This window comes from uncultured Paracoccus sp. (assembly GCF_947487305.1).
Taxonomy (GTDB): Bacteria; Pseudomonadota; Alphaproteobacteria; order Rhodobacterales; family Rhodobacteraceae; genus Paracoccus.
The window spans coordinates 1-113638 of the sequence record NZ_CANKWH010000002.1; the positions used below are offsets into that span (position 1 = coordinate 1).

Annotated in this window: 103 protein-coding genes, 1 tRNA gene and 1 other RNA gene (1 of these 105 cut by a window edge); 48 read left to right on the plus strand and 57 right to left on the minus strand. The window is 66.8% G+C overall.

Features of this window, described 5'->3' with window-relative positions:
• Positions 1-769 (minus strand): PA14 domain-containing protein (locus Q1A36_RS02620; protein ID WP_299839365.1); only part of this gene is annotated, 769 nt, incomplete at its 3' end.
• 738 nt (positions 770-1507) lie between these two features.
• Here Q1A36_RS02620 and Q1A36_RS02625 point away from each other — a divergent pair.
• On the plus strand, positions 1508-1936 hold the full coding sequence (locus tag Q1A36_RS02625) for a DUF4177 domain-containing protein (protein WP_299839367.1): 429 nt from the start codon (positions 1508-1510) through the stop codon (positions 1934-1936).
• Positions 1937-1938: 2 nt separating this feature from the next.
• Here the strand turns inward: Q1A36_RS02625 and Q1A36_RS02630 are convergent, their stop codons facing one another.
• From Q1A36_RS02630 to recA, 5 genes are all read right to left on the minus strand, one after another.
• A complete protein-coding gene (locus Q1A36_RS02630; RefSeq protein WP_299839369.1) occupies positions 1939-2733 on the minus strand; it encodes a class II glutamine amidotransferase in 795 nt (264 codons plus the stop codon).
• Positions 2734-2796: 63 nt separating this feature from the next.
• Positions 2797-3096, minus strand: a complete 300-nt coding sequence (locus Q1A36_RS02635; protein WP_299839372.1) for a DUF1330 domain-containing protein — start codon at positions 3094-3096, stop codon at positions 2797-2799.
• Positions 3093-5750, minus strand: coding sequence for an alanine--tRNA ligase (gene alaS / locus Q1A36_RS02640; protein ID WP_299839375.1), 2658 nt, complete (start codon positions 5748-5750; stop codon positions 3093-3095). The genes Q1A36_RS02635 and alaS overlap by 4 nt, the downstream gene beginning before the upstream one ends.
• A 90-nt stretch (positions 5751-5840) precedes the next feature.
• Positions 5841-7058, minus strand: a complete 1218-nt coding sequence (locus tag Q1A36_RS02645) for a serine hydrolase (protein WP_299839378.1) — start codon at positions 7056-7058, stop codon at positions 5841-5843.
• Between the two features lie 145 nt (positions 7059-7203).
• Complete coding sequence (recA, locus tag Q1A36_RS02650) at positions 7204-8277, minus strand: recombinase RecA (RefSeq protein WP_299839381.1); 1074 nt, start codon at positions 8275-8277, stop codon at positions 7204-7206.
• Positions 8278-8520: 243 nt separating this feature from the next.
• On the opposite strand from recA, the gene Q1A36_RS02655 reads away from it, so the two are divergent.
• Positions 8521-9105, plus strand: a complete 585-nt coding sequence (locus Q1A36_RS02655; RefSeq protein ID WP_101751627.1) for a hypothetical protein — start codon at positions 8521-8523, stop codon at positions 9103-9105.
• A 12-nt stretch (positions 9106-9117) separates the two neighbouring features.
• Here Q1A36_RS02655 and Q1A36_RS02660 read toward each other — a convergent pair whose 3' ends face one another.
• The 3 genes from Q1A36_RS02660 to Q1A36_RS02670 form a co-directional block, all read right to left on the minus strand.
• Positions 9118-11172, minus strand: coding sequence for an ATP-binding protein (locus tag Q1A36_RS02660; protein ID WP_299839389.1), 2055 nt, complete (start codon positions 11170-11172; stop codon positions 9118-9120).
• An 89-nt stretch (positions 11173-11261) separates the two neighbouring features.
• Complete coding sequence (locus Q1A36_RS02665; protein ID WP_299839392.1) at positions 11262-12416, minus strand: RsmB/NOP family class I SAM-dependent RNA methyltransferase; 1155 nt, start codon at positions 12414-12416, stop codon at positions 11262-11264.
• Between the two features lie 100 nt (positions 12417-12516).
• Complete coding sequence (locus Q1A36_RS02670; protein WP_299839395.1) at positions 12517-14661, minus strand: malate synthase G; 2145 nt, start codon at positions 14659-14661, stop codon at positions 12517-12519.
• Between the two features lie 169 nt (positions 14662-14830).
• Between Q1A36_RS02670 and Q1A36_RS02675 the strand changes: the two genes are divergently transcribed.
• The 3 genes from Q1A36_RS02675 to Q1A36_RS02685 are packed head-to-tail and all read left to right on the plus strand — an operon-like array spanning position 14831 to position 17438.
• A complete protein-coding gene (locus Q1A36_RS02675; RefSeq protein WP_299839398.1) occupies positions 14831-15661 on the plus strand; it encodes a carboxyltransferase domain-containing protein in 831 nt (276 codons plus the stop codon).
• The gene (locus Q1A36_RS02680) at positions 15658-16686 is read left to right on the plus strand and encodes a biotin-dependent carboxyltransferase family protein (protein ID WP_299839400.1); all 1029 of its coding nucleotides are present in this window, start codon (positions 15658-15660) and stop codon (positions 16684-16686) included. Before Q1A36_RS02675 ends, Q1A36_RS02680 begins: the two co-directional genes overlap by 4 nt.
• Positions 16671-17438 carry a 5-oxoprolinase subunit PxpA gene (locus Q1A36_RS02685; protein WP_299839401.1) on the plus strand — a complete coding sequence of 256 codons (768 nt, stop codon included), beginning with the start codon at positions 16671-16673 and terminating at the stop codon, positions 17436-17438. The genes Q1A36_RS02680 and Q1A36_RS02685 overlap by 16 nt, the downstream gene beginning before the upstream one ends.
• A gap of 238 nt (positions 17439-17676) precedes the next feature.
• Here the strand turns inward: Q1A36_RS02685 and Q1A36_RS02690 are convergent, their stop codons facing one another.
• The 6 genes from Q1A36_RS02690 to Q1A36_RS02715 all read right to left on the minus strand — a co-directional run bounded on the left by Q1A36_RS02690 (position 17677) and on the right by Q1A36_RS02715 (position 24133).
• Entirely contained in the window at positions 17677-18474 is a 798-nt protein-coding gene (locus tag Q1A36_RS02690) for a xanthine dehydrogenase family protein subunit M (RefSeq protein WP_299839404.1), read from the minus strand.
• A 12-nt stretch (positions 18475-18486) separates the two neighbouring features.
• Positions 18487-20847: a xanthine dehydrogenase family protein molybdopterin-binding subunit gene (locus Q1A36_RS02695; protein ID WP_299839407.1), complete on the minus strand. Its 2361-nt coding sequence runs from the start codon at positions 20845-20847 to the stop codon at positions 18487-18489.
• A gap of 14 nt (positions 20848-20861) precedes the next feature.
• A complete protein-coding gene (locus Q1A36_RS02700) occupies positions 20862-21359 on the minus strand; it encodes a (2Fe-2S)-binding protein (RefSeq protein WP_299839410.1) in 498 nt (165 codons plus the stop codon).
• 58 nt (positions 21360-21417) lie between these two features.
• The gene (locus tag Q1A36_RS02705) at positions 21418-21879 is read right to left on the minus strand and encodes a carbon monoxide dehydrogenase subunit G (RefSeq protein ID WP_299839413.1); all 462 of its coding nucleotides are present in this window, start codon (positions 21877-21879) and stop codon (positions 21418-21420) included.
• Between the two features lie 116 nt (positions 21880-21995).
• Positions 21996-23207, minus strand: a complete 1212-nt coding sequence (locus Q1A36_RS02710; RefSeq protein ID WP_299839417.1) for a VWA domain-containing protein — start codon at positions 23205-23207, stop codon at positions 21996-21998.
• An 11-nt stretch (positions 23208-23218) separates the two neighbouring features.
• Positions 23219-24133 (minus strand): MoxR family ATPase, encoded by a 915-nt coding sequence (locus Q1A36_RS02715; RefSeq protein ID WP_299839420.1) that lies wholly within the window; start codon positions 24131-24133, stop codon positions 23219-23221.
• Positions 24134-24282: 149 nt separating this feature from the next.
• On the opposite strand from Q1A36_RS02715, the gene Q1A36_RS02720 reads away from it, so the two are divergent.
• Positions 24283-25221 carry a nucleoside hydrolase gene (locus tag Q1A36_RS02720; RefSeq protein ID WP_299839423.1) on the plus strand — a complete coding sequence of 313 codons (939 nt, stop codon included), beginning with the start codon at positions 24283-24285 and terminating at the stop codon, positions 25219-25221.
• Here Q1A36_RS02720 and Q1A36_RS02725 read toward each other — a convergent pair.
• From Q1A36_RS02725 to pyrH, 8 genes are all read right to left on the minus strand, one after another.
• Complete coding sequence (locus Q1A36_RS02725) at positions 25218-25892, minus strand: OmpH family outer membrane protein (protein WP_299839425.1); 675 nt, start codon at positions 25890-25892, stop codon at positions 25218-25220. The two genes, Q1A36_RS02720 and Q1A36_RS02725, sit on opposite strands and share 4 nt — an antisense overlap.
• A 26-nt stretch (positions 25893-25918) precedes the next feature.
• Positions 25919-28264, minus strand: coding sequence for an outer membrane protein assembly factor BamA (gene bamA / locus Q1A36_RS02730; protein WP_299839428.1), 2346 nt, complete (start codon positions 28262-28264; stop codon positions 25919-25921).
• A gap of 108 nt (positions 28265-28372) precedes the next feature.
• On the minus strand, positions 28373-29704 hold the full coding sequence (gene rseP / locus Q1A36_RS02735; protein ID WP_299839431.1) for an RIP metalloprotease RseP: 1332 nt from the start codon (positions 29702-29704) through the stop codon (positions 28373-28375).
• Entirely contained in the window at positions 29701-30858 is a 1158-nt protein-coding gene (gene dxr, locus Q1A36_RS02740) for a 1-deoxy-D-xylulose-5-phosphate reductoisomerase (RefSeq protein ID WP_299839434.1), read from the minus strand. Before dxr ends, rseP begins: the two co-directional genes overlap by 4 nt.
• A gap of 4 nt (positions 30859-30862) precedes the next feature.
• Positions 30863-31693, minus strand: a complete 831-nt coding sequence (locus tag Q1A36_RS02745; RefSeq protein ID WP_299839437.1) for a phosphatidate cytidylyltransferase — start codon at positions 31691-31693, stop codon at positions 30863-30865.
• The gene (gene uppS, locus Q1A36_RS02750) at positions 31690-32433 is read right to left on the minus strand and encodes a polyprenyl diphosphate synthase (RefSeq protein ID WP_299839440.1); all 744 of its coding nucleotides are present in this window, start codon (positions 32431-32433) and stop codon (positions 31690-31692) included. The genes Q1A36_RS02745 and uppS overlap by 4 nt, the downstream gene beginning before the upstream one ends.
• Positions 32434-32437: 4 nt before the next feature.
• A complete protein-coding gene (gene frr / locus Q1A36_RS02755) occupies positions 32438-33001 on the minus strand; it encodes a ribosome recycling factor (RefSeq protein WP_101751646.1) in 564 nt (187 codons plus the stop codon).
• 130 nt (positions 33002-33131) lie between these two features.
• On the minus strand, positions 33132-33821 hold the full coding sequence (gene pyrH / locus Q1A36_RS02760; RefSeq protein ID WP_299840472.1) for a UMP kinase: 690 nt from the start codon (positions 33819-33821) through the stop codon (positions 33132-33134).
• A 120-nt stretch (positions 33822-33941) separates the two neighbouring features.
• Between pyrH and miaA the strand changes: the two genes are divergently transcribed.
• Positions 33942-34820 (plus strand): tRNA (adenosine(37)-N6)-dimethylallyltransferase MiaA, encoded by an 879-nt coding sequence (gene miaA / locus Q1A36_RS02765; protein WP_299839444.1) that lies wholly within the window; start codon positions 33942-33944, stop codon positions 34818-34820.
• Positions 34821-35092: 272 nt separating this feature from the next.
• Entirely contained in the window at positions 35093-36010 is a 918-nt protein-coding gene (locus tag Q1A36_RS02770) for an AraC family transcriptional regulator (RefSeq protein WP_299839447.1), read from the plus strand.
• Here the strand turns inward: Q1A36_RS02770 and Q1A36_RS02775 are convergent.
• Positions 35986-36990 carry a nucleoside recognition domain-containing protein gene (locus Q1A36_RS02775; RefSeq protein WP_299839450.1) on the minus strand — a complete coding sequence of 335 codons (1005 nt, stop codon included), beginning with the start codon at positions 36988-36990 and terminating at the stop codon, positions 35986-35988. The genes Q1A36_RS02770 and Q1A36_RS02775 overlap by 25 nt on opposite strands.
• A 93-nt stretch (positions 36991-37083) precedes the next feature.
• On the opposite strand from Q1A36_RS02775, the gene Q1A36_RS02780 reads away from it, so the two are divergent.
• Complete coding sequence (locus Q1A36_RS02780) at positions 37084-37560, plus strand: Lrp/AsnC family transcriptional regulator (RefSeq protein ID WP_299839453.1); 477 nt, start codon at positions 37084-37086, stop codon at positions 37558-37560.
• On the opposite strand, the gene Q1A36_RS02785 is transcribed toward Q1A36_RS02780, so the two are convergent.
• The 3 genes from Q1A36_RS02785 to putA form a co-directional block, all read right to left on the minus strand.
• On the minus strand, positions 37555-38322 hold the full coding sequence (locus Q1A36_RS02785) for an RlmE family RNA methyltransferase (protein WP_299839456.1): 768 nt from the start codon (positions 38320-38322) through the stop codon (positions 37555-37557). The genes Q1A36_RS02780 and Q1A36_RS02785 overlap by 6 nt on opposite strands.
• Positions 38322-39446, minus strand: coding sequence for a Ppx/GppA phosphatase family protein (locus Q1A36_RS02790; protein WP_299839459.1), 1125 nt, complete (start codon positions 39444-39446; stop codon positions 38322-38324). The genes Q1A36_RS02785 and Q1A36_RS02790 overlap by 1 nt, the downstream gene beginning before the upstream one ends.
• A gap of 209 nt (positions 39447-39655) precedes the next feature.
• Positions 39656-43093 carry a bifunctional proline dehydrogenase/L-glutamate gamma-semialdehyde dehydrogenase PutA gene (gene putA / locus Q1A36_RS02795; RefSeq protein WP_299839462.1) on the minus strand — a complete coding sequence of 1146 codons (3438 nt, stop codon included), beginning with the start codon at positions 43091-43093 and terminating at the stop codon, positions 39656-39658.
• 106 nt (positions 43094-43199) lie between these two features.
• On the opposite strand from putA, the gene Q1A36_RS02800 reads away from it, so the two are divergent.
• The 7 genes from Q1A36_RS02800 to Q1A36_RS02830 all read left to right on the plus strand — a co-directional run bounded on the left by Q1A36_RS02800 (position 43200) and on the right by Q1A36_RS02830 (position 48805).
• Entirely contained in the window at positions 43200-43364 is a 165-nt protein-coding gene (locus tag Q1A36_RS02800) for a hypothetical protein (protein ID WP_198590280.1), read from the plus strand.
• A complete protein-coding gene (locus Q1A36_RS02805; protein WP_299839467.1) occupies positions 43364-44545 on the plus strand; it encodes a VWA domain-containing protein in 1182 nt (393 codons plus the stop codon). Before Q1A36_RS02800 ends, Q1A36_RS02805 begins: the two co-directional genes overlap by 1 nt.
• A complete protein-coding gene (locus Q1A36_RS02810) occupies positions 44542-45129 on the plus strand; it encodes a VTT domain-containing protein (RefSeq protein ID WP_299839472.1) in 588 nt (195 codons plus the stop codon). The genes Q1A36_RS02805 and Q1A36_RS02810 overlap by 4 nt, the downstream gene beginning before the upstream one ends.
• Positions 45130-45134: 5 nt before the next feature.
• A complete protein-coding gene (locus Q1A36_RS02815; protein ID WP_299839475.1) occupies positions 45135-45827 on the plus strand; it encodes a M48 family metallopeptidase in 693 nt (230 codons plus the stop codon).
• A gap of 79 nt (positions 45828-45906) precedes the next feature.
• Positions 45907-47124 carry an alpha/beta hydrolase gene (locus Q1A36_RS02820; RefSeq protein ID WP_299839478.1) on the plus strand — a complete coding sequence of 406 codons (1218 nt, stop codon included), beginning with the start codon at positions 45907-45909 and terminating at the stop codon, positions 47122-47124.
• Positions 47121-48464, plus strand: a complete 1344-nt coding sequence (locus Q1A36_RS02825) for a cytochrome P450 (protein WP_299839480.1) — start codon at positions 47121-47123, stop codon at positions 48462-48464. The genes Q1A36_RS02820 and Q1A36_RS02825 overlap by 4 nt, the downstream gene beginning before the upstream one ends.
• Entirely contained in the window at positions 48461-48805 is a 345-nt protein-coding gene (locus Q1A36_RS02830; protein ID WP_299839483.1) for an MmcQ/YjbR family DNA-binding protein, read from the plus strand. Before Q1A36_RS02825 ends, Q1A36_RS02830 begins: the two co-directional genes overlap by 4 nt.
• 40 nt (positions 48806-48845) lie before the next feature.
• Here Q1A36_RS02830 and Q1A36_RS02835 read toward each other — a convergent pair whose 3' ends face one another.
• The 5 genes from Q1A36_RS02835 to Q1A36_RS02855 all read right to left on the minus strand — a co-directional run bounded on the left by Q1A36_RS02835 (position 48846) and on the right by Q1A36_RS02855 (position 52565).
• Positions 48846-49262: a pore-forming ESAT-6 family protein gene (locus tag Q1A36_RS02835; RefSeq protein WP_299839486.1), complete on the minus strand. Its 417-nt coding sequence runs from the start codon at positions 49260-49262 to the stop codon at positions 48846-48848.
• Positions 49263-49393: 131 nt separating this feature from the next.
• Complete coding sequence (locus tag Q1A36_RS02840; RefSeq protein ID WP_299839489.1) at positions 49394-49750, minus strand: UBP-type zinc finger domain-containing protein; 357 nt, start codon at positions 49748-49750, stop codon at positions 49394-49396.
• 9 nt (positions 49751-49759) lie between these two features.
• The gene (locus Q1A36_RS02845) at positions 49760-50860 is read right to left on the minus strand and encodes an ABC transporter ATP-binding protein (protein WP_101754153.1); all 1101 of its coding nucleotides are present in this window, start codon (positions 50858-50860) and stop codon (positions 49760-49762) included.
• Between the two features lie 17 nt (positions 50861-50877).
• A complete protein-coding gene (locus tag Q1A36_RS02850) occupies positions 50878-51684 on the minus strand; it encodes an ABC transporter permease (RefSeq protein ID WP_299840478.1) in 807 nt (268 codons plus the stop codon).
• Between the two features lie 11 nt (positions 51685-51695).
• Positions 51696-52565 (minus strand): ABC transporter permease, encoded by an 870-nt coding sequence (locus Q1A36_RS02855; protein WP_299839492.1) that lies wholly within the window; start codon positions 52563-52565, stop codon positions 51696-51698.
• A gap of 190 nt (positions 52566-52755) precedes the next feature.
• Between Q1A36_RS02855 and Q1A36_RS02860 the strand changes: the two genes are divergently transcribed.
• From Q1A36_RS02860 to Q1A36_RS02870, 3 genes are read left to right on the plus strand one after another with little or no spacing between them, the layout of a single operon-like run.
• Entirely contained in the window at positions 52756-53979 is a 1224-nt protein-coding gene (locus Q1A36_RS02860) for a glycosyltransferase family 4 protein (RefSeq protein WP_299839495.1), read from the plus strand.
• 29 nt (positions 53980-54008) lie between these two features.
• Complete coding sequence (gene cysS / locus Q1A36_RS02865) at positions 54009-55418, plus strand: cysteine--tRNA ligase (protein ID WP_299839497.1); 1410 nt, start codon at positions 54009-54011, stop codon at positions 55416-55418.
• Positions 55415-56179, plus strand: coding sequence for a squalene/phytoene synthase family protein (locus tag Q1A36_RS02870; protein WP_299839499.1), 765 nt, complete (start codon positions 55415-55417; stop codon positions 56177-56179). Before cysS ends, Q1A36_RS02870 begins: the two co-directional genes overlap by 4 nt.
• On the opposite strand, the gene Q1A36_RS02875 is transcribed toward Q1A36_RS02870, so the two are convergent.
• The 5 genes from Q1A36_RS02875 to Q1A36_RS02895 form a co-directional block, all read right to left on the minus strand.
• Positions 56176-57804: an ABC transporter ATP-binding protein gene (locus Q1A36_RS02875; protein ID WP_299839501.1), complete on the minus strand. Its 1629-nt coding sequence runs from the start codon at positions 57802-57804 to the stop codon at positions 56176-56178. The genes Q1A36_RS02870 and Q1A36_RS02875 overlap by 4 nt on opposite strands.
• Positions 57801-58904 (minus strand): ABC transporter permease, encoded by a 1104-nt coding sequence (locus Q1A36_RS02880; protein WP_299839505.1) that lies wholly within the window; start codon positions 58902-58904, stop codon positions 57801-57803. Before Q1A36_RS02880 ends, Q1A36_RS02875 begins: the two co-directional genes overlap by 4 nt.
• The gene (gene yejB, locus Q1A36_RS02885) at positions 58904-59980 is read right to left on the minus strand and encodes a microcin C ABC transporter permease YejB (RefSeq protein ID WP_299839509.1); all 1077 of its coding nucleotides are present in this window, start codon (positions 59978-59980) and stop codon (positions 58904-58906) included. The genes Q1A36_RS02880 and yejB overlap by 1 nt, the downstream gene beginning before the upstream one ends.
• Before the next feature lie 125 nt (positions 59981-60105).
• A complete protein-coding gene (locus Q1A36_RS02890; RefSeq protein WP_299839512.1) occupies positions 60106-62004 on the minus strand; it encodes an extracellular solute-binding protein in 1899 nt (632 codons plus the stop codon).
• Positions 62005-62402: 398 nt separating this feature from the next.
• Positions 62403-62945 (minus strand): cytochrome c family protein, encoded by a 543-nt coding sequence (locus tag Q1A36_RS02895; protein ID WP_299839515.1) that lies wholly within the window; start codon positions 62943-62945, stop codon positions 62403-62405.
• Between the two features lie 178 nt (positions 62946-63123).
• Here Q1A36_RS02895 and Q1A36_RS02900 point away from each other — a divergent pair, with 178 nt between their 5' ends.
• Entirely contained in the window at positions 63124-63999 is an 876-nt protein-coding gene (locus Q1A36_RS02900; RefSeq protein ID WP_299839518.1) for a prephenate dehydratase, read from the plus strand.
• Positions 64000-64011: 12 nt separating this feature from the next.
• Here Q1A36_RS02900 and Q1A36_RS02905 read toward each other — a convergent pair whose 3' ends face one another.
• On the minus strand, positions 64012-64470 hold the full coding sequence (locus Q1A36_RS02905; protein WP_299839521.1) for a hypothetical protein: 459 nt from the start codon (positions 64468-64470) through the stop codon (positions 64012-64014).
• A gap of 295 nt (positions 64471-64765) precedes the next feature.
• Here Q1A36_RS02905 and Q1A36_RS02910 point away from each other — a divergent pair, with 295 nt between their 5' ends.
• Positions 64766-66673 (plus strand): bifunctional 2',3'-cyclic-nucleotide 2'-phosphodiesterase/3'-nucleotidase, encoded by a 1908-nt coding sequence (locus Q1A36_RS02910; RefSeq protein ID WP_299839524.1) that lies wholly within the window; start codon positions 64766-64768, stop codon positions 66671-66673.
• Between the two features lie 31 nt (positions 66674-66704).
• Positions 66705-66803, plus strand: an RNA gene (gene ffs, locus Q1A36_RS02915) — signal recognition particle sRNA small type.
• A 26-nt stretch (positions 66804-66829) separates the two neighbouring features.
• Here ffs and Q1A36_RS02920 read toward each other — a convergent pair.
• Entirely contained in the window at positions 66830-67618 is a 789-nt protein-coding gene (locus tag Q1A36_RS02920; RefSeq protein ID WP_299839527.1) for a methyltransferase domain-containing protein, read from the minus strand.
• Positions 67619-67675: 57 nt separating this feature from the next.
• Here Q1A36_RS02920 and gloB point away from each other — a divergent pair, with 57 nt between their 5' ends.
• From gloB to Q1A36_RS02945, 5 genes are all read left to right on the plus strand, one after another.
• Complete coding sequence (gene gloB / locus Q1A36_RS02925) at positions 67676-68422, plus strand: hydroxyacylglutathione hydrolase (RefSeq protein ID WP_299839530.1); 747 nt, start codon at positions 67676-67678, stop codon at positions 68420-68422.
• Between the two features lie 184 nt (positions 68423-68606).
• On the plus strand, positions 68607-70928 hold the full coding sequence (clpA, locus tag Q1A36_RS02930; protein WP_299839533.1) for an ATP-dependent Clp protease ATP-binding subunit ClpA: 2322 nt from the start codon (positions 68607-68609) through the stop codon (positions 70926-70928).
• Between the two features lie 413 nt (positions 70929-71341).
• Complete coding sequence (locus Q1A36_RS02935) at positions 71342-72385, plus strand: endonuclease/exonuclease/phosphatase family protein (protein WP_299839536.1); 1044 nt, start codon at positions 71342-71344, stop codon at positions 72383-72385.
• Between the two features lie 70 nt (positions 72386-72455).
• On the plus strand, positions 72456-73550 hold the full coding sequence (gene hisC, locus Q1A36_RS02940) for a histidinol-phosphate transaminase (RefSeq protein ID WP_299839539.1): 1095 nt from the start codon (positions 72456-72458) through the stop codon (positions 73548-73550).
• Positions 73547-74485 (plus strand): prephenate/arogenate dehydrogenase family protein, encoded by a 939-nt coding sequence (locus tag Q1A36_RS02945; RefSeq protein WP_299839542.1) that lies wholly within the window; start codon positions 73547-73549, stop codon positions 74483-74485. The genes hisC and Q1A36_RS02945 overlap by 4 nt, the downstream gene beginning before the upstream one ends.
• Positions 74486-74494: 9 nt before the next feature.
• Here the strand turns inward: Q1A36_RS02945 and Q1A36_RS02950 are convergent, their stop codons facing one another.
• The gene (locus Q1A36_RS02950) at positions 74495-75571 is read right to left on the minus strand and encodes a DUF2125 domain-containing protein (protein ID WP_299839545.1); all 1077 of its coding nucleotides are present in this window, start codon (positions 75569-75571) and stop codon (positions 74495-74497) included.
• A gap of 104 nt (positions 75572-75675) precedes the next feature.
• On the opposite strand from Q1A36_RS02950, the gene Q1A36_RS02955 reads away from it, so the two are divergent.
• From Q1A36_RS02955 to Q1A36_RS02975, 5 genes are all read left to right on the plus strand, one after another.
• A complete protein-coding gene (locus Q1A36_RS02955) occupies positions 75676-76254 on the plus strand; it encodes a gamma-glutamylcyclotransferase (RefSeq protein WP_299839548.1) in 579 nt (192 codons plus the stop codon).
• A gap of 89 nt (positions 76255-76343) precedes the next feature.
• Positions 76344-77720 carry a hypothetical protein gene (locus tag Q1A36_RS02960; RefSeq protein ID WP_366141537.1) on the plus strand — a complete coding sequence of 459 codons (1377 nt, stop codon included), beginning with the start codon at positions 76344-76346 and terminating at the stop codon, positions 77718-77720.
• Positions 77721-77728: 8 nt separating this feature from the next.
• Positions 77729-79447 (plus strand): peptidoglycan -binding protein, encoded by a 1719-nt coding sequence (locus Q1A36_RS02965; RefSeq protein WP_299839551.1) that lies wholly within the window; start codon positions 77729-77731, stop codon positions 79445-79447.
• Positions 79448-79492: 45 nt separating this feature from the next.
• Positions 79493-79918, plus strand: a complete 426-nt coding sequence (locus Q1A36_RS02970) for a DUF1489 domain-containing protein (RefSeq protein ID WP_299839554.1) — start codon at positions 79493-79495, stop codon at positions 79916-79918.
• 55 nt (positions 79919-79973) lie between these two features.
• Positions 79974-80047: transfer RNA gene (locus tag Q1A36_RS02975), tRNA-Gly, on the plus strand.
• 12 nt (positions 80048-80059) lie between these two features.
• Here the strand turns inward: Q1A36_RS02975 and Q1A36_RS02980 are convergent.
• Positions 80060-80788 (minus strand): FadR/GntR family transcriptional regulator, encoded by a 729-nt coding sequence (locus Q1A36_RS02980; RefSeq protein WP_299839557.1) that lies wholly within the window; start codon positions 80786-80788, stop codon positions 80060-80062.
• A gap of 221 nt (positions 80789-81009) precedes the next feature.
• Between Q1A36_RS02980 and kduI the strand changes: the two genes are divergently transcribed.
• From kduI to Q1A36_RS03030, 10 genes are all read left to right on the plus strand, one after another.
• Positions 81010-81834, plus strand: a complete 825-nt coding sequence (gene kduI, locus Q1A36_RS02985; protein WP_299839559.1) for a 5-dehydro-4-deoxy-D-glucuronate isomerase — start codon at positions 81010-81012, stop codon at positions 81832-81834.
• Positions 81831-82571, plus strand: coding sequence for a 2-dehydro-3-deoxy-D-gluconate 5-dehydrogenase KduD (kduD, locus tag Q1A36_RS02990; protein ID WP_299839562.1), 741 nt, complete (start codon positions 81831-81833; stop codon positions 82569-82571). The genes kduI and kduD overlap by 4 nt, the downstream gene beginning before the upstream one ends.
• Positions 82572-82645: 74 nt before the next feature.
• Entirely contained in the window at positions 82646-83563 is a 918-nt protein-coding gene (gene kdgD / locus Q1A36_RS02995; RefSeq protein WP_299839565.1) for a 5-dehydro-4-deoxyglucarate dehydratase, read from the plus strand.
• A gap of 8 nt (positions 83564-83571) precedes the next feature.
• Entirely contained in the window at positions 83572-84636 is a 1065-nt protein-coding gene (locus Q1A36_RS03000; protein WP_299839568.1) for a dienelactone hydrolase family protein, read from the plus strand.
• A gap of 76 nt (positions 84637-84712) precedes the next feature.
• Positions 84713-85453 (plus strand): FadR/GntR family transcriptional regulator, encoded by a 741-nt coding sequence (locus Q1A36_RS03005; RefSeq protein ID WP_299839571.1) that lies wholly within the window; start codon positions 84713-84715, stop codon positions 85451-85453.
• Between the two features lie 66 nt (positions 85454-85519).
• The gene (locus Q1A36_RS03010; protein WP_299839574.1) at positions 85520-85834 is read left to right on the plus strand and encodes a cupin domain-containing protein; all 315 of its coding nucleotides are present in this window, start codon (positions 85520-85522) and stop codon (positions 85832-85834) included.
• A gap of 106 nt (positions 85835-85940) precedes the next feature.
• Positions 85941-86963: an ABC transporter permease gene (locus Q1A36_RS03015; RefSeq protein WP_299839577.1), complete on the plus strand. Its 1023-nt coding sequence runs from the start codon at positions 85941-85943 to the stop codon at positions 86961-86963.
• Positions 86960-87847: an ABC transporter permease gene (locus Q1A36_RS03020; protein ID WP_299839580.1), complete on the plus strand. Its 888-nt coding sequence runs from the start codon at positions 86960-86962 to the stop codon at positions 87845-87847. Before Q1A36_RS03015 ends, Q1A36_RS03020 begins: the two co-directional genes overlap by 4 nt.
• A gap of 3 nt (positions 87848-87850) precedes the next feature.
• Positions 87851-88687, plus strand: a complete 837-nt coding sequence (locus Q1A36_RS03025; protein WP_299839583.1) for an ABC transporter ATP-binding protein — start codon at positions 87851-87853, stop codon at positions 88685-88687.
• Positions 88684-89445: an ABC transporter ATP-binding protein gene (locus tag Q1A36_RS03030; RefSeq protein WP_299839586.1), complete on the plus strand. Its 762-nt coding sequence runs from the start codon at positions 88684-88686 to the stop codon at positions 89443-89445. The genes Q1A36_RS03025 and Q1A36_RS03030 overlap by 4 nt, the downstream gene beginning before the upstream one ends.
• Before the next feature lie 314 nt (positions 89446-89759).
• Here the strand turns inward: Q1A36_RS03030 and Q1A36_RS03035 are convergent, their stop codons facing one another.
• From Q1A36_RS03035 to Q1A36_RS03045, 3 genes are all read right to left on the minus strand, one after another.
• The gene (locus Q1A36_RS03035; RefSeq protein ID WP_299839590.1) at positions 89760-91358 is read right to left on the minus strand and encodes an ABC transporter substrate-binding protein; all 1599 of its coding nucleotides are present in this window, start codon (positions 91356-91358) and stop codon (positions 89760-89762) included.
• Positions 91359-91440: 82 nt separating this feature from the next.
• Entirely contained in the window at positions 91441-92058 is a 618-nt protein-coding gene (locus Q1A36_RS03040) for an SGNH/GDSL hydrolase family protein (RefSeq protein WP_299839593.1), read from the minus strand.
• Positions 92058-93206: a mandelate racemase family protein gene (locus Q1A36_RS03045; RefSeq protein ID WP_299839596.1), complete on the minus strand. Its 1149-nt coding sequence runs from the start codon at positions 93204-93206 to the stop codon at positions 92058-92060. Before Q1A36_RS03045 ends, Q1A36_RS03040 begins: the two co-directional genes overlap by 1 nt.
• 236 nt (positions 93207-93442) lie before the next feature.
• On the opposite strand from Q1A36_RS03045, the gene Q1A36_RS03050 reads away from it, so the two are divergent.
• Positions 93443-94198, plus strand: a complete 756-nt coding sequence (locus Q1A36_RS03050; RefSeq protein ID WP_299839599.1) for a sulfite exporter TauE/SafE family protein — start codon at positions 93443-93445, stop codon at positions 94196-94198.
• 5 nt (positions 94199-94203) lie between these two features.
• Positions 94204-94554, plus strand: a complete 351-nt coding sequence (locus tag Q1A36_RS03055) for a RidA family protein (protein WP_101751692.1) — start codon at positions 94204-94206, stop codon at positions 94552-94554.
• Here Q1A36_RS03055 and lpxB read toward each other — a convergent pair.
• From lpxB to Q1A36_RS03095, 8 genes are all read right to left on the minus strand, one after another.
• Positions 94529-95692, minus strand: a complete 1164-nt coding sequence (gene lpxB, locus Q1A36_RS03060) for a lipid-A-disaccharide synthase (protein WP_299839603.1) — start codon at positions 95690-95692, stop codon at positions 94529-94531. The two genes, Q1A36_RS03055 and lpxB, sit on opposite strands and share 26 nt — an antisense overlap.
• 81 nt (positions 95693-95773) lie before the next feature.
• The gene (gene lpxI, locus Q1A36_RS03065; RefSeq protein ID WP_299839606.1) at positions 95774-96574 is read right to left on the minus strand and encodes a UDP-2,3-diacylglucosamine diphosphatase LpxI; all 801 of its coding nucleotides are present in this window, start codon (positions 96572-96574) and stop codon (positions 95774-95776) included.
• A gap of 6 nt (positions 96575-96580) precedes the next feature.
• Entirely contained in the window at positions 96581-97369 is a 789-nt protein-coding gene (gene lpxA / locus Q1A36_RS03070) for an acyl-ACP--UDP-N-acetylglucosamine O-acyltransferase (RefSeq protein WP_299839609.1), read from the minus strand.
• A complete protein-coding gene (fabZ, locus tag Q1A36_RS03075) occupies positions 97362-97841 on the minus strand; it encodes a 3-hydroxyacyl-ACP dehydratase FabZ (protein ID WP_299839612.1) in 480 nt (159 codons plus the stop codon). The genes lpxA and fabZ overlap by 8 nt, the downstream gene beginning before the upstream one ends.
• A 69-nt stretch (positions 97842-97910) precedes the next feature.
• Complete coding sequence (locus Q1A36_RS03080; RefSeq protein WP_299839615.1) at positions 97911-100019, minus strand: hypothetical protein; 2109 nt, start codon at positions 100017-100019, stop codon at positions 97911-97913.
• Complete coding sequence (locus tag Q1A36_RS03085) at positions 100016-102796, minus strand: DUF4159 domain-containing protein (protein ID WP_299839618.1); 2781 nt, start codon at positions 102794-102796, stop codon at positions 100016-100018. The genes Q1A36_RS03080 and Q1A36_RS03085 overlap by 4 nt, the downstream gene beginning before the upstream one ends.
• A 3-nt stretch (positions 102797-102799) precedes the next feature.
• The gene (locus Q1A36_RS03090) at positions 102800-103669 is read right to left on the minus strand and encodes a DUF58 domain-containing protein (protein ID WP_299839621.1); all 870 of its coding nucleotides are present in this window, start codon (positions 103667-103669) and stop codon (positions 102800-102802) included.
• Positions 103666-104673, minus strand: a complete 1008-nt coding sequence (locus Q1A36_RS03095) for a MoxR family ATPase (protein ID WP_299839624.1) — start codon at positions 104671-104673, stop codon at positions 103666-103668. The genes Q1A36_RS03090 and Q1A36_RS03095 overlap by 4 nt, the downstream gene beginning before the upstream one ends.
• Positions 104674-104736: 63 nt before the next feature.
• Here Q1A36_RS03095 and Q1A36_RS03100 point away from each other — a divergent pair, with 63 nt between their 5' ends.
• The 3 genes from Q1A36_RS03100 (at position 104737) to typA (ending at position 108453) form a co-directional block, all read left to right on the plus strand.
• Entirely contained in the window at positions 104737-105294 is a 558-nt protein-coding gene (locus Q1A36_RS03100; RefSeq protein WP_299839627.1) for a DUF1285 domain-containing protein, read from the plus strand.
• 15 nt (positions 105295-105309) lie between these two features.
• Complete coding sequence (locus Q1A36_RS03105; RefSeq protein WP_299839630.1) at positions 105310-106077, plus strand: TIM barrel protein; 768 nt, start codon at positions 105310-105312, stop codon at positions 106075-106077.
• Positions 106078-106632: 555 nt separating this feature from the next.
• Complete coding sequence (gene typA / locus Q1A36_RS03110) at positions 106633-108453, plus strand: translational GTPase TypA (protein WP_101751702.1); 1821 nt, start codon at positions 106633-106635, stop codon at positions 108451-108453.
• Here the strand turns inward: typA and Q1A36_RS03115 are convergent.
• Entirely contained in the window at positions 108437-108646 is a 210-nt protein-coding gene (locus tag Q1A36_RS03115; RefSeq protein ID WP_299839634.1) for a hypothetical protein, read from the minus strand. The genes typA and Q1A36_RS03115 overlap by 17 nt on opposite strands.
• On the opposite strand from Q1A36_RS03115, the gene Q1A36_RS03120 reads away from it, so the two are divergent.
• Positions 108632-109306, plus strand: a complete 675-nt coding sequence (locus Q1A36_RS03120) for a TetR-like C-terminal domain-containing protein (protein WP_299839637.1) — start codon at positions 108632-108634, stop codon at positions 109304-109306. The genes Q1A36_RS03115 and Q1A36_RS03120 overlap by 15 nt on opposite strands.
• On the opposite strand, the gene purU is transcribed toward Q1A36_RS03120, so the two are convergent.
• From purU to Q1A36_RS03140, 4 genes are all read right to left on the minus strand, one after another.
• Positions 109303-110187, minus strand: coding sequence for a formyltetrahydrofolate deformylase (gene purU / locus Q1A36_RS03125; RefSeq protein ID WP_299839640.1), 885 nt, complete (start codon positions 110185-110187; stop codon positions 109303-109305). The two genes, Q1A36_RS03120 and purU, sit on opposite strands and share 4 nt — an antisense overlap.
• 106 nt (positions 110188-110293) lie before the next feature.
• Entirely contained in the window at positions 110294-110617 is a 324-nt protein-coding gene (locus Q1A36_RS03130) for a 2Fe-2S iron-sulfur cluster-binding protein (protein WP_101751705.1), read from the minus strand.
• A gap of 130 nt (positions 110618-110747) precedes the next feature.
• A complete protein-coding gene (locus tag Q1A36_RS03135; protein ID WP_299839648.1) occupies positions 110748-112325 on the minus strand; it encodes a Do family serine endopeptidase in 1578 nt (525 codons plus the stop codon).
• A gap of 195 nt (positions 112326-112520) precedes the next feature.
• Positions 112521-113638: the 3' portion of a protease modulator HflC gene (locus Q1A36_RS03140; protein ID WP_299839651.1), read on the minus strand. Its footprint extends 97 nt past the window's final position; 1118 of the gene's 1215 nt are visible here — the last part of the coding sequence; its start codon lies off the right edge, out of view; the stop codon is at positions 112521-112523.

The window sequence follows — 113638 nt, forward strand, 5'->3', positions numbered from 1 at the left end:
CACCGGTTTCACCGCCAGTCTCGCCGCCGGTTTCACCGCCAGTCTCGCCACCGGTTTCACCGCCAGTCTCGCCGCCGGTTTCACCGCCAGTCTCGCCACCGGTTTCACCGCCAGTCTCGCCGCCGTGTTCCCCGCCGTGCTCTCCGCCGGTTTCACCACCGGTTTCACCGCCAGTTTCACCGCCAGTTTCACCGCCAGTTTCGCCACCGGTTTCACCGCCAGTCTCACCGCCAGTCTCACCGCCATGGTCTCCACCGGACATGTGGCTGAGACTGTCGGCGTCAATGACCTCGATGCGGTTGTTGCTGTCGGGGCCACGCCATTCGAGAGCCAGGCTCTGGGTTCCTCCATCTTCAAAATAGCGCACTTCGATCGTGTGGTTGCCGGCAGACAGATCCAGCCGCACCACCTGTCGCGTGGTCCAGTGCAGACCGTCATGATCGATCACCCGCTGACCATCGATATAGAGCGCCGAGCCATCATCCGAGGTCAGATAGAAGGTATAGGTCCCGCCGGTCCGGACGTTCAGGTTGCCCTCATAGATCGCCGCGAACCGATCTCTGGGCCCCCCGGTCCAGAAGGGACCGTCATTCCAGCGATAGTTCAGCGAATCGACCATGCCGGTTGCGGTCGGCGCGGCATCAAAATCGATTTCATCGAGGCTTACGACGCTCCGGGGAAGAGCATAATAGCGGGCGCTCAATCCACTCATTCTTGTTCCGCTATGCGTCCCCGCCGCCGTTCCCGCGACCGTGTCCTGTTGGTTCATTTTTTGTCTCTCTCAGATGGACGACTTCAGCGGCAGCGCCACGGAATGTCGGGTTGTGCTTCGATACGCAAGACCGTCACGATCTACCACCTGCCGCCGGGGATATCCTCCCCGATGCGACATGATCATGACGGGCAACATCAATGTCACTGATCCAGATCGCCTGTTTCAGGTTCCGGGCCACCATATAGGGTTCGGAGCCTAATGCAGGGGCAAAATCACGACTCCCTGAATGAGATGCGAAAAGCCAAAGCGGATGCCGCAATTTGGGCAAGATGGCGCTTAGGGCCGATCAAGGATCGCGCAGGCTTTTGCCTATCATTACGCTCTCAATGCTGACGGGTCAGCTATGCCGCGCAAATTGCGCAAGCCGCAGCTATTTCCAATGCGACTGAGGGAGAATCACGGAGGTGGTTCATTTAATTGCGAAGTTTCCAAGGTTTAACCGGATAATTCCCGCCTCAGTTATACAGTCAATATCTAAAACACCCACAGGTTGATAAACTCTATTTGTCCTATGCAGCAGTCCCATCGGTCAGGAAATCACGCCTCGCTGATCGCGCCCGGATCGCCCCACCACTCGCGCAACAGCACGGCTGGCCGAGAGCCTGAAACCTTCCACATCCACTCGCCCTCACCGCTTCCCCTCGCGGAACACCGCCCGCGCCGACCGGGCGGACTTTCCATGCCGGGCCATCTGGCCTATCACTCGGGCAAAGCAGAATTCAGGACAGGCCGATGCGCTACGAATATACCGTTATCCCCGCGCCCGCCCGGGGCGACAAGGCCAAGGGCGCCAAGACCCCGGTGGACCGTTTCGCGCTGTCGCTGACCGCCGAACTGAACCGGATGGCGGCCGAGGGCTGGGACTATGTCCGCGCCGAGACGCTGCCCACGGAAGAACGCAGCGGGCTGACCGGGCGCTCGACCCTCTATCACAATGTGCTGGTGTTCCGTCGCCCCGTTGCGGCCTTGGAAACTGCCGCCGCGCCGCTGGCTGCCAGCCAGCCGCAGCCGGAATATCCGGTCAGCGCCACGCCCGCCCGCGCGCCCGAAAAAGCGCCCGAGCCGCCCCGTGCCGCGGCCCCGCAACCGATCGATCACACATCAGCTGCCGAGGCGCCGGCAACGCCGCCGGCGCCCCGCGTCACCCCGGCAGGCAGCTAGGCTCAGGCGGCCTTCGCCGCCAGCACCGGGCGGAAGGGCTCGATCCGCACGCCCTCGCCCTCGAAGGTGCAGAAGCTGCCCTGCGGCACCTCCTGCCAGTCGCCCTCGTCGGTCTCCAGCGGTTCCGAGACCACCGCGCGGCCCTGCCGCGTGACTGACCAGCGATGGAACAGCGTGGGCGCCTGATCGTCGCTGGCATGGCGGATGGCGTAAAGCCGCTGCCCGTCCGAGAAAGCGGCCGTCAGCCGGACATGCGGCGCCTCGCCGCGCCGGATAGCCAGATCGGCCAGACGCGCCGTCGCCCGCTCCATCGCGCCCTTCGGATCCTGTTCCAGCCCCTCGCCAAGCGCGATCAGGAACAGCGCCTCGCTGTCCGTCGCGCCCTTGCGATGGGGATAATAGGCATCGGGGATCAGCAATTCGGCGTCGCGGCGATAGGTATCATAGCCGCCGAACTGGCCGTTATGCATGAAGCTGAACCGCCCCACCGCGAAGGGATGGCAATTGTTGCGGCTGGTGGCGGTGCCGGTCGAGGCGCGGACATGGGCCATGAACAGGCCCGATCGCACCTGCGCCACGAGGCTGCGCAGGTTGGGATCGGACCAGGCCGGCATCACGTCGCGGTAGAGCCCCGGCTCGGGCCGCTCGCCGTACCAGGCAAGGCCGAAACCGTCGGCATTGACCGGCGTGTGGCAGTGCATTGCGCCCTGGCTTTGCCGGATCAGCGAATGCGCCGGCCGGCTGACGATATCTTCCAGAAAGATCGGCTGGCCCAGATAGGCGGCCCAACGACACATGCCCTGCCCCTTCGCGTTTCTGCTTTTGTCACAGAACTACCACGAAAGTCTTAGCAAATCATCTCATTCCGCAGGCGGCGGGGTTTCCTCGACGATCACAAGATCGCGCTCGGATGCGCCGCGCGCATGATCCAGCGCCGCCTGGTAATCGGCGCTTTCATAGCAGGCCACCGCCGCCTCGTAGCTGGGGAAACGGGCGACGACATTGCGCGCCCGGTCATTGCCTTCGAGCTGCTTGTAGCGGCCGCCGCGGGCCAGAAACACCCCGCCATGCGCGGCGATAGCCGGGCCGGCCAGTTTCGCGTAGCGGCCATAGGCCTCGGCATCGGTCACATGGACATGGGCAATCCAGAGCGCGCTCATGCGGTTTCTCCAATCAGTTTTTCCACCTCGGCAATCGCCGCGTCGGCCGCCGCAAGGCTGGGGGCACCGCCCTGCGCGCGGTCGGGACGGCCACCGCCGCCCTTGCCGCCAAGCGCCGCCGTCGCCGCCTGCACCAGCGACACCGCGCTGATCCGCGCGGTCAGGTCATTGGTCACGCCCGCCGCCACCGTGGCCTTGCCATCGGCCTCGGCCAGCACCAGCACCGCACCGCTGCCCAGCTGCGACTTCATCTCGTCGACCAGCGCGCCCAGTTCCTTGCCGCCGACACCCTCGACCTTGCGGCCGATGAATTTCACGCCGCCGATCTCCTTGGCGTCAGCGCCGCCGCCGCCGCCCATGGCCAGCTGGCGCTTCAGCTGCGCCACTTCATTGGCCAGCGCCTTGCGCTCGTCCGACAGCGCCCGGACCTTGTTCACCACGTCACCCGACTGCGCCTTGAGGATGCTGGCCACCTCGGACAGTTCGCCATCGACCCGGCGCAGCTCGGCCATCGCCGCCTGCCCGGTCAGGGCCTCGATCCGGCGGATGCCGGCGGCAGAGGCGGTTTCGGTGGTCAGGGCGAACATGCCAATATCACCGGTGCGCGCCACATGGGTGCCGCCGCACAGTTCCAGCGAATAGGTCTGCCCGTCGCCGCCCTTGCCCGAGCCCGGCTGGCGGCCCATCGACACCACACGCACCTCGTCGCCATATTTCTCGCCGAACAGCGCCTGCGCGCCGATGGCGCGGGCATCGTCCGGGGTCATGATCCGCGTCTCGACCGGGGTGTTCTGGCGGATATACTCGTTCACCTCGGTCTCGACCTGCGCGATCTCCTCGGGCGTCAGCGCCTTGTTATGGCTGAAGTCGAAGCGCAGCCGGTCATGGGCGTTCAGGCTGCCCCGCTGCGCGACATGATCGCCAAGCGCGCGGCGCAGCGCCTCGTGCAAGAGGTGCGTGGCCGAGTGGTTGGCGCGGATATTGCCGCGCCGGTCGTGATCGACCGAGAGCTGCGCCGCCTGCCCGCGCGAGATCTCGCCAAGCGTCACCTCGGCCACATGGACGAAGACGCCCGCGACCTTCTTGGTATCAGTGACACGAGCGCTGCCGGTCTCGGTCTTGATAAGACCGGTATCGCCGACCTGACCACCGCTTTCGGCATAGAAGGGCGACTGGTTCACCACGATCTGCACCGCATCACCGGCCTTGGCAAACTCCACCGCCGCGCCATCGGCAACCAGCGTCTGGATCTGGCCCTCGGCCTCTTCGGTGTCATAGCCGAGGAATTCGGTGACGCCGTTCTTCTCGGCCAAGTCGTACCAGATTGCCGCATCCTTGGTTTCGCCGGTGCCGGCCCATGCCGCGCGGGCCTTGGCCTTCTGCTCGGCCATGGCCGTGTCGAACCCGGCGACATCCACCGCCCTGCCCTGCTCGCGCAGCGCATCCTGCGTCAGGTCCAGCGGGAAGCCATAGGTGTCGTAAAGCTTGAAGGCCGCCTCGCCCGGCAGGTTCGCGCCCTCAGGCAGCTTCGACAGCTCGTCATCCAGCAGACGAAGCCCGCGATCCAGCGTCTGACGGAAGCGGGTTTCCTCGCTGCGCAGCGTTTCCTCGATCATCGGCTGCGCCCGGCCCAGTTCGGGATAGGCCGCGCCCATCTGGCGGACCAGCGCCGGCACCAGCTTGTACATCACCGGGTCCTGCGCGCCCAGCATGTGGATATGGCGCATCGCCCGGCGCATGATCCGGCGCAGCACATAGCCGCGCCCCTCGTTCGAAGGCATCACTCCGTCGGCGATCAGGAAGCTGGTCGAGCGCAGGTGATCGGCGATCACCCGATGATGCACCTTGCCCGGCCCATCGGGGTCGCTGCTGGTCGCGTTGGCCGAAGCCTCGATCAGCGAGCGCATCAGGTCGGTGTCGTAATTGTCATGCTTGCCCTGCAACAGCGCGCCGATCCGCTCCAGCCCCATGCCGGTATCGATCGATTGCGCGGCCAGATCGCGCATCGAGCCGTCCTCGAACTGCTCGAACTGCATGAAGACGAGGTTCCAGATCTCGATGAAGCGGTCGCCATCCTCGTCCGCCGAACCCGGAGGGCCGCCCCAGATCTTGTCGCCGTGGTCATAGAAGATCTCGGTGCAGGGGCCGCAGGGACCAGTCGGCCCCATGCGCCAGAAATTGTCATCGGTCGGAATGCGGATGATCCGGTCATCGGTCAGGCCCGCGACCTTCTTCCAGATATTCGCCGCCTCGTCATCGGTGTGATAGACGGTGACCAGCAGCTTGTCCTTGGGGATGCCGAAATCCCTGGTCAGCAATTCCCAGGCAAAGGGAATGGCGCTTTCCTTGAAGTAATCGCCGAAGCTGAAATTCCCCAGCATCTCGAAAAAGGTGTGGTGGCGTGCGGTATAGCCGACATTGTCGAGGTCATTGTGCTTGCCGCCCGCGCGGACGCATTTCTGCGCGGTGGTCGCGCGCTTGTAGTCGCGGGTCTCGACCCCGGTGAACAGGTTCTTGAACTGCACCATGCCGGAATTGGCGAACATCAGCGTCGGGTCGTTCCGCGGCACCAGCGGGCTGCTGTCGACGACCTGATGGCCGTTCTTCTCGTAGAAGTTCAGGAAGGTGGAACGGATGTCGTTCAGGCTGGGCATGGCAAATCCTCACGTCGGCGAGGCTGACAGTTACCGCCGCAACGCCGGTGCGTAAAGGCGATTCAGCGCGGCCACGCCCAGCCTTTTGGGTCACTCGGGGGCTGAGAGCGCGGCGGTGATGGCGTCAAACATCACCAGCGGGTCCAGCGGCTCTTTCCCCAGGGGTTCGGGCTGGGCGGCGGTGACGGCGATCACCACGCGCTCGGTCGGGTTGATATAGATGTTCTGGCCCTGGATGCCGATGGCCAGATAGGCCTTGTCGGCGATTGAGGCCTCGGTCCAGCCCGGCCACCACATCAGCCCGTATTCGACCGTATCGCCGCCGGTCAGCGTCACCGGCAGGCCGGCGGTATCGGTCCAGCCATCGGGCAGGATCGACGCCCCGTCGATCACCCCGCCATCGAGGAAGAACTGCCCGAACCTGGCGAAGTCGCGCAGCGTGGCCGAGAGCCCGCTGCCGCCGATCTCGTTGCCATCCGCGCTGTCCAGCCACCATTCGGCATCGGCCTCCATGCCGTAGGGCTGCCAGATCTTCTCCTCGAGGTAATCCGCCAGCTTCTTGCCGGTCGCGCCGACGACGATCTCGCTGGCGACCGAGGTCTCGCCGGTCGAGTAGTTGTGCACCGCACCCGGCTCGTGCGCCTGCGGCAGCGCCGCCATCACCTGCATCAGCCCGCCCGGCTCCTGCGCGATCTGCGCCGCCAGAAGCGCTCGCCGGTCGCTTTCGGGGTCGGTATAGGTTTCGTCCCACTGAACGCCCGAGGACATCTGCAGGATCTGTTCCACCGTCACGCCCTCATAGGCGCTGCCCTTCAGCGCCGGCACGTAATCCGTGACCAGCGCATCCATCCCTGAGATGCTGCCATCCTTGATCGCCGCGCCGATCAGGGTCGAGGTCACGGATTTCGCCAGCGACATCGACATCCAGCGTGTGTCCGGGCCGTTGCCGCGCTGATAAATTTCGTAGGCGACCTTGCCATCCTTCAGCACGATCATCCCGGTCACGCTGTCGAGCGCCAAAAAATCGTCCATGTCCCAGGTCTTGTCGTCGGCGGTCACGGTCAGCGCGGCAAGCGGCGTTGCCGCCGGTTCCAGCGGGTGCGGATTGTCCGATGCCGCAACGGTCCGCGTCGGAAACAGCCGGTCGATGTTGCGGAAGGTGCTGACGGCCAGATCAGGAACCAGATCGCCGTCATAGATCTGTTCGACCGTGCCGATCTTTTCGCTCGCGTGGCGATAGGCGTCCTGCGCCAGTGCCGGACCCGCGATCAGCGCGCCAAGCGCCGTGGTGATGACCAAGCGTTTCATTCTCTCTCTCCCTGTGAACGGGATCAGCTTGCACGCTCTGCAGGTCGAGGCCAAGCCCCGGAGATCCACCGGCATGCCCGGACCAAGATGCAAAAACGCCGCCGCATCGCTGCGACGGCGTCATCATATTCAGCCTCACGCCCGATCAGTCGTCGGCCAGAACATCCTCGTCGCTTTCGCCGGTGGCGCCGAAATCAAGCCCGTGGCTGGCGCGGATCTTGTCCTCGATGGCAAAGGCGGTCTCGGGATTGTCGCGCAGGAACTGCTTGGCATTCTCGCGACCCTGGCCGATGCGCTCGTCGCCATAGGAATACCACGAGCCCGATTTCTCGACCACGCCGGCCTTGACGCCCAGATCGATCAGCTCGCCGACCTTGCTGATGCCCTCGCCATACATGATGTCGAATTCCACCTGCCGGAAGGGCGGCGCCACCTTGTTCTTCACCACCTTGACCTTGGTGGTGTTGCCCACCACCTCGTCGCGGTCCTTGACCGAGCCGGTGCGGCGGATGTCGAGGCGCACCGAGGCATAGAATTTCAGCGCATTGCCGCCGGTCGTCGTCTCGGGGCTGCCGAACATGACGCCGATCTTCATGCGGATCTGGTTGATGAAGATGACCATGCAGTTGCTGCGGCCAATGCTGGCGGTCAGCTTGCGCATCGCCTGGCTCATCAGCCGGGCCTGCGAGCCCATCTGCATGTCGCCCATGTCGCCCTCGATCTCGGCCTTGGGCGTCAGCGCCGCGACCGAGTCGACCACCACCATGCTGACCGCGCCCGAGCGCACCAGCGTATCGACGATCTCCAGCGCCTGCTCGCCCGTGTCGGGCTGCGAGATCAGCAGTTCATCAAGGTTCACGCCCAGCTTCTTGGCGTATTGCGGGTCCAGCGCGTGTTCGGCATCGACGAAGGCGCAGATGCCGCCCTTCTTCTGTTCCTCGGCCACGCAATGCAGCGTCAGCGTGGTCTTGCCCGAGCTTTCCGGCCCGAAGATCTCGATGATCCGGCCCTTGGGCAGGCCGCCGATCCCCAGCGCGATGTCCAGCCCCAGCGAGCCGGTCGAGGTCGCCTCGATCTCGGCCACCGGGCTGTCCTTGCCCAGCTTCATGATCGAACCCTTGCCGAATTGCCGTTCGATCTGCGCCAGGGCGCTGTCCAGCGCCTTCTGCTTGTCCGCGCTGCGTTTGTCGTTCATGTCGAGAATGCTCGCCGTCGCCATCTTGTCCTCGCCCGTTATTTCACAGCCCCGTTCGGGGGGCAATCTGCCTCGGTCTCGCGGGATGTTCACCCCTTGTTCCTGCGTTTCTGCGGGAAAAGCACCGGTAACGCAAGCCCAATCTGCACCATGCGACGCCTGACCGCGCCATGCTGACACGGGACTGCCTAAGAAACTGTTTACACCGGCCGGCCCGCCCGATATTTCCGCCGGGCTTTCGACAGACCGGAACGGGACGACACGAACATGCTGATCTTCTGGCAACAGCGACTGGTCTTCCTGGCGACACCCAAGGCCGGCTCCTCGGCGGTCGAGGCGGCGCTGGAACCCCTGGCCGCCGTCTCGGTGCAGCGCCCGGCCGAACTGAAGCATGTCGATATCGCCGATTTCCGCAGCCATGTGCAGCCTTGGCTGGAAGCCACCTCCGGCGGCCCGTTCACCACCGTCGCGCTGATGCGCGAGCCGGTCGAATGGCTGCGCAGCTGGTACCGCTTCAAGCTGCGCGACGACCATGACGACCCCGAGCATCCGATGGCCGGTATCCGCTTCGCCGATTTCGCCAAGGCCTATGCCACGCCCGGCGGCCCCGACCGTCTCGCCATCGAGGGTCAGGCGCGCTTCCTGACCGGCGGCGGCCAGCCGGTGGACCGGATCTTCCGCTATGAGGAGATCGACCGTTTCGTCGAGTTTCTCGAGGATCAGCTGGATTGCGCCATCAGCCTGCCGCGGGTGAACGTGCCGCCCTCGGTCGATGTCGATCTGACCGCCGACGAGGAACAGGCGCTGCGCGCGGCCATGGACGCCGAGATCGCGCTCTACCGCACGCTCTGACGCGCGCCCGATCTACCCTGCGAGGTGCCGACCGACGGTCTCGGTCAGTTCGACCAGCGAGAAGGGCTTGGCGAGAAAGACCGAGTTCGGCACCGGGCTCTGACCCTCGGCAAAGATGTCCTCGGTATAGCCCGAGATGAAGACCACCCGGGTCTTGGGCCGGTCGCGCAGCGCGCTGCGGACCCAGCTTGGCCCGTCCATGCCGGGCATGACCACATCGGTCACAAACACATCGACGACCAGTTCGGGGTCGGCCAGCAGATCCAGTGCCGCCTCGGCGTGCTCGGCCTCAAGCACCTTGTACCCCTTCAGCCGCAGGGCGCGGGCAGCAAAGGCGCGAACCGGCGCCTCGTCCTCGACCAAGAGCACCGTTGCCCGCTGCGCATCCACGAAGACAGGTGCCGCGGGTGCGACACGTGGCGCGACCTTGGCCGCCGATGCCTTGTGCGCCGGGAAATACAGCGTGAAAACAGTTCCTTTCCCGACGATGCTGTCACAGAAGATGAACCCGCCGGTCTGCTTGACGATGCCGTAGACGGTCGACAGGCCCAGCCCGGTGCCCTCGCCGGTCCGCTTGGTGGTGAAGAAGGGCTCGAAGATCTTGGTCAGATGCTCGGGGGCGATGCCGCTGCCCTCGTCGCGCAGTTCGACCAGCACATAGGCACCCTTGGACAGCACCGCCCGGTCGCGCTCCAGCGGCGCTTCCAGCCGGATGTTGCGGGTGCGGATGGTGATGTCGCCCCCCTTGGGCATGGCGTCGCGGGCGTTCACCACGAGGTTCATGATCACCTGTTCCAGCTGCCGCTTGTCGGCGCGGATCGGCAGAAGCTGCGGATCATGCAGGATGTTCAGCGCCACCCGCTCGCCCACCAGCCGGTTCAAGAGATGGGTCAGGTCGGCCAGCGTGTCGCGCAGGTCGAGGATCTCGGGCTTCATCGTCTGCTTGCGCGAGAAGGCCAGCAACTGGCTGACCAGGGCTGCGGCGCGGTTGGCATTCTGGCTGATCTGGTCGAGATCGGCGTAATCCGGATCGGCCTTGTCATGGCGCATCATCAACAGGTCGCAATGGCCACTGATCGCCGTCAGCAGGTTGTTGAAGTCATGCGCCACCCCGCCGGCCAGCTGGCCGATGGCCTGCATCTTCTGGCTCTGGACGAATTGCGCCTCCAGCGTCTTCAGCGCGCTGGCATCGGTCAGGACCGCGATCAGCCCGGCCTCGTCCGAGGGGTCGCGGGCCAGCGAGACCTGGAAATGCCGGTCGCCGCCATCGCTGCGCAGGCGCAGCATCTCGGCCCGGGGCTCGGCCCGGCCCGATTCGACATCTGCGAGCCAGTCGCCGACCGGCCGGCCGGGCCCTTCGAGGATGGTGCCCAGATGGGCCTCGACCGGGTTCTGCCCCAGAAGCCGCCGGGCGGCGGGGTTCACCCGCCGGATCAGCCCGCCCGACGACAGGCGCAGCAGCGCCACCGGCAGCGCGTCGAATTCGTCCTCCGGCTCGTCCTCGGGGTCCTCGTCATCGGCGATGTTCCCTGCCCCGATCTCCTCGGCCCCGTGATAGGACCAGATCTGCAGCGGCGCATCTGCGGCACGGCCGAGCGCCAGCACGTCGCCGCCCGGCAGCTCGGTCTCGGCAAAGCCCGACCGGTCGGCACGCGCCAGCAGCGCCGCGATCAGGTCCTCGGCATCGGCGCGGATATGGCACATCCAGGACAGGATGTTCTGACCGACGATATCGCCGAACCCGTCGATCGAGGCCGAATTCTGGAACAGCACCAGCCCGTCGGAATCACTGATCCAGATCGGCTCGGGCGCGGCCACCACCTCGGACTTGATCGCGGCCAGCGCGCGCCGCCCGCTGATCCCGCGCAGCGCATGGATCAGCGAGATCGCCCCGCCCAGCAGATACCAGGCCACCGCCATCGTCGCGAAAACCACCGCCGCCATGCCGCTGGTGCTGCCGGGAAAGATCAGCAGCAAGGCCGCGCCGATCACCGCCGGCAGCATCAGCGCCGGAAGCAGGGCAATGGCATTGCGTGGCAGGCCAAGAATCCGGTCCAATCGAGTCATGCGTCCTCCTTCGAACTGGCCCTGCCCAGAAATCTTGTGCCGGTGATTGGTTAAGATCGCGTTAATCTGTGACTGGCGGCCGGCAAGGATCATTCCTGTCTCTGGAAGAGGGCAAGGAAGAACCCGTCGCTGGCCTCGAGCGGCGTCCAGCGCTGCTGGGCTGCCTGCGCGAAATCCGGGTGACGGTCCAGAAAGGCGCGGACCTGATCCCCGTTCTCCGCGTCAAACAGCGAACAGGTCATGTAGGCCAGATGCCCGCCGGGCCGCACCAGCCCCGCAACCTGGTCCATGATCCCGGCCTGAACCCCTTGAAGTCGCGCCAGATCACCGGGCTGCAGCCGCCATTTCGCATCGGGCGTGCGCCGCCACGTGCCCGAGCCCGAACAGGGCACATCCGCAATGACCAGATCATAAGGCCCCTTGGGCCGCGCCTCGCTGCGGATCGTGATGCCCGCCCGCGCCGCCCGCGCCGGCAGGTCGGCCATGCGGTCCGGATCGGCGTCATGCGCGTCGATCGTAACCCGCGCGCGGGCGCCCACGGCCAGCGCCTTGCCGCCGCCGCCAGCGCAGAAATCCAGCACCCGCTGGCCATCGGCCACAGGCAGCGCGGCGCAGGCCAGTTGCGGCGACAGGTCCTGCAATTCCACAAGCCCGTCCAGATAGGCCCGCGCGTTGTTGATCCGGCGTTCTCCGGCGGTGACGCGCAAGGCGCTCGGCAGGCGGTCATCCGCCTCGGCCTCGATCCCGTCCCCGGCGAGCGCTGCCAGCGCAGAGGCCGCATCGGCCTTGCGGGCATTCACCCTCAGCCAGACCGGCGCGCGATCGGCCATCGCCGCCGCCACCGGCCCCGCGTCAGCGCCAAGCGCCTCGGCCCAGAGCGGTTGCACCCAATCCGGCAGGTTCATCGCCTGCGCGGCGTCCGGCGCGCGGCCCGCCGCGCGCTCCTCGGGCGAGAGGGTCGCAGGCGCATGGCCCTCGCCGGTAAAAATAGCCTCGGCATCCTCGCCCCGGCTGCGCGCCCGGCCCAGCATCAGCCCGCGCCCGTTGAGCGCGCCGCCAAGTGCCGCGAGGCTCTCACGCTGGCGCAGCGCGTCAAAGACCAGGTCCCGCACCCCGGCCCGGTCGCCCGATCCGGCAAATCGGCTGGCCCGCGACCAGCGCAGCAGAGCCTGTTCGGCCGGCGCGCCGGCCAGAATCTCGTCCAGGATACCGATCGCCGCCGCGACCCGGGCCTGCGGGGTCATGCCCGGCCTGCCGGGTGTGCTGATGTCAACGCGTTCATGGCCCGAGTCCTAGACCATGCCGCCGGGCTTGGCGAGTGGCCGCCCGGCGATCAGTCTTCGCTCAGCCCGCCGCCTGCTGCGCCTTCGCCACCCGCCGCGCCGCGTGCAGCAGCGGCTCGGTATAGCCCGAGGGCTGGCTCGTCCCCTGCAGGATCAGGTCGCGCGCGGTGTTGAAGGCCACGCCATCGAAGCCCGGCGCCATGTTCCGATAGGCCGGATCGCCGGCATTCTGTTCATCCACCTTGGGGGCCATGCGACGCAGCGCCGCATCGATATCCTCGATGGTGCACAGCCCGTGGAGCAGCCAGTTGGCCAGATGCTGGGCCGAGATGCGCAGCGTGGCGCGGTCTTCCATCAGCGCCACGTCATGGATGTCGGGCACCTTGGAGCAGCCGACGCCCTGATCGACCCAACGGACGACGTAACCGAGGATCGACTGGCAGGAATTGTCCAGCTCGCGCCGGACCTCTTCATCTGACAGATTCCGCCCCTGCAGCAGCGGCGGGGTCAGAAGCGCATCCAGCGAGGCGGGCGCGCGGTCGGCCAGCCCCTCCTGCACCTCGGCCACATCGACGCGGTGGTAATGGGTGGCGTGCAGCGTCGCGGCGGTGGGCGACGGCACCCAGGCGGTATTGGCGCCGGCGCGGGGATGGGCGATCTTTTCCTTCAGCATGTCGGCCATGTCATCGGGCCTGGCCCACATGCCCTTGCCGATCTGCCCGCGCCCGGCCATGCCGGCGGCCAGCCCGGTATCGACATTGCCATCCTCATAGGCCTTGAGCCAGGCCTGAGCCTTCATCTCGTCCTTCGGCACCATCGGCCCGGCCTGCATCGAGGTGTGGATCTCGTCGCCGGTGCGGTCGAGGAAGCCGGTATTGATGAAGACGCAGCGATCCTTCACCGCCGCGATCGCGGCCGCGAGATTGGCCGAGGTGCGGCGTTCCTCGTCCATCACGCCCAGCTTCACGGTATTCTTCGGCAGGCCCAGCATCGCCTCGACCTGTCCATAAAGCTTGTCGGCAAAGGCCGCTTCTTCCGGCCCGTGCATCTTGGGCTTCACCACATAGACCGAACCCTTGCGCGAATTTTTCGCTCCGTCGGTCTTTTTCAGGTCATGCATGGCGGCGGCGACGGTGATGACGGCGTCCATGATCCCCTCGGGCGTGTCCTGCCCGTTGAGCCGCACCGCATCGGTCAGCATCAGATGGCCGACATTCCTGACCAGCAGCAACGCCCGGCCCGGATGGGTGACGGGATGGCCCTGCGGGTCGAGATAGCTGATATCTGGGTTCAGGCGGCGGGTCATGGTCTTGCCTTCCTTCTCGAAGCTCTCCGCCAGATCGCCCCGCATCAGCCCCAGCCAGTTGGCATAGACGGCGACCTTGTCCTCGGCATCGACGGCGGCAACCGAATCCTCGCAGTCCTGAATCGCGGTCAGCGCGCTTTCGAGGATCATGTCCGCGATCCCCGCCGGATCGGTCTTGCCGATGGCGCTGTCCGGGTTGATGACGAGCTGGATCAGGAGACCGTTCACCCTGAGAAGGATATCGCCGCCCTCGGTCGATCCGGCGAATTGCAGCGGATCGGCCAGCGCGGTCGTGCCCCCGGGCAGGGTCAGTTGCAGTGCGCCATTGGCGACGGTGAGGCCGGCCACATCGGCCCAACTGCCGCTTTCCAGCGGCACCACCTCGTCTAGATGCGCCTTGGCCCGGGCGATCACCTTGGCGCCGCGGGCGGCGTCGAACCCCTTGCCCTCGGGCGCGCCGGGAATGGCGTCGGTGCCATATAGCGCGTCGTAGAAGCTGCCCCAGCGGGCATTGGCGGCGTTGAGCGCGAAGCGCGCATTCATCACCGGCACCACCAGCTGCGGGCCGGCAACGCGGGCGATCTCGGGATCGACATTCTCGGTGCCGACGCGGAAGGGCGCGGGCACCGGGACCAGGTAGCCGATCTCGGTCAGGAAGGCGCGATAACCCGCCGGGTCATGCGGCTTGTCGCGGTTGGCGCGGTGCCAGTCGTCGATCTGCGCCTGCAGCGCCTCGCGCTTGTTGAGCAGCGCGGCATTTTCCGGCATCAGGTCACGCAGGATGGCGGCATAGCCCGACCAGAAGGCATCGGCCTCGATGCCGGTCAGCACCTGCCCCTCGACCAGTTCGGCAAGGGGGGCAGCGACTTCGAGCCCGTGGCGCGTAACATATTCGGTCATGATCACTCCTGCATATCGGCGCGAGATGCGGCACGCTTGTGCCTTGGCCGAACCTGTCCGACCCATCTCCGTATTGGTCCCGATTAACCCTGCTTAACGCGCGTCTCAAGTCCCCAGTATGCCATGGAGTACAATTGGCGGTTAGCGGGCCTCAGTTCCGCCGGCGCGCGTGGCGGGCGATAACGGGTTGCACCTCAACAAGCCTGCAGCGCAACATGCGACCGACCCGAAGGACTGGAATGACCCGAACCGCATGGAAGCCGAGCCGCATCTGACCCCCGAAGCCCTGCCCGCCGGGATCGATGGCGTGCTCGTGCGCTTTGCCCTGACGCCCGAGCCGCGCGCCATGGCGGCGGCGCAGATGCTGGCGGCGGAACTGGACCGGCAGGCCCCGCCGGGCGTCACCGAGATCGCGCCGGGGCTGGTCTCGGTGCTCTTGCGCTTTGATCGCGGCACGGTGCAGCGCGCGGCGCTGGCACAACTGGTGCTGACCCGCGCGCGTGCCATCGCCGCCGATCCGCCCGCCCTGCCCGCGCCCTCGCGCCGCTGGACCATCCCGGCTGCCTTCGGCGGCGAACACGGCCCGCAACTGGCCGAGGTCGCCGCCGCCATCGGTGCCAGCGAGGCCGGGGCGGTCGAGCAGGTTTGCGCGGCCGATCTGCGCGTCCTGACCATCGGCTATGCCCCCGGCCAGCCCTATCTGGGCCTTCTGCCCGAACCGTGGAACCTGCCGCGCATGTCCGCGCTGAACCCGCGCGTCCCCGCCGGGGCCATCGTCGCCGCCGTCCGGCAATTGGTGATGTTCACCGCCGACTCGGCCACCGGCTGGCGGCAGATCGCGCTGACCGGGTTTCGCGCCTTCGATCCCACGCGGTCCGAGCCGATGCCGCTGAAGCCCGGCGACGCGGTCCGCTATGCCCCGGTTGCGGCTGGCGAGTTGCCCGGCCTGATCGCCTCGGGTGACGGCCTTGGCGGCGCACGGCTCGAGGTGCTGGCGTGAGCGTGCTGCAGGTCATCCGCGCCGATGGCATCCTGACGGTGCAGGATCTGGGCCGGCCCGGCCATATCGCGCAAGGCCTGTCGCGGGGCGGCGCCATGGACCGGCTGGCGCTGATCGAGGCGGCGGCGCTGTTGGGCCGGAACACGGTGCAGGCGGGGATCGAGATGGCCGGCGCGGGCGGCGTCTTTACCGTCGATCAGCCGATGCGCATCGCGCTGACCGGGGCGCCGATGACGGCGACGCTGGACGGTGCCCCGCTTCGCTGGCAGGCCAGCCACCGGATCGAGCCGGGCGAGAGCCTGCGCATCGGTGGCGCGCAAAGCGGCGCCTACAGCTATCTGACCACGGCGGGCGGGATCGCCACGCCGGACTGGCTGGGCAGCCGCGCGGCGCATCTGACCATCGGCATCGGTGCGGTGCTGAAAGCCGGGTCCCGCCTGCCGGCCGGCGCTGACCCGGACCCCGATGCGCCCTCGCGCACCATCGCGGTTGCAAACCGATTTGCAGGCGGAACCGTGCGGATCATCGACGGGCCGCAGACGGCCATCTTTTCCGACGAGGTGCTGGCCAAATTCGCTGCGACGGAGTTCACCCGCGCCGCCCATGGCAACCGTCAGGGCGTGCGGCTGGATGCCGAGTCGCGCTTCACCGCCGGTCAGACCGGCATCGCCTCGGACATGGTCCAGCCGGGCGATCTGCAGATGATCGGCGACGGCGTGCCCTATGTGCTTCTGGCGGAATGCCAGACCATGGGCGGCTATCCCCGCATCGGCACGGTCATTCCGACCGACCTGCCGCTGATCGCCCAGGCCCCGCCCGGCGCGCGCATCCGGTTTCTGCGCATCGGGCTGGATCAGGCAGACGGGCTTTATCGGGACGAGGTGCAGCTTTTGCGCGAGACAGCCAGCCGCTGCCGCAATCTGGTGCGCGACCCGGCGCAGATGGCTGATCTGCTCAGCTATCAGTTGGTCGGCGGTGTCACGCGTGGGGATGAACTGGAGGAGACGGAATGCAGGTCGATCTGAATTCGGACATGGGCGAAAGCTTCGGGCCGTGGCGCATGGGCGATGATGCCGCGCTGCTGGACGTTATCACCTCGGCCAATATCGCCTGCGGCTTTCATGCCGGCGATGCCGATGTGATGGCCGCCACGATGCGGCGCGCGGCGGAAAACGGCGTGGGCATCGGCGCGCATCCGGGCTTTCCCGACCTGCAGGGTTTCGGGCGGCGGCGGATGAAGCTGTCCGCCGAGGAACTGGGCAACCTGGTCGCCTATCAACTGGGCGCGGCGCAGGCACTGGCGCGGCGGGCGGGCGGCAGGGTGCGGCATCTGAAGCTGCATGGCGCGCTGTCGAACATGGCGAGCGAGGATGCGGCCATGGCCCGGGCCTGCTACCGCGCCGCGCTGGCGGTCGATCCCGAGATCATCCTTGTCACCCTGGCCGCGACCCCGATGGAGGCGGTGGCGCGCGAGCTTGGCGCAAGCTATGCCAACGAGATTTTTGCTGACCGCGCCTATAATGATGATGCAACCTTGGTCGATCGCAGCCAGCCCGGCGCGGTGCTGCATGATCCGGCGGTGGCCGGGGCGCGGATGGAAAAGATGATCCGCGCCGGCGGCATCGTCACCGAAAGCGGCAAGGTGATCCCCTGCCGGATCGACACGATCTGCGTCCATGGCGATAACCCCGAGGCTGTGGCGATGGCCCGCGCGGTGCGGGATCACCTGGTCGGAGTGGGGATCGCGGTCACGCAGTTTGCGGGTGAGCGGGGCTGACGGGCGGCGGCGGACCGCCGGGTGGCCGCTGCGGCGCGCGATCAGCAGCCCTTTATGGCGTAAACATATCGAACAGTTGTTCGGCGCTGAACCGCACCAGAGCGGCCGCCCGAGGGGGCGGTCGGCCGCTGCCCGGCGGGCTGCGCCCGCGTATCGGGCAGGGTCTTTCCTCGAACGGCTGGTAGAATAAAGAATGCCGGGCACATCCGCCCGGCATCCCCCTTCCCTGAACCAATCCTCAGCCGGCGGCCTTCACGGCCCGCTGTGCCAGCACCCGCGCCAGATGGGCGCGGTATTCCGGCGTGGCGTGGATGTCGTTCATCAGGTCATCGGCATCGACACTGGCACTGTCCAGCGCGCCTGCCGAGAAATCGCCGTTCAGCGCCGCCTCGAAGGCCCCGGCGCGGAACACCCCGTCCGAGCCGGCGCCGGTGATCGCCACCCGCACGCCGTCATCCGTCTCGGCCACCAGAACACCGACCAGCGCGAAGCGCGAGGCGGGTTGCGCGAATTTCTGGTAGGCGGCGCGTTTCGGGCGCGGGAAGCGGACCGCCTTGATGATCTCGCCCTCCTCCAGCGCGGTGGTGAACAGCCCGACGAAATACTCCTCGGCGGGGATCTCGCGCTGGTTGGTGATGACCGTGCCATTCAGCCCCAGCACGGCGGCCGGATAGTCGGCCGCCGGGTCGTTATTGGCCAGCGAGCCGCCGATGGTGCCCATGTGGCGCACCGCCGGATCGCCGATATGGCTGGCCAATGCCGCGAGCGCCGGGATCGCTGCCGCGACCTCGGGGCTGGCGGCGACATCGGCATGGATCGTCGCCGCGCCGATGGTCACGCCATCCGCATCGACGGTGATCCCGGACATGCCGGGAATGCCGCGCAGGTCCACCAGGTCGGTCGGCGCGGCAAGGCGTTGTTTCATCGTGGCCAGCAGCGTCTGCCCGCCCGAGAGGAACTTGCCATCCTCGGCAGCGGCCAGCGCGGCCACCGCGTCATCGATGCTGGCGGGGCGGTGATACTTGGTCTGATACATCATGAACCTCCCTTATTCCGCCGCCATGGGCTTCTGAGCCGCCTGCAGCGCCGTCCAGACCTTCAGCGGCGTCGCCGGCATCTGCAGGTCATTATTGCCGATGGCATCGGTGATCGCGTTGATGATCGCCGGCGGGGTGCCGATGGCCCCGGCCTCGCCGCAGCCCTTCATCCCCAAGGGGTTGCCCGGACAGATCGTCTTGTTGTGCTCGATCCTGTAGAAGGGCACGTCATCGGCGCGCGGCATGCAGTAATCCATGTAGGAGCCGGTCAGAAGCTGGCCGTCCTCGTCATAGACGACGCCTTCCAGCATCGCCTGGCCGATGCCCTGTGCCGCACCGCCATGCACCTGCCCCTCGACGATCATCGGGTTGATGACCGTGCCGAAATCATCGGCGGCGGTGAACTGGATGATCTTCGTCACCCCGGTCTCGGGATCGACCTCGACCTCGGCGATGTAGCAGCCGGCGGGGAAGGTGAAGTTCACCGGGTCATAGAAGGCGGTTTCCTTCAGCCCCGGCTCCATCCCCGCTGGCAGGTTATGGGCGGTATAGGCGGCCAGCCCGACCTCGTGCCACAGCATCTGCTTGTCGGTGCCGGCGACCTTGACCGCGCCGCCCTCGATCACGATGTCATCCTCGCTGGCTTCCAGCACATGGGCGGCGATCTTCTTCACCTTGGCCTCGACCTTGTCCATCGCCTTGACGATGGCCGACATGCCGACCGCGCCCGAGCGCGAGCCATAGGTGCCCATGCCGAACTGCACCTTGTCGGTGTCGCCATGAACGATCGAGACATTCTCGATCGGCAGGCCGAAGCGTTCGCCGACGATCTGGGCGAAGGTGGTCTCGTGCCCCTGTCCGTGGCTGTGACTGCCGGTCAGGATCTCGATGGTGCCAACGGGGTTCACCCGCACCTCGGCGGATTCCCAGAGGCCCACCCCGGCGCCAAGGCTGCCCACCGCCGCCGAGGGCGCGATGCCGCAGGCCTCGATATAGCAGGAATAGCCCAGACCCCGCAGCTTGCCGCGCGATGCCGCCTCGGCCTTGCGGGCGGGGAAGCCCGCCACGTCGGCGGCCGCCTGCCCCATGTCCAGGTTGCCGGCGAAATCGCCCGCGTCATAGGTCATGATCACCGGCGTCTGGTGCGGGAAGCTGCCGATGAAGTTGCGCCGGCGCAGTTCCGCCGGGTCCATCCCCATCTCGCGCGCCGCCGTCTCCATCGTCCGCTCGACAAGGAAGGTCGCCTCGGGCCGGCCCGCGCCGCGATAGGCATCGACCGGAACGGTGTTGGTGTAGATGCCCTTCACATTGCCGTAGATGTTCTGGATGTCGTACTGCCCCGACAGAAGCGTGGCATAGAGATAGGTCGGCGTCGCGCTGGAGAAGAGCGACATGTAGGCGCCGAGGTTGGCGTGGGTGTCGACCTTGAAGCCGACGATCTTGCCATTGGCGTCAAAGCCCATCCGCGCATGGGTGACATGGTCGCGGCCATGGGCATCGGTGACGAACGCCTCGGACCGGTCCGCCGTCCACTTGACCGAGCGTCCGGTCTTCATCGAGGCCCAGAGGCAGGTGATTTCCTCGGGATAGATATAGATCTTGGCACCGAAACCGCCGCCGACATCGGGCGCGATCACCCGCAGCTTGTGTTCGGGGGCGACATTGTAGAAGGCCGACAGCACCAGGCGCGCCACATGCGGGTTCTGGCTGGTGGTGTAGAGGGTGTAATGATCCTCGGCCGAGTCATAGATCGCCACCGCCGAACGCGGCTCCATCGGGTTGGGGCTGAGGCGGTTGTTGACCACGCGCATCTCGGTGACATGCGCCGCGCCAGCCAGCGCCGCATCGGTCGCGGCCTCGTCGCCGATCTCCCAGTCAAAGACGATATTGCCGGGGGCGTTGTCATGGACCTGCACCGCGCCGTCTTCCAGCGCCGCCGTCGAGGAGGCCACGACCGGCAGTTCCTCGTATTCGACCGCCACCAGTTCGGCGGCGTCGCGGGCCTGCTGCTTGGTCTCGGCGATGACCACCGCCACGGCGTCGCCGACATAGCGCACCCGGTCGGTGGCAAGCGCCGACCACGGGCCCATGTTCATCGGGCTACCATCCTTGGAGCTGACGGCCCAGCCACAGATCAGGTTGCCGATGCCGTCGCCGGTCAGCTGCCGACCGTCCAGCACGGCGATCACGCCCTCGGCCGCCTCTGCCTCGGACTTGTCGATGCTGGTCACTTTCGCATGGGCGTGTGGGCTGCGGACGAAAGCCGCATAGGCCTGGTTATCCACCCGCACATCGTCGGTATAGCGACCCTGTCCGGTGATGAACCGCTTGTCTTCCTTGCGCTTGACGCGCGCGCCGATTCCGGTGCTCATCTCTGTCCCCTCCCTCACTCGGCCGCGCGGGCCATGCCCGTCATCTTGCCAGCGGCGTCGTCGATGGCCTTGACGATGTTATGATAGCCGGTGCAGCGGCAGAGATTGCCCTCGAGCTCGAAGCGGATCGCCTCTTCGGTCAGATCCTTGCCCTGCGCCTGATAGCGGTTCACCATGTCGATCCCGGCCATGATCATGCCCGGCGTGCAGAAGCCGCATTGCAACCCGTGATGGTCGTTGAACGCCACCTGCATCGGGTGCAGCTCGCCGTCATTGGCGATGCCCTCGATGGTGGTCACCTCGGCGCCTTCCAGCGAGACGGCCAGCTGGGTGCAGGATTTGATGGCGCGGCCGTTCACATGGACGGTGCAGGCGCCGCACTGGCTGGTGTCGCAGCCGACATGGGTGCCGGTCAGGCGCAGCTGCTCGCGCAGGAATTCGACGAGAAGGGTGTTGTCCGGCACGTCGCGGCTGACCGCCTTGCCGTTCACCTTCATGCTTACCTTGGTCATGGAGTTCTCCCTGGGTCTTTTTGGTGTGGCCGGCTGTCACCCCGGCCCGGCAGATGTGTCAGGACGCGCGCCCTGCCCCGCCGTCGTTCAGATAGGTCTGAAAGTTCTCAAAGAATTTCGCCGCCAGCTTCTTCGAGGTCGACTCGATCAGCCGGCTGCCAAGCGCCGCCAGCTTGCCGCCGATCTGGGCATTGACCTTGTAGGTCAGCACGGTCTCGCCGCCGTCGTCGGCCAGATGCACATCGGCCCCGCCCTTGGCAAAGCCCGCGACCCCGCCCTTGCCCTCGCCGCGAATGGTATAGCTTTCGGGGGCATTGATGTTTTCCAGCTGCACCTCGCCATTGAAGCGCGCCTTCACCGGGCCGATCTTCTGGACCACGGTGGCGGTGAACCCGGTATCCGAGGTCTTGGCCAGTTCCTCGCAGCCGGGAATGCAGGCCTTCAGCGCATCGGCGCTGTTCAGGGCCTGCCACACCACCTCGCGGGGGGCGGAAATGCGATATTCGCCAGTCATATCCATGCAGTCTCTCCTCCTCAGGAAACGGGCATGTCATGCCCGCTCAGCTTATCGGCAGACCCCTACAACGCAAGGATTTTGACTTGGCGGTAAACAGTCCATTGGTCGTAGAGACCGGCTCACATCTGCCGCAGCAGCACATCGCGCAGACCCGGCTCGGCCAGCGCGCGACCCAGATCGGCAAGGCTGTCGAGCGAGTGGCAGGCATGCAGGCTGTCGACATGTGGCAGGATCGCGCGGACTCCGGCAGCGCGCGGCGAGAAGCCGTCATAGCGCAGCAGCGGGTTCAGCCAGATCAGCCGTCGGGACGACAGCGACAGGCGCTGGATCTGTGCCTGAAGCTGTGTTGCATCGCCGCGTTCCAGACCGTCTGTAATCAGCAGCACCACGGCATTGCGCCCCAGCACCCGGCGCGACCAATCCTTGTTGAACCGCTCGATCGCCGCGCCGATGCGCGTGCCGCCCTGCCAGTCGCTCGCCTCGTGACCGATGGCCGCCAGCGCGGCATCGGGGTCGGGTTTCTGCAAGGCGCGTGTCACATTGGTCAGGCCGGTGCCGAAGGTGAAGGCATCGACCCGGCCCCAGCGCCGCACCGGCGCATGGGCCATGGCATGGAGGAAGCGCATCAGCAGGCGCGAGTAGACCGACATCGAGCCCGAAATATCGCAGATCGCCACCAGGTCGGGCGGACGCTTGAGCGCTGATTTCCGCGCGATCCGCTCGATCTCGCCACCCCGGCGCAATGCCGCGCGCAGGGTGGCGCGGGGATCGGGCCGCGCGCCATGCGGGTCAGCGCGCATCCGCCGGGTCAGGATCGGTGGCACCGGCAGGCTGAGGGTGCGGATCGCCGCCTCGGCCTCGGCCAGTTCCGCCGCGCTCATCTGTTCGAAATCCATCGCCCGCAGCACGGCATTGTCGGACCAGCTGAGCAGCGCATCGCGTTCGATCTCCTCGCGCTCGGGCAGATCGGGGGGATCACGCTCGGGCAGGTCGCCAAGCGCATCCGCCGCGCGGCGATGGGCCGCCGGTTTCGGCGCCGGCGGCTTGTCCTCGCGCATCTTGGGCGACAGCATGTGCAGCATCGATTCCAGGAACTGCGGATCGCGCCAGAACATGGCAAAGACCTGATGGAACAGGTCCAGATCATCGGCGCGCGTGACCATGGTGGCGCGCAGGATGTGGTAGAAATCGACCCGCCGGGTAAAGCCCGCCGCCTCGACCGCGCGGATGGCGGTCTCGACCTGCGCGGTGCCGAGCTTCATCCCGGCCTTGCGCAAGGCGCGGGCGAAATGGACGATGTTCTCGACCAGCCGGCCATCGGCCTGGGGCATCAGCTCGCCCCTCACCCGACTGCGGCCAGTTCGGCCTTCGCCTTGTCCAGAAGCCGCGTGGTCTCGGCCCCGGCGATCCTGGCGATGTCATCCTGGTATTTCAGCACCGCCCCCACCGTGTCGGTGATGAGGTCCGGCGACAGCGCCACGGCATCCAGCGCGACCAGCGCCCGCGCCCAATCGATGCTTTCGGCAACGCCCGGCGACTTGAACAGATCCTCGCCGCGCAGCCCCTGAACGAAGGCCACGATCTCGGCCGACAGCTTTTCCGTCGCCTCTGGCACCCGGGCGCGCAGGATCGACAATTCGCGCTGGAAGCCGGGGTAGTCGACCCAATGATAAAGGCAGCGCCGCTTCAGCGCGTCATGCACCTCGCGCGTGCGGTTCGAGGTCAGGATGACGATGGGCGGTTCGACGGCCTTGATGGTGCCAAGTTCGGGAATGGTGACCTGGTAGTCCGACAGCAGTTCCAGCAGGAAGGCCTCGAACGGCTCGTCGGTGCGGTCGATTTCGTCGATCAGCAGCACCGGCGGGCCTTCGGGCTGCGGCTCCAAGGCCTCGAGCAGCGGGCGGCGGATGAGGAACTCGTCCGAGGACAGCTCGGTCCGCAGCGCCGCCCGGTCGGTCTGGCCCACCGCCTCGGCGGTGCGGATGGCGACCATCTGGGCGGCGAAATTCCATTCGTAGATCGCGCTCGAGGCATCCAGCCCCTCGTAGCATTGCAACCGGATCAGCCGCCGGCCAAGCGCCAAGGAGAGCGCGCGGGCAATCTCCGTCTTGCCCACCCCGGCCTCGCCCTCCAGAAACAGCGGCTTGCCGAGTTTCAGCGCCAGAAAGGCTACCGTCCCCAGATCGCGCCCGGCGATGTAATTCTGCCCGGCAAGCAGGGTGATGGTGTCGTCGATGCTGGCTGGCAATTGGGTCACTGGCACACTCCGAGGAAGCTTCATCCTAACGACTAGCGCGCCGGCCTTCCCCCTGTCCATTGGTCGCAAGGTCATCGGCTTCAGGCCGGGCTTGCGCCCGGATGCGGTTCGGCGCAGGAATGGGCGCTGCGAAAAGACAGGAGACCCCCATGGCGCGCAAGATCATCATCGACACCGACCCGGGACAGGATGACGCCGTGGCGATCCTTCTGGCGCTGGCCAGCCCCGAGTTGGAGGTGCTGGGCCTGACCGCCGTGGCCGGGAACGTGCCGCTGGCGCTGACCGAGGTGAATGCCCGCAAGATCTGCGAGCTGGCGGGGCGTCCCGATCTGCCGGTCTTTGCCGGCTGCGATGCGCCCTTGGCGCGCAAGCTGGTCACGGCCGAGCATGTGCATGGCAAGTCCGGCCTCGACGGGATCGAGCTGCCGGCGCCGACCATGCCGCTGCGTGACCGCCACGGGGTCGAGTTCATCATCGACACGCTGCGCGCCGAGCCCGCCGGCACGGTGACGCTGGTGCCGATCGGTCCCCTGACCAATATCGCCCAGGCCTTCCGCCGCGCCCCCGACATCGTCGAGAAGGTGCAGGAGATCGTGCTGATGGGCGGGGCCTATTTCGAGGTCGGCAACATCACCCCGGCAGCCGAGTTCAACATCTATGTCGATCCCGAGGCGGCGGCCGAGGTCTTTGCTGCGGGCGTGCCGATCGTGGTGCTGCCGCTTGATGCCACGCATGAGGCGATGACCTCGGCCGACTGGGTCGAGGAAATGCGCGCCCTGCCCAACCGCTGCGGCCCCGCCGTCGCCAGCTGGACCGATTTCTTCGAGCGGTTCGACAAGGAGAAATACGGCAGCAAGGGCGCGCCGTTGCATGATCCCTGCACGGTCGCCTGGCTGCTGCGGCCCGATCTCTTCGAGGGCCGGCAGATCAATGTCGAGATCGAGCTGAAGGGTGAATTCACCCTAGGCATGACCGTGGCCGATTACTGGCGCGTCACCGGGCGACCGGAAAACGCGCTCTATATCCGCCATGTTGACCGCGATGGCCTGTTCCGGCTGCTGAGCGAGCGGATCGCGCGCCTGCCCTAGTTGCCGGCGCTCTCGGGTTGCGGCGCGGGGGCGGGGGCGGGTGGCGCCGCCGGCTGGTCGGCGCCATCGCCCAGTTCGGCATCGATCCGGGCAATCAGGTCATTGGTGATGTCGATGCCATCGGCCGAAAGCAGCACGGTCCGCCGGTCAAGAACCACGACCGCGCCGCGCTCCAGCATCACCTGCCCGATCAGCGGAACGGCTGCCTGAAAGAAGGCCGTCTGCTCGGAATCGCCACGCGCGTTCAGATCCTGCACTGCCTGCGCGCGCTGGCGGCGGATCTCGGTGGCGCGGCTATCGAAGGCTTCGGTCAGCTTGCGGAATTCGGCCGGGTCCAGCGTGGCGCGCTGCTGGGTCAGCTGGTTTTCCTCCTCCGTCAGCTGCGCGGCAAGGCGGTCGTTCTCGGCTGCCAGTTCGACGCCTGCCTGCTCGAACTCGGCTTGCAGGCGACGGCCCCAGGCGGTGCCGGCAAACAGCCGGTCCTGATCGAGGATCACCACCGAGCCTGCCGGTGTCTGCGCCGGCGTGGCCACGACGATCGGTCCGGTGGAGGGTGCGACGCCAGCCGGTTCTGCCCCGGCCTCCGCCTCGGTCTCGGTCTGAGCACCGGTCACGGGCAAGGGCGGCGCCTGCTGCGCCAGAACCGGCCCTGCGATCAGGGCCAGTGCCAAAAGCGCAGCGAGACGGGGCAAGCACATCAGAAGCGGGTCGAGATGGTCAGATCGAAGTTCTGATCCTCGTCATAGTCTTCCTGCTTGACCGCCTTCGAGAAGTTGAACCGCAGCGGTCCGATCGGCGTGGTCCAGAACAGCGAGGCGCCGACCGAGGCACGCACCTTCATGCCGTCGTCGATCTCGTAGGCCTCGCCGGCAGCGGTGTAGGCGGTGGTGTTGTCCAGCCCCCAGATCGAGCCGACATCGGCGAAGAGACCGCCCGAGATGCCGTATTCCTCGGGCAGACCCAGTGGGAACTGCGCCTCGGCGCGGGCGACCCAGAAATAGTTGCCCCCCAGCGCATCCTCGTTCTCGGCCAGAAGATCACGCGGACCGATGCCGTTCGGCTCAAAGCCGCGGATCTTGGATCCGTTGCGATAGCGGTCGATGATCCGCGTATCGCTGTCGTCATAGCTGAGGATGGCGCCGGCCTCGAACTCGGCCCGCAGCGTGATCTCTTCGCGCCAGGCGCGGCTTTCGACGCCGGCCAGCAGGGCTGTCTTGACGTTCTTCGTGTCGCCGCCCAGCCCGGCGAAGTCCTGGCTGAAGTTCAGCTTGTAGCCAGTCAACGGGTTAAGCCCGGTGATGCGGCTGTCATAGCTGTAGACATAGCCGAGCGCCGAGGTGACGCGCGCGCCCTCGTCATCGATGATCAGCGACGAGCTGCGGGGTTCGCTGGTCTCGTCACCATCGGGAATGCCGTCGGCGACGTTGAAGATGGTGTCGCGGCTGAGGCGATAGCGCACTTCCAGCCGGCCGTTCTGCGAGACCGGGAATTGCAGCCCGGTGCCGATAAAGGCCGAGCGGGTATCGTATTTCGAGTTCAGCTGCTCGGTCTCGGCATAGCCGCCCGAGAAGCGCCAGCGCAGATCGCGACCCAGAAGAAAGGGCTCGACAAAGTTCAGTTCGGCCTGACGGTCGCCATCGGCGGTCGAGACGGCCACCCCGACCTCCTGCCCGCGGCCAAGGAAATTGCGCTCGCTCAGCGCGGCGTTGAAGCCGACGCCGGCGCTCTGGCCATAGCTCGCGCCGAAGGACAGCGAGCCGGTGGGCTGTTCCTCGACGTTCACATCGACGATCACCTGCTGCTCGCTGCTGCCCTGCCGGGTCTCGACCTGAGCGTCCGAGAAATAGCCAAGGGCGCGGATGCGCTCGGCCGAGTTGCGGATCTCGCGCGGGTTGAACGGGTCGCCCTCGACGGTGCGGAACTGGCGGCGGATGACGCGGTCCAGCGTGGTGGTGTTGCCCTCGATGTCGATACGCTCGACGAAGACGCGCGGGCCACGGGTCAGGGCGAAGGTCAGGTCCAGCGTGCGCGAGCCGGGGTTGCGGGTCACGCGCGGCTCGATATTGACGAAATCCAGACCCTGCTCGATGGCGACAGTCTCCATCCGGCGGATGGTGTTGTCGATGGCGGCGGGGTTGTAGACCGCCCCGCGCCGAACCCGGTTCTGCGCCCCGAAGGCCGAGGCATCGACGCCCGGAATCTCCGAAATCGTGTCGACCGTGCCAAAGCGGTATTGCGGACCTTCCTGAATGTTGAAGGTGACGTAGAACGCATCGCGTTCGCGCACGATCTCGGGCGCGACGGCCTGCACCTTGAAATCGGCATAGCCGCGCGAGCGGTAGAAATCGGTCAGCAGCTGTTCGTCGAAGGGGATACGCTCGGGCACGAAGGTATCGGCCTGGATGAAGGTGCGCAGGATGCCGGCCTGCTTGGTCTCCAGCACCTGCCGCAGGCGGCGGTCCGAGAAGGCACGGTTGCCGGTAAAGCCGATGCGCTCGATCTCGGTCACGTCGCCCTCGCTGACCTCGAAGACCAGATCGACGCGGTTGCCGTCACGGCGGATGATGCGCGGATCAACGCGGGCGGCCAGACGGCCCCGGGCGGCATAGGCCTGGGCGATGGCGGTGGCATCGGACAAAGCCGTCGAGGGCTGGTAGACGCGGCGGGCCTGCGACTGGATCACCGCCTGCAGGTCCTCGTCATTGATGCGCTTGTTGCCCTCGATGCTGATCTGGTTGATCGTCGGGTATTCGCTGACCCGGATGACCAGCGTGCTGCCCTGCGGGATCACCTCGACGCTTTCGAACAGGCCGGAATTCTGCAGCCGTTGCACCGCGTCGTTCAGATCGCCCCCCGACACTTCCTGCCCGCGCGCGATATTGGCGAAGCTGAGGATGGTGGCCGCCTCGATCCGCTCGGCCCCCTCGATCCGCACATCGTTGAAGGCAAAGGCCGAGGCGGGCGTGGCCACCATGGCTGCCGGTGCCGCGATCGCCAGTGCCGTCATCAGCGCAACCGCGCGCGTCCCCAGTTTGCGTGTCATAGCCGCCCCTCTGATATCAAGCCTGCTCGCGCCGCTTCGGCGGCACTTTCTTTTGTTGGTTCATGCTGTAACCCCGTTTCGTCGCGGCTGTCAAAACCGCAGTCGCGTTCAGGGGCAGAAAAGATCGTTGGTGAGGCCGAAAATCATCAAGCCGATGACCGCAGCAAAGCCGATGGCGGTCAGCAGATTCAGCGCCCGGTCCGAGGGCGGGCGGCCAGTTACCGCCTCGTAGCTGTAAAACATAAGATGCCCGCCATCGAGCACGGGGATGGGCAGCAGGTTCAGGAAACCGATGGCCGCCGACAGGAAGGCGATCCAGGTGATGAAGCTTGCGCCACCCGCGCTGGCGGCCTGGCCGGTCGTCTGCGCGATGGAAATCGCACCGCCCAGGTTGCAGCTGTCGATCTGGCCCGAGATCATCGCCCAGAGGCCCGACAGCGACATGGCGATCACCGACCAGGTGCGGTCGATGCCCAGCCACAGCGCCTCGAGCGGTCCGGCCGTGCGGGTCTCGGGGGTGAAATAGCCGTCGCCGCCAGTGATGCCGACCAGCCAGCGCCGTTCATAGCCGCCTTCGGCAGCGGGCAGGTCCTGCTGTTTCGCGGCGACGGTGTAATCATTGACCTCTTCGCCCTCCCGCCAGACCTTCAGCACCAGCGGCTTGCCCTCGGCCTCGGCCACCTTGGGCGCGATCTGGTCGAAACGGTCGACCCGCACCCCGTCCACCGACAGGATCACGTCATCCGGGCGCAGGCCTGCATCGGCGGCGGCGCTGCGCGCGCCCACACCGGACACGCGCGGCGGCATCGGATCGGGGCCGGGGACAGTCAGCTCGTCATTGCCGCGCTGCACCCGCCATTCCTGCGACGCTGCGGGCGGCACGGTCTCGATGACCTTGCGCATGTCAGCCCAACCCGCCACCGGCACGCCGCCGATGGCCAGAACCTGATCGCCCGGCATGAGTTCGTTCACCACCTCGGGCGGCGAGGGTGCGATCTCGCCGATCACCACCTGGTCGCGCGGCAGGCCGACGATCATGGCAAAGCCGGCGAAGATCAGGATCGACAGGATGAAATTGAACACCGGCCCGGCCAGCAGCGTGGCGAAGCGCGCCCAGAGCGGCGCGCCCGACAGGGTCTGGCGGCGCAGCGCCGGATCGACGCGGCGGCCCGGACCGGCGCTGGCGGCGTTCTCGTCGCCCATGAACCGGACATAGCCGCCAAGCGGCAGCGCCGCCACCTGCCACAGCGTGCCATGCCGGTCGCGGCGCGAGAAGATCTGCGGGCCGAAGCCGATGGAAAACACCTCGGCCTTGATGCCCGACCAGCGCCCAACGATGTAATGGCCGAATTCATGCACGGCCACGATGATCGACAGCGCCACGATGAAGGCCAGCAGCGTGTAAAGCGTGCTGCCGAATTGCGGGATCAGGTCGGTCATGCGGCGGCGGCCTTTCGTGCTGTGCGGTCCCAGTCAAGGACGGTGGGCAGGTCGCCCGGTTCCGCGCTGAAATGGGGTTTTGCGGCCATCAGGTCCAGAGTGGCCTCGACCCGAGGGGCCATTTCGGTGAAGCGGATGCGCCCGGCGATGAAATCATCCAGCGCCTGTTCCTTGGCGGCGTTGAACACCGCGCCTGCCGCACCACCCGCCGCGATCACCTCGCGCGCCAGCCGCAGGGCCGGCCAGCGGGCCTCGTCGGGATGGCGGAAATTCAGGCTGCCAAGCGCGGCCAGATCCAGCACCGGCAAGGGCAGCGGCTGGCGGTCGGGCCAGTTCAGCGCATAGCCGATGGCATGGCGCATGTCGGGCGGGCCCAGATGTGCGATGGTGCCGCCATCCTTGTGCGTGACCATGGCATGCAGGATCGATTCCGGGTGAACCAGAACCTTGATCTTCTCGGCGGGCAGATCAAAGAATTCATGTGTTTCAATGACCTCCATCGCCTTGTTGAACATGCTTGCGCTGTCGATGGTGATCCTTTGGCCCATCTGCCAGTTCGGATGGGTCGAGGCCTCGGCCACGGTCGCCGCCGCCAGCCGGTCCAGCGGCCAGTCGCGGAAGGCGCCACCCGAGGCGGTGATGGTTACTTGCTCGACAGTTTCCAGGTTCGAGCCTCCAAGAGATTGGAAAATGGCGGAATGTTCGGAATCGACCGGCAGGATGCGGGCCTCGGCGGCGGCGGCGGTCTGGCGCAGCAGGGTGCCGGCACAGACCAGCGATTCCTTGTTGGCCAAGGCCAGCGTGCCGCCCCGCCGCAGCGCCGCCATGCCCGGTGCAAGCCCGGCCGATCCGACGATGGCCGACAGCGTCCAGTCAGCCGGACGGCCCGCCGCCTCGATCAGCGCCTGTGTCCCGGCGGCGGCCTCGACACCCGAGCCCTCCAGTGCGGCACGCAAAGCGGGCAGCTCGTCCTCATGCGCGGTCACGGCGATCTCGGCTTGAAGCGCGCGGGCCATCTCGGCCAGTCGCGCGATATTGCGCCCGCCGGTCAGGGCGACGGTGCGGTAAGCCGCCGGACCGCCCGCCCGCATCAACAGGTCAAAGCCGCTTTCGCCGACCGAGCCGGTGACACCGAAGATCGAAACGCTGCGCATGGGATCAGAACACCAGAACCGGAATATGGGTGAGGATGCTGATGAACAGCACCGCCAGCACCGCGCCCGAGACCGCATCGAAACGGTCCATGAAACCGCCGTGACCGGGGATCAGGTTGGAACTGTCCTTGACCCCAGCCCGCCGCTTCAGCCAGCTTTCGGCGATGTCGCCCATCTGCCCGGCAAAGGCCACCAGCGGCGAGATCCAGATCAGCGCCGGATCGCCATGGCTGCTGAACCACAGGATCAGCCCCAGAACCAGAGCGCCGACCCAGCCCGCGATGGTGCCGGACCAGGTTTTCTTGGGGCTGAGCCGCGGCCAGAACTTCGGGCCGCCAAAGAATTTCCCGGCGAAATAGCCAAGGATATCCGACAGGAAGACCACGCCCATCAGCCAGATGACAAAGGCCAGCCCATAATCCTCGCGCATGATGACCAGCCCATAGCCGACCAGCAGGATCGCCACGCCAAAGACCGCATAAGTCACCCGATCACGGGAAATCGCCCCGGGCAAGCCAGCGATCAGCGGCAGCGCAAGATACAGCAGGCCCCAATAGCTGCCGACCATCAGCGACAGGAACAGCGAAATGCCCGCCAGCAGCGCCAGCACCATCGGACGGGCGCGGCCGAAGGGCGTCTCGTGCATCGCCGGATAGCGCCAGCCGGTCATGTTGGCCAGTTCCCAGAAGGTCAGGCCGATGAAGGAGGCCATGAACAGCCGCAGCACCACCCCGGTCGACAGCGCCAGCGCCAGACCGATGCCCAGAAGGATCAGCGCAGAGGTGATCCGCCGTCCCAGGTCGGACCATCGGCCGGGTTGTGGACCGCCTGTCATACCCCTCCGAAGCGCCGCTTGCGCAGGCCGAAGCGGTCCAGGATCTCGGCCAGATGATCGGGGGTGAAGTCCGGCCAGAGCGTCTGGCTGAACTCGTATTCGGCATAGGCCGCCTGCCAGGGCAGGAAATTCGAGGTGCGGGTCTCGCCCGAGGTGCGGATCACCAGATCCGGGTCGGGATGGCCGGCGGTATCAAGACAATCCTGAAGATCAGCCTCGCTGGCCGGCCCGGCCAGATGGCCCGAGGCGATCTTCTCGGCCAGACGGTTCGAAGCGCGCAGCAATTCGTCGCGGCCGCCGTAATTGATCGCCACGGTCAGGTTCAGCCGGGTATTGCCGGCAGTGCGGGCCTCGATCCCGGCCATCAGGCTTTTCAGCTTGGCGTCCAGGCGCTCGCGGTCGCCGATAAAGCGCATCCGCACGCCCTCGGCCGACAGCCCGTCGGCCTCGCGCTGGATATAGCGGCGGAAGATCTTCATCAGACCCAGCACTTCCTCGGTCGATCGCTTCCAGTTCTCGGTCGAGAAAGCATAGATGGTCAGCCAGTTCACCCCCAGGTCGGGGCAGGCGCGGACAATCTGCTTCACCCGCTCGGCGCCGCGGCGATGGCCGACAAGACGCGGCCAGCCGCGCTCGGTGGCCCAACGGCCATTTCCGTCCATGATGATGGCGACATGGCGCGGCGGCTGGCCGCCCCCTGCGCCGCTCGCGGCGTCGATCTTGGCGGTTTCCGCGACCATCCGCTCAGACCTGCATGATCTCGGCCTGCTTGGCCTCGAGCGCGCCATCCACGGCGGCGATCATCTTGTTGGTCAGCTCCTGCACCTCGGTTTCCCAGAATTTCTGGTCATCCTCGGACATGCCGGCGGTCTTGCCCTTCTTGATCTGGTCCATGCCGTCGCGGCGCACGTTGCGGATGGCGACCCGGGCGTTCTCGGCATATTGAGCCGCGACCTTGGTCAGCTCGCGCCGGCGTTCCTCGTTCAGCTCGGGGATCGGCAGCATGATGATGGTGCCATTGGTCTGCGGGTTGATGCCCAGCCCGCTGTCGCGGATGGCCTTCTCGGCGCGGCTGACCAGACCCTTGTCCCAGATGTTGATGGTGACCATGCGCGGCTCGGGGACGTTGATGGTGCCGATCTGATTGATCGGCGTCGGGCTGCCATAGGCATCGACCATGACCGGCTCGACCATGCTGGCCGAGGCGCGGCCGGTGCGCAGCGTGCCGAATTCGTGGCGCAGGCTGTCCATCGCGCCCTTCATCCGCCGTTCCAGATCATCGGTATCGACTTCGAACTCTTCTGCCATCTCGCCTTGCCTGTCGTCCTGGTTTTCTCAGCTTGTAACCGCAAAGCGGCCCGGAGGCAAAGGGGACCAGCTGCACCGTGGCAGGTTTAACCGGCCCCTGCGACAGTCGGCCCCCTGCCCGTCTCGAGGCTTAACCGTGGACGCGCGTATAGGTTCCGCGACCTTCGAGAATGCCCTTGAACCCGCCCGGCTCGTCCAGCGAGAAGACGATGATCGGCAGGTCGTTGTCGCGCGCCAGCGCAATGGCCGAGGCATCCATCACGCCCAGGTGCTTCTGCAGCACCTCGTCATAGCTGACGGTCTCGTAACGCTTGGCATCGGGGAATTTCACCGGGTCCTTGTCATAGACGCCATCGACCTTGGTGCCCTTGAAGATCGCCTCGCAGTTCATTTCCGAGGCGCGCAGCGTCGCCGCCGTGTCGGTGGTGAAATAGGGGTTGCCGGTGCCGGCGGCGAAGATGATGACGCGCTTCTTTTCCAGATGGCGCACGGCGCGGCGGCGGATATAGGGCTCGGCCACCTCGTCCATGCGGATGGCGCTGATGACGCGGCAATGGATGCCCTTGGCCTCCAGGGCCGATTGCATGGCCAGCGCGTTCATCACCGTGGCCAGCATCCCCATGTAGTCGGCGGTGGTCCGCTCCATCCCCTGCGCGCTCCCCTGCAGCCCGCGGAAGATGTTGCCGCCGCCGATGACCATGCAGATCTCGACGCCCAGCTTGTGAACCGATTCGACCTCGTCGGCGATCCGCGCGACGGTGGGGGGATGCAGGCCGAAGCCCTGGTCGCCCATCAGCGCCTCGCCCGAGATCTTCAGCATCACACGGTCATAGCTTTTGGGCTTGGCCCCTTCGGTCTCGGTCACGGCATGGGCCCCCTGTCGGTTTCATTGCCGCGCAAAATGTCGCAAAAGCGGATCAGGTTCAACCACGGCCAAACCATGCCCGAGCACGATCTGACGACAATTCCCCGCGACCGCCACCTGCTGATCGCCGGTCCCACCGCCAGCGGCAAGTCGGCGCTGGCCATGCAGGTCGCCCGAGCGCAGGGCGGGCTGATCGTGAATGCCGATGCGCTGCAGGTCTGGTCCTGCTGGCGGGTGCTGACCGCGCGCCCCTCGACCGCCGAGGAAGCCGCCCTGCCCCATGCGCTTTACGGCCATGTCGCGCCGGGGCGCAGCTATTCGGTCGGGGACTGGTTGTCTGACGTGGCGGCGCTGAACGGCCAGCGGTTGATCATCGTGGGCGGCACCGTGCTTTACCTGACCGCGCTGACCGAAGGGCTGGCCTATGTGCCGCCGACTCCGCCCGAGATTCGCGCCGAAGGCGACCGGCGGCTTGCTGAACCCGACGGACTGGCACGCATGGTCGCGGCGCTGGACCCGGCCACGCGCGGCAAGATCGACATCCTGAACCCCGCCCGTGTCCAACGGGCCTGGGAAGTTCTGGAGAATACCGGGCGTGGGCTGGCCGAGTGGCAGGCCGAAACGCCGCCGCCGCTGATCGGCCCGGATCAGGCCACGCGGGTCGTGATGATGGCCGACCGGGACTGGCTGGCCCTGCGAATCGCCCGCCGGTTCGACCTGATGCTGGATCAGGGCGCGCTGGACGAGGCGCGCGCCGTTCTGCCCGACTGGCAGCCCGGCGCGCAATGGGCGCGGGCCATCGGCGCGCCCGAGCTGATCGCCCATCTCCGGGGCGAGCTGACACTCGATGAGGCGCGCGAACGCGCAGTGATCGCGACAAGGCAATATGCCAAGTCGCAGCGCATCTGGTTTCGCGGCCGGATGAAGGGGTGGCAGCCGCTGCCCGTCGGCTGACGCTGCCCGGCCTGCTGCCCGGCCTGTGGCAGAACTGCCCTTTCCGGCAGGCTGTGCGCAAAAACTGCGGAACTCTTTTACATCTCATGCGCTATAGGCAATAATTCGCCTATAGTGTCTTGCTGTGCGGAGTTCTGTCCATGTCGGCCGAAGGTCGTCGCCTCGCGAATTCCGGTTTTCCATTTACCCCCAGTCGCTTCAAGGGGATACCGCAGGCTGGTTCTGCAACCCCTGTTAGTGCAACCGAGCCGTGGCGGCTGGCCGGTGCGGGGGTGAATGCGGGCTATATCGACGACGGCACCGGCGATTCGATGGGCGAAAACTCGCCGTCCTTTGCGCGCAGACCGCTGGCCCAGATCGGCAGCCGCGCACGGCCTCAATCCCGCCTCAGGCTGCTGCCGCTGGCCGGTTTCGTCTGGGGCAGCCGCGCCGCCATGCCCCTGCCGCGCACGCGGGGTGAACATGTGCTGATCCGGGTGACGCGCGGCACGCTGCAACTGGATTTCCCGCGCAGCCGTCAGGCGCTGGGGCCGGACAGCCTGTTCTATATTCCGTGCGGCACCGCCTTTGCCGCGCTGCCCCTGGTCGATTGCGCGGGCGAGGTGCTGCTGATCGGGCCCGAGCTGACCCGTGACCTGTCCCATCCCCTGCCCGAGCGCGCGCTTGGCGGGCGGCTGGACCATGACGACCCGGCGCCCCGGCAGATGCTGCAGGAGCTGGCGCAGGAGGCACGGCGGGCCAGCCCCGATGCGCGCGCCGCCATCGCCTGCCAGCTGTCGCTTCTGGCGCTGCGGCTGGCACGGCTGGAACCCGTGGCCCGCCGGGTGCAACCGGGGCCGGGCCATGATCCCGACCTGCCGCTGGCCGAGCGTTTCGTGGCGCTGGCCCAGACCCGTCTGGCCGATGGCAGCACCATCGCCGACCTGGCCGAGGCGCTTGGCGCGACCACCGCCGAACTCGATGCCGCCTGCCAGCACCGGCATGGCAAGCGGGCGGTGGACCTGGTCCATGACCTGCGCCTTGCCCGCGCGGTGCAGATGCTGCGCGACACCACGGAAAGCCCGGCCCGGATCGCGCGGATGCTGGGCTATTCCAGCCTCGCCCATCTGAGCCGGGCCTTCGTCACCGCCACCGGCCGCCTGCCCGACAGCTTTCGCTGCGCGGGTCAGGCCACGTCGCCCTGGGGCTGACCGGACCTGTCACCCGTGACCCTGCCACCCGGCACGAAGAACCACTGGTAGAACAGCCGATCCGGAACCCGGTTCAGCACACGCACCACCAGTGCCGTGGCGGCGATGGCAAAGACCATCCGGCCAAGCCCGACAGCCAGCCCGTCCGCGCCGATGGCCATGACAATCGCCGTGTCCTCGATGATCGCATGGGAAAAGCCCATGAAGACGCAGGCGGCAAAGATCTGGCGCGGTGGGATCAGACCGCTTTGCGCCTCGCGGATCATCATGCCGCCGCCATAGGAGATGCCCAGAAGCGCGCCGATCACCGCGAATTGCCGCGCCTCGCCGCTGATCCCCGCCAGCCGCAGCACCGGATCAACGAGGCGGTTCAGCAGGTCCATGACGCCGGTGAGGCGCAGGATCTCGATGGCCCAGCACAGCGCCAGCAGCACGATGAGCATCCAGCCCATGGTCTCGGCCAGCCCGATCAGGAAACTGGTCCAGCCCTCGGTTCCCGCCATCGGCGTCCAGACGGCCGAAACCGGGGCCTGCATCCAGCCGGTCGCGTTGCTCAGCTGGTGCAGGATCATCGCATAGATCATGCCGCCGCCCACGCGGATCAGCACCGTCGCCATCAACCGCGCACCGGTCTGGCGCAGGATGCCCTGTTCGATCGGCAGGGCATGGGCAAAGAGCAGCAGCGACGACAGGATGGTGACATCGGCCACGGTCAGTTCGCTGACCGGAACCAGCGCGAAGATCAGCGGAATCGCCCCCCATATACCGATGAGCAGCCCGGTCAGCCAGGCCAGCCCCAGTTCCGGCGGCAGGTCATAGAGCGCCATGACCGGGCCGAAAGCCGGGGCAATGGCCTTGATCACGCCCAAGCGCGACAGCGCCTCGGTGATCAGCGCGATGGGCAGGATCAGGCGCACCAGCATCCAGTAAAGCTGCAGGTAGGACAGGGTCTTGCGGGTGATATGGTCGAGAATCGTCATGGCAGGAATCCGTTGATCTTTTTTCATCCTGTGCCATGGCTGCGATGACGGTTGTGGTCAAAGATTGCAGTTTCGTGCAATAATATTGCAAAGATGTCTGCCACCGGAACGCCGCCCATGGACCGCCTCGACCGCAAGATCCTGAACCTGATGCAGCGCGACGCCGCGCGGACCAATGCCGATCTGGCCGACGCGGTCGGGCTGTCGCCGTCCAGCTGCCTGCGCCGGGTGCGGCGGCTGCGTGGTTCGGGCGTGATCGAGCGGGTGGTGGCGATCCTGAACCCGGCCAAGGCGGGGCGGGTGCTGAAGGCCATCGTCACGGTGGAACTGCAGCGCCATGGCGAACAGCAGCAGGCGCGCTTTCTCGCCTTGGCAACCAAGGAGGAAGCGGTGGCGCAGGCCTATGCCGTGACCAGCCAGACCGACGTGGTGCTGATCCTGCGGCTGCGTGACATGGAGGAGTTCGATGCGCTCTGCGAGCGGCTGTTCCGCGACGATACCAACGTGGCGCGCTTCTTTACCATGGTGGTGATCCGCACCGCCAAGGAGGAAACGGCGATCCGCTTATAGATCGCCGTCGCCCGCGTCCGCGTCCTCGTCGGGACGCCCGCGGAACCCCTGCGCCACCACGAATTTTTCCGATGAATCGCTGCGGCTTGCCGGCGGCTTCACATTGGCGACCTTGGTGAAGTTCTTCTTCAGCATGGTCTGCATCTCGAGCTCGGCCCCGCCCGCCAGCACCTTGGCGACGAAGGTGCCGCCCGGCTCCAGCACGTCGAAGGCAAAGGCGGCCGCCGCCTCGACCAGCGCCACGATGCGCAAATGGTCGGTGCCCTTGTGGCCACTGGAGGCCGCGGCCATGTCCGACATGACCACATCGGCGCGCCCGCCGAGCCAGTCCTTGACCTTCTGGTCGGCGCCTTCCTCGAGGAAATCCAGCACATGGATCTCGGCACCGGCAATGGCATCGACCTCTTGCAGATCGACGCCCAGCACCCGGCCGACGGACTTGCCGCCCTTCTCGCCAAGCGCGTTCACCCGCGCCACGGCGACCTGGCACCAGCCGCCGGGCGCGCAGCCCAGATCGACCACCCGGGCGCCGGGCACCAGGAAGCGGTACTTGTCGTCCAGTTCGAGGATCTTGTAGGCCGCGCGGCCTCGATAGCCCTCGCGCTTGGCGCGGGCCACATAGGGATCGTTCAACTGGCGTTCCAGCCACAGCTTGCTGGACATCTTGCGGCCCTTGGCGGTCTTCACCCGCACCTTCAGGTCGCGCTGCCCGCGCCCGCTGGTATTGCCCTTGGCGCTGCCCGCGCCGGTTCCCTTGGCCATCACGCCACTCCGTTCAATCCTTCGGGCGTCAGCACCCCATCCTTCACCATCTGCGAATAGAGCAGACCTTCGCGCAGCCCCCGGTCCGCCACCGACAACCGGCTGGTCGGCCAGACCCGCATCAGCGTCTGCAAGATCGCCGCGCCCGACATGATCAGCGCGTGCCGTTCCCGCCCGATGCGCGGATCGGCGCGGCGGCCCTCGGGGCCAAGCGTGAGGTAAGAGTGAATCACCTTGTCGATCTGATCGCTTGTCATGGTCAGGCCGTCAACCTTGGTTCGGTCGTAGCGCCGCAGCCCCAGATGGCTGGCCGCGACCGTGGTGACGGTGCCCGAGGTGCCGATGATCTGGAAATTCTCGTCGGGCGAGCCGTTCGCATAGGGGGCGAAATCGGCCAGCATCTCCTCGAAATACCAGCTCATCAGCGCGAAGCGGCCTTGATCGTCCTCGACATCGGCGAACTGGTCGCGCAGCGTCGCCACGCCAAGCGGCACGCTGATCCAGTCCACGACCCACGCGCCACCCGGCTGCGGATTGCGGAACCCGTCCCCCAGCCGCATGATCGCCCGCGCCCGTTCGGTCGGCTCGACATCCTCGAGATCGATCCACACCAGCTCGGTCGAGCCGCCGCCGATATCGACGACCAGCAGCTGTTCCGTCGCGAGATTGACCAGCGGCGCGCAGGAGATCACCGCCAGCCGGGCTTCCTCCTCGGCCTCGATGATCTCGACCGGCAGGCCGGTCTCGCGCTGGATCTTGCGCATGAAGTCGCGGGAATTGCGCGCGCGGCGGCAGGCCTCGGTTGCAACCAGACGCATGTTCACGACGTTATGGGTTTCGAGCTTGCGTCGGCAAACCTGCAGCGCATGCACCGTCCGCGCCATGGAACTGCGCGACAGACGACCAGACGCCTCGAGACCCTGCCCAAGCTGGACGGGTTTCGAGAAGCTGTCGATGACCTGAAACTGATTGCCGCGCGGCCGCGCAATCAGCATCCGGCACGAATTGGTTCCAAGGTCCAGTGCCGCATAAAGCGGCCCTTCCTCGGACTGGCGGGTGACGGTCGGCTCAACCGGTTTCAGCTTCGGGAACGCGTCCGCACCCGCGGGACGCCTGGGCGTCATTGGCACGCCCTCCGATATCAACTTGGACCCAACGTAGCGCGCGACCTGTCACCGTTCAAGGGGCAGGCCAGTGCGCGGAAATGCTCAAACGCTGATTTTATCTGCACAGATCCTGTATCCGTGCCTGCGGACAAGCATTTCAGGGCAAATGATTTTTTCGCGGCACCCCGGATTTGCGGGGGGTCGCGCAGGTCTTGAGTGATACCGCCCTACTCCGCCGCTGCCAGCAGCGAGGCATTGCCGCCCGAGGCGGTGGTATCGACGCAAAGATGGCGTTCCAGCACTGCATATCCGGCCAGCTCCGCGCTGCCCGCCAGCGGGATGATCGGCCCCTCCCGGCCCGCCAGGGCGATGCGATAGGCCCGCGCCATCTCCTCGGACCCGTCATAGGCGACAACCGCCATGCCGCTGAGGCTGGAGAGCGCTCCGGGCAAAAGCCGTCCCGTCACCTCGACCGCCGCACAGCCCGCCGCCGTCGCGATGGCGGCCTGCGCGCCCGTGTCGGGGCCAAGGCACAGGATCGTGCCGCGCGCATGGCTGGTCAGCCGGTTCGATTCGCCCGTGGGTCCGGGCAGCAGCGTGGTCTCGCGCGGGGTGTCGATATCGGTCTTGGCGCGCTTCAACTGATCCCTCACCAGTTCGCTATCGGCCTCGGGCCGGTCATCGGCACCGTGGTGATGCCCCGCCGCCCGGAAGCGCGGCACGTAATGCGGCCCGCCGGCCTTGGGGCCGGTGCCCGACAGGCCCTCGCCCCCGAACGGCTGGCTGCCGACGATGGCGCCGATCTGGTTGCGGTTCACGTAGAGGTTTCCGACATGGATATGCCGGTCGATATGCTCGACCCGGTCATCGATGCGGGTATGCAGGCCAAAGGTCAGCCCGTAGCCCGAGCCGTTGATGGCGGCGATCACCCGGTCCAGATCCTCGGCCTTGAAGCGGGCGACATGCAGGACCGGGCCGAAGATCTCTTTCTCGATCGCCTCGATCCCGCTGACGCGGATCGTCACCGGCGGCACGAAATGCCCGCGCGAGGGCGGCTTCAGCCGGTGCAGGATGCGCCCGTCGCTGCGCGCGGCGGACACGTGATCGTCAATGCCTTTCCTTGCGCCTGCCGAGATCACCGGGCCGACATCGGTTTCCAGATGCCAGGGATCGCCCATGCGCAGCTCGTCCATCGCCCCGTGCAGCATGGTCAGCACCTTGTCGGCCACGTCCTCCTGCACGTAGAGGATGCGCAGCGCCGAACAGCGTTGCCCCGCGGACTGGAAGGCGCTGGCAAGGATGTCGCGCACCGCCTGTTCCGGCAGCGCGGTCGAATCGACCACCATCGCGTTCAGCCCACCGGTTTCGGCGATCAGCGGCGCATCGGGGGCAAGATTTTCCGCCATCGCCCGGTTGATCGCCTGCGCCGTGGGCAGGCTGCCGGTGAAGCAGACGCCCGCCACGCGCGGATCGCTGGACAGTGCGGTGCCGACCTGCCGCCCCGGTCCGGGCAGCAGTTGCAGCGCATGGACCGGCACCCCGGCCTCGTGCAGCAGCTGGGTGGCGCGCCAGGCGATCAGGCTGGTCGTCTCGGCCGGTTTGGCCAGCACGCCATTGCCGGCGGCCAGCGCGGCGGCGATCTGGCCGGTGAAGATCGCCAGCGGAAAGTTCCAGGGCGAGATGCAGGTGATGACCCCGCGCGGTGCGTCTGCCGTGGCAAAGCCCGCGTAATAGCGCAGGAAATCCACCGCCTCGCGCAGTTCCGCCACGCAATCGGCCAGCGATTTCCCGGCCTCGCGGGCGATCAGCGCGAAAAGTTCGGCATGATGCGCCTCGTAAAGATCGGCGGCGCGGATCAGCACCGCGGCCCGGGTCTCGGGTGTCGCATCCCAGATCGCCGCCGCGCCAAGCGCGCCGGCAATGTCCGCGTCGGATGACAGCGCGATCCGGCCCACGTGGTCCCCCGGACGCGCCGGGTTCACCACATCCTCGCCGACCCGGCCAGCCTCATCCCCGGCAACAGCCAGCAGCGGCCCGCCCTGCCACTGGTGATCCGCCCATTTTCCCCGCTCGGCATCGATCAGTGCCAGCGTCTCGGGATCGCGCAGGTCGAAGCCGCGCGAGTTCATCCGGCTGCCGAACAGCGCCTGCGGTGCGCGCACGCCCCGCGCCGGCTGGCCCGCCACCTTCTGCCATTCGATGAAGGGATCGGGGGCGACCTCCTCGGGCGGCACGTCGGTATCGACGATGCGGTTGACGAAACTGGAATTGGCGCCGTTCTCCAGCAGCCGCCGCACCAGATAGGCCAGCAGATCCTCATGCGCGCCGACCGGGGCATAGATGCGGCAGCGCGTGCCATAGCGGTCGTGCAGCAGGTCATGCAGCGCCTCGCCCATGCCGTGCAGGCGCTGGAATTCCCAGTCCTTGTCCTCGCCCGCCAGGTCCAGCACCGCCGCCGCCGAATGGGCGTTATGGGTGGCGAATTGCGGATAGATGCGGGGGCTGGCCAGCAGCTTCCGGGCCGAACAGATCCAGGCCACATCGGTCGCGGTCTTGTGGGTCCAGACCGGAAAGCCCTCCAGCCCCTCGACCTGCGCCCGCTTGATCTCGGTATCCCAATAGGCGCCCTTCACCAGCCGCACCATGATCCGCCGATCCAGCCGCTCGGCCAGGGCCTCGAGCCAGTCGATGACATGGGGCGCGCGCTTGCCATAGGCCTGCACCACCACGCCGAACCCGTCCCAGCCCGCCAGCGAGGGGTCCGACAGCACAGCCTCGATCACGTCCAGCGACAGCTCCAGCCGGTCGGCCTCCTCCGCGTCGATGTTCAGCCCCATGTTCGCGGCCTTGGCCGCCCGTGCCAGGCGCAGCACGATCGGCACCAGTTCCGCCATCACCCGGTCGCGCTGACCCTCTTCATAGCGAGGATGCAGCGCCGACAGCTTGATCGAGATGCCCGGATTGGCGCGGATGTCATCGCTTTTCGCCTGCGCCGCCAGCGCCGCGATCGCGCCCTCATAGGCGGCGGTATAGGCGCGGGCATCGGCCTCGGTCCGCGCCGCCTCGCCCAGCATGTCATAGCTGTAGGTAAAGCCCTTGCCGACCCGCTCGCGCCCGCGCCGGATCGCGTCCTTCACCGTCTCGCCCAGCACGAATTGCTGACCCATCTCGCGCATGGCGCGGTGAACGGCGGTGCGGATCACCGGCTCGCCCAATCGTTTCACCGCGTTCCTCAGATGCCCGGCAATGCCGGGGCTTTCATTGCCGCGCAGCACCTTGCCGGTCAGCATCAGGGCCCAGGTCGAGGCATTGACCAGCGAGGAAGCCGACTTGCCCAGATGCTGCCCCCATTCCGAGGGCGCGATCTTGTCCTCGATCAACTCATCCATGGTCTCGGCATCGGGCACGCGCAGCAGCGCCTCGGCCAGACACATCAGCGCCACGCCCTCGTCGGTCGACAGGCCATATTCGGCCAGAAACACCTCCATCAGCCCCGGATCGTCGCCTGCTCGAATGTCGCGGACCAGCGTGGCGGTGGTGGCATCGATGCGGGCGCGGGCGGCGGCATCGGGGCCATAATCCGCGATCAGCGCGGTGATGGCCGCGGTCTCGTCGGCGTTGTGCGCCTTGCGCATCGCTTGGCGGTTCGGGTCTCTCTGGGCCATGGCGTCCTCCGGCACGGGCATTCCCTCACGCTAGCGCGTGATCGGCCCGGTTGCACAGGGGGATTTGCGGGTCTATCTGCTGGGTCAGGATAGAGAAAGGCCCGCCATGATCGTTATCGCCGCCCTTGTCATCGGAGCCCTGATCGGCTGGCGCCGCGCGGGACGCCTGAAGGGCAACCGCATGGACCGGCTGCAATATGCGGCAGCCCATGCCTTGGGCTTCGCGGCGCTTGGCGTCCTCGCCACCGTCATCATCGACCGGATGATCTGATGCTGACCCCCTTCCTCGACAGCCTGCGCCGCCACGGCGTTCCGGTCAGCCTGAGGGAGTATCTGGACCTGCTGGCGGGGCTCGAGGCCGGGGTGACCGGCTGGACCGTGGACGGCTTCTACCATTTCGCCCGCACCGCGCTGGTCAAGGACGAGCGGCATATCGACCGCTTCGACCGAGCCTTTGCCGCCTCCTTCGCGGGGCTGGAAAACCTGCCGCTGGAGGCGCTGGTCAGCGAGACCACCCTGCCCCGCGAATGGCTGGAAAAGCTGGCCGAGAAGCTGCTGACCGACGAGGAGAAGGCCGCCGTCGAAGCGGCTGGCAGCTTCGAGGAGCTGATGAAGCGCCTGCGCGAGCGGCTGGCCGAGCAGCAGAAGCGCCATCAGGGCGGCAACAAATGGATCGGCACCGCCGGCACCTCGCCCTTCGGCGCCTATGGCTACAACCCCGAGGGCGTGCGCATCGGCCAGCACGAAAGCCGCCATCGCCGCGCGGTGAAGGTCTGGGACAAGCGCGAGTTCCGCGATTTCGATGACGGGGTGGAACTGGGCACCCGCAACATCAAGGTGGCGCTGAAGCGACTGCGCAACTGGGCGCGCCACGGTGCCGCCGAGGAGTTGGACCTGCCGGCCACCATCCGCGCCACCACCGATCACGGTTATATCGACGTGCAGACCCGGCCCGAGCGCAGGAATGCGGTCAAGGTGCTGCTGTTTCTCGATGTCGGCGGCTCGATGGACGACCACACGCGGCTGGTGGATGAACTGTTCAGCGCCGCGCGGGCCGAGTTCAAGCATATGGAACATTACTACTTCCACAATTGTCTCTACGAGGCGGTGTGGAAGGACAATCGCCGCCGCTGGAACGAGCAGATTCCGACCTGGGACCTGCTGCACCGCTTTGGCCGCGACTACAAATGCATCTTCGTCGGCGATGCGTCGATGTCGCCCTACGAGATCGCCATGCCGGGCGGCGCCAACGAGCATTGGAACCCCGAATCCGGGCAGGTCTGGCTGAACCGCGTCGCCGAGACCTGGCCCGACCATGTCTGGCTGAACCCGGTGCCCGAGGCGCATTGGCGTCACACCCAGTCGATCGGGATGATCCGGCAGATCTTCGAGAACCGGATGATGCCGCTGACGCTGGAGGGGCTGACGCAGGCCATGCGGGTGCTGGGGTGACGGAGTGGCTCGAGGCGCTGCTGCCGCAATGGGGGCCGTTCCTGCTGGCGGCCTCGGCTTTCCTCTCCTGCCTGATGGTGCCGCTGCCGACCTCGGCTTTGCTGATCACCGCTGGGGCGCTTGGCGGCACCGGGCATCTGGATCTGCCGATTCTGGTCGCAGGGGCGTGGCTGGGCGCGGCGGCAGGCGATCTGACCGCCTTTTCGCTGGCCCATCGCCTTGGCCCAAGGCTCGAGGCGATGGGTGGGCGGCGCAAGGCGCTGTTTGACCGCGCGCGGCAGTTCATCAGCCATCGCGGGCCGCTGGCGGTGTTTCTGGCGCGCTGGCTGATCACGCCGCTCGGCCCGGCCTCGAACTATGTCGCCGGGGCCACCGGGATGAAACCCGCGCGCTTCGTGGCCGCCTCTGTGCCCGGCGAATTCCTCTGGGTGGTCAGCCAGATGGGGCTGGGCTACGTCTTTTCGCGCGGGTTCCGGGGCGACGCCGAGGCGCTTGGCAAATGCGGCATCGTCATCCTTCTGCTGCTGGGGCTGCTGTGGCTGGCACATCACCTCTGGCACAGGCACGGTCGGCCAACCATATAGGGGACATGCTCAAGCTGACCCCCCTCCTGCTGCTCGGCCTCTATGTCGCGGCGATGTATTTCTTCTCCGCCTGGCGGCTGAAGCACGAGCTGAACGAACGCTCGACGCCCCTGAAGCACCCGCGCCTGACGCCGATGCTCGAGCGTTTGGGCAAGGCGATGGACCTGCCGCCGGTGCAGGCCCATATCTACGAGATCGAGCCGATCAACGGGCTGGCCGCGCCCGATGGCCGCATCTTCCTGACCCGTGGCTTCATCCGCAAACTGGATGCCTGCGAGGTCTCGGCCGAGGAGCTGGCCTCTGTCATCGCGCATGAACTGGGCCATGTCGCCCGTGGCCATTCCCGCCGCCGCATGGTCGATTTCGCCGGGCAGAATGCCATTCGTCTGGCGCTGACCGGCATCATCGGGCGCTTCATCCCCTTCATCGGCGCCTGGATCGCCAATCTCGCCGCCGCCGCCGTCGCCGCGCGGCTGTCGCGTCAGGACGAGTTCGAGGCTGACGAGTTCGCCAGCGCGTTGATGATCAAGGCCGGTATGGGCACCGGGCCGCAGAAATCGCTGTTCCGCAAGCTCGAAGCCCTGTCGGGTCGGATGGGCGCAGGCGCCCCGGCCTGGCTTCTGTCGCATCCGAAGACCGACCGCCGCATCGCCGCCATCGAGGCGAACGAGGCCCGCTGGCAGAAACCCAAGGCCTGACCGCGCGCCTGCGGCGTGACGCCCCCTTGCCCACTTCCCCCGCTCGCCTATGCTGTCGCTGCAACCGCAAGGGCCGTTCATGTCGTCACTCCGCCGCCGGGTTCTCTATCTTCCCGGCTATGACCCGCTCCCGCCCCGCCGCTATCGCGAGCTTTACCGCCGCGAGGGCGACCAGCAGGCGGCGATCTCGGGCTACGCGCTGACCATGGGCGCGCGCAAGGACCGGACCGGCTTTGGCTGGGGTGTGACGGGCGAGTTCCCCGAGGGGCGCACGGAAACCGAGATCGAAGTGCTGGTCTGGGCCGATCTGGTGCAGGGCTCGATGGGGCAAGGCATCCTGACCACCTATGGGCAACTTGCGCGCACGGCCTGGGCCTATATCGGTTCGGGCGCTCTCTTCCGGCTGATGCGACTCAGGCGCGGGCCGGTGATCGCGGCGCTTTATCCGATCGTTGTGCTGGTCTTGCAGCTGCTGCTGGCGCTGCTGGCCGGCTGGCTTGTCGGCTGGGGCGTGGCGCGTTTCGGCAGCTGGTGGCTGGGACTGCCGGTCATGGCGGGGGTCACATGGGCCGGGCTCATCGGCTGGCGGCGGCTCGATGGCCGGTTGTTCGCCTATTACCTGATGCATGACTATGCCTTCACCGCGCAGGGCGGAGGCGAATATCCCGAGGCGCTGGAGGAGCGCATCGCCCGCTTTGCCGACCGCATCGCCGAGGTGCTGGCCGAGGGTTGGGACGAGGTGCTGGTCGTCGGCCACAGCTCGGGCGCCTATCTGGCGGTCTCGGTTCTGGCCGACCTGATCCGCGATGGCCGGGTGCCGAAGGGCGCGGCCCTGTCGCTGCTGACCTTGGGCCACGTAGTGCCGATGGCGTCCTTCCTGCCGCGCGCAGAACGGCTGCGCCATGACCTGCGGTTCCTGTCGAACCGCGACGAGATCTTCTGGCTGGACGTGACCGCCCCCGGCGATGCCTGCAGCTTCGGCCTTTGTGACCCGGTGGCGGTGACAGGGGTGGCGACGCCGGCGCAGAAACACCCGCTGGTGATCTCGGCGGCCTATACCCGGACGCTGTCGCCGGAAAAGCAGCGGGCGCTGCGCGGGCGCTGGTTCCGGCTGCATTTCCAGTATCTCTGCGCCTTCGACCGCCCCGGAGATTACGACTATTTCGCCATCACCGCCGGGCCGCTGACCCTGGCCGAGCGGTTCGCGGGTCGCGCGCCTTCTCCGGGCCGCATCACCACCCCCGCCGGCCCCGGATTGTCTGGCCCCGGATTGTCAGGCCCCGGGCTGGCCGCATGATCGCGCCGAAACCCGAGGCCGCCGAGGGGCGCAGCGGTATCCTGCGCCTTGCCCGTGGCTTTCGCCGCGACCTGCTGTCGGCCCTGCCCGCCCGCTTCTACCACGCCTGGATGGCCGAGTTCCGCAACCCGCTGATCCACAGCTTTCTCTGCAACGACCCCGAACTCGTGCGGCTGATCCTGCAAGAGCGGCCCGACGATTTCCCGAAATCGAACCGGCTGCGCGAGGGGCTGGCGCCGCTTCTGGGCAATTCGGTCTTCGTCACCAATGGCGCGGAATGGCGGTTTCAGCGCCGCATCATCGACCCGGCCTTCGAGGGCGGGCGGCTGCGCGAGGCCTATCCGGCGATCCTCGATGCCGCCCAGTCCGCCGTCGCCCGCCTGCCCGAGGGCGAGATCGACATCGAACCGCAGGCCAGCCACGCCGCCGCCGATGCCATCTTTCGCACGCTTTTCTCGCTACCGATCGAGCATCAGGTGGCCTCGCGGGTCTTTGCCGCCTTCCGCGCCCATCAGGACGCGCAACCCATCGTCAACCTCGCCGCGCTGCTGCCCCTGCCGCGCTGGCTGCCCCGCCCGCATTCCCGCCGCACGCGGGAAACCGCAGCCGAGATTCGCGGGCTGATCGAGGATCTGGTCGCAGCGCGCATGGCGGCGATCCGGGCGGGAACGGCCCCCGATGATCTGGCCACCAAGATCATGACCACGCCCGACCCCGAGACGGGCCGGACCTTCACCGCGCCCGAGATGGTCGATCAGGTGGCTATCTTCTTCCTGGCCGGGCACGAGACCAGCGCCTCGGCCCTGGCCTGGTCCCTGTGGCTCTTGGCCGCTAATCCCGACTGGCAGGAAAGGGTGGCGGCTGAATCGATCGCCGCGCCCGGTTTCAGCGAGATCGGCCAGTTGCGCGCCGCCCGCGCGGTCTTCCGCGAGGCGCTGCGGCTTTATCCGCCGGTGCCGATGATGGTGCGCGAGGCGACGCGACCCGAGGCGTTCCGGGGCCGCAAGGTGCCGAAGGGCGCGCAGCTGATCCTGTCGCCCTGGCATCTGCAGCGGCATGAACGGATCTGGGACAACCCCGACGAGTTCGACCCCGCCCGTTGGGAAACCGAGAATGGCCGCGCCGCCAGCCGCAGCGCCTACCTGCCCTTCTCGGCGGGTCAGCGGGTCTGTCCCGGTGCCGGTTTCGCGATGATCGAGGGCGTGTTGATGCTGACACTGATCACCCGTGCCTTCCGCCTGTCCCCCGGCAACGTGCGCCCGGTTCCGGTGGCGCGTTTGACCGTGCGGGGCCGCGATGGCATCCTGATCCGGCTGCAACGACGCGAGGACAGGCCATGAGCCGGGATTTCGTCAATGGCCTTTGCGCTGCCCTGCCGGGGGCGGAAAACTCGGACCCCTGGGGTGGCGGGCATGATTGCTGGAAGGTCGGCGGCAAGATGTTCGCGGTGATCGGAGCGATCAATCAAGCCGTCGCCGCCAAGACCGACAGCATCGAGACGGCGGAAATGCTGATCGAGGCCGGTCCCGCCCGCCGCGCCGCCTATTTCCACAAAAGCTGGGTGGAACTGCCGCTGGATGCCGCTGAGGACGAACTGCGCCACCGCATCCTTGCCAGCTATCGCCTCATTCGCGGCGCACTGCCGAAGAAGGTTCAGGCGGGGCTGGACCCCATTCCCTGACGGAATGGCCCGCCGCATCGCGACGGGCCAAAACCGGTTGTCATTCAGCCGGAAGCTGCGAGGCCAGCTGGGCCATCGCGGTTTCCATCTGCTTGCACATCGCCTCGGGCGTGGTGCTTTGCTGCTTGGCGCCGTCTTCCAGCGTCAGCTCGGTCCCCATCGAGACGACCGTGCCGCCGGCGCCCTTTTCCTCGGCGGCGTCGCCAAGTGCGACATCACCCGCCGGGATCATGCCCAAGAGCTTCGTCTGCGTGGCCACGGCCTCTTCACCGATGAAGCCCTGCTCGTTGCAATGCTTCAGCACGCCCAGCTGGTTGCGGGCCGACTGGTACAGCATCTCGGCCTCGGGCGTGCCCGCCTCGGGCATGGCCGGGGTTGCCGGGGTGGCGGTCTGGGCCTGGGCCGCGCCGTTCAGCATCAGCGCCGCAACGGCGGCCAGATAAATCTTCGAATGCATAAACAAACTCCAGTTGCATGAACGTTTCTGCACCTGCAGCCTAACGTTCTGACGCCGGGCCGCAGCCACCAAATTCGTGATCGGCAAAGAGTTGCGGAATCGCGGAAACCGGCTGAGCCGGGATCAGCCGATCAGCGATGCAGCTTGTCGCGCCAGTCGGCTGGCACGCGACCCTCGGGTCCGGGCGCGGGCTGGTCCTCGGGGCGGGCATCGGGCGCGGCCAAGGCGGGGCCGGCAAACATCTTGCCGCTGCGATAGTCATAAAACCAGTCTTCGCCCGGCTCGAAGCTTTGCATGACCGGGTGGCCGGTGGCGTGGAAATGCGCGGTGGCGTGCTGACTGGGCGAACTGTCACAGCAGCCGACATGGCCGCAGGTGGCGCAGCGGCGCAGGTGGAACCACCAGCCGCCGCTTTCCAGACATTCCTCGCAGCCGGTACCACTTGGCGGCACAGAGCTGTCGATCCAGTCGGCGCGATCCTCGGCCATCTTCCCCCCTTACCGGAACAGAACCAGCGAGCCCGGCGACCAGGCCACGCGGGTGCGGGTACCCACTTCCTGCACATCACGGCCAAAGACATTGCGCATCGAAATGCGCACCGGACGGGCCACGCCATCCTGGCGGGCCGAACCGTCAAGTCGCAGGTCATAATAGGTCATGTCGCCGTAATAGACCACTTCGTCGATGGTCGCCCCGGTCTCGCGCGCCTGGCTGTGCTTCTGACCCGGGCCGATCAGGGTCATGGTCTCGGGGCGGAAGCCGACCGTGGCACCCTTGTCTTCGGGATTGGCGCGGCTGATCTGACGCTTGGGCAGTTCGACCACGCCGAGCCCCGGCACATCGACACGAGCGCCAGCCTCGGTCTCCTCGAGGATCGTCGCGGGCAGGAAGTTCATCACCCCGATGAAATCCGCCACCTTGCGGTCGGCGGGCCGGGCATAAAGCGCCTCGGGCCCGTCCAGTTGCGCGATCTGTCCCTCGAACATCACCGCGATCCGGTCCGACATGACCAGCGCCTCTTCCTGGTCATGCGTGACCAGCACGAAGGTGATGCCGACCTGCCGCTGCAGCTTGATCAGTTCCACCTGCATCTGCTCGCGCATCTTGCGGTCCAGCGCCGACAGGGGCTCGTCCAGCAGCAGCACCTTGGGCTTCAGGATCAGGGCGCGGGCCAGCGCCACCCGCTGCCGCTGCCCGCCCGACAGCGCGTGCGCCGCGCGCTTGCCATAGCCCTTGAGGCCGACCATCTCGAGCGCCTCGTTGACCAGTTGCGCCTTCTCGTCCTTGCTGCGCGAGTCGCGGCGCAGGCCGAAGGCCACGTTCTCGGCCACGGTCAGATGCGGAAAGATCGCATAGCTCTGGAACACCATATTGGTCGGCCGCTTGTTCGCGGGCACGTCCTCCATGTGCTTGCCGTCGATCAGCACGGCACCGCTGCTGATATCCTCGAACCCGGCGATGGTCCTGAGAAGCGTGGTCTTGCCGCAGCCCGAGGGGCCCAGCAGCGAGAAGAATTCACCCTCGCGAATGGTCAGGTCGATGCCGCGCAGCGCGTGATAATCGCCGTAATACTTGTGGACCTCGCGGCACTCGATCATCGGCATTCGGTCGTCGTTCACAAGAATCCTCCGGTGTCGGAACTGCCGGTCCGGGCCAGACTGCGGCGGCGGAAATACTCGCCAAGCGCCAGCAGCACGATGGACAACGCCACCAGCACGGTGCCAAGCGCCATGATCATCGGGACCAGTGCCGGGAAGCGCAGCTGGCTGAAGATATAGGTGGGCAGCGTCGGCTCGTTGCCCGCCAGGAAGAAGGCGATGATGAATTCATCAAGGCTGATGGTGAAGGAAATCAGCAGCGCCGAGATGATGCCGGGCATGACCAGCGGCAGGGTGATCAGCCGGAAGGCGCCCCATTTCGTCTCGCCGAGATCATAGGCCGCCTCTTCCAGCGAGGGATCGAGGCTGGCGAAGGCGGTCGACAGGATGGCAATGGCATAGGGCATGCAGATCAGCGTGTGGCCAAGGATCACCGTCAGGATCGACAGCTCCACCCCCGCGCCCAGCAGCACGACCAGGAGCGACATCGAGACGATGATCTCGGGCAGCACCATGGGCAGCATGATGAAGCCCATGATCGGCCCCTTGCCGGGGAAGGTGAAGCGGGTCGAGGCGCGGGCGGCGAAGACGCCAAGGCAAGTGGCGAAGATGGCCGAAGAGACCGCGATGGTCAGCGAATTCATCAGCGCTCGGCGCAGGGTCGCGTTCTCCCACATCTGGGCGAACCAGTCGGTGGTGAAGCCCTTCAGCGGAAAGGCGATGATCGTGCCCGAGTTGAAGGCGAACAGCGGCAGAAGAATGATCGGCGCATAGAGAAACAGCAGGTAGAGCATCGCATAGATGCGCAGCCCCCCGCCCTGCAGCGCCCCCGACCTCATTGCCGCACCTTGAGGAAGCGGCGGTTCAGGAACAGGAAGATGCCGCTGACGATGGCGACGATGATCATCGCGGTCACGGCCAGCGCCGACCCCAGCGGGCGGTTGTCCAGATCCAGCATCTGCACCTGTATCATGTTGGCGATCATCGGGATCTTGCCGCCGCCGATGACCGTCGGCGTGACATAATCCCCGATGGTCGGGATGAAGACGATCAGCGTGGCGGCGATGACCCCGGGCATGGCCAGCGGCAGCGTCACCCGCCAGAAGGTCATGAACCGGCTTTCGCCCAGATCCCGCCCGGCCTCCAGAAGCGAGCGGTCGATCTTCTCCAGCGCGACAAAAATCGGCAGGATGGCGAAGGGCGCATAGGCATGGGCCAGCGTCAGCACGATCGAATTGACGTTGTAGAGGATGAAGGTCAGCGGCTCGTCGATGATGCCAAGGCTGGTCAGGGTCGAGTTGATGACGCCGTTATAGCCGAGGATTACCTTCCACAGGAACACCCGGATCAGGTAACTGGTCCAGAACGGGATGGTGATCAGGAACAGCCACAGCGCCTTGCGCTCGGGCCGGACGACGAAGCTGACGTAATAGGCCACCGGAAAGGCCAGCACCACCGTCACCAGCGTCACCGTCATCGACACCCAGAGCGAGCGCAGCATCACCGAGCGCACGATGGGATCGCTCAGGACCTGCCGGTAATTGTCCAGCGAGAACTCGCGGATCACCTCGAGATAGCCATCGGTCAGGAAGCTGTAGGCAAAGATGGTCAGCAAGGGCGCGGCCAGAACCAGCAGCGCGTAAAGGAATGGCGGCGCGATCAGGGTCGCGCCCTGCACCGCCTCGCTTCGTGGTCCCTTCGCCATCGGCTTTCCCTGTCACCCGTTCTGTCGGCGTCCCGGTTCTCCGGGTTTCCTAATCCTTTCCACAAGATCGCGGAAAGGGAAAGCTGTCTTTGCGTTCAGGCGGCAGGCCGGCGCGGGATGCGCTGGATGCGGGCGGTGGACCTGGCAGAGGCGCGTTGCCCGCGCGCCAAGGCCGCGCTATCACCCACCCATGCGCATCCTGCTTGTCCACCAGAACTTCCCCGGCCAGTTCCTGCATCTCGCCCCGGCGCTTGCCGCGCGCGGGCACGAGGTTCTGGCCCTGACCGACGAGAAGAACAACCGCCCCAGCCCGGTGCGCACCATGCGCTATGCCACGCCGGGCGAGGTGACGCTGAGTTCGCCCTTTGCCCGGACCTATGCCGAATATGCCGAACGCGGCTTCCTGACGGCGCGGGGCTGCCGGGCGATGCGCGACCGCCACGGCTATACGCCCGATGTCATCTTCGGCCATTCCGGCTGGGGCGAGACGCTGTTCCTGCGCGAGATCTGGCCCGAGGCGAAGCTGCTGGTCTATGCCGAGCTCCTCTACCGCACGCGCGGTCATGACGTGGGCTTTGACCCCGAGGTCAGCCCCGGCACGGACGAGGGGCGGTTCATGACCATCGCCCGCTCGGCCCATCTGATCCAGGGGCTGGTGCAGGCCGATGCCGCGATCTCGCCGACGCGCTACCAGGCCGACAGCTTCCCGCCGGAATTGCGATCCAAGATCACCGTCATCCATGACGGCATCGACACCGGCACTGTCCGCCCCGATCCGGGCGCGACCCTGACTCTGCCGAATGGGCAGGTTCTGCGCGCGGGCGACGAGGTGCTGAGCTTCGTCAACCGCTCGCTGGAGCCCTATCGCGGCTTCCACGTCTTCATGCGCGCCCTGCCCGAGGTGCTGGCGGCACGCTCCAATGCGCAGGTGGTGCTGGTCGGCGGCGATGGCGTCAGCTATGGGTCCAAGCCCAAGGATGCCGACAGTTGGAAAGCCAAGATGCTGGCCGAGGTCGGCGAGAGGCTGGACCTCAGCCGCGTGCATTTCCTAGGCCGTGTGCCTTACGACCAGTATCTGTCCCTGCTGCAGGTGGCGCGGGTGCATTGCTACCTGACATATCCCTTCGTGCTCAGCTGGTCGCTGACCGAGGCGATGGCGGCGGGGGCCTCTGTCGTCGCCTCGGATACCGAGCCGGTGCGCGAACTGATCCGCGACGGCGAGAACGGTCGGCTGTTCCCCTTCTTCGATCGCGAGGCCCTGACCGCCGCCCTGATCCGCGGCCTTCAGGGCGATCCCGAGGCGGCGCGGCTGACGGCGGCGGCGCGGCAGACCATTCTGGACGGCTATGACCTGAACACCCAAAGCCTGCCCCGGCTGATCGAATGGGTGGAAAGCTTCGGGCCAAGGGTGTAATCGGGCGTCTCAATTCCAAGAGGCGCATCATGGCCCAGATCCGGCTGACGAATACCAAGACGCGGAAGAAAGAGGATTTCCGCCCCATCGACCCGTCGAATGTCCGGCTCTATCTCTGCGGCCCGACGGTCTATGACCGCGCCCATCTGGGCAATGCCCGCCCGGTTCTGGTCTTTGACGTGCTGGTCAGCCTCCTGCGCCATGTCTATGGCGCGGATCACGTCACCTATGTGCGCAACTTCACCGACGTGGATGACAAGATCAACGCCGAGGCGCAGCGCCGCAAGGGGCTGGGCAGTCCACTGTCGCTGGAAGAGCTGATCACCGAACGCACCGACGAGACCATCGGCTGGTATCATGCCGACATGGACGCGCTTGGCGCCGCCCGCCCCGATCACGAGCCGCGCGCGACCGGCTATATCGCCCAGATGATCGCCATGATCGAGACGCTGATCGAGAACGGCAATGCCTATGCCAAGGAGGGCCATGTGCTGTTCCGGGTCCGCAGCTACCCGGATTACGGCAAGCTGTCGGGCCGCTCGGTCGATGACATGATCGCGGGTGCAAGGGTTGAGGTCGCGCCGTTCAAGGAAGACCCGATGGATTTCGTCCTCTGGAAGCCGTCGGATGCCGACCTGCCGGGCTGGGACAGCCCCTGGGGTCGCGGGCGGCCGGGCTGGCATATCGAATGCTCGGCCATGTCCGAGGATCTGCTGGGCGATCATTTCGACATCCATGGCGGCGGCATCGACCTGCAGTTTCCCCATCACGAGAACGAGGTGGCGCAAAGCTGCTGCGCCAATCCCCATGCGGGTTTCGCCAATGTCTGGCTGCATAACGAGATGCTGCAGGTCGAGGGCAAGAAGATGTCCAAGTCCCTGGGCAATTTCTTCACCGTCCGCGACCTCTTGGAAAAGGGCATTCCGGGCGAGGTGATCCGCTTCGTCATGCTGTCGACGCATTACCGCAAGCCGATGGACTGGACCGAGGCCAAGCGCGAGGAGGCCGAGGCAACGCTGCGCAAATGGCGCGGGCTGGTGGCGGGTGTGACGCCTGCGGCCAGCCCTGCCCCCGCCGTCATCGACGCGCTGTCGGATGACCTGAACACGGCGGGCGCCATCGCGGCGCTGCATGATCTGGCCGGTCAGGGCGATGCGGCGGGGCTTCTGGCCTCGGCGCGGATGTTGGGGCTGCTGACCGACGAGTTGGCGGACTGGGCCGAAGCGGGCGACGAGGCCGGCGCGCTGATCGAGGCGCTGCTGGTCGCCCGCTCGGACGCGCGCATGGCCCGCGACTTCGCCCGCGCCGATGCCATCCGCGACGGCTTCGCCGCCGCCGGGGTCGAGGTCAAGGACACGGCGGGGGGCGCGGAATGGGCGCTGGCCACCGGGTTCGATGCGGCCCGGCTGAAGGCGCTGGCGGGCGAGGTCCTGTCTTGACGCTGGACGCCTGCGCCGGGACGCTGCAAGCGCAGGACCCCGACCGTTTCGGCGCGGTGCTGACCGCCGCGCCGGCGGATCGGCCGAAGCTGCTGACCCTCTACGCGCTGAACCTCGAACTGGCCCGCGCCCCCTTTCAGTCGGCCGAACCGATGTTGGCCGAGATGCGGTTGCAATGGTGGATCGACCGGCTGGCCGAGATGGGCCGGGGCGTCGCCCCGCCGCTGCATGACGTGCTGACCCCGCTCTGGGAGGCCTGGGGCGAGACGGCGGGCGATCTGCTGCCCTTGGCCGAGGCGCGGAGGCGCGACTGTGCGCGTGATCCCTTCGCCAATGCCGACGAGGTGCTGGCCTATGTCGATGCGACGGCAGGCGGGCTGATGTGGGCGGCGGCACATGCGATAGGCGCGCCCGAAACGGCGCGGGCGGTGGTGGCCGATCAGGGGCGCGGGGCGGGCCTCGCCGCATGGCTGCGCGCGCTGCCGCAACTGCAATCGCTGCGCTTGGGATTTGAAACCGAGAGCCCGGACACCGTGGCGCAACTGGCCGAGGCCGGGCGTGCAGCTTTGCGGCGCGCGGCCAAGGGGCGCCGGGCAGTGCCGCGACGGGCGGCGGCGGCGCTGTTCGCCGGGCCGGGGGCTGCGCGTTTCCTGCGCGAGATGGCGCAGGGCGCGGATCGCCCCCCCGCCGAGATCACCCCCTTCCAGCGCCGCGCGGCGCTGGCCTGGCTGGCGCTGACCGGGCGCTGGTGGGGGGCCTAACCCGCCGCCGTCATCCCGCCCGGATTCAGCGCGGCCTGCATCAGCTGCCGGGTATAGTCGCTTTTCGGATCGTCGAAGACCGCATCGGTCGTGCCCTGCTCGACCACCTCGCCCGCGCGCATCACCATGATCTGATGCGACATGGCGCGCACCACGCGCAGGTCGTGGCTGATGAACAGAAACGCCAGCCCGTATTTCTGCTGCAGCCCGCGCAGCAGCTGGACGATCTGCACCTGCACGGTCATGTCGAGCGCGCTGGTGGGCTCGTCCAGAACCACCACCTTGGGGCGCAGGATCATGGCGCGGGCGATGGCGATGCGCTGGCGCTGCCCGCCCGAGAACTCGTGCGGATAGCGGTGCATCATCGCCGGGTCCAGCCCGACTTCGGCCATGATCTCCTGCACCATCTGGCGGCGGTCACGCCCCGGCTCGACCCCGTGGACGCCCAGACCCTCGGCGATGATCTGCTCGACCGTCATCCGGGGCGACAGGCTGCCATAGGGGTCCTGGAACACGATCTGCATGTCGCGCCTGAGCTTGCGCAGCCGCTTGGCCGGCCAGCTGGAAATATCCTGCCCCATGAAGACGATCGGGCCGTCACTGTCGATCAGCCGCATGATCGCCAGCGCCAGCGTGGTCTTGCCCGAACCGGATTCGCCCACGATCCCCAGCGTCTCGCCCTGTCGCACCGACAGGGTCGCGCCGTTCACCGCCTTCACATGCCCGACGACCCGGCGCAGGAAACCGCGCTTGATCGGGAACCAGACCTTGAGGTCCTTCGTCGCCACGATCTCCTCGGCCCCCTCGGGCACCGGCTCGGCCCGGCCCTGCGGCTCGGCGGCCAGAAGTTTCCGGGTATAGTCGTGCTGCGGATTGGCAAATATCTCCTCGACCGGACCCTGTTCTACGATCAAGCCGTCCTTCATCACGCAAACCCGGTCGGCGATGCGGCGGACGATGCCGAGGTCGTGGCTGATGAACAGCATCGACAGGCCCTCGTCCCGCTTCAGTTCAGCCAGCAGGTCGAGGATCTGGGCCTGAATGGTCACGTCGAGCGCGGTGGTCGGCTCGTCGGCGATCAGGAGTTCGGGACCATTGGCCAGCGCCATGGCGATCATCACCCGCTGGCGCTGTCCACCCGACAATTGATGCGGATAATCGGCAAGGCGTGACTCGGGTTCCCGAATGCCGACTTTGGTCAACAGATCGACGATCCGCGCCCGCGCTGCCTTGCCGCTGAGGCCCTGATGCAGGGCCAGGCTTTCGCCCAGCTGCTTCTCGATCGTGTGCAACGGGTTCAGCGAGGTCATCGGCTCCTGAAAGATGAAGCTGATGTCATTGCCCCTGATCTCGCGCAGCAGCTTGTCATCGGCGCCGACCATCTCGCGCCCGTCATATTTGACCGAGCCCTCGACCTGCGCCGCATCGCCCAGCAGCCGCACCGTCGAGAGCGCCGTGACCGACTTGCCCGAGCCGCTTTCACCGACCAGCGCCACCGTCTCGCCGCGGCCGATCTGGAAGCTGACGCCCTTGACGGCAGGATGCACCCTGCCCTCGCTGCGAAAGCCAATCTTCAGGTCGCGGACATCCAGAACCGGCGCGGGTGCCGTCTCGCCAAGGCTCATTTGAAGGTCTTTCGCGGGTCGAAGGCGTCACGGATGCCCTCGAAGATGAAGACCAGAAGCGACAGCATGATGGCAAAGGTGAAGAAGGCGGTGAAGGCAAGCCAGGGCGCTTGCAGGTTCTGCTTGGCCTGCAGCGCCAGCTCCCCCAGCGAGGGGGCCGAGGCCGGCAATCCGTAGCCGAGGTAATCCAGCGCCGCCAGCCCACTGATCGCGCCGGTAACGACGAAGGGCAGCATGGTCAGCGTGGCGACCATGGCGTTGGGCAGCATGTGGCGGAACATGATGGTGCGGTCCGAGACCCCCAGCGCGCGGGCGGCGCGGACATATTCAAGGTTCCGCGCGCGCAGGAACTCGGCGCGCACGACGCCCACCAGCGCCGGCCAGCCAAAGAGAATGGTGACGACGACCAGAAGCCAGAAACTTCGCCCGAGGATCGCGAAGAGGATGATGATGACGTAAAGCGAGGGCGTGTATTGCCAGATCTCCATCAGCCGCTGGAAGATGATGTCGATGCGCCCGCCGAAATAGCCCTGCACTGCGCCCGCCGTCACGCCGATGACACTGCTGACCACGGTGACGATCAGCGCGAACATGATCGAGGTGCGGAAGCCGTAGATGACACGGGCCAGCACGTCGCGGGCGGTGTCATCGGTGCCCAGCCAATGCGCGGCATCGGGCGCGCTTGGTGCGGTGCCGACATTGTTGATGGTCTTGTAGTGATAGGGGATCACCGGCCAGATCATCCAGCCCTGCTCGGCCTTCGGCACGTCGCTGGTGCCGGCATCGACCGCCTCGATCAGCCCCTCGGGATCGTCCCAGCATTCCTCGCGCCCGCCGGTCTTGATCAGGCATTGCACCGCCTCGTCCCGATAGATCGCCTCGGTGCCGAAATCGCCGCCGAAGGCGGTCTCGGGATAGAACTTATAGGCCGGAAAATACAGCTCGCCGCGATAGCTGAGCAGGATCGGTTTGTCATTGGCCACGACCTCGGCCAGCATCGCGATGACGAAAAGCACCGAGAAGATCACCAGCGACCAGAAGGCGCGGCCATTGCGGCGGAAGTTGCGCCAGCGGCGGCGGTTCAGTTCCGTCATCGCCATCAGCCGGCCCTCCGCTCGAAATCGATGCGGGGGTCGACAAAGACATACATCAGGTCAGACAGGATGCCCGTCAGCAATCCGATCAGGCCGAAGACATAGAGCGTGGCGAAGATCACTGGGTAGTCACGCTGCACCGCCGCCTCGAAGCCGAGACGCCCGAGGCCGTCGAGCGAGAAGATCGTCTCGATCAGGATCGAGCTGCCGAAGAACACGCCCAGAAACAGCGCCGGGAAACCCGCAATGACGATCAGCATGGCATTGCGGAAGACATGGCCATAGAGCACCCGCCGCTCGGTCAGCCCCTTGGCGCGGGCGGTCATCACATATTGCTTGTTGATCTCGTCGAGAAAGCTGTTCTTCGTGAGCAGCGTCAGCGTGGCAAAGCCCGAGATCGACATGGCCACCACCGGCAGCGTGATGTGCCAGAGATAGTCCTTGATCTGCCCCCAGCTCGACAGCGCATAGAAATTGTCGCTGACCAGACCGCGCAGGGGGAAGATCTTCCAGTAGCTGCCGCCGGCGAAAAGGACCATCAAGAGCACGGCGAAAAGGAAAGCCGGGATCGCGTAGCCCATGATGATCAGGCCCGAGGTCCAGGTGTCAAAGGGCGTGCCGTCGCGCACCGCCTTGCGGATGCCAAGCGGGATCGAGATCAGATAGGCCAAGAGCGTGGTCCAGAGCCCCAGCGTGATCGAGACCGGCATCTTCTCCTTAACCAGGTCTATGACGCTGATCGAGCGGAACCAGCTTTCGCCGAAATCGAAGGTCAGGTAATCGCCCATCATCGACAGGAAACGCTGCAAGGGCGGCTTGTCGAAGCCGAATTCCTTTTCCAGCTGGGCCACGAATTCCGGCGGCAGGCCCCGTGCGCCCGCATATTCGCCCGCCGCAGCCCCGGCGGAATCGCCGCCCGCGCCCGCGATGTTGCGGAACACGTCGCCCTCGCCCTGCAGCCGCGCGGCGATCTGTTCGATCGGGCCGCCGGGGACGAACTGGGTCAGCGCGAAATTGATGATCATGATCCCGATCATCGTCGGAATGATCAGCAGCAGCCGCCGCAGAATATAGGCACCCATCTGTCCTGCCCTTCGCCTGGCCACCTTCGGCCGCCGGGCCTTTGCGGCCCTGTTCGAATTTCACGCCTTGTCGGCAATCCGCACCCGGAAATCAAGCGGATTGCCCGGTTTCGACCTGCCAAGGCTCAGCGCAGCGCCCCCTCGGCCTTCAGCTTGGCTTCCTTCTCGGGGTTGAACCACCAGAAATCCATCTCGCCCAGGGCAAAGTTCGGCAGTGTCTCGGGATGCTCGTACATGTCGTAATAGGCCAGCCAGTGATCGGCGTTGTACCATTGCGGGATGATCAGGAACATGGCGCGAAGGCTGCGGTCCAGCGCCTTGGCCGCGGTCTCCATCTCGCCTTGGGTCTTGGCGTGCTCGACATCCTTCATCAGCTTGTCGATGGCCGGGTTCTTCAGCCCAAGAAGGTTGCTTTCGGACTCGGCATATTCGCTGCCAAAGACCGGCAGCATCTCGGCGCCGGGAATGGGTGACTGGCCCATGAAGGACGAGGTGATGTCGAAATCATGCTCGCGCTCGCGCGATTCCAGCTCGGCATTGTCGACACGCGCGTTCACGGCATCGACGCCGATGCCGCGCAGGGCTTCGACATATGGATTAAGAATACGATCCAGCGTCACGGAATCATTCATGAACTCGACGCGCAGAACCTCGCCCTTGTCATTTCTGCGCAACCCGTCACTGCCGATGGTCCAGCCCGCCTCGTCCAAGAGCGCCCCGGCCGCCCGCATCGCCCGGCGGTCGCGCGGCTGCTCGCTGCCCTCGGGCCAGACAAAGGCGGGTTCGGTAAAGACCGTCTCGGGCAGATCGGCCTTCAGCGGCTCCAGCAGCGCCAGCTCCTCGGGCGACGGCATCCCCTCGGCGGCCAGCGGCCGGTTCTGCCAATAGCTCTGCTGCCGCGAATAGAGGCCGTAGAACATCTTGTCGTTGGTCCATTGGAAGTTGAACATCATGCCGATGGCCTGACGCACGCGCGGGTCCTGGAACTTCTCGCGCCGCAGGTTGAAGACCCAGGCCTGGCCCGAAACGCTGCTGTTGTCGGGCAGGGTCTCGACCTTGACCCAGCCCTTTTCCTGCGCCGGGAAATTATAGGCCGTTGCCCATTTGATCGAGCTGTTCTCGCGCCGGAAGGTGTATTCTCCCGCGGTGAAGGCCTGGAAGGCCGCGTCGTAATCGGCGAAATACTCATAGCGCATGCGATCGAAATTGTGCCGCCCGACATTCAGGGCCAGATCCTTGCCCCAGTAATCCTCGCGCCGCGTCACCTCGACCCAGCGTCCCATGTTCCACCCGGACAGCGCGTAAGGACCCGAGCCGATCAGCGGCTTGTCCATGGTCTCGTCGAGCTTCAGCCCGCGCGTCTCGAAATCGGCCTTGGACATGATCGGCAGGCCGCCGACGAAACTGACCACCTCGCGCCGGGGATAGTCGGGGGTGAAGGTGAATTTCACCCGATGATCGTCCAGCGCCTCGACCGAGGCGATCTGCTGCTGGATCATCAACTTGGTGCCCGTCGAGCCTTGATCGCGCATCGCCTCGACCGAGAAGACCACATCAGCGGCGGTCATCGGGCTGCCATCGGCGAATTTAACCTCGGGCCGCAGGTTGAAGATCACCCAGTCACGGCTTTCGGGATATTCCAGCGTCTCGCACAAGAGGCAGTAGGAGGCACCGAAATCGCTGGCGTCGCGATCCATAAGCGTCTCGAGCATGGTCGAGGAGAACACCGCCGGCCGGCCCTTGAAGGTGAAGGGGTTGAAATTGTCGAAGTTCGAAGTGTTCGGCACGGATTCGACGATATAGCCGCCCTTCGGTGCCTCGGGGTTCACATAGGGCAGATGCGGGAAATCGGCGGGCAGTTTCAGGTCGCCGATGATCGCATAGCCATGCGAGACCGTCACACCCTCGTCCGTGGCCGGGGCAGCGGCGGCGGGCGTCGCCGCCTCCGGGGCCGTCTCCTGTGCTGATGCGGGCAGGATGCCGAAGCCAGCCAGCAGGCCGATCAGCGGAAGGATGGGGCGCATGGGTCTCTCCCTGTCGTGGTGGACCGCAGGCTAGGGCAGCGCCGGGCCGGGGATCAAGCCGCGTTTTCGTGAACGGGGGGGGGGGTGGGCGAGAACAAGGCCTCGGGCAGCGACCCGGCCCGGGAACCAGGGCGAAGCCCGCCCGGGCCAGCGGACGACCGCCCCCTCGGGCGGCCGCTCTGGTGCGGTTCAGCGCCGAACAGCTGTTCGATGTGCTTGCGCCATAAAGGTGATCTGCCCGACCGCTGCAGCGGCCCCCCGGCGGTCGACCACTGGCCCTATGCCCTGCGCGCGATAATCGTCGCCCAAGGCAAGCGGCCCCACATTTCTGCCTCCCCCCAAAAGCAAAAGGGCGCAGCCACCGGCCACGCCCCTCATTCTCACCCGAAGAGACAGTCTTACGGCTGCGACGCCAGATAGGCGATCAGGTCGGCGCGGTCCTGCGGGTCCTTCAGGCCGGCGAAGGACATCTTGGTGCCCTTCACGACGCCCTTCGGGTTGGCCAGGAATTCCTGCAGCGCCTCGGGGGTCCAGTTCGGCGCTTCGCCGGCATGGGCGACCATCGCATCGGAATAGCCGAAGCCACCGACCGAGGCCACGGCACGGTCGACGACGCCGTTCAGGTGCGGGCCGGTGCCGTCGCTGCCGTCCAGCTTGTGGCAGGCCTTGCACTTGCCGAAATCCTTCTCGCCCGCAGCGACATCGGCCTGGGCCATCAGCGCGGCGAAATCGATCTGCTCTTCCTCGGCGCCGGCATCGCCGCCGGCAGCCTCTTCCACCGGAATCGTATAGGCCTGTGCGGCGGCCTCGCCGTCGTGAGACCCTTCACCACTGGCACCGACGTGATAGATGCCGCTGGCAGCCCAGCCAGCGAGCAGCAGGAACAGAAGCGCGCCGATCAGCGCGCCAGCCGCCTTGGTGATGGTCATGGTATCGAACATTGCCTGCCGTCCCCGGTTTGGTAAGCCTTAAATTTGGCCCGTATCTATCCGCTTTCTCTTTGCGGGATCAAGGTATAGTTAGCCCGAACATGGCAGAAACCGGGTGATAAGTCACAGCCCCTGCCACCGCTCCCCTGCCCTGACCGGCCCGGTGCCGGACCAGCCTATGGATTGTACCATGACCCAGTTCGCCCCGACAAACCGCATCGCCTTCCAGGGCGAACTTGGCGCCTATAGCCACGAGGCCTGCCGCAATGCCCGCCCGGGCATGGAGCCGCTGCCCTGTCGTGCCTTCGAGGACGTGATCGAGGCGGTGCGCAGCGGTCAGGCCGATCTGGCCATGCTGCCGGTCGAGAATTCGACCTATGGCAGGGTGGCGGACATCCACCGCCTCTTGCCGGAATCGGGGCTCCATATCGTCGACGAGGCCTTTGTCCGCGTCCATATCAGCCTGATGGCGATGCCCGGCGTCGCCATCGAGGATATCCGTAAGGTCCGCGCCCATCTGGTGCTGCTGCCGCAATCGGCCTCCTACCTCGCGCGCTACGGCATCCGTGGCGAATCCGCCGCCGACAGCGCCGGGGCCGCTGCCGAACTGGCGGTCAGCGGCAAGCGCGACGAGGGCGTGCTGGCCTCGGACCTGGCCGCCGAGATCCACGGCCTGACCATCCTCGCCCGCCATATCGAGGATCACGCCCATAACACCACGCGCTTCCTGATCATGTCGCGGGTGGACGACCATGCCCGCCGCGCCGAGAAGATGATGACCACCTTCGTCTTCCGCGTGCGCAACATCCCGGCGGCGCTCTACAAGGCGATGGGCGGCTTTGCCACCAATGGCGTCAACATGACCAAGCTGGAAAGCTACATGGCCGACGGCGTCTTCACCGCGACGCAGTTCTATGCCGATATCGAGGGTCATCCCGAGGACCCGCATGTGCGCCGCGCGCTGGACGAGCTGGCCTTCTTCTCCTCGAGCCTGTCGATCCTCGGCGTCTATCCCGCCGATCCGTTGCGCGCCGAACAGGAGCAGCCGGTCGAGGGCGAGGGCTGACCGGCCCGCGCCTCAGGCGCGGCCGGCTGTCAACTCGTTCACCAGCCGCGCGACGCCGGTGTCGAATTTCCGGTCAAGCTGCGACTTGCCCAGCTTCGCGGTCTGCAGCATCAGCCGGGCGCGCATGTTGCGCGGCAGGGCCTCGGCCTCGAAGATCACCCGCGACCGCTGCTTGCTCAGCGCCATCACGGTCAGGTCGATGATCAGGTCGAAGGCCTCGGAGAGCCCGCTGATCACCATGCGCCCGGGCGCCTCGAGTTGCATGACCTCAAGCCGCAGCTCGCGCCGCCGTCCGCGCCAGTCGAATCCGACCTGCCAACCCGCCCCCGCCGCCGGCTGCTGCGCCGGGTGCAGCCGGGTCACTGCCGCGCCGCGACGTGCCAGGATGCGCTCGAGCCGATCGAAATCGACGAGGGATTGAAACAGCTGATCCGCAGTCAGCTCGGTATCCTTGCGGGTCGAGAATTTCATGAACGACCAATCTGATTGACGATGGAATGCAACGGAACCGGTTACGAAAGCGTTGTGCAGTTAGAAGGAAGTCGTGAGGTTTTCAAGTCAGCCCGGTGATCCGCTGACAGGGGGCCCGCAACGAAATTGTTGACGCGCGCCGTTCGACGGGCGATTGACTCAATCGTCAGTTGAGAGCAGCGCGAGTCGGAACGACATCGCCTCCCCCGGCGATCATCGGACATGCGCGGCACGCCTTGGGCGACGCCGCCGAAAACGCGAAAACCGTGGGGGATGTAGGAGCGAGGAGCCAGCAGTGGCTGACGGCAACGGAGGCATCAAGTCCGCGGCAGGCCGGAACGGCTGGACGGCCGATACGGCCACGCTTGCGCTGCGGATCATGGCGACCACCGACATGCACATGCATGTGCTGCCCTACAACTACCTTGCCGACAAACCCTCGACCCGCTTGGGACTGGCGCGCACCGCCTCGCTGATCGAGGCGCGGCGGTCCGAGGTGGCGAACTCGCTGCTGCTGGACAATGGCGATTTCCTGCAGGGAAATCCGCTGGGTGACTATATCGCCGAGGTGCGCGGGGTCAGCTCGCGCAGCCCGCATCCGGCGATCGCGGCAATGAACGCCATGGGTTATGACGCGGGCACGCTTGGCAATCACGATTTCACCTTCGGCACCGGCTTCCTGCGCCGGGTGCTGAACGGCGCGGCCTTTCCCGTGACCGTCGCCAACCTGATGCCCCGCTCGGGCCCGGGTTTCTCGCCCTGGCTGATGCTCGAGCGCAAGCTGGTCGATGGCTATGGCACTGCCTATCCGATCCGCATCGGGGTGATCGGTTTCGCGCCGCCGCAGACCGTCGATTGGGACCGCAACCTCGGCAATGAACTGGCCAGCGAGGACATCCTCGACAGCGCCCGCCGCCTCTTGCCGCGGCTAAGAGCCGCAGGCGCCGACCTGATCATCGCGCTGGCCCATAGCGGCATCGGCCCGATCGAGCCGACGCCGCGAATCGAGAATGCCGCCACCGCGCTGGCCGCCCTGCCCGAGATCGATGTGATCATCGCGGGCCATACCCACCAGGTCTTTCCCGATCCGCAATTCCCGCCCCAGCCCGGTGCCGATCCGCTGCGCGGCACGCTGATGGGCAAGCCGGCGGTGATGGCGGGTTTCGGCGGCTCGCATCTGGGGGTGATCGACCTGCAGCTTGCCCGCAGCGACGAGGGCAGCTGGCGCGTCGCCGACTTCACCGTCGCGGCCGAAGCGGTCGAGAGCAAGCACCTTCCGCTGCGCCGGATCTACTCCACCACCATCGGGGCCCATCGCGAGACGCTGCGCCATATCCGCCGCCGCGTCGGACGGACCGAGGCGCCGCTGAACAGCTATTTCGCGCTGATCGGGCAGGATCCCGGCCTCAGGCTGGTGGCGATGGCGCAGCGCTGGCATGTCCGCCGGATGCTGCGCGATACCGAATGGGCGAACCTGCCGATCCTCTCGGCGGTCGCCCCCTTCCGCGCCGGCGGGCGGGGCGGGCCCGAGTACTATACCGATGTCCCGATCGGTGCGCTGACCCTGCGCAACCTGGCCGATCTCTATTTCTACCCCAACCGAATCTGCGCCATCGAAGTGACCGGCGCGCAGCTGAGCGGCTGGCTCGAGCGTTCGGCCGGGATCTTCCAGCAGATGCAGCCCGGGCTGGCGGACCAGCCGCTGATCGATCCGGACTTCCCCAGCTACAATTTCGACGTGATCGACGGCCTCGGCTGGAAGGTCGATCTGACACGCCCCCGGCGCTTCCACCCCAATGGCCAGCTTCTGGACCCCGAGACCTCGCGCATCCGCAACCTGACCCATCATGGCCGTCCGGTCGCCGACGAGGACCGTTTCCTCTTGGCGACGAATTCCTATCGGCTGGCCACCTGCGGGTTGTTCGGGCCGCTGGTCGGCAAGAATCGCGTGGTGCTGGACGACGAGGCGATGACACGCGATGTGCTGCGCCGCTATGTCCGTCGCCGCCGTCGCGTCCTGCCTCTGGACAGCCAGCATTGGGAATTTCTGCCGGTTGACGGGGCATCGGCCATCTTCGAAACCGGCCCATTGGCGGTCAAGCACCTGGCACGGCTGGAAAACACCAGCGACTACAAGGCCGAATGCGCCGGCGAGACGGAAGATGGCTTCATCCGCATCCGCCTGAATCTTTCCCGGGCTTGATCCCGCCCGCGCCCTGCCCTATCTAGCCCCTCGAGAGGTTGGCGCGGGCGAGCGTTTCGCCAACCCGGTCAGGTCCGGAAGGAAGCAGCCGCAACGAATCCCGCTTGGGTCGCTGTCCAGCCTCTCACCTTTCCCCGAAGTTTCGGCCTTTGTCGCTCAGTCGTGCTTGCCGCCCGGCTGATGCCGCGCCACTTCCTGCCGCCCGGGCCGCGGCCGGGCGATGCCGCCCAGCACCTCGATCGGGCTTGGCACATGCACGCCGACCCCGGTGCCCACCGGCCCCAGCACCTGCTTCGACAGTTCCGCCAGCACCACACCCGCGATCAGCACCCGGCTGATCCGCGTACCCGTGCGTTCCCAGAACTGCGCGCTGCGCAGCCAGAAACGCCGGTCCGAGGGCGGGATATAGAGGGCCGCGCCATGCCAGTCGCTGACGAAGCCCGCGCGCCGCGCCTGCTGGTCCAGCTGCCCGGCGGTATAGCTGCGCCCCAACCCGAACGGCGTGCGGTCCGAGGCCGCCCAGAGCCCCGCCCGGTTCGGCACCATGACGAGCATCCGCCCCCCCGGCCCCAGCACCCGCCAGGCCTCGGCCAGAAGCGCGTCGGGGTGGTCGCTGGTCTCGAGCCCGTGCAGCATCACCAGCCGGTCGAGGCTGCCGGTATCGATGGGCCAGGCCGTCTCGTCGCACAGAACGCTGTGATTGGCCGCCCCGGCGGGCCAGCCCATCACCCCCTGCGGACCCGGCATCAGCGCCGTCACCCGCCGCGCCGTTGCCAGATAGGGACGCAGCATCGGCGCGGCGAAACCGAAGCCCGCCACGCTCATCCCCTGCGCCTGCTGGGGTTGCCAGCGCTGCACCAGCCGGTCGCGCAGCACCCGCTGGACCACCCGGCCGATGGACCGCTGGTAATAGAAGCGTTGCAGATCGGCGATGTCGTGATGCATTGCACCCGGTCCGTGGTTTTGCCACCCTGATCCCATCACAGGGAAAGGACTTTGCCAATGCCGGTCGAACTCGTCACCATCCGCTGCCTGCAGGACAACTATGCCTACCTGATCCATGGCGCGGGCGAGACGGTGCTGATCGACGCCCCCGAGGCCGCGCCGATCCTTGCGGCCCTGGCCGAGCGGGGCTGGTCGCTGGACCGGATCCTGCTGACCCATCACCACGCCGATCATGTGCAGGCCGTGGCCGAGATCGTCGCCGCCACCGGGGCGAAGGTGACGGGTGCCGCCGCCGATGCCCACCGCCTGCCAGCGCTCAATCAGGCCGTCGCGCCGGGCGACAGTTTCACGGTCTGCGGCGAAGAGGCGCAGGTGATCGACGTCTCGGGCCATACGGTCGGGCACGTGGCCTTCCACCTGCCCGGTTCGGCGCTGGCCTTCACCGCCGACAGCCTGATGGCCATCGGCTGCGGCCGGCTGTTCGAGGGCAGCGCCCCGATGATGTGGGACAGCCTCGTGCGGCTGAACGCCCTCCCCGGCGAAACGCTGATCTGCTCGGGCCATGACTATTGCGCCGGCAATGGCGCCTTCGCGCTCTCGGTCGATCCCGAGAATGCCGCGCTGAAGGAACGGCTGTCGGGGGTCAGCAGTGGCGCCCTGCCCTGCGCACCGGCGACGCTGGCGGTGGAGCGGGCAACCAATCCCTTCCTGCGTGTGGCCGAGTTGCGGGGATCGCTTGGGCTTGCAGGCGCATCCGATGCAGAAGTCTTCGCCCGGCTGCGTTCGATGAAGGACTCGTTCTGAACCTTGAAATCTGTCTTTTGGGTGAACAGATTTGCCTCAATCGCGGATTTTTGCGGCCCAGCTTTAAGAATTCACTTGAAGCCAGACCCATTCCACCAAATCTTAACTGTATCGTGACAGTCTGGACAGGTGGGCCGCTACATCTTGGCCCATACCGCAGGCCGACTGACAGGAGACTACGCCCGTGCCGAGTTTTTCGACATCGCTTGAACAGGCCATCCACGCAGCCCTCGCGCTTGCCAATGAACACCGCCACGAACTGGCCACGCTGGAGCATTTGCTGCTGGCGCTGACGGACGAGCCCGAGGCGGTGAAGGTGATGCGCGCGTGTAACGTCGATCTGGACGAGCTGCGAAAACTGCTGATCGAATATATCGAGGATGACCTGTCGACGCTGATCACCGATGTCGAGGGCAGCGAGGCCGTGCCGACCGCCGCCTTCCAGCGGGTGATCCAGCGCGCCGCCATCCATGTGCAAAGCTCGGGCCGCTCGGAAGTGACCGGGGCGAACGTGCTGGTCGCGATCTTCGCCGAACGCGAATCGAACGCCGCCGCCTTCCTGCAGGAACTGGACATGACCCGTTACGACGCGGTCAATTTCATCGCCCATGGCGTCGCCAAGAACCCCAGCTTCAGCGAGGCGCGGCGCATCGTCGGCGCCGAGAACGAGGAAGAGGCCAAGGCCGCCGAAGCGCCGGAACCCAAGGACGAAACCGCGCTGGCGAAATATTGCGTCGACCTGAACGCCAAGTCGAAGAAGGGTGACGTGGACCCGCTGATCGGCCGCGAACCCGAGGTCGAGCGCGCCATCCAGGTGCTGTGCCGCCGCCGCAAGAACAACCCGCTTCTGGTGGGCGATCCTGGCGTGGGCAAGACCGCCATCGCCGAGGGTCTGGCCAAGAAGATCGTCGAGGGCGACACGCCCGACGTGCTGTCCGGGGCCACCATCTTCTCGCTCGACATGGGCGCGCTACTGGCTGGAACCCGCTATCGGGGCGATTTCGAGGAACGGCTGAAGGCCGTGGTGAAGGAGCTCGAGAACCATCCCGACGCGATCCTGTTCATCGACGAGATCCACACGGTGATCGGTGCCGGCGCGACCTCGGGCGGGGCGATGGATGCCTCGAACCTGCTGAAGCCGGCCTTGGCCGGTGGCAAGCTGCGCTGCATGGGCTCGACCACCTACAAGGAATACCGTCAGCATTTCGAGAAAGACCGGGCGCTGAGCCGGCGGTTCCAGAAGATCGACGTGAACGAGCCGACGGTGCCCGACAGCATCAAGATCCTGATGGGGCTGAAGCCGCATTTCGAAAAGCACCACGACCTGCGTTACACCAATGACGCGATCAAGGCGGCGGTGGAGCTGGCGCATCGCTACATCAACGACCGCAAGCTGCCCGACAGCGCCATCGACGTGATCGACGAGGCCGGCGCGGCGCAGCACCTGGTTGCCGAAAGCAAGCGCCGCAAGACGCTGGGGCCGAAGGAGATCGAGGCCGTGGTGGCCAAGATCGCCCGCATCCCGCCGAAGAACGTCAGCAAGGACGATGCCGAGGTGCTGCGCGACCTGGATGTCTCGCTGAAGCGGGTCGTCTTCGGTCAGGACAAGGCCATCGAGGCGCTGGCCAGCGCCATCAAGCTGGCCCGTGCCGGCCTGCGCGAACCGGAAAAGCCGATCGGCAACTACCTGTTCGCCGGGCCGACCGGGGTGGGCAAGACCGAGGTCGCCAAGCAACTGGCGAATACGCTGGCGGTGGAACTGCTGCGTTTCGACATGTCGGAATACATGGAGAAACACGCGGTCAGCCGGTTGATCGGCGCGCCTCCGGGCTATGTCGGCTTCGACCAGGGCGGGCTTCTGACCGATGGCGTCGACCAGCATCCGCATTGCGTGCTGCTGCTGGACGAGATCGAGAAGGCGCATCCGGATGTCTACAACATCCTCTTGCAGGTGATGGATCACGGCAAGCTGACCGACCATAACGGAAGGCAGGTGGATTTCCGCAACGTGATCCTGATCATGACCACCAATGCCGGTGCCGCCGATCAGGCCAAGGCCGCCTTCGGCTTCGGCCGCGACCGGCGCGAGGGCGAGGATGTCGAGGCGATCGAACGCATGTTCACGCCGGAATTCCGCAACCGTCTGGACGCGGTGGTCAGCTTCGCGCCGCTGCCGCGCGAGGTCATCGTGCAGGTGGTCGAGAAGTTCGTGCTGCAGCTGGAAGCCCAGCTGATGGACCGCAACGTCCATATCGAGCTGACCCCGGAAGCAGCCGACTGGCTGGCCGAAAAGGGCTATGACGACAAGATGGGCGCGCGGCCGCTTGGCCGGGTGATCCAGGAGACGATCAAGAAGCCCTTGGCCGAAGAACTGCTGTTCGGTCGGCTGACCAAGGGCGGCGTGGTGAAGGTGAAGCTCGAGGATGACAAGCTGGTCTTCGACATCACCGGCCCCGACGCCCCGCGCATCGGCAAGTCGAAGCCGCCGCTGCTGACGGCGGACTGATCGCGCCGCGATAGAACGGGACGCCCCTGCCAGAGAGATCTGGCGGGGGCGTTTTTGTTTGTCGGCAGTCGCCCGCCAAGTCTACACGAACGCCACCGTTTCGCCTACAGACCCGGCCCGGAATCGAGGCACGCAGTGCCGCCGGGCCAGCGCCTGCCCGTCCCCCGGGCTGGCGCTTTGGTGACGCTGGTCCCGAGTTCCGGCAAGAGAGGGCCCTGGCACCATAAACCGCGTTGGCGAGCCGTTCCGGCGCCACCCCACGGGCCGGCGCTGTCCCTCTGTTCGGAACGCGGGGCAAAGCACGGATTGCCATGGCGCGGCTCACCCCCATCTCCCCAATCGACAGCCCTCCCCTCTTCCGCTATCCTCAACCTATCCGCGTCTGCCCTGACATCTTGGAAGGAATGCCAGCCATGGCCCGACGCGATATCTCTTTTGCCTCCTTCAATCTCCTGAACCTGCAGCTGCCCGGACGGCCGGTCTATACCGATGCCAATGGCTGGGATGCCGGGATCTATCAGAAGAAGATCGATTTCACCGCCACGGCGCTCGACCGGCTCGACGCAGATGTCTATGGCTGCCAGGAGCTCTGGGCGCCCGAGGCGCTGCAGCAGGCGCTGGACCAGTCGGGGCTTGCCGCCAGCCATCAGATCGTCACCCCGCCGGGCCATCCGGGCACGAGGATCACCTGCGCGGCGGTGGTGCGGCGCGAGATGCTGGTGGGCGAGGCCGAGTGGATCACCGATTTCCCGCCCGAGATGGTGCTGCGCTCGACCGGCGACGATCCGCAGCAGCCGGCGATCGCGGTCGGGCTGCGCGGCTTTTCCCGCCCCGTTCTGCACCTGCAGGTGCAGTCCGATCCCTCGACCCCGGTGATCCATGTCTTCGTCTGCCATTTCAAGTCGCGCCGCCCGGCCGAGGTCTGGCGCGAGCGCGACTGGTATGACCGCAACATCCATGCCCCCCATGCCAATGCCATCGGCTACGCGCTCTCCACCATCCGCCGCACCGCGGAGGCGGCGGCCCTGCGCGTGCTGGCCACCCGGATCGCCAAGGGCAGCCATGTCCCGGTGGTGATGATCGGCGACATGAATGACAGCAAGGACAGCAACACGCTGAACCTCCTGACCGAGCAGCCGCGCTATCTCTCGACCCTGTCGCGGGGCGGCGGCGACAATGCCATGTACACGGCGCAGGTGCTGCAGGAATACCGCTCGGTCCGCGATGTCTATTACACCCATATCCACCAGGACATGCATGACAGCCTGGACCACATCCTCGTCAGCGAGGAGTTCTATGACAATTCGCGCGACCGGCTGTGGCGCTTTGACGACATGCTTGTGGTGAACGACCACCTGAACTGGGACGATCACAAGACCAGCGGCACCAATGATCACGGCCTGATCGTCGCGCGCTTCCGCTGGCAGCCGCCAACCGCCGAGATGCCCTTCGTCTAGGGTCCGCGCCACCCTTCCCTTACCCCCTCGCCCCGGCTATGACGGCTGCGCAACAAGTGGGGGCAAGGGCATGGCAGGGATCGCGGCGCAGCCGGGCATCATGGAGATCGCGCTCTATGTCAGCGGCGAAAGCAAGCTGGCGGGCCGCAGCGATGTGCTGAAGCTCTCGGCCAACGAGAATCCCTATGGCTGCAGCCCGGCGGCGACGGCTGCCTTTCAGGCGGCGGCGACAGACCTGCACCGCTATCCGGCGACCGATCATGCCGGGTTGCGCCGGGCCATCGGCGAGGTTCACGGCCTCGATCCCGACCGGATCATCTGCGGCGTCGGCTCGGACGAGGTGCTGCAATTCGTGGCACAGGCCTTTGCCGGCGCGGGCGATGAGGTCATCACCACCCAGCACGGCTTTGCCATGTACCCGATCCTCGCCCATGCGGTCGGCGCGACGCCGGTTACGGTGGCCGAGCGTGACCGCCGGATCGACGTGGACGCCATCCTTGCCGCGACCAATGACCGCACGCGCATCGTGTTTTTGGCCAACCCCGCCAATCCCACCGGCACCATGCTGACGGCAGAAGAATTGCACCGGCTGGCCGCCGACCTGCCCGAAACCTGCCTCTTGGTTCAGGACGGTGCCTATGCCGAGTTTGCAGACGGCTTCGACGGCGGCGTCTCGCTGGTCGAACAGTTTCCGAATGTCATCATGACCCGGACCTTTTCCAAGATCCACGGGCTCGGCGGGTTGCGCATCGGCTGGGGTTATGCCCGGCGCGAGGTGATCGACGTGCTGAACCGCCTCCGCCAGCCCTTCAACCTGTCGAACGCGCAGATGGCGGCGGCGGAAGCGGCGATCCGCGACACCGGCTTCACCGCCCGCTGCGCGAGCGAGAATGCGCGCCTGCGCCGCTGGATGCGCGAGCAGCTGGTGCAGATGGGCGTCGGCTGCGACGAAAGCCATGCCAATTTCCTGCTGGCTCGATTTTCCAGCCCCGGTCAGGCCAAGGCCTGCGACGCCGCCCTGCGCGAGGCCGGGATCATCGTGCGCCCGGTCGCCAGCTATGGCCTGCCCGAGGCGCTGCGCATCACCGTGGGCGACGAGGACGGATGCCGCCGGGTGATCGGCATCATCAGTGACTTCATGGCAGATCAGCGGGGCGCGGCATGAGCGTGGTTTATGAACGTGTGGCCCTGATCGGGCTGGGGCTGATCGCCGGGTCCATGGCCCATGCCATGCGCGCCCATGGACTGGCGGGCCATGTCGCAGGCTATGCGCGATCGGCCGAGACGCGCGAGACGGCGCGGCGCATCCATCTGTGCGACAGCATCCATGACAGCGCCGCCGAGGCGGTGAAAGATGCTGATCTGGTGGTTCTGGCGGTGCCGGTGCGCGCCATGGCCGAGGTGGCCGAAGCCATCGCCCCGCATCTGAAACCCGGCGCGACCGTCACCGATGTCGGCTCGGTCAAACGCTCGGTCATCGACGCGGTCGGGCCGCATATCCCCGAAGGCGTTCATTTCATCCCCGGCCACCCGCTGGCCGGGACCGAGCATTCCGGGCCGCTCTCGGGCTTTGCCAGCCTGTTCCAGAACCGCTGGTGGTTGCTGACCCCGACCGAGGGCACCGACCCGGCGGCGCTGGCGCGGCTGCAGGACCTGATCCGAGGCATGGGCGCCAATACCGAGGACATGGAGGCCGGGCATCACGATCTGGTTCTGGCCGTGACCAGCCATGTGCCGCATCTGATCGCCTACACGATGGTGGGCGTGGCCGATCACCTGCGCCGCGTGACCGAAAGCGAGGTCATCAAGTATTCGGCGGCGGGTTTCCGCGACTTCACCCGCATCGCCGCCAGCGACCCGACCATGTGGCGCGACGTGTTTCTTGAGAATACCGACGCGACGCTGGACATACTTGGCCGCTTCACCGAGGAGCTGTTCGTGCTGCAACGCGCCATCCGCATGGGCGACGGGCAGCATCTGCACGATTACTTCACCCGCACCCGCGCCATCCGCCGCGGCATCATCGAGGCCGGTCAGGATACCGATGCTGCGGATTTCGGCCGCAGCGCGGGGACGAAACAGGCCGAGGGCAAGGGCTGACCGAAGGGGTCAACCCTTCCGCGATCCGGGCAGCCGGGCGATCGGGATGGCGCCGAGGAACAGCTTGCCGTCACGCAGGAACAAGGGCAGCCGCGTCTCGCCCTCGGCCGGTGCGGGGAAGGTAAAGCCGGCTCGCGCAGGCGCTGCGGGAACCTCGGCCCCCTCTTTCTGCACCGGCTCCATCGGGAATTGCGACAGCCCGTTCAGCACCACATTGCCGAAGCTAACCCCCGCCGCCGGCATCAGCCCGGCATCGGACGCCGCTTTCAGCCAGGCCTGACCGTCGGTGCTGTAAAGCGCGAGCCGCCCGGTGGGCAGACCCCGATCATCGGTCAGCACTTCGCCGACCAGCCGCGCCGTCAGATCGCCGATGCGGAGCTCCATCCCGTCGCTGCGGAAACCGACGGGCCGCACCTGCTCGCGCTGGCCCTGCAGCATGCCGCGCCCCGGCGCGGCATCGAGCCAGACCCGCGCCTGACCCTGCAGCCCCACCTGCCCCGGCACGACAAGCGGCGGCAGGCCGAGGCCCGCCATCACCGCCGGGTCCAGCCCATCGAGCGCCAGATCCACGTCATAGGCAGCCCCCGCCGCCGCCGGCGCGTCATGGCCAAGCGAGGCCAGCCGCGCGTTCACTGACACGGCCCGCAGCAGCGGCTGCCCGTCCAGATCGACCGCGCCCGAGGACAGGCTCACCCGCGACACCGCCATGTTCTTCGTCGGCGAGACGCGCAGCGACATTTCGGCCGCCTGCATCTGCGCCGCGACCGGCTGGCCGTCCAGCGTCAGTTGCGCGGTTTCGGGCAGGGTCGCGTGCAACTCGACCGGGGCGGTGGGCGGCACCCAGAGATCGACCCAGGGCAAGGTCATCTCGACCGGGGCACCGCGCAACTGCCCGGTCACTTCGACCTGATCGGCGCGCAGTCCGATTCGGCGCGTCTCGCGCAGCGGCGTGACCGCGCTGGCGGCGACATCCTCGCGCTGGTCGATCATCGCCGTCGCCCGGCCGGCCAGCCAGCTTTCCCCGCCCAGCCACACTCCGCCCACGAGAAGGGCAACCAGCACCACGATCCAGATCAGCACGCGCATCAAGTCCTCATTCCAAGGCTCCAGCCGGCGCGCGGGTCGCGCGGGTCTTGGAACCGGCGGCATCGTGGCCTAACTTGGCATCAGACGGAAGGGCATCACGAAGAATGTCATCACTTCATTGGGTTTTTGGTTACGGCTCGCTGATGTGGGACCCGGGATTCCGGGTGGTCGAGTCGGTGACAGCGCGGCTGGACGGCTTCGCGCGCAGCTTCTGCCTGCGTTCGACCCGCTATCGCGGCACCAAGGAGGCGCCGGGGCTGGTGCTGGGTCTGGACGAGGATCCGGCAGCGCATTGCACCGGCATCGCCCTGCGCTTTGCCGATCAGGACCGCGACGAGGTGCTGGCCTATCTGCGCGAGCGCGAAATGGTCACTTATGCCTATCGCGAGGCGATCCTGCCCGTCACGCTCAGCGATGGCCGGCGAGTCGAGGCGCTGACCTATGTGATGCAGCGTGACCATGCGCAATACGCGGGCAACCTGTCGCCCTGCGAACAGGCGCGGATCATCTCGGGCGCGCAGGGGTTGCGCGGGCCGAATGCCGATTACCTGTTCAACACCACCCGGCACCTGGCCCAGATCGGCCTGTCCTGCGCCGAGCTGGACAAGCTGTCCGAAGATGTGCGGCGCCTGATCGCCGAGCGCGGCAGGGGCCACAGCGAGGGTGATGGAAAACCCGGATAATCTTATCCTTTCTGCCTGCTTGGCAAGTGACGGGGCGCCCCCTACACTCGCCCCTGATCCCACAGGATAAAGCACGGGGCGCGACACAGTTGACTGATCCGACCACCGACCCGACCGGCCAGCCCCGCAGTTCCGACGAGCGTGGCAGCGGTTCCGCCCGCCGCCGCATCACCGCCAAGCGGGCCGAGCGTCTGGGGGCGGTGGTCAAGCCGCAATTCTCGCAGCCGGTGCGGCAGATCTTCCTGATGGGGACGGTTCTGGTGCTGGTCATCCTCGGCGCCTGGTTCGCCTATGGCCGCATCCTGCCGATCTTTGCCGCCAACCGCTTCCTGAACGGGCTGATCCTCGGTGTCTTCGTCCTCGGCGTGCTGGCCTGCTTCTGGCAGGTGGCGCAGCTGGTGCAATCGGTCAGCTGGATCGAGCGTTTCGCCGCCTCGCGCCGCGAGGCGCTGGCCGTGGGGCGTTCGGTCGGCTCGGCCGAGGCCGAGCAGTCCAGCGATGCGCCGCGCCTGCTGGCCCCCTTGGCCGCGCTGCTGGGCAATCGCGACGCCACCGGCGGGGTGATCTCGACCGGGGCCAGTCGCTCGATCCTCGATTCGGTCGCCACCCGCATCGACGAGGCGCGCGACATCACCCGCTATCTCGCCAACCTGCTGATCTTCCTCGGGCTTCTGGGCACCTTCTACGGCCTTGCCACCACCGTGCCGGCGGTGGTCGAGACCATCCGGGCGCTGGCCCCGCAGGAGGGCGAAACCGGGGTCGAGGTCTTTGCCAAGCTGATGGGCGGGCTCGAGGCGCAGCTGGGCGGCATGGCCGTGGCCTTTTCCTCGTCGCTTCTTGGTCTGGCCGGATCGCTGGTCGTGGGCCTCTTGGAGCTATTCGCCACCCATGGCCAGAACCGCTTCTTCCGCGAGTTGGAAGAGTGGATGTCCGGCTTTACCCGCATCTCGCTGGCGGGGTCCGAGGATGATGCCATCGATCAGGCGGCAATCGCCGGTTTCCTTGACCAGATGGCCGGGCAGATGGACCGGTTGCAGCAATTCCACCCCGAACGCGATGCCGACCGCGACCAGGCTGCCGAGCAGGCGGACGAACGGGTCGTGGTCATGGCCGAGTCGGTCGAGGCGCTACTGCGCCAGGTCGTGGCCGAGCGCGAGGCGACCGTCGCCCGCGCAGCCTCGCTGAACTCGGCGCTGAACCGCATCGCCGACGGGCAGGACCGGTTGATCGCGCAGGGCGAGGCCGGCGGCACAGCCGCGCCGGGTGCCGGCAACCTGGTCGGGATCGAGGCGGCGCTGCTGCGGCTGTCCGATGACCTGAACATCGGGCGCGAGGAGATGCTGGTCGAATTGCGCTCGGACCTTCTGGTGCTGACCCGGGCGGTGCGGGCGGCGCGCTTTGGCGATCCGTTCCGCGATGACAAGCTGCCACCGCTGCGCGGGCAAACGCCGCGCGATCCGGGCTAGGTCAGCCGATGGCCCTCAACCGCGCCTCGAACAAGCGTTTCTCGACCAATATCTGGCCGGGCTTCGTCGATGCGCTGGCGACGCTCTTGATGGTGATGATCTTCGTCCTCACAATCGCACTGGTGGTGCAATCGGTGCTGCGCGACCAGATCACCAGCAAGGATGACGAGATCGCCCTGCAGGACCAGCAGCTGGCCCTGCAGGACCAGCGGCTCTCGGCGCAGGAACAGCGGCTTGGCGTGCTGGGAAGTCAGGTCGCGCAGCTGACCGGCGCGCTGACCGCCTCCGAGGACGAGGCGGCGACGCTTGGCGGACAACTGGCCGATGCCGAGGCCGAGGCGCGGCGCCGCGCCGCCGAGATCACCCGGCTCAGCACCGACCTGACCGCCCGCCGCCAGCAGCTTGCCGCGCAGGAACAGCAGCTCGCCGAGACCGGGCAGGAGCTGGAACAGGCACAAAGCCGGATGAGCGATTTCGAGGCCGAGGTTGCCGCCCTTATCGCCGCGCGCGAGGCCGGTGCGGCGCAGGCCGCGACGCGGGAAGCCGAATTGCAGGACCAACTGGCCGAGGAACAGCGCAAATCTTCGGCGGCGGAATTGGCGGTGGCTGCGGCACGGGACGAGATCGATGCGCAGGCCGAACAGGCAAGGCTGGCCGCCGCCCGCCGCGACGCGCTGCAGGCGCTGATCGCCGACCTACGCAGCCGCAGTTCCGGCGCCGCCGCCGATCAGGCGCAGCTTGAGACCGCACTGAGCGAGGCCGAGGCGGCGCGGCTGGCCGAATCCGAGGCCGCCGAGGCCCTGCGCGCGCGGCTGGAAAGCGCCGACAGCGAGCTGACGGCGATGACCCTGTCGCTGGAGGAAAGCCGCCGCAAGGCCGAGGAGACGCTGACCCTGCTGGCCGCCGCCGAGGCCGCGCGCGAGCGTCTGGGGGGCGAGATCGCCGCCAAGACCAGCGAGGCGGAACAGCAGGCGGCGCTGCTGGCCACGGCACGCGCGGAGCTGGCCAAGCAGGAGGATCTGTCAGCCGAGGGCCAGCGCCGCGTGGCGCTCTTGAACGAACAGGTGGCCTCGCTGACCGGGCAACTGGGCCGCTTGCAGGCCGCGCTGGACAGCGCCGGCGAGGGTCAGGAAACGGCGGAGTTGCGGGTGGCGGAACTGGGCCAGCAATTGAACGCCGCGCTGCTGCGGACCTCGGAAGAACGGCAGGCCCGGCTGGCGCTGGAACAGCAGGCGCGCGAGGCCGCCGAGGCCGAGGCCAAGGATCTGGCCCGCTACCGCTCGGAATTCTTCGGTCGGCTGTCGCAGATCCTGCAGGGCCGCGAGGGCGTCGAGGTGGTCGGCGACCGCTTCGTCTTTTCCTCGGAAGTGCTGTTCCAGCCGGGCGAGGCCGCGCTGTCCGAAGCCGGTCGCACGCAGATCCGCAATGTCACCGGGCTTCTCGACAGCATCGCCAGCGAGATCCCGCCCGAAATCGACTGGATCATCCGCGTCGATGGCCATACCGACAACACGCCGTTGTCGGGCACCGGGCGCTATCGCGACAACTGGGAACTCAGCCAGGCCCGGGCGCTGGCCGTGGTGCGCTACATGATCGACGAATTGGGCTTCCCGGCGGGCCGTGTCGCCGCCACCGGCTTTGCCGATACCCGCCCGGTCGCCGCCGGCGATACGCCCGAGGCGAGGGCGCTGAACCGCCGGATCGAGCTGAAGCTGACCGAACGCTGACCACCCCGCCTTGCGGGGGATTTCCCCGCCCCCTATCTTGCGGCCATGAGTCCCGCACCCCTGAACCTGATGAAGCTCTGCGTCGGCGCCGACGCGCCCGAGGACCTGCTGGCCTGGCAGCAGATGCGCTTTGGTGGCGGCACCGCCTGCCATGTCACCCGCATGTGGCCCAAGCGCGAGGACGAACTGTTGCAGGGCGGTTCGCTCTACTGGGTGTTCAAGGGGGTGATGTCGGCGCGGCAGCGGCTGATCGGGCTCGAGGAGCGCATCGGCGAGGACGGCATCCGCCGCTGCGCCCTGATGCTGGACCCCGAACTGATCCGCGTCACCGCCGTTCCCCGCCGCCCGTTCCAGGGTTGGCGCTACCTCAATGGCGCGGAGGCGCCGATCGACCTGCCGCGCGGCGCAGTGGATGACACGCCTCTGCCGCCCGAGGTCGCCGCAAGGCTGGCCGAGATGGGGCTGATCTGACCACCACGCGTGGTCTTGACGGCTTCGGACCCTTGGGCTAGGTCACGTCACGCAGGCGGGTGTAGCTCAATGGTAGAGCAGCAGCTTCCCAAGCTGAATACGAGGGTTCGATTCCCTTCACCCGCTCCAGTTTTCCCCTGTTTACCGCCGCACCGCCCGCAGATGCTCGCGATAGCGCGCCTGGCTGTTCTTCAGGTGCCGCCGCATGGCGTCGCGCGCCGCCGCCTCGTCGCCATCCTGAATCGCCGCAACGATGGCCTCGTGCTCGGCCTCGAGGATGCGGGCATAGTCCGGGGTGATCTGCGGCTCGGCGCCATCCGTCACCGCGCGGCGCGGGATCAGCGTCTGACCCAGAAGCCGCAGGAATTCGCTGAAGCGCGGGTTGTTGGCGGCTTCGGCGATGGCGAGGTGAAAGGCGAAATCCGCATCCGAGGTCGGCTGACCGCTGGCCGCCAGCCGGCCAAGACGCCCGAAGGCCTCGACGATGGCCTCTTCCTGCGCAGGCGAGCGGCGGAGCGCGGCGAAACCGGCTGCATCGCCCTCGACCGCCGTGCGCAGTTCCAGCATCTCGATCAGCGACGAGACCCGGGCGAGGTCCAGATTGCCGAAGGGCAAGGGCTGCGGCGCCGGCGGTTCCAGCACGAAGACCCCGGCCCCCTGGCGCGGCTCGACCAGCCCGTCCGAGCGCAGGGCGGCAATCGCCTCGCGCACCACGGTGCGGCTGACGCCGAATTCGCGGGTCAGTTGCGCCTCGGAGGGCAACCGGTCGCCGGGCTTGTGGCTGCCATCGGCGATACGGGCACGCAGCGCGTCCTGCACCTTGACCACAAGTGTCTGGCCCGGCTGTTCCCCGCCTGTCGATCTGCTCATCTGCGCCTCCCTGCCCGGCCGTTGCTTCGACCGCGTTCATACAGCATATGCCCGCAAGGCAGTAATCATACAAGTGTTTCGCAGGAAAGCGCGCCCCGACGCTGCGATCGGGCGCAACTTCGGCCCTGTCCTGTCGCCCGCAAACCGATTTTCCTTGACCGCTACTAGATATCAGATGATAAGCCTCATCTTGTCATACATGTGAATGAGGAGAGGCCCGGATGCTTCACGTCGAAACCCGCCATGCCGTCCACCCAGAGCACGCGAAAGCCATGGATACGGCCGCCCTCCGGGCCAACTTCCTCGCCTCGGACCTGTTCCGCGACGGCGAGATCCGGCTGATCTACACCCATTACGACCGCTTCGTCATGGGCGGCGCGGTGCCGGCGGGGGGCGCACTGGTGCTGGACCAAGTGGCCGAGACCAAGACGCCCAATTTCCTCGACCGGCGCGAGCTGGGCATCGTCAATATCGGCGAGACTGGCACGGTCAGCGCCGGCGGCGACAGCTTCACCCTGGAGCGGGGCGATGTCCTCTATCTCGGCATGGGCGCCGGGCCGGTGACCTTCGCCGGTCAGGGCCGCTTCTACCTGACTTCGGCCCCGGCGCACCGAACCTGCCCGAACCGGCTGATCCGCCTTGCCGACAGCAAGGAGGTCAAGCTGGGCGCGGCCGAGACCTCGAACAAGCGCACCATCAACCAGTTCATCCACCCGCTGGTCATGGACAGCTGCCAGCTGATCCTCGGCTATACCACGCTGGAAGATGGATCGGTCTGGAACACCATCCCGAGCCATATCCACGACCGGCGGATGGAGGCTTATCTCTATTTCGGCATGGAACCGCAATCGCGCGTGCTGCACCTGATGGGCGAGCCGCAGGAGACGCGGCACCTGTTCATCGGCAACGAGGAAGGCGCGATCTCGCCGCCCTGGTCGGTGCATTCCGGCGCGGGGATCGGCAGCTATACCTTCATCTGGGCCATGGCCGGCGACAATGTCGACTATACCGACATGGACTTCATCCAGCCGGAGGATCTGCGGTGAACCCCTTCTCGCTTGCGGGTCGCAAGGCGCTGGTGACGGGCGCGAATACCGGGCTGGGTCAGGCCATCGCCGTCGGGCTGGCCGCCGCCGGGGCCGAGGTCATCTGCGCCGCGCGCCGCGACTGCGACGAGACCCTGCGCATGATCGCGGCAGCGTGCGGCACCGGCGGCTACCTGCGGCTCGATTTCGCCGATCCGATGGCGGCGCGGGATGTGTTTACCGGCGCCGGCTTCGACATTCTGGTGAACAATGCCGGGATCATCCGCCGCGCCGATGCGGTCGAGTTTTCGGAAGCCGATTGGGATGACGTGATCGACGTGAACCTGAAGGCGCTGTTCTTCACCTGTCAGGCCTTCGCCCGCGATTGTCTGGCCCGCGGCGCGCCCGGCAAGATCGTCAACATCGCCTCGCTGCTGAGCTTCCAGGGCGGCATCCGCGTGCCCAGCTATACCGCCAGCAAGCATGGCGTGGCCGGGCTGACCAAGCTGATGGCGAATGAATGGGCGGCGAAGGGGATCAACGTGAACGCCATCGCGCCCGGTTACATCGAGACCAACAATACCGAGGCCCTGCGCGCCGACCCGGGTCGCAACCGCGCCATCCTGGACCGCATTCCCGCCGGACGCTGGGGCCGACCCGAGGATATCGCCGGCACCGCCACCTTCCTCTGCTCGGACGCTGCCGGCTACCTGCATGGCGTGGTGCTGAATGTCGATGGTGGCTGGATGGCGCGATAACTTGTATGATAACTATTGACACATCATACGAGTTGCCGTAAGCGAGCGTCAGAACCCAGAACAAGGATCGCCCGATGACCCCCGATCAGTTGAAATCCGCCCTCGGCTCCGGCCTCCTCTCCTTTCCCGTCACCCATTTCGACGCCGAGGGGAAATTCGCCCCCGACAGCTATCGCGCCCATGTCGAATGGCTGGCCAGCTACAACGCCCCGGTCCTCTTCGCCGCGGGCGGCACGGGCGAGTTCTTCTCGCTGACGCCGGCCGAGATCCCCGGCATCGTCGCCGCCGCGAAAGAGGTTTCGGGCGAGACGGCGATCGTTTCGGGCTGCGGCTATGGCACGGAAACCGCCATCGAGATCGCGCAATCGGTGGAAAAGATCGGCGCGGATGGCATCCTTCTGCTGCCGCATTACCTGATCGACGCGCCGCAGGAAGGGCTTTACCAGCATATCAAGCGCATCTGCCAATCGGTCGACTTCGGCGTCATGGTCTATAACCGCGACAATGCCGTGCTGCTGCCCGACACGCTGGCGCGGCTTTGCGACGACTGCCCGAACCTCATCGGCTTCAAGGACGGCACCGGCGATATCGGGCTGGTGCGGCAGATCACCGCCAAGATGGGCGACCGGCTGATCTACCTGGGCGGGATGCCGACGGCGGAACTGTTTGCCGAGGCCTATCTGGGCGCGGGCTTCACCACCTATTCCTCGGCGGTGTTCAACTTCGTGCCGGGTCTGGCGAACGAGTTCTATGCCGCTTTGCGCGGCGGCGATCGCGCCACCTGCGAGCGGATCCTGAACGAGTTCTTCTATCCCTTCATGGCGATCCGCAACCGGCAGAAGGGCTATGCCGTCTCGGCCATCAAGGCCGGCGTGCGGCTACAGGGCTTCGCCGCCGGCAAGGTCCGCTCGCCGCTGACCGATCTCGACGGCGCCGAGGAAGAGATGCTGGCCGCCCTGATCGGCCCCCACCAACGCCGCATGGCCGCCTGAGGGCGGCAATGACCGGGCCTCGCCAGATCACCGAGGACAATTGCATCCCCGCGCTGATCGCCCTCGCGGCGCAGCGCGGGTTTTCGGATGGCTGGCGCGAGGGGCTGGACCCCAAGGCGTGGCGCAAGAACGGGCTGGCGCTGATGCGCGATCTGGCGCTGCCTGATCTGCCCGTGTCTGCGCCGTCTTGGACCGTCGAGGCCGAAGAGCATCTCGGGCCCCATCTGCTGCAATCACTGACCCTGCATCTGGCCGAGGGATGGGATGCCCCGGCCCTGTTCCTGCGCCCCAAGACCTCAGCCCCCTGCCCGGCCGTGCTGATGCTGCACGATCACGGCTCGGAATTTGGCATCGGCAAGGAGAAATGCCTGACCCCGCCCGGTGCCACTGCCCCACGGGTCGCGGCTTGGGCGGGTCGCTTCTTCGGCGGGCAAGTTCCGGGCGACGAGTTGGCGCGGCGCGGCTTTGCGGTGCTGGCGGTGGATGCGCCGGGCTGGGGCGCAAGGCCCGGCAATGGTTACGAGGCGCAGCAGGCGCTGGCAGCGAACCTGATGGCGATCGGGACCAGCCCGGCCGGACTGATGGCCTGGGAGGATGCGCGGGCGGCCGAGGTGCTGGCGCAACTGCCGGGAGTCGATTCAGGCCGGATCGCGGCGGTCGGGTTTTCGCTTGGCGGCTTTCGCAGTTGGCAGGTGGCCGCACTGTCGCCGCAGGTGCGCGCCGCTGTATCGATCTCATGGATGGCGAGCCTGCCCGGCTTGATGGTTCCCGGCAACAACCAGGCCCGCGGACAATCCGCCTTCTGGATGACCCATCCGGTGCTGATGCGCCATCTGGACCTGCCGGACATCGCCGCACTGGCCGCGCCGAAACCGCTCTGGGTCGAGGTCGGGCGGGGCGATCACCTGTTCCCCGACGCCGCCGTCGATCCGGCCTTTCAGACGTTGCGCAGCGTCTGGACGGCATGGGGCGCGGCAGAGCACCTGTCGCTGCATCGCCCCGAAACCGGCCACAGTTTCCTGCCCGACCGACAAGCTGCGGCCTTCGACTGGCTGCAGACCGCACTGGCCTGAAGGCTTGCGCGACGCCCGGCGCCGCGCTACCACTCGGACATGATGCCAACCTGTCAGACATTCCCGCGAGGCCATGATGAGCACGCTGTCCCACCTGATGCCCGCCCCCGCCTCGCTGGCCGAGCAGATCGCCGACGGGCTGCGCCGCGAGATCGAGGCCGGCCAGTTCCAGCCGGGCGACAAGCTGCCGAGCGAGAACGAGTTGACGCGCATCCATTCGGTCAGCCGCACCGTGGTGCGCGAGGCCATTGCCGGCCTGCGTGCCGACGGGCTTGTCGAGGCCCGCAAGGGGGCGGGGGTCTTCGTACTGGATCTCAGCAACCGCCCCGCGCGCCCCTTTGACGATCTGGCGACGGCGCGGATTTCCTCGGTCATCGAGCTGCTGGAACTGCGTACCGCCTGCGAGATCGAAGCCGCAGCCTTGGCTGCCGCGCGCCGCTCGCCCGCGCAGCTTGAAGCCATTCTGGACGCGCATCGTGCGGTGGGCGATTGCCTGCTGGCGGATCAGCCAACCCGCGACGCCGATTTCGCCTTTCACCTCGCCATCTCCGAGGCCACGCAGAACCGGCGCTTTCCCGAATTCCTGCAGCTGATCCGTGGCGGCATCATCTCGCGCGGCGATCTGCAAGGCGCGCAGCCGGGGGCGCGGCCCAAGGACTATAACCAGGCGCTGCAAGAGGAGCATGGCGTCATCGTCGATGCGATCATGGAGGCCGATGCCGAGGCGGCGCGCGACCGGATGCGGCAGCATCTGCGCGGCAGTCTGGAACGCTACAAGCTGTTGCTGCGCCATCGGCAAAGCAGCGCCGAGGCGTGATCAGATACTTGTCATATAACTTGGTCTGATATATCCGATGGCACGCCCCAGTAATCGGAGAGTCTGATGCCCCTGCCCCAGTATCCCGTCCATCACCCGTCAGAAGGCGTCGCCCGTCAGGTTCTGTCTGAGAACCCGGATCTGATGGTCGTCTCCTTCCGCTTCGACACCGGCGCAACCGGCGCGCTGCACCGGCATCCGCATGTGCAATCGACCTATGTGGCCAGCGGACGCTTTCGCTTTTTCCGCGATGGCGTCGCGCATGAAATCAAGGCCGGCGACAGCCTGGTCATGGCCGGGAATGTCGAACATGGCTGCGAATGCCTGGAGGCCGGCGAGCTGATCGACTGCTTCACCCCGCGCCGGGACGATTTTCTCTAGCCGCCGCCTCGCAGGTGACTTGACAGACATGTCATAACTTGTCAGACATGATGGCAAGCCTGTCAGATTCGTTTCCGCCGCCAGGTTGCGGCGAAGGGAGGAACCCGTGCTGACCGAATATCCCCGCCTGCGCAGCGTTCTGGGTCAAGCGACCACCATCGCGATCACCCTGCTTGGCCTCTTGCTGCTGACCTTCATCATCGGCCGGATGATGCCGGCCGATCCGGTCCGCGCCATTGTCGGCGAGGATGCCTCGCGCGAGACCTATGAGCAGGTCTTCAACCAGCTTGGCCTTGACCGGCCGGTCTGGGAACAGTTCCTGCGTTACCTGGGCGACGTGTTCAGCGGCGATTTCGGCACCTCGATCCGCACCGGCCAGCCGGTGATCAACGACATCCTGCACGTGATGCCCGCGACCATTGAACTCGCCACGCTGGCCATCCTGATCGGTGCCGGTCTGGGTGTGCCCCTGGGCGTCATCGCGGCGGTGAACAAGGACCGCTGGCCGGATCATGTCGTGCGGGTCTTCAGCCTTTTCGGTCATTCCATGCCGATCTTCTGGACCGGGATGATCGCGCTGATCATCTTCTATGCCAAGCTGGGCTGGGTCGGCGGTTCGGGGCGGATGAGCCAGTTCTACATCGGCATGGTCCCCGACCGCACCGGCTTCCTGCTGATCGACAGCCTCTTGGCCGGGCAGATGGACGTGTTCTGGTCGGCGATCAACCACCTGATCCTGCCCGCCGCGCTGCTGGGCTATTCCTCTTCGGCCTATATCACCCGGATGACCCGCAGCTTCATGCTGGACCAGCTGGGTCAGGAATACATGACCACGGCGCGGGTGAAGGGCCTGTCGAAGCGGCAGACGATCTGGCACCACGCCTTCGGCAATATCAAGGTGCAGCTCGTGACCATCGTGGCGCTGGCCTATGGCGGGCTCCTGGAAGGCGCGGTGCTGATCGAGACGGTCTTTGGCTGGCCCGGCTTCGGTCAGTATCTGACCAACAACCTGATCATCGGCGACATGAACGCGGTGATGACCTGCGTGCTGATCGTCGGCGTCATCTTCATCGCCCTGAACCTGCTTTCGGACCTTCTCTACCGTGTCTTTGACCCGAGGACGAAATGACCGATCTTCCCCTGCCGACCCGCCGCATCCCCGGCCCTCTGCTGGCGCTGCGCAACATCCTGACCTTCCTGATCCGCCAGCCAACCTCGGCCTTCGGGTTGATCGTGCTGGCGGTGCTGATCCTGACGGCGATCTTCGCGCCGCTGATCGCCACGCACGATCCCTATGTGCAGGACCTGAACAACGTGCTTCAGGCGCCGGGGAACGGCCATCTCTTCGGCACGGATGAGCTCGGCCGCGACATCTTCAGCCGGCTGGTCTGGGGCGCGCGGATCACCCTGACGATCATCTTCCTCGTGACCATCGTCGTCGGGCCGCTTGGCCTTCTCGTCGGCACTACGTCGGGCTATTTCGGCGGGCGCTTCGACACGGTGATGATGCGTATCACCGACATCTTCCTGTCCTTCCCCTCGCTGATCCTGTCGCTGGCCTTTGTCGCCGCGCTTGGTCCCAGCCTCAACAATGCCATCATCGCCATCGGCCTGACCTCTTGGCCGCCGATCGCGCGGCTGGCGCGGGCCGAGACCATGACCTTCCGCAAGGCCGATTACATCGCCGCCGCGCGGTTGCAGGGCGCCTCGCCCATGCGGATCATCCTGAAATCCATCGTGCCGATGTGCCTGCCCTCGGTGATGATCCGTCTGACGCTGAACATGGCCACGGTCATCCTGACCGCCGCGGGCCTCGGCTTCCTGGGCCTTGGCGCGCAGCCGCCATTGCCGGAATGGGGTGCGATGATCGCCACCGGCCGGCGCTACATGATCGACAGCTGGTGGCTGGTCACGTTCCCCGGCCTCGCCATCCTGACCGTCAGCCTTGCCTTCAACTTGTTGGGTGATGGTTTGCGCGACGCCCTTGACCCGAAGCAGATGAACCGGAGGTAAGCCATGGACCCCATCCTTGACGTGCAGAACCTTGCCATCCGCTATGCCGGTTCCCCGGTGGATGCCGTGCGCGGGGTGAGCTTCACCCTTGGCCGCGAGCGCCTTGGCATCGTCGGCGAAAGCGGCTCGGGCAAGTCGACCGTGGGCCGGGCACTGCTGAAGCTGCTGCCCGGCGCAAAGATCAGCGCCGACCGCATCCGCTTCGAGGATCTGGACCTTCTGGCCCAGAGCGAGGCCGAGATGCTGAAGATCCGCGGCCGGCGCATGTCGATGATCCTGCAGGACCCGAAATTCTCGCTGAACCCGATCCACCGGGTCGGCGATCAGGTGGCCGAGACCTATCTGCGGCATTTCCCCGCCTCACGGGCCGTCGCCAAGGCCAAGACGCTGGAGATGCTGGAGGCGGTGAAGATCCGCGACCCCGAGCGGGTGCATGACCTTTACCCGCACAAGATCTCGGGTGGCATGGGCCAGCGGGTGATGATCGCCATGATGCTGCTGGCGGACCCCGATCTGGTCATCGCCGACGAGCCGACCAGCGCGCTGGACGTCACCGTGCGCCTGCAGGTCTTGAACATCCTCGACGGGCTGGTGCGCGATCGCGGCATCGGGCTGATCATGATCAGCCATGACCTGAACCTGGTGCGAAATTTCTGTGACCGGGTGCTGATCATGTATGCGGGTCGGGTGGTCGAAACGCTGAACGCGGCCGAGATGGACCGCGCCCAGCATCCCTATACCCGCGGCCTTCTGGCCGCGCAGCCGCGCATCGGCGGCGGCCGTCAACCGCTGGCCGTGCTGGACCGTCGCCCTGAATGGAAAGAGGAGGCCGTGCTGTGACCAAATCCGTCGAGATCAAGGACCTGTCGATCACCTTTGGGGTCGGCCCGTCCGCCGTGAAGGTTCTGCCGGGCGTCACCTTCTCGGTCGCGCCGGGCGAGTGCTTTGGCCTTGTGGGCGAAAGCGGCTCGGGCAAGTCCACGGTGCTGCGCTGCGTCTCGATGCTGACCGATTTCTGGCAGGGCGAGGTGCGGATCGACGGCCAAAGCGTCCGCGATCTGCCGCAGCAGCAGCGTTGCCGGCAATTGCAGATGGTGTTCCAGGATCCCTATGGCAGCCTGCATCCCCGCCAGTCGGTGCGCACCGTGCTGTCGGAACCCCTGCGCATCCACGGCATCGGTGAGCGCGAGGCGCGGATGCGCGCAGCGATGGTCGATGTCGGTCTGCCGGTCGATTTCCTCGACCGCTTTCCGCACCAGCTGTCCGGCGGCCAGCGCCAGCGCGTCGCCATTGCCCGCGCGCTGATCCTCGAGCCCTCGGTGCTGCTGCTGGACGAGCCGACCTCGGCACTGGATGTCTCGGTTCAGGCCGAGATCCTGAACCTCTTGGCGCGGCTGCGCGAGGAGCGTGGCTTCACCTATATCATGGTGACGCATGATCTGGCGGTGGTTGACCATATGTGCGACCGCTTCGCCGTCATGCTGCATGGCGAGATCACCGAGATCCTGCCGCGCGAGGCAATCCCCGGCAACGGCGCGAGCCATCCCTATGCGCGCGAACTGATCGGGGCCTCGCTGGAATATGAGGGGCTGATGTAGGGCATCGCCCCAAGCACAGCAGCAAGGGCCGCGCCGAGAGGTGCGGCCTTTCTCGTTGCGACACTGCAGATCGCCGTCGCACCCTGCCCGGGAACAAGGGCGAAGCCCGCCCGGGCCAGCGCCGGCCCGTCCCCCGGGTCGGCGCTTTGGTGCGTCAGTCCCGAGCTCTGGCAGACGAGGGGCTTGGCACCATAAACCACGCCGGCGAACCGCCGCGATGCCACCCCACGGGCCGGCGCTGCCCCTCTGTTACACAAACCAAAACGGGCGCATCCTGCGATGCGCCCGCCTCCGGGAGGAAATTTTGGTCCCTGTCACCGCTCCTTGGTGACTCCTTCGAACCGCGAGACCCAGGGCGAGACGATCATGCCCGAGATATCGGCCTGGTAGGCGGCGGTATCGATCACCTCGGAGAAGGGCTGGATCGACATGACCGCGGTTTCCATATGGGTCTGGATGTCCTCATAGGCCTTGGCCTGCGCCGCCGGGTCCTGCACCAGCAGCGCCTCCTCGATCATCTTGTTCAGGTCGGCATCATAGAAGCTGGTGCGCCAGCCCTGGTAGTTGGTCAGCTTGGCCTCGTCGCTGTTATCGGGGTTATAGGCCATCGAGCGCAGGTTGCTGTCCGGGTGCGGCTGCTGGCCGCCACCGCCGCGACCGACGATCAGTTCGAAATTCCGCTCGCGCATCGCGCCATAGATCTGGTCGCCCGAGCCGGTGATCAGCTCCGCCTCGATCCCGGCCTGCGCCAGCGTGTTCTGGATCGCCGTCGCCGCCTTCATGAACGGGTCTTCCGACAGCACGCGCAGCGTGGTCTTGAACCCGTCGGGAAAGCCGGCTTCCGCCAAGAGCGCCTTGGCCTTCTCCACGTCCAGCGTGTAGCCCGGATCGGGCAAGAGCCCCATCACCCCGGTCGACAGCGGACGCTGGTGCTTCTTGCCGTAGAAGGGCATCACCGCCTTGTCGAGCCCGTCATAATCGATCAGGTAACGCAGTGCCTCGCGCACCTTGGGATTGGCCAGACGCTCATCCTTCATCGACACGGCGAGGTAATAGAAACCCGCACCGGGGGTCGACTCGACCTTCAGCGCCTCGTTCCCGGCCAGCGCGGTCAGGTCGGGGGCCTGCATGGAATAGGCCACGTCGATATCGCCCTGTTCCAGCATCAGCCGCTGCGACTGCGATTCCGGCAGGTGGCGCATCATCACCCGGGTCATCGCCGGCGCCTCGCCCCAATAGGCGTCGTTCCGGGTCAGGATGATGTATTCATTCGAGGCCCATTGCGTCAGCACATAGGGACCCGATCCGGCCGAATTCAGCGTCAGCCAGGCCGTGCCCTGGTCGCCGTCCTGCTCGTTCTCCTGAACCAGCTTGCTGTCGAGGATCGAGCCGGGGCCGCTCAGCGCCAGCGTCATCAGGACCAGATTGGGGTCATCGGCTTGCGGCAGGTTCAGCACGAAGGTCCGGTCATCCTCGGCCACGAACGACTGATCGGCGGCCTCGGGGGTGAAGCCGCGGGTCTTGAGGAAAGACGCCTGCGCAAGGTTCAGCTGCATCAGCCGCTTGAAGCTGTAGACCACATCCGCCGCAGTCACCGGATTGCCCGAGGCGAATTTCGCACCTTCGCGCAGGGTAAAGCGGATCGACATGCGATCGGGCGCGACCTCCCAGCTTTCGGCCAGGCGCGGCTGGATGCTGCGATCCTCGGGCGAGAGGATGACCAGCGTGTCATAGACATTGTTCAAGACCTGCACCGTTTCGCGGCCGGTGATGGCGGCGGGGTCCAGCGTCAGGATATTGTTCATCGAGGTGGCGACGATCAGCTGATCCTCGGGCGTTTCCGCCAGCGCGGCCAGCGGGTTCGCCCCGATCAAAAGCGCGCCGAGCGCCACCGAAGCAAGAAAATGTTTCATGGGTCCTCCCTTATGCCGCGTCACGGGCGCGCGGCGCGCCATCTCATCCGCAGCTTCCCTGCGGCAGTCCTGCGCCCGCCTGTCAGGCGAGCAAGTCCGTCACCGGCGCCACCAGCGCCCGGCCAATGGCGGCCGTCGCCTCGGCGTCCAGATGCACCTGATCGGCGGGGCTGACCGAGGCCACCTCACCCGCATCGAAGAAGCCGCAGCCAAGTTCTTCGGCCAGCGCGCGATAGAGGGGCGCGATCCGCCGCGCCTCGCCGGGGTCGCGCCCGCCCGCCGCACCCGGGCCGGTCGGCGGCGGGGCGACGATCAGCAGGCGCGGCACCGCGCCGAGCGGCTTATAGGGGAATGTGGCGACGATCTCGGCCAGCCGCTTCATCCCGGCCTGCGCACCATCGGCCCGGCCGCCATGCACCGCCTTCAGGTCATTGGTGCCCAGCATCAGGATCACCAGATCCAGCGGCATATGCGCCGACAGCGCCACCGGCAGCGCCTTGGCTCCGTTCCGGGGCGCGGCGCCCGCATCGTCATCGCGGCAGGTGGTGCGCCCGCCGACGCCATCGGCATGAACCCGAACACCCGGCAGCGCGGCTTCCAGCACGCGCGGCCATTGCCCGCTGGCGGGATGGCGCAGGCCCGTCACCGGGTCCGCGCCCCAGGTCAGGCTGTCACCGAAGGCCAGAACCTCGCGGGTCATCACGCCACCCGGTTGTTGTCGATGAAGGTGAAATCGATGTCCTCGCCCAGACCCGGCCGGTCGGGGACATGGACATAGCCATCGGCATCCATCGGATCGGACAGCGATTTCAGATAGTCGAACCCGTCGTCATATTCGAGGAAGGGATGCAGCAGCCCGCGTTCATACCAGCGGCAGTTCTTCGAGGCGGCGACCACGTGCAAGTTCATCGCGGTGTTGCCATGCACCTCGCACTCCATGCCGAAAGCCTCGGCCATGCGCATCGTCTTCAGCGCCGGGGTGATGCCGCCCACATCGTTCACGCCGGTGCGCAGGATATCGCAAGCGCCATTTTTGACCCATTCGGCCCTGTGCCAATGCTTGCCGGCGGCGCTTTCCGGGCCGACCACGGGGATATCCAGGTTGTCGGCCAGCCACTTGTAGGATGACATGCTCTGCTCATCCATGGGTTCCTCGATCCAGTCGAAGCCCAGCTTCTCCAGCCCCCGGCCAAGCGCCAGCGCGTCGCTGCGCGAATACCAGTGGAAGGCGTCGATCATCAGCCGGATATCGGGACCGACCGCCTCGCGCACGGCGGCGCAAGCCTTCAGGTCCATGCGCACATCGGGCGCCCAGCTGACCGGCGGCATCCAGGTGTGCAGCTTGATCCCCTTGTAACCGCGCTTGACCAGCATTTCGGCAAAGCGGCCGTAATCCTCGGGCGTGGCAAGGCCGTTTTCCAGCTCGTCGCCGCACATGATGCTGCCATAGGCCAGCACCTTGTCGCGATAGGCACCGATCAACTTGTAGACCGGCTGGCCCAGGCTGCGCCCGGCCAGATCCCACAGCGCGCAATCGACCACGGCCAGCGTCCGGTCGGTCAGCTGCGCCGCCGAGCCGCGCTGCCAGTGCGCCAGGTCCTGCCACAGCCGTTCGCGGTCGCGGTGGTCCTGTCCGATCAGCACCTTGCGGACGAATTTCTCGAGAACATGCGGGCGGACGATCTCGGGCGCGGTGAAGCTGTGACCCTCCTGCCCGTCCTCGGTGCGGATGGTCAGGATCGCCTGCTGCACCTGATGCGCCGGACCCGGATGGGCATGGCCCGCGCTGTCGGAATGCCGCCGCGTGGTGGTCTTGAAAATCCGCGCCTCGACCTCGGTGATGATCATTCCTGTCCGTCCCTGTCTGACTTCCGGGCCACGGATTCGCGGCCGCCTCGTCACCCGGATACAATCATGTCTGGCATACTGTCAATAGTTGTCTGACATGTTCGTCACCCTGTCTGAACCTCACCCAGTGCACCGCGCGCGGCAGGGCCTCGACAGCCGCGACAATTTGCGCCAAGACGGGCCGAACCGGCCGCACACGGCCCCCTGTCCCCGTTGCCGCAGAGCCGATTGCGCCCATGACCGAGTTACTTCTTCTGTTCTGCGCCGGACTGATCGGCGGCATCATGAACGCGGTCGCCGGTGGCGGCACCTTCATCACCTTCCCGGCGCTGGTCTTTACCGGCATCCCGCCGGTCGCCGCCAATGCCACGGCGACGGTCGCCGCCCTGCCCGGCTATCTCGCCGCCGCGATCAGCTTTCGCCGCGACATCCTGCTGATCGAGCGTCACCAGCTGAAACGCCTGACCGGCTGGACCATCGTCGGCTCGGCCATCGGCTCGGTGCTGCTGCTGGTCAGCTCGAATGCCGCCTTTTCGCTTCTGGTGCCGTTCCTGCTGCTCGCTGCCACGCTGATCTTTCTCAAGGGCGCGGCGATCCGCGCCTTTGCCGCGAAACATGCCCGCGACGTGACTGCCTTCGGCCTTGGCACGCTTCTGCCTGTGGCGATCTATGGCGGCTATTTCAACGGCGGTCTCGGGATCATCCTGCTGGCGCTGTTCTCGCTGTGGGGGCTGACCGACCTCAACCAGATGAACGGGCTGAAATGCTGGCTCAGCTTCGCGCTGTCGGTCATCAGCTTTGCAATCTTTGCCATCGGTGGCAAAGTCATCTGGATCCCGGCGGCCATCATGGCCCTTGGCACCATTGCCGGCGGCCTTCTGGGCGCGCCGGTCTCTCGCCGCATTCCGATGCCGCAGTTGCGCGCGCTGATCGCCGCCATCGGCTTTGGCATGACGGCCATCTTTTTCTGGCGCTTGTTCAACGGAGGCTAACACACATGAGCGACATCAAACGGATCGAAACCGGCCAGCGGATGAGCCAGGCCGTCACCTATAACGGCGTGGCCTATCTGGCCGGTCAGGTGGGTCAGGCCGGCGCATCGGTGACTGACCAGACCCGCGCCATCCTGGCGCAGATCGACACGCTGCTGAAGAAATGCCACAGCGACAAGACCCGCATCCTCTCGGCCCAGATCTGGCTGGCCGACATGGCCGATTTCGCCGAGATGAACGCGGTCTGGGACGCCTGGGTGCCGCAGGGCAATGCCCCCGCCCGCGCCACCGGCGAGGCGAAACTGGCGACCCCCGACTACAAGGTCGAGATCATCGTGACGGCCGCGGCCGGCTGATCGCCTGAAGCACCGAGCGCGCCGCGCGAAGGCCCGGCGCCTCCCCCCCCTTGCCGAGGCGGTCCATCGTCAGATCCATCGCCTCGAACTGCGCCTTGCGCGCCGACATGTCCTCGAGCGTCGCCAGCAGCGCATCGGCCATCGAGCCGGGCTGGCAGTTGCTGCCCAGAAACTCCGGCACGGCGCGGGTGTCGCTGACCAGGTTGACCAGCGTCACCGTATCAGTCTTCAGCATCATCCCGACGATCAGCCGGCTCAGCAGCGCCATGTCGTAACCCACGACCATCGGTACCCGGTTCGCCGCCAGTTCCAGGCTGACCGTGCCCGAGGCCGCCAGCGCCAGGTCGGCGGCGGCAAAGGCCGCGAGTTTCTCCTGGGGGTCCTCGACCACGATCGGCGCGGTGGGCCAACGTTTCACCATGTCGCGCAACAGCGCCGAAACGCCCGGCACCGTCGGGATCACCACCCGGATCTCGGGCACCCGGTCGCGAAGACGCATCAGCGCCTCGTCGAAACGCGGGCCAAGCCGCGTCACCTCGCCCTTGCGCGAGCCGGGCAGGCACAGGACCACCGGGGCATCGGCGCTGATCCCGTGCGCGGCAAGGAAGGCATTGGCCTCGTCCGGTCCGGCCACCGGCTCGGCCACCACCGGATGGCCGACGAAATCGCAGGACATGCCGGCGGCTTCCATCAGCGGCGGCTCGAAGGGCAGGATCGCCAGCACGTGATCGATCACCTCGGCCATCTTCAGCGCCCGGCCAGGTCGCCAGGCCCAGACCGAGGGCGCGACGTAATGGATGGTCTTCAGATCCGGGTTCAGCGCCCGCGCCTCGCGCGCCACGCGCAGGCAGAAATCCGGGCTGTCGATGGTGATCAGCGCATCGGGGGCGAACTCGGCCACGGCGCGGGCGGTTTCGCTGATCCGGCGCTTCAGGTGGCGGTATTTCGGCAGCACCTCCCAGATGCCCATCAGCGACAGCTCATCCATGGGAAAGCGGCTCACCAGCCCCTCGGCCTGCATCCGCGGTCCGCCGATGCCGTCAAAGGCGATGCCCGGCTGCAACTGGTTCAGCCCCGCCATCAGCGCGCCGCCAAGCGCGTCGCCCGAGACCTCACCCGCGATCAGAAACAGTTTCATGCCAATGCGCCTTTCCCGCCGCAGGGAAGAATGGTCCTGCGGGACGAGGACAGCTTATTACCGTCTCGCCCCGAACGCCACTCAACCAGAGCGCGACCACAAGAACAGCCCCGCCCCTTCGGCGCGGCGGATGGTTTCGTCCCTGTCCAACAGGATAACGCTGCCGGCGGCCCAAGCGATCCCGGCAAGTCCCGCCGCTGCAGCCTGATCGACGGTATCCGGCCCGATGGTCGGCAGGTCGATGCGGCGATCCTGCCCCGGCTTCGGCGCCTTGTAAAACACCCCGCGCCCGCCCTTGGGATTGGCGCGCAGGTCGCGGTGCCGTGCCGCGAAATCCAGCATGGCAGCGGTTCCGGGCAGCGTCTCGATGGCGATGCAGAGCCCCTGCGCGACGACACAGCCCTGACCCAGATCCAGCGGCCCCAGCGCCGCGACGATCTCGGCGGCGCGGGCAACATCCTGTTCATCGGCTGCCGAGGGCGCGCTGGTCAGATGGCCCTCGGACGGGATCAGGTCCGGCGCGATTTCTTCAACTCCGCAGACAGTTAGGCCTGATTCATCGAATATTTCGAGTACCGTGCGCAGCGCCGCGTCATCGCCCGATTGCATCGCCATCAGGATGCGCGGCACCAGTTGCGCGGTGCGGGGATCGAACTGTTCCGGGTCCAGCGCCGGGCGGCGGACCGCGCCGGCAAAGATCACCCGGCTCACGCCCTGATCCAGCAGGTGATCGAGAAACGGCACCAGCCGCTCCAGCCGGAAGGTCTCGGCCGGGATCGGCGGGGCAAAGCCCTCGAGTGCATAAACCGGTGCGCCGGGCAGATGGGCGGCGATGGCCGGGGCCAGCCCGCCCTCGCCCGCGATGATGGCGGTTTTCGTCATCTGCGCTCAGTCATGCGCCCTGGGCGTCAGGAAGCTGCGATCCGAGGGGCCGAGGATGAAATCCAGCACCTCGCGCTCCATCCCGGTCGCTGCCTCGATCCGCGCCCGCGCGGTGTCGCGGAACGAGCCCTTGCCCAGATCGCCCAGCATCTCGCGCAAGGCGGCGATCTCGGCCCGGCTGGCGCCACGACGCTTCAGCCCGACGAGGTTCAGCCCGTCCAGATGACCGCGCGGCCCCTGCACCAGCCCGAAGGGAATGACATCTGCCGTGACCATCGTCACCGCGCCGATCATCGCGCCGCGACCGATGCGCACGAATTGATGCACGCCCGACAGCCCGCCGACGATCACGTCATCCTCCAGCACGCAATGGCCGGCGATGGCGACATTGTTCACCAGGATCACCCGGTTGCCGATCTGGCAGTCATGGGCGACATGGCTGCCCGCCATGAAGAGGCCGTCATCGCCCACACGGGTCAGCCCGCCGCCGCCCTCGGTGCCGGGGTTCATCGTCACATATTCGCGGATGCGGTTGCGCGCGCCGATTTCCAGCGCGGCGCGCTCGCCCTTGAATTTCAGGTCCTGCGGGATCTCGCCGATGCAGGCGAAGGGAAAGATCACCGTCTCCTCGCCGACCGAGGTTTCCCCGGTGACGACGACATGCGATTTCAGCGTGACGCCGCGCGCCAGCCGCACCTGCGGCCCGACCACGCAGAAGGGTCCGATCTGGCAATCCTCGGCAATCGCCGCCCCCGGCTCGATCACCGCCGAGGGGTGGATGACAGGGTCAGCCATCCGATTTCAGATCCATCATCGCGGTGAACTCGGCCTGCGCGGCCAATTGCCCCTCGACAAAGGCCTTGCCCTCGAATTTCCAGATCTTGCCGCCCGGACGCTTCACCGTGACATGCAGCTCCAGCACGTCGCCCGGCACCACCATGCGGCGGAACTTGCAGGCGTCGATGCCCATGAAATAGGTCGACAGCGGCTTGTCGATCACGTCGAGGCTGATCCCCACCACCACGGCCGAGGTCTGCGCCATCGCCTCGATGATGGTCACGCCGGGCATGATCGGCTGGCCGGGGAAATGGCCCTCGAAATGCGGTTCGTTGCAGGTCACGTTCTTGATGCCCACCGCGCTTTCAAAGGGCACGATGTCGCGCACCTTGTCGATGAACAGGAACGGATAGCGGTGCGGGATGATCCGCTTGATGAGGCTAAGATCGGCCTCGGTATAGGGGGCGGGGTTGCGGGTTGCCTCTGCCATGATCTGTCCCTTCAGCGGTTTCGAACGGGGTTAGCAACGGGCCGACGGCTTGGCAAGCTTATCGCGCGCTCACCTTGCGGTGCCGCGCCGCCCCTCGGTCAGCCAGCCGGTCAGGATCAGCCCGCCGATCAGCAAAAGCCAGGCCCATCCGGGCAGGATCGGGCGGCGCGACAAGCCGGTGACGGTGGCGGCCTCGCGCGGGGTGACGCCGATCCAGCTGCCGGTGACGCCCTCGCCGCTGGCGGGCCGGCCCATGCGGACCGCGCGCAGGTCGGGAATGCCGTCCGAGAGGTTCATGACCGCGCCGCCCGTTGCCTCGGACAAGGGCGCAAGCCGCGCGTCGCTGGCCACGGTTTCCTCGAATTCCTTCGGTGCCGAGGGACCCAGCACGATGACCCGGGTGATCTCGCCATCGCTCAGCCGGTAAAGCCCCGGTCCCGGCGCCTGCCAGTCTGCCGTCCAGCGGCCCGGCCCGGTTTCGGCCAGATCGACGCTGGTCTCGCTGCCATCGGGGCTGGTCAGGGTGATCGGCCCGGCGGTTTCGGCCATGGTGCGGCGGGTGATGCGCAGCCCAAGGCCGGGAAGCTGGTCGGCCAACAGCGCCTCTTCCTCGAGATCGGGTTCCTTCATCGACCAATGGGCGATGCGGCGCAGCAGTTCCAGTTGTGGCCCACCACCCTCGAAGCCGCGCCCCCAGAGCCAGACCTGATCGCTGGTCAGCATAGCCACCCGGCCCTTGTCCACCCGGTCCATGATGAGGAGCGGCTGGTCATCCTCGCCGGTCATCACCACCTCGCCGCGATCGGGCACGACCTCGGCCATGCGCAGCCAGCGGCCCCAGTCGCTGTCCGCGCGGGTGCCATCGGCGGCGGGTGCGCCGGGCAGTCCGGCAGTGACCGGATGGCGGCGACCGGCCTCGGTCAGGTGCGGGCGGAAGGGCTGTTCGATGATCCGCCCGGTGGGGCGCGCGGGCAGGATTTCGCCCAGAGGCGAGAGGTTCAGGCTTTCGACGCTGGCCATTTCCGGCCCCGCCGAGACCAGCACCGCGCCGCCCTCGCGGACATAGCGGGCGACATTGCGGTAATAATCCGGCGGCAGGATGCCCCGCACCCGATAGCGGTCGAAGATGATCAGGTCGAAATCGTCGATCCGTTCCAGAAACAGCTCGCGCGTCGGAAAGGCGATCAGCGACAGCTGGTTGACCGGCACGCCATCGGATTTGTCGGGCGGACGCAGGATGGTGAAATGGATCAGGTCCACCGCCGCGTCGGATTTCAACAGGTTCCGCCAGGTCCGCTCGCCGGCATGAGGCTCGCCCGAGATGAGCAGCACCCGCAGACGGTCGCGGACGCCGGTGATGGTCACGGCGCTGGCATTGTTGCGGTCGGTCAACTCGCCCGCGCCATCGCCGCCGGGCGGGTCGAAAGCCAGCTGGATGACGTTCTGGCCGGCATGGTCGGGCGTCACCGGCAGTTCCAGCGACACGCCGGGCGGCACCGCATAGACCTGTTCCGGCCCGCCATCGAGACTGATGCGCAGGTTGGTCGACTGGCCGATGATCGGCTCGGGCACCGCACCCTGATCCTCGATCCTCAGGCGGATGCGCACCTCCTCGCCCACCAGCCCAAAGGCCGGGGCCTCCTCGATCACCAAGCGGCGGTCCCAGTCCTCGGGGTTGCCGGTCAGCAGCGTGTGGACCGGCGCGGAAGCGCCCGCCGGGATCATCGAGGGGTCATGCGCCTGACCGTCGGTCACGCTGATGATACCGGCGATGCGGCTGTCGGGCTCGGCGGCAATGGCGCGGGTCAGCGCGGTGCCGATCAGGCTGCCATCGGGATCATCGCCCACCGTCACCCGGCGCAGCTCGGTATTCGGCAGGTCCGAGATCTGCCGGGTCAGCGCCTCGATCGCTGCATCGGTCTGCGCCTCGCGCCCCGGCAGGGTCTGGCTGGCGCTGCGGTCATCCAGAAGGATCACGATGTCCGACAGCCCAGCCCGCGCCCCGATCTCCAGCGCCGGCCCGGCCAGTGCCGCCGCCGCCGCGAGGCCGGCCAGCCCGCGCCAGGCCCAGCCCCGAAGGCCGCGCCACAGCGCGAAACCCGCGATCAGCAGCGCCAGCGCCGCCAGCGCGTAGATCGCCCATAGGGGCAGCATCGGGTCAAAACGCAGCGCGGTCACGGCATCACCTCTTCGGCGCGCAGCCGTTCGAGCAGCGCCGGCACATGCACCTGGTCGGATTTGTAATTGCCGGTCAGCACATACATGATCAGGTTGATGCCAAAGCGGAAGGCCATCTCGCGCTGTTCCTCGCCCTCGTAACCGCGCCCGACCGGAAAGCGTGGCATCCCCGCCTCGTCCACCGCCCAGGCCTCGGCCCAGCTGTTTGCGCCGATGACCACCGGCGTCACCCCGTCATTCAGGTTGCGGAAGGGCACGCCCTCGGCCGCTTCGGCCCCGGCGGGCGGAGCCTCGACCCAGACCGTTCGGCCTGACCAACGGCCGGGGAAATCCTCGAGCAGGTAGAAGGCTCGGGTCAGGACGTGATCCTCGGGCACCGGGGCCAGTGGCGGGATCTCCAAGGGCGCGGCGAGGGTCTGCAAGGTGGCGCTCATATCTGGACCGCCGAGACCTGCCAGATCGCCGTCGCGCGTGTCGAAGAGGATCATGCCGCCCGAGCGCAGGAAATGGTTCAGCCGCAGATAGGCCATGGCCGAGGGCAAGGGCTGGCTGTCGGTGACTGGCCAGTAGAGAAAGGTCAGCATCGACAGGTCGTCGGTATCCAGATCGATCCCCACCGGCTCGCCCGGTTCGACCGAACTGCGATAGGTGAGCGCGCGCGACAGGCCCTCGAGGCCCTGTTCCGAGATCTGGTCCACCTCGGCATCGCCGGTGATGACATAGGCCAGCGCCACCTCGTTGGCGGCGCGCAGCAGTTCGGGATTGACGATCTCGTCGGTTGGCGGGGTCTGCTGCGCCTGCGCACCGTCCTGCGGCAGGGCCATCATCAGCGTCGCCAGCAGTCCCGCCGCCGCCATCCGCCGTCCGCCCCGTCCCAGCAGGGCCGAGCCGAGCGCATCGAGCGCCAGAAGCAGCGCCGCCGCCGCGATCAGCCAGCCGGTCAGGTCACGCCCCGGCACCTCGCCGACGCTTTCGACCGTCGCGCCCGGCCAGTCGGCACGAACCATCGCCGCCCCGGCATTCAGCGCCTGCCGCCGCTCGCCCGCGGCATAGATGCCGGCGGGCTGGCCCGGCCCCGGACCCTCGGCCAGATCCTCGGCGGCGACCGGGGCCAGATCGCCCGGCCCCTCGGCCGTTCCAAACCCGTCCAGCACCGATTCCGGCGTCCAGAAGGGCTGTTCGCGGTCCTCGGTCGTCTGGTTCGCGGTGTCGCTGGTCCGCGCCGTGGCGACCAGCCGGTCCAGCATGGCGACGAACAGGCCCGAGAGCGGCAGGTTCGACCAGTCGGCATTGGCGGTCACATGGACGAGCACCACCTGCCCCTGTCCCAGACCCGACCGGGTGATCAGCGGCGTGTTGTCGGACAGCGCGGCAATGGTGCGCTCGGCCAGTTCCGGCGCGGGCTGCGCCATCAGTTGCGCCCGGATCGCCACTTCCTCGGGCGCGGTCAGACCCGAGAAAAGCCCGTCGGCGGCAAAAGGTGCCAGCCCGCGCGGATCGCCCCAGCTGAGCGCGCCGCCGATATCGCGCCCGCCCGGACGAAGGCGCACGGGCAACAGCGGTTCTTCGGGCAGGTTTTCGTAAGCCGCCATGCGCGGTCCGGCAAAGCGGATCAGCAAGCCGCCCTTGTCCACCCACTCGGTCAGCATCGGAACCTCGTCCTGCAGCAGCTGATCGGCGAGGATGATGACATCCGGCGCGGTATCCAGCACATCGCCAAGCCCGCCCTCGACCAGATCGGTCGTCGGCGCCAGCGCGCGGCGCAGGTAATGCAGCGGCGACAGAAGTTGCTGCCCCTCGGCCGATCGGTCGGCATCGCCCACCAGCCCGACCTTGTGGCGGCGCACCCGGTCATCGGCCAGCACCACCGCACCGGCATGGGTCTGGCCCTCGATCTGGAAGCGGGTGATGCGGTTGCGCAGTTCCGGCGGCAAGTCGATGGCGACGGGACGCGTGATCGCACCGCCCTCGCCCGTCACCGCCTCGCCCGGGGTCAGCCGCGCCAGCTCGCGCGGCGTGCCCTGCGGGTCGGGACCGATGGCGAGGATCGCCGGCGCCTCATCGTCAAAGCCGTGCAGCGTCAGCGAGGGCGTGTCGCCCGCGTGCAGGGTCAGCGCGCGCAGGGGCTGGACCGGCGGCAGCACCGTCACCGATCCGCGCGCGGTCAGTTCCGCCAGCCATGCCGCTCGGGTCGGATGATCGAGCCCGTCGCTGATCCAGAGCGTGTCCAGTGTTCCCTCGGGCTGGTCGGCCAGCGTCGCCGCAGGGTCTTCGGGCAGGCGGCTCGACCACGGGGCGGGCAGCGCCGCACGCAACCGTGCCTGCAACTCAGCGGCCGGGCTGAAGGCCAGCGCGCCGGTCTGCCGGCCATCCGCCATCAGCAGCGCCGCCGGACGGCCATCGCCGGCGGCATCCTGAAGCGCACGCTCGGCCCGCGCCTGACGCTCGGCCCAGCCCGGCGCAGCAGACCATCCGGCATCCATGATGACCAGCAGCGGGCCATCGCCCGTGGCGCGCAGCACCGGTTTCCAGACCGGCCCGGCAAAGGCGATGATCAGCAGCGCCATGGCCAGCAGGCGCAGCAGCAACAGCCACCAGGGTGTGCGCCGCGCCACCGGCACCGGGTCGCGCAGGCCCAGAAGCAGGTCGACGCCGGGGAAATCCTGCAGACGCGGTGCGGGCGGCATGGCGCGCAGGATGATCCACAGGACCGGCAGCACCGCCAGCGCCGCAAGGATCCAGGGCGTCGCAAAGCCAAGGGGGCCAAGGATCAGCACCGATCAGCCCCCCAGAACCTGATAGAGCCACATCAGCGCCGCTGCCGGCGGTGTCGCCGTGTCATGCGTGCCGAAATGCCAGCCCGCGCCTTGCGCGCCTCGGGTCAGCAAATCACGCCGCTCGGCCAGCCGATCCAGATAGGCGGCGCGCAGGCCCGCCGCATCGCGGGTGTCATGGCTGACGCGGCCGCTGACCGAACGGAACAGCACCGCGCCATCGAAGGGAAAGACCTCTTCATCCGGGTCGAGCACCTGCAGCAGCGCTCCCGAGACGCCAAGCGCCGCCGCCCGCGCGAGGTAATCGCTGACCCATCCGGGATCACCGAGGAAGTCGGAAATCAGCACCACCCGCTGGTTGGGGCGCAGCGCGGTCAGTGGCGGCTGGTCGGCATCGGTGCCGGCCTCGGCCTGCATCGCCAAGCCCTGCGCCAGCCTGTCGGTCTGCAACCGGCCCGCGCGCGGAGGCTGGCCGGCCAGACCCACACGCTCGCCCCCGCGCAACAGCACCATGCCAAGCGCCAATGCCAGCAGACGCGCGCGGTCGCGCTTGGTCGGGCGGCTGGCGGCGCCGCGATAGCCCATGCCCTGCCCGGCGCTGGCCCAGATCACCGCCGCCTCCGCCGATTGCGCCTCGCGGTCGCGGACGAATTGCGCGTCCGAACGCGCGCTGCGCCGCCAGTCGATGCTGCGGGCGGTGTCGCCCTCGCGCGCGGGGCGGTATTGCCAGAAATCCTCGCCCGGACCGCTGCGCCGCAGGCCATGCGCCCCGGGCGCGATCAGCGCGGCCAGACGCTCGGCCGAGAGGACCAGCGCCGGCAGGCCGCCGGATTCGGCCTCGGCCCTTGCGCGAAGATCGGCGGCGTCCGTGCTCACGCGGCCCTCGTCTGACCCGACCGTTCATCCAGCAGACGCAGGATCGCGCCATCCACCGTCTCGCCCCGCGCCCGTGCGGCAAAGGACAGTGCCATGCGGTGACGCATGACCGGCGCGGCCAGCGCCTCGACATCTTCCAGCGTCGGCGCGAAACGGCCATGCAGGGCGGCACGCGCCCGCGTGACCAGCATCAGCGCCTGCGCCGCGCGCGGACCCGGACCCCAGATCAGGCTGTCGGCGACCCAGCCCGCCGCCTCGGGCGCGCCGGGACGGGCCGAACGGACAAGCGACAAAATGGCCTCGACCACGCTTTCGCCCACCGGCATCTGCCGGATCAGCCGCTGCGCGGCGATCAGCGCCTCGGGATCGAAGGCGGCATGGGCCTCGCCCTGCTCTACCCCGGTGGTGGCCAGAAGGATGTCGCGCTCGGTGTCGCGGTCGGGGTAATCCACGTCGATCTGCAACAGGAAGCGGTCCAGCTGCGCCTCGGGCAGCGGATAGGTGCCCTCCTGCTCGATCGGGTTCTGGGTGGCCAGCACATGGAAGGGCCGGCCAAGCGGGCGGTGCTGGCCGCCGATGGTGACCTCATGCTCCTGCATCGCCTGCAGCAGCGCCGATTGCGTCCGCGGGCTGGCGCGGTTGATCTCGTCCGCCATCAGCAGCTGGGTAAAGACCGGGCCTTCGATAAAGCGGAACTCGCGCCGGCCATCGGCGGTCATGTCCAGCACCTCGGAGCCGAGGATATCGGCGGGCATCAGGTCGGGAGTGAACTGGATGCGCTGCGTGCCAAGGCCCATCACCGTGCCAAGCGTCTCGACCAGCATGGTCTTGCCCAGACCGGGCTGGCCGACCAGAAGCGCGTGACCGCCCGACAGGATCGCGGCCAGCACCTGCTCGACCACGGCATGCTGGCCGACAAAGCGCCGCTCGATGCTGGCGCGCGCGCGCTTCAACGCATCGCCAAGCGCCTCGACATCCGCCACCAGTTTTTCGTCCGAACCCATGACAACGCCTCATTTGTGCTTTAGACCGACCATAGATAACAGAAGTTCGGGCGACCATATCGAATGGCAGATGAGACTGACAATCGCGTGAGCGCAAGTCCGAGCGCCGAGGGTATCGCGGCGGCTGCCAGCAAGGCGGGCAAGACCGGCCTGCCGCCGGTGCATCTGTGGAACCCGCCCTTCTGTGGCGATCTGGACATGCGCATCAAGGCCGACGGGACCTGGTTCTACCAGGGAACGCCGATTGGCCGGCCCGCGATGGTGCGGCTGTTCTCGACCGTCCTGAAGCGCGAGGGTGACAAGTATTTCCTCGTCACCCCGGTCGAGAAGGTCGGCATCGTGGTCGAGGATGCGCCCTTCATCGCCGTGGATGCCGAGATCGCCCCTGACCGCATCACCTTTACCACCAATGTCGGCGACGAGGTGGTGGCGGATGCCCAGAACCCGATCATCCTGCGCGGAGATGCGCAGGAGCCGCGCCCCTATGTGCATGTGCGCCGGGGGCTCGAGGCGCTGATCGACCGCAAGACCTTCTACCGGCTGGCGGCGGCGGCGGATGAGGGCCCCCAGGGCAAGGTGGGGGTGCGCTCTTCTGGCCAATTCTTCCCGCTGGAATTCTAGGCTAATCCTGCCTTCATGCTGAAGTTCGCTGCCAACCTGACCATGCTCTTCACCGAGCGCCCGCTGCTGCAACGCTTCGAGGCGGCGGCGCAAGCGGGCTTCACCGGTGTCGAGGTGCTGTTCCCCTATGACCTTGCCGCCAAGGAGCTGGTTCAGGCCACACGGGCGAACGGGCTGCAATTCGTGCTTCTGAACGCACCGCCGCCCAGCTGGACGGGCGGCGCACGCGGCTTTGCCGCCGATCCTTCGCTGGTCGGCCGGTTCCGGGCCGATTTCGACCGCGCCCTGCGCTTTGGCCGGGCACTGGGGACCGAGCATATCCACATCATGTCCGGCGTGGCAGAGGGGGCCGCGGCGCGCGAGACGCTGATCGGCAATCTGGCTTGGGCCACGGCGCGGGCACCCCAGACCAGCCTGACCATCGAGCCACTGAACGGCACCGACATGCCGGGCTATTTCCTGAACGACTTCGACCTCGCTGCCGAGATCATCGCGGCGGTCGGCGCGCCCAACCTGGGGCTGCAATTCGACAGCTACCATGCCCACCGGATCACCGGCGACGTGGCGGGCTGCTGGCAGCGCCACCGCGCGCTGGTGCGCCATGTCCAGATCGGCGGCGCGCCGACCCGCTGCGAGCCGGACAAGGGCGAGAACGACCATGCCGCATTCCTGAAGCAGTTGCTGGCCGACAATTACACCGGTTGGGTCAGCGCCGAATACAAGCCGGCCGGGACAACCGAGGCGGGATTGGGCTGGCTCGGCAAGGCAAATCGGGCGCGCTGATCGGTATTCCCTCTGCCTGTCGGGAACCATGCGCCTTTTCAATTCGTTGCATGACCAGAAGGGCGTCGGGCGCTGACCTGCCAGACGTTGCAGCCATCAACGGAGGAAGCGGATGCATTCCATCATCTATATCGTCGGTCTCGTCGTCGTCGTTCTGGCCGTCATCTCGTTCGTGTCGTAACCGCGACCGGAACCAGGGACAGAGGCTATGAACTCGATCATCTACATCATCGGCCTCGTGGTCGTCGTGCTGTTCATCCTGTCCATGCTCGGACTGCGCTGAACCACGGCCGCCGAGGCTATCGCGATGCGCGGCCCTGTCATCGACAGGGCCGCGTTTTCTGTATGACGAAAGCGCGCGCGTCTGGATGACCCCACGGCGGCAATCGCGGCCCTTGCCAAGTCTGGCGATGACCGCCATATGCCCGTCACTCTCTCGCGATTGATCAGCGAAGGGCGGCGCGTTCCGGCCGGCCCTTTGTCCTGTGAATTTCGATCTGGCTTTTCCCTGCCCAATTCGCTAGGGCGGCCCCGCATACTGAAGGACGCGCCCCAATGGATATCCGCAACATCGCCATCATCGCCCATGTCGACCATGGCAAGACCACGCTGGTGGATGAACTGCTGAAGCAGTCCGGGGCCTTCCGCGAGAACCAGGCGACCGCCGAGCGCATGATGGACAGCAACGACATCGAGCGCGAACGGGGCATCACCATCCTTGCCAAGGCCACCTCGGTCGAGTGGAAGGGCACGCGCATCAACATCGTCGACACCCCGGGCCACGCCGATTTCGGCGGCGAGGTCGAGCGCATCCTGTCGATGGTGGATGGCGTCTGCCTGCTGGTCGATGCCGCCGAAGGCCCGATGCCGCAGACCAAGTTCGTGACCTCGAAGGCGCTGGCGCTGGGGCTGAAGCCGATCGTGGTGCTGAACAAGGTCGACAAGCCGGCGGCCGAGCCCGATGACGCGCTGAACGATGTCTTCGACCTGTTCGCCAACCTCGGCGCCACCGACGAACAGCTGGATTTCCCCCATCTCTATGCCTCGGGCATCGGGGGCTGGGCCGACGAGTCGCTGGACGGCCCGCGCAAGGACATGTCGGCGCTGTTCGACATGGTGTTGCGCCATGTCGAGCCGCCCAAGCAGATCGCCCGCAAGGACGAGCCGTTCCAGATGCTGGCCACCACGCTTGGCGCCGACAACTTCGTCGGCCGCCTGCTGACCGGCCGGGTCGAGGCCGGCCGTGCGAAAGCCGGTGACACGATCAAGGCGCTGGCCCGCGACGGCGAGCGGATCGAGCAGTTCCGCATCTCGAAGGTCATGGCCTTCCGCGGGCTGACCCAGACCGCCATCGACGTGGCCGAGGCCGGTGACATCGTCACCATCGCCGGCATGGCCAAGGCCACCGTGGCCGATACCCTCTGCGCCCCCGAGATCGATACCGCCCTGCCGGCGCAGCCGATCGATCCGCCCACCATCAGCGTCACCTTTGGCATCAATGACAGCCCGCTGGCCGGTCAGGATGGCAAGAAGGTGCAGTCCCGCGTCATCCGCGAGCGGCTGATGAAAGAGGCCGAATCGAACGTCGCCATCAAGATCGAGGACACGCCGGGCGGCGATGCGTTCATCGTCTCGGGCCGGGGCGAATTGCAGATGGGCGTGCTGATCGAGAACATGCGCCGCGAAGGCTTCGAGCTGTCGATCTCGCGTCCCCGCGTCATCTTCCGCGAGGAGAACGGCGAGCGGCTGGAGCCGATCGAAGAGGTCATCATCGATGTCGATGACGAGTATACCGGCGTGGTCATCGAGAAGCTGACCGGCGACCGCAAGGGCGACATGGTCGACATGCGCCCCGCCGGCCATGGCAAGACCCGGATCGTCGCCCATGTGCCCTCGCGCGGGCTGATCGGCTATCACGGCGAATTCATGACCGACACCCGCGGCAACGGCGTGCTGAACCGCATCTTCCATGGCTGGGCCCCTTACAAAGGCGCCATCCAGGGCCGCCGCCAGGGCGTGCTGATCTCGATGGAGAACGGCGTCTCGGTGGCCTATGCGCTGTGGAACCTCGAAGAGCGCGGCAAGATGTTCATCGGCGCGCAGGAACAGATCTATACCGGCATGATCATCGGCGAGCACAGCCGCGACAACGACCTGGAAGTGAATCCGCTGAAGGGCAAGAAACTGACCAACGTTCGCGCCTCGGGCACGGACGAGGCGGTGCGCCTGACGCCCCCGGTCCGCATGTCGCTGGAAGAGGCGATTGCCTATATCGACGACGACGAACTGGTCGAAGTGACGCCCCGGAATATCCGTCTCAGGAAGCGATTCCTTGACCCGCACGAGCGGAAACGTCAGGCTAGAACTGATTCTTGAGATTGCGTTCAGCGGTTTCGCATAGCGGCTTGATTTGTCTGAATAGCCTGCGCACTGATTGCAATTTCCAATTGAATCTGGCCATTGAATTGCCCGATTCGGTTGCAAAAACACCGAGTTGCGCCAGCGGCGCGTTTTTCGCTCTGCGTTCATTCGCAGCGGTGCTAATCTCTGCTGCATGAAGGTTCGTCATCCGCCAGTTCCACCCCGCCCGGGACCGGGTCTGCATGACAGCGTCTCGATGGCGCTGCTCGAGATGATTGCCGAGCATCGGCCGTCCTTCCCCGAGATCCCCGAGATCGCCCTGCGCGCCGGACAGGACGAGGAAGCGGTGCGGGCGGTCTTCGATTCGGTGCAGGATATCCTCGACACGCTGGCCGAACAGGGGCTGATGAAGCTCTTCGATGTCAGCCTGCGCACCGTGACCCAGGCGCCGCCCGACGACCCGATCGCGCAGTTCCGTGCGCTCGGAACGGCCTACCTGAACTGGGCAATCGAGAACCCGGCCCAGTTCCGCCTTCTTCAGCACAGCAAGCTGGTCGATCTCGAGGCCAATGAAAATCTCGCCCGCTATGTCCGGGCAATGCACGACACCATGCTGCGGCTTCTGGCCAATGCCCAGGACGCCGGTCAGATCGAACGGTCGACGAACATCCACTCGATCCTGGTCAGCGGTCGATGCCTGTTGTTCGGCCTCGCCCGCATGGCCATCGACGGCAACATGACCGCCTGGCATCCGGGTCTGAACCCGGCCGATGCCGCGCACCAGGCCTTCAGCGATTACATGGACTCGATGGCCGCTGCCGGCAACAACCTCACCGGCAGCCTGAAACCCCAGCGGATCGAGGCTTAGCCCATCCGCTCCGAGGCATAGCCGCCGGGGCTGGCCGGGAAGACGACCGTCTTGCCGGCATTCAGGAACACCCGGTGATGAATATGCGCATGGATGGCACGGGCCAGAACCTGCGCCTCGACGTCGCGGCCAAGGGTGACGTAATCGGCAGCAGACTGCGCATGGGTCACACGCACCGTGTCCTGCTCGATGATCGGGCCCTCGTCCAGATCGGCGGTCACGTAATGCGCCGTCGCCCCGATCAGCTTCACCCCGCGCTCGAAGGCCTGCTTGTAGGGGTTGGCCCCTTTGAAGCTGGGCAGGAAGCTGTGATGGATGTTGATGATCCGCCCCGACATCCTCTGGCAAAGCGCATCCGACAGCACCTGCATGTAACGCGCCAGCACCACCAGATCGGCCCCGGTCTCTTCGACCAGCGCCAGCAGCCGAGCCTCGGCCTCGGGCTTGTTCGCCGGCGTCACCTTGATGTGGTGAAAGGGAATGTCGTGGTTCACCACCACCTTCTGATAGGTCATGTGGTTGCTGACCACGCCGACGATCTCGATCGGCAGCGCGCCGATCTGCCAGCGATACAGGAGGTCGTTCAGGCAATGGCCGAAATTCGACACCATCAGCAGGACCTTGGCCTTCACCGAGGGATCGTGGATCGCCCAGTCCAGCTCCATCGCCCCGGCAACTTCGGCGAAATCGGCGCGCAGCGTCTCGGCATCCGCGCCCTCTTCCGAACGGAAGCTGACGCGCATGAAGAACATGCCGTTCTCCATGTCATCGAACTGTGCCGCATCGGTGATGTTGCAGCCGTGATCGGCCAGGAAACCGGCGATGGCCGCGACGATGCCGCGACGCGAGGCACAGGTGACGGTCAGGACAAGTTCGGACATGGGGTCAAATCTCCGTTCGTTTCCCGAGCGTTACCCCGCCTTGCGGCCAAGCCCCGCCTTGCAGGCGACATTTTGCGCCAAAACGCGACCTCACCCGGATCGGCGTTCAGATCTGGCGCTCGGGCATCTGCACAACCAGCCCGTCCAGCGCGTCCGAGACCTTCAGCTGGCAGGTCAGGCGCGAACGTGCCGGATCGGGCTCATAGGCGAAATCCAGCATGTCCTCTTCCATCGGGTCCTTCGGCGGCAGTTTGTCGATCCAGGCCGCATCGACATAGACATGGCAGGTCGAGCAGGCGCAGGCGCCGCCGCAATCGGCCTCGATGCCGGGAATGCCATTGTCCCGCGCGCCTTCCATGACGGTCATGCCGGTCTTGACCTCGACCTCGTGGGCGGTGCCGTTGTGCTCGATATAGGTGATCTTGGCCATGTCGCTATCCTCACTGTCGCAGCCGGAAATAGGTCATCCGCCGCGCATTGAAAAGGGCGAGATAAAACCCGCCCTTTCACCTGGTTCAAATATCCCGGGGGTGTGGGGGCAGCGCCCCCACTTGCGGGCCTCAGCTGTCCTGGATCGGCAGTGCCACGAAGCGCGGCTCGCCGGCGCGACGGATCAGAAGCAGGATCGACTTGCGGCCCGCCTCGCGCGCGTCATTGACCTGGGTTTCCAGGTCCGAGACCGCGACCAGCGGCTGCTGGCCCGCCTCGACGATCACGTCACCGGCGGCCAGGCCCTTCTCGGCGGCGACGCCATCGGCGGCCACCTCGCGCACCACCAGACCATTCAGGTCCGGCGAGACGCCCAGTTCGGCGGCGATCTCGGGGGTCAGGGTCGACAGCGTCATGCCCATCATATCGCTGGCACCCGGGGCCTCCGACGTCACCGAGCTGGCACCGCCCTCGCCCTCGGCGAGTTCGCGGCGGCCAAGCGTCACCTGCTTGGTCATCCGCTCGCCGTTGCGCAGGATCACCACATCAACCGGCTCGCCCGCAGGCGAATCGGCAACGCGGCGCACCAGCGAGCGGGTGTCATCCACCGCGCCTCCGGCAAACTCGACGATCACGTCGCCGGCCTGCAATTCGGCCGCCTTGGCCGGGCCGTCCATCACCTCGGTGATCATCGCCCCCTTGGTGTCATCGCCGACACCAAGCGCCTCGGCCATGTCCGGGGTCACATCCTGGATGGTCACACCCAGCCAGCCACGGCGGGTCTCGCCGAATTGCTGCAGCTGGTTCACCACCTTGTCGACGACGTTCGAGGCCATCGAGAAGCCGATGCCGATCGAGCCGCCATTGGGCGACAGGATCGCGGTGTTCACGCCGATGACCTTGCCATCCATGTTGAACAGCGGCCCCCCCGAGTTGCCGCGGTTGATGGCGGCGTCGGTCTGCAGGTAGTCGTCATAGGTGCCCGACAGCTCGCGGTTCCGCGCAGAGACGATCCCGGTCGAGGCCGAGAAGCCCTGCCCCAGCGGGTTCCCCAGCGCCAGCACCCAGTCACCCATGCGGGCGGTGTCGGAATCGCCAAACTCGACGAAGGGCAGGTTCTGGTCATTGTCGACCTTCAGCAGCGCGATATCGGTCTTGGGATCGGTGCCGATCACCTTGGCCGGCAGGGTCTCGCCCGAATAGAACTCGATCTCGATCTCGTCGGCGCCGTCGATGACGTGGTTGTTCGTCACGATGAAGCCATCGGCCGAAATGACGAAGCCCGAACCGAGCGCGTTCGAGCGCTGCTGGCCGCGCGGTCCGCCGGGGGCACCCGGGCCGCCCTCGGGCATGCCGGGGAAGCCGAAATCACGGAAAAGGTCCGAGAAGGGGCTGCCTTCGGGGAAATTCGGGCCACCCTGGCCAAAGGTCGGCTGCGACACGACCGAGGTGGTGGTGATGTTGACAACCGCCGGGGCGACCCGCTCGACCAGGTCGGCAAAGCTGTCGGGCATCACCTGGCCGGGCACCTGGGCTTCGGGCGCGGTCAGCGGCTGGTTCTGGTTGGCGGCTTCCTGCGCCTGCTGCTGCGCCTCGGGCGAGATGTCCGAGGGCGCGGTCTCGACGGCCTGCTGCGCGCCCGCGACGCCCAGACCCAGCGACAGCGCGATGGCCGAGGCGGTCAGGAATTTCTTGGAACTCGACTTCATTCGAATGGTCCTCATGTTCTTTTTCGATGATCCGGCGGGCCTCCGGCGCGTCCTCGCGGCGGGCGTCAGGATCGGGTTGATATGACATGGATTTAGGGACGCGTTGCAAATAAACCACGCTCTCGGGCAGTGAACTGATCGTGACTTTTGTTACGAAAAGGGCGGGTCCGCATCACGGCCCGCCCTTCGCTATGGTCAATTCCCGGTTGTTTCCTCGTCCGGCGCCGGCTCTGCCACCGTGTCTGGCGCGGGTTCGCCCTCTGCTGCGGCCGGTGCGGCCTCGCCCTCTGCTGCGGCCGGCTCCGCTTCCGGCGCGACCGGCGGCACCATCTCCGAATGTTCCTCGGGCGGCGTCACCAGGCTTTCGGGCACCGGCGTCAGCTTCACCCCGGCGGATTCACCAAGCGGCTTGCCCTCACGGTCGGTCACGGTCGGCGTCACCAGCTCCTCGTCCGTCGCCGCTTCCGGCGCAGGCGTGGTGCCGGCGCTGTTTCCTGCCGGCACCGGCACGGAAGGCGGGTTGGCCCGCTCTGCACCATCGCTGGCCAGGTAGTCGAAGAACTCGCTGTCGGGCTGCATCACGAACGAGCTGTTGCTGCCCTGCAGCGCCCGTTCATAGGACTGCATCGAGCGCGAGAAGGCGAAGAACTCGGGGTCGCGGCCGAAGGCATCGGCATAGATCGCGTTCCGCGTCGCATCGGCCTCACCGCGCACCACCTCGGCGCGCTTGCGCGCCTCCGAGGTCAGCTCGACCACGGTCCGGTCGGCGGCGGCGCGCACGCGCTGCGCCGCTTCGTTCCCGCGCGCCACCTCGTCGGCGGCCTCGCGTTCCCGCTCGGCCCGCATCCGGGCATAGGTGGCCGACAGGTTCTGCTCGGGCAGGTCGGTCCGGGTCAGGCGCACGTCGATGATCTCGATCCCGAGGCCGGTCGAGTTGCGCCGGGCCTCGTCGCGGATCTGGTTCATCAGGCTGGTGCGGTCATCCGACAGCACGTCGGTCGAGGGCACCGAACCCAGCACCTCGCGGATGGCGGTCTTGACGATCGGCTCCAGCCGCACCAGCGCCGCCTCGATCCCGGCCACGCCGACGGCCTGGCGGAAGCGGACGACATCGGTGATGCGCCAGCGGGCGAAGGCATCGACCACAAGGCGGCGGTCATCCAGCGGCGTCACCTCCAAGGGCGTGGTCGGCAAGCCGAGGATACGGTCGTCATATTTCACCACCGTGTCGAGGAACGGCACCTTCACCGCCAACCCCGGCTCTTCCTTCACATCGACGACGCGGCCGAGGCGCAGCACCAGCGCCTTTTCGC

Bases quoted from the DNA above. Each gene is read 5' to 3' on its own strand.
- Q1A36_RS02625 (WP_299839367.1), top strand. From the start codon at position 1,508: ATGCGCTACGAATATACCGTTATCCCCGCGCCCGCCCGGGGCGACAAG.
- Q1A36_RS02630 (WP_299839369.1), bottom strand. From the start codon at position 2,733: ATGTGTCGTTGGGCCGCCTATCTGGGCCAGCCGATCTTTCTGGAAGAT.
- Q1A36_RS02635 (WP_299839372.1), bottom strand. From the start codon at position 3,096: ATGAGCGCGCTCTGGATTGCCCATGTCCATGTGACCGATGCCGAGGCC.
- alaS (WP_299839375.1), bottom strand. From the start codon at position 5,750: ATGCCCAGCCTGAACGACATCCGTTCCACCTTCCTGAACTTCTACGAG.
- Q1A36_RS02645 (WP_299839378.1), bottom strand. From the start codon at position 7,058: ATGAAACGCTTGGTCATCACCACGGCGCTTGGCGCGCTGATCGCGGGT.
- recA (WP_299839381.1), bottom strand. From the start codon at position 8,277: ATGGCGACGGCGAGCATTCTCGACATGAACGACAAACGCAGCGCGGAC.
- Q1A36_RS02655 (WP_101751627.1), top strand. From the start codon at position 8,521: ATGCTGATCTTCTGGCAACAGCGACTGGTCTTCCTGGCGACACCCAAG.
- Q1A36_RS02660 (WP_299839389.1), bottom strand. From the start codon at position 11,172: ATGACTCGATTGGACCGGATTCTTGGCCTGCCACGCAATGCCATTGCC.
- Q1A36_RS02665 (WP_299839392.1), bottom strand. From the start codon at position 12,416: ATGACCCCGCAGGCCCGGGTCGCGGCGGCGATCGGTATCCTGGACGAG.
- Q1A36_RS02670 (WP_299839395.1), bottom strand. From the start codon at position 14,661: ATGACCGAATATGTTACGCGCCACGGGCTCGAAGTCGCTGCCCCCCTT.
- Q1A36_RS02685 (WP_299839401.1), top strand. From the start codon at position 16,671: ATGCAGGTCGATCTGAATTCGGACATGGGCGAAAGCTTCGGGCCGTGG.
- Q1A36_RS02690 (WP_299839404.1), bottom strand. From the start codon at position 18,474: ATGTATCAGACCAAGTATCACCGCCCCGCCAGCATCGATGACGCGGTG.
- Q1A36_RS02695 (WP_299839407.1), bottom strand. From the start codon at position 20,847: ATGAGCACCGGAATCGGCGCGCGCGTCAAGCGCAAGGAAGACAAGCGG.
- Q1A36_RS02700 (WP_299839410.1), bottom strand. From the start codon at position 21,359: ATGACCAAGGTAAGCATGAAGGTGAACGGCAAGGCGGTCAGCCGCGAC.
- Q1A36_RS02705 (WP_299839413.1), bottom strand. From the start codon at position 21,879: ATGGATATGACTGGCGAATATCGCATTTCCGCCCCCCGCGAGGTGGTG.
- Q1A36_RS02710 (WP_299839417.1), bottom strand. From the start codon at position 23,207: ATGCCCCAGGCCGATGGCCGGCTGGTCGAGAACATCGTCCATTTCGCC.
- Q1A36_RS02720 (WP_299839423.1), top strand. From the start codon at position 24,283: ATGGCGCGCAAGATCATCATCGACACCGACCCGGGACAGGATGACGCC.
- bamA (WP_299839428.1), bottom strand. From the start codon at position 28,264: ATGACACGCAAACTGGGGACGCGCGCGGTTGCGCTGATGACGGCACTG.
- rseP (WP_299839431.1), bottom strand. From the start codon at position 29,704: ATGACCGACCTGATCCCGCAATTCGGCAGCACGCTTTACACGCTGCTG.
- dxr (WP_299839434.1), bottom strand. From the start codon at position 30,858: ATGCGCAGCGTTTCGATCTTCGGTGTCACCGGCTCGGTCGGCGAAAGC.
- Q1A36_RS02745 (WP_299839437.1), bottom strand. From the start codon at position 31,693: ATGACAGGCGGTCCACAACCCGGCCGATGGTCCGACCTGGGACGGCGG.
- uppS (WP_299839440.1), bottom strand. From the start codon at position 32,433: ATGGTCGCGGAAACCGCCAAGATCGACGCCGCGAGCGGCGCAGGGGGC.
- frr (WP_101751646.1), bottom strand. From the start codon at position 33,001: ATGGCAGAAGAGTTCGAAGTCGATACCGATGATCTGGAACGGCGGATG.
- pyrH (WP_299840472.1), bottom strand. From the start codon at position 33,821: ATGCTGAAGATCTCGGGCGAGGCGCTGATGGGCGACCAGGGCTTCGGC.
- miaA (WP_299839444.1), top strand. From the start codon at position 33,942: ATGCCCGAGCACGATCTGACGACAATTCCCCGCGACCGCCACCTGCTG.
- Q1A36_RS02775 (WP_299839450.1), bottom strand. From the start codon at position 36,990: ATGACGATTCTCGACCATATCACCCGCAAGACCCTGTCCTACCTGCAG.
- Q1A36_RS02780 (WP_299839453.1), top strand. From the start codon at position 37,084: ATGTCTGCCACCGGAACGCCGCCCATGGACCGCCTCGACCGCAAGATC.
- Q1A36_RS02785 (WP_299839456.1), bottom strand. From the start codon at position 38,322: ATGGCCAAGGGAACCGGCGCGGGCAGCGCCAAGGGCAATACCAGCGGG.
- Q1A36_RS02790 (WP_299839459.1), bottom strand. From the start codon at position 39,446: ATGACGCCCAGGCGTCCCGCGGGTGCGGACGCGTTCCCGAAGCTGAAA.
- putA (WP_299839462.1), bottom strand. From the start codon at position 43,093: ATGGCCCAGAGAGACCCGAACCGCCAAGCGATGCGCAAGGCGCACAAC.
- Q1A36_RS02800 (WP_198590280.1), top strand. From the start codon at position 43,200: ATGATCGTTATCGCCGCCCTTGTCATCGGAGCCCTGATCGGCTGGCGC.
- Q1A36_RS02805 (WP_299839467.1), top strand. From the start codon at position 43,364: ATGCTGACCCCCTTCCTCGACAGCCTGCGCCGCCACGGCGTTCCGGTC.
- Q1A36_RS02815 (WP_299839475.1), top strand. From the start codon at position 45,135: ATGCTCAAGCTGACCCCCCTCCTGCTGCTCGGCCTCTATGTCGCGGCG.
- Q1A36_RS02820 (WP_299839478.1), top strand. From the start codon at position 45,907: ATGTCGTCACTCCGCCGCCGGGTTCTCTATCTTCCCGGCTATGACCCG.
- Q1A36_RS02825 (WP_299839480.1), top strand. From the start codon at position 47,121: ATGATCGCGCCGAAACCCGAGGCCGCCGAGGGGCGCAGCGGTATCCTG.
- Q1A36_RS02830 (WP_299839483.1), top strand. From the start codon at position 48,461: ATGAGCCGGGATTTCGTCAATGGCCTTTGCGCTGCCCTGCCGGGGGCG.
- Q1A36_RS02835 (WP_299839486.1), bottom strand. From the start codon at position 49,262: ATGCATTCGAAGATTTATCTGGCCGCCGTTGCGGCGCTGATGCTGAAC.
- Q1A36_RS02840 (WP_299839489.1), bottom strand. From the start codon at position 49,750: ATGGCCGAGGATCGCGCCGACTGGATCGACAGCTCTGTGCCGCCAAGT.
- Q1A36_RS02845 (WP_101754153.1), bottom strand. From the start codon at position 50,860: ATGATCGAGTGCCGCGAGGTCCACAAGTATTACGGCGATTATCACGCG.
- Q1A36_RS02855 (WP_299839492.1), bottom strand. From the start codon at position 52,565: ATGGCGAAGGGACCACGAAGCGAGGCGGTGCAGGGCGCGACCCTGATC.
- Q1A36_RS02860 (WP_299839495.1), top strand. From the start codon at position 52,756: ATGCGCATCCTGCTTGTCCACCAGAACTTCCCCGGCCAGTTCCTGCAT.
- cysS (WP_299839497.1), top strand. From the start codon at position 54,009: ATGGCCCAGATCCGGCTGACGAATACCAAGACGCGGAAGAAAGAGGAT.
- Q1A36_RS02875 (WP_299839501.1), bottom strand. From the start codon at position 57,804: ATGAGCCTTGGCGAGACGGCACCCGCGCCGGTTCTGGATGTCCGCGAC.
- Q1A36_RS02880 (WP_299839505.1), bottom strand. From the start codon at position 58,904: ATGGCGATGACGGAACTGAACCGCCGCCGCTGGCGCAACTTCCGCCGC.
- yejB (WP_299839509.1), bottom strand. From the start codon at position 59,980: ATGGGTGCCTATATTCTGCGGCGGCTGCTGCTGATCATTCCGACGATG.
- Q1A36_RS02890 (WP_299839512.1), bottom strand. From the start codon at position 62,004: ATGCGCCCCATCCTTCCGCTGATCGGCCTGCTGGCTGGCTTCGGCATC.
- Q1A36_RS02895 (WP_299839515.1), bottom strand. From the start codon at position 62,945: ATGTTCGATACCATGACCATCACCAAGGCGGCTGGCGCGCTGATCGGC.
- Q1A36_RS02900 (WP_299839518.1), top strand. From the start codon at position 63,124: ATGACCCAGTTCGCCCCGACAAACCGCATCGCCTTCCAGGGCGAACTT.
- Q1A36_RS02905 (WP_299839521.1), bottom strand. From the start codon at position 64,470: ATGAAATTCTCGACCCGCAAGGATACCGAGCTGACTGCGGATCAGCTG.
- Q1A36_RS02920 (WP_299839527.1), bottom strand. From the start codon at position 67,618: ATGCATCACGACATCGCCGATCTGCAACGCTTCTATTACCAGCGGTCC.
- gloB (WP_299839530.1), top strand. From the start codon at position 67,676: ATGCCGGTCGAACTCGTCACCATCCGCTGCCTGCAGGACAACTATGCC.
- Q1A36_RS02935 (WP_299839536.1), top strand. From the start codon at position 71,342: ATGGCCCGACGCGATATCTCTTTTGCCTCCTTCAATCTCCTGAACCTG.
- hisC (WP_299839539.1), top strand. From the start codon at position 72,456: ATGGCAGGGATCGCGGCGCAGCCGGGCATCATGGAGATCGCGCTCTAT.
- Q1A36_RS02945 (WP_299839542.1), top strand. From the start codon at position 73,547: ATGAGCGTGGTTTATGAACGTGTGGCCCTGATCGGGCTGGGGCTGATC.
- Q1A36_RS02950 (WP_299839545.1), bottom strand. From the start codon at position 75,571: ATGCGCGTGCTGATCTGGATCGTGGTGCTGGTTGCCCTTCTCGTGGGC.
- Q1A36_RS02955 (WP_299839548.1), top strand. From the start codon at position 75,676: ATGTCATCACTTCATTGGGTTTTTGGTTACGGCTCGCTGATGTGGGAC.
- Q1A36_RS02965 (WP_299839551.1), top strand. From the start codon at position 77,729: ATGGCCCTCAACCGCGCCTCGAACAAGCGTTTCTCGACCAATATCTGG.
- Q1A36_RS02970 (WP_299839554.1), top strand. From the start codon at position 79,493: ATGAGTCCCGCACCCCTGAACCTGATGAAGCTCTGCGTCGGCGCCGAC.
- Q1A36_RS02980 (WP_299839557.1), bottom strand. From the start codon at position 80,788: ATGAGCAGATCGACAGGCGGGGAACAGCCGGGCCAGACACTTGTGGTC.
- kduI (WP_299839559.1), top strand. From the start codon at position 81,010: ATGCTTCACGTCGAAACCCGCCATGCCGTCCACCCAGAGCACGCGAAA.
- kdgD (WP_299839565.1), top strand. From the start codon at position 82,646: ATGACCCCCGATCAGTTGAAATCCGCCCTCGGCTCCGGCCTCCTCTCC.
- Q1A36_RS03000 (WP_299839568.1), top strand. From the start codon at position 83,572: ATGACCGGGCCTCGCCAGATCACCGAGGACAATTGCATCCCCGCGCTG.
- Q1A36_RS03005 (WP_299839571.1), top strand. From the start codon at position 84,713: ATGAGCACGCTGTCCCACCTGATGCCCGCCCCCGCCTCGCTGGCCGAG.
- Q1A36_RS03010 (WP_299839574.1), top strand. From the start codon at position 85,520: ATGCCCCTGCCCCAGTATCCCGTCCATCACCCGTCAGAAGGCGTCGCC.
- Q1A36_RS03020 (WP_299839580.1), top strand. From the start codon at position 86,960: ATGACCGATCTTCCCCTGCCGACCCGCCGCATCCCCGGCCCTCTGCTG.
- Q1A36_RS03025 (WP_299839583.1), top strand. From the start codon at position 87,851: ATGGACCCCATCCTTGACGTGCAGAACCTTGCCATCCGCTATGCCGGT.
- Q1A36_RS03035 (WP_299839590.1), bottom strand. From the start codon at position 91,358: ATGAAACATTTTCTTGCTTCGGTGGCGCTCGGCGCGCTTTTGATCGGG.
- Q1A36_RS03040 (WP_299839593.1), bottom strand. From the start codon at position 92,058: ATGACCCGCGAGGTTCTGGCCTTCGGTGACAGCCTGACCTGGGGCGCG.
- Q1A36_RS03045 (WP_299839596.1), bottom strand. From the start codon at position 93,206: ATGATCATCACCGAGGTCGAGGCGCGGATTTTCAAGACCACCACGCGG.
- Q1A36_RS03050 (WP_299839599.1), top strand. From the start codon at position 93,443: ATGACCGAGTTACTTCTTCTGTTCTGCGCCGGACTGATCGGCGGCATC.
- Q1A36_RS03055 (WP_101751692.1), top strand. From the start codon at position 94,204: ATGAGCGACATCAAACGGATCGAAACCGGCCAGCGGATGAGCCAGGCC.
- lpxB (WP_299839603.1), bottom strand. From the start codon at position 95,692: ATGAAACTGTTTCTGATCGCGGGTGAGGTCTCGGGCGACGCGCTTGGC.
- lpxI (WP_299839606.1), bottom strand. From the start codon at position 96,574: ATGACGAAAACCGCCATCATCGCGGGCGAGGGCGGGCTGGCCCCGGCC.
- lpxA (WP_299839609.1), bottom strand. From the start codon at position 97,369: ATGGCTGACCCTGTCATCCACCCCTCGGCGGTGATCGAGCCGGGGGCG.
- fabZ (WP_299839612.1), bottom strand. From the start codon at position 97,841: ATGGCAGAGGCAACCCGCAACCCCGCCCCCTATACCGAGGCCGATCTT.
- Q1A36_RS03095 (WP_299839624.1), bottom strand. From the start codon at position 104,673: ATGGGTTCGGACGAAAAACTGGTGGCGGATGTCGAGGCGCTTGGCGAT.
- Q1A36_RS03100 (WP_299839627.1), top strand. From the start codon at position 104,737: ATGGCAGATGAGACTGACAATCGCGTGAGCGCAAGTCCGAGCGCCGAG.
- Q1A36_RS03105 (WP_299839630.1), top strand. From the start codon at position 105,310: ATGCTGAAGTTCGCTGCCAACCTGACCATGCTCTTCACCGAGCGCCCG.
- typA (WP_101751702.1), top strand. From the start codon at position 106,633: ATGGATATCCGCAACATCGCCATCATCGCCCATGTCGACCATGGCAAG.
- Q1A36_RS03120 (WP_299839637.1), top strand. From the start codon at position 108,632: ATGAAGGTTCGTCATCCGCCAGTTCCACCCCGCCCGGGACCGGGTCTG.
- Q1A36_RS03115 (WP_299839634.1), bottom strand. From the start codon at position 108,646: ATGACGAACCTTCATGCAGCAGAGATTAGCACCGCTGCGAATGAACGC.
- purU (WP_299839640.1), bottom strand. From the start codon at position 110,187: ATGTCCGAACTTGTCCTGACCGTCACCTGTGCCTCGCGTCGCGGCATC.
- Q1A36_RS03130 (WP_101751705.1), bottom strand. From the start codon at position 110,617: ATGGCCAAGATCACCTATATCGAGCACAACGGCACCGCCCACGAGGTC.
- Q1A36_RS03135 (WP_299839648.1), bottom strand. From the start codon at position 112,325: ATGAAGTCGAGTTCCAAGAAATTCCTGACCGCCTCGGCCATCGCGCTG.